Origin of the sequence: Olivibacter sp. XZL3, from assembly GCF_004368405.1 — a bacterium.
Lineage (GTDB): Bacteria > Bacteroidota > Bacteroidia > Sphingobacteriales > Sphingobacteriaceae > Olivibacter.
In genome coordinates this window covers 1-89,179 of the sequence record NZ_SBJH01000116.1, presented here as the reverse complement: position 1 = coordinate 89,179, position 89,179 = coordinate 1, and the positions used below count along the sequence as shown (strand labels likewise).

Genomic DNA, 89,179 nt, shown 5'->3' with positions numbered 1-89,179 from the left:
GCTATTTATGCCAAAGTAACACTTCTTAACATGATGCTTTTCCTTGTATTCATTTTTAAAGTTTCAAACTAACGATCTGTATATCATTTGCTTTTAAAAGGTGATGAAGCTATCGTGATTTATTCATCCCCTGTGTGGTTGAAATAAATCATGATGGTTTCATTTCTTTCGATTTACTTTATACCGATTAATAAACCAATATGCTGCCAAGATGCGTGTTGCGGCATATGCCATGAATAGGAATCCTGGATTCACCAAGAATCTACGGAATGTCCAGTTTAAGGAATTGAAGTGTTTACTAAGCTAAACAAGGTGGCGGGCCGCACTTCTACTTAAGGCTGTAGGCATGGCATTTGATATAATAAACGAAAAAACGATGTATAAACACATGACACTCTTTGCAACGGCGGTAGTTGGAATACTATCGGTGTCTTGCGATCATAACGACGACAATGTACCGGATGGACCAGACCGTTTAGAGTTGGTGTTTGCCGATGACACTTATCAATTAACCGGTGTTGCTATCACCGCAGAAGGGCGTTTATTCACAAATTATCCCTTATGGTCGAGCACCTATCAATATGCCTTGGTGGAGAGCAAAGAGGGCAATCAGGTGAGTCCTTATCCAAACGAAAGCATGAACAGTTGGCAAAACGGGCAGCCGGGAATGGATAAATGGGTATGTGTCCAAGCCGTTTATTGCGACGACCAAAACTATCTGTGGATCGTCGATCCGGCCGCGCCAATGATGGAGACAGTTGTACCGGACGGTCCTAAACTGGTAAAAATCAATCCGCAGACCAACACAATCGAGAGAACTTTTTCATTGGATAGTATTACAAGTGATACCAGTTATGTAAACGACGTTCGCGTGGATACCGAACGAGGATTTGCCTATATGACCAATTCGAGTGAAGGAGGCATTCTGGTCATAGATATCAATAGTGGAGCGATGAAACAAGTGTTGCAAAACCATTATTCCGTTCGTTCGGATCCGAATTATACTTTTGTAGTTGATGGCAAGGAGCTAACCAAAGACGGAAAGCCGGTAAAGATGCACTCGGACGGTATTGCCTTGACGCCGGACGGTGAATGGCTTTATTATAAACCGCTGACGGACGACAAGTTATACCGGATTGCGACGGAACGTCTCAGAAACATGACCTTGGCGGAAAGTGATTTGGAAGCGGCTGTAGAAGACTTGGGGCACTTCACCACGACAGACGGAATGACATTCGATCAAAATGGGAATCTATATCTCGGCGATATCCAACAGTCGCGTATTATGCGCATATCGCCGACACACGAAATGACCGAAGTTATCCGCGATGAACGTTTGATCTGGCCAGATAGCTATGCAGTTTCCAAAGACGGATTTCTTTACATAAGTTGTTCGCAAATACAAAAGCAGCCCGACTATAACGAGGGAGTAAATAAACGGACTTCGCCCTACACGATTTACCGGATGAGACTTTAAGGCCAACGGTTATTCGCTTTTAATTGATCGGCAACTTCGATCTAGACGTCGAATAGTATTAAGGCTCCCTTTTCTTGTCGTAAAAATGGCAGCGTACTGCCGAAATTGCCGTCGGTATTGTATTCATAAGCTATCAGCACATCTAAGCTAATAAACCATACAACAAAAAGGCGCGCTGCAAGTTTCGCTATATGATTGCGTACATCTTCCGGCAAAGGTTGTTCTCAATTTTCAGCGGTCGCTCGATTGACTAATCAGTAAATTTGCACATCCTTGTATCGGATAAGCAGTTAAAACAGCGAATTTGATTTCAGAGAATTTTCGTCATCCAAGTCGTCTTTGCCTTTTGAGCTCTTCTCTTTTTGGGCTGGCTCCGAACGTTTCGGTGCTTGTCCTTTATTTTTTAAGTTCTCTTTACCAGCCTTCGCCTGTTCAGATACCTGCTTTTTGTTCCGTTCCATTCTTGTTTTTTAATATTACCTTAACGGTTAAATTCAAAAACACTGCCATAAATCCCTCCGCCGCTCTCAAATCGAATAATGGCCTGATTATTGTTGCAAGCTTGGCCTATCCAAACGCGCTATTAAGAGTTTATGAAGAAAAAAATTATTGTTTTAGAAGATGATCCGGCTATACGGGAAGTCATCGAATATATTTTAACTGAAGCGAAACTTAGCGTCGAAAGCTACGAACGGGCAGAAAGCTTTTGGAAAGCCATCCATGATGCCAATGCAGACCTGATCTTGCTGGATGTGATGTTACCGGACGGAAACGGAATAGACATTTGTAACCAGCTAAAGTCTCAAGAGACTACCTCCAACATACCCGTTATTATTATGTCCGCCCACTATAACCTGATCAACGACCATCCATGCTCGGCAGATGACTTCATCAGAAAGCCTTTTGATATACGCGACTTCGTAAAGCGAATTCAGACATATCTAGCTAAAGTGGAAGGCTAAGGCGTCGCGGTTACTAGGACGAGGAGTTGAAAGGAATAATGGAGATGCTACCGTTGCGCTCCAAAACAGCATATTTCACCTGATCTAACTGTTCCAGTCCGTGATTTAGACGAGCGGCCTCCATAATATCATCCTCTTCTACCCCCGCTTTTCTCATCCTTTCTTTCAGCGGCTTACCATGGTCGATCAATATCAACGGTGTGCCCTCCAGCAGCTTATCGAGCTTTTGAAAGCGACCTTTTAGCGTACCAAAAACCATGTCGACTCCGATCAATGCGGTAATCAGCATCAAACTGTTAGTCATTGAAAAGTCATCGCCTAAAAGCGCCTGTTGCGTTGCTTCGCCAATAATCAGCAATAAGACGAAATCGAAGGTGGTCGTCTCGGCCAAGCTGCGTTTGCCCAATACACGAAAGAGTACCAATAGAAAAAGGTAAATCGCAATGCCACGTATAATCGGATTCATAGAACTATGGATAAATAAAATGGCTCATTTCAAAATGCTGTTGATTTACCTTCCACGAGCCTTTAACACTGCCTGGCTTTTGTGCCTGTAAATAGAAGCGACAAAGCTTCTTCCCTTTCTTCTCGGCCCGGAACGTATAGATTACGTAATCACCGGAAATAACACTTTCATTTGGCTCCGGTACTATTCTTGCCACTTTGAAGCGATCAAGATACTGAAGCGGAACGGCCACCCGGATATCTCCTTGATCTGAAAGGCGAAAGGCGATATCCATCTCCTTTTGATACCTTAAGAAGTATTCATATTCAACGGAAACGCCCTCCTTTACGATTTTCCTTGCACTTAACAGGCCTTCTCCGAACAAGCCCAAGGCGGCCAAAATCATCAATATTAATATCAGAACGGCCCCTATTTTTTGTGTCTTCCATCCCCGTATATGTAGCTTCAGATCTTCCTCCAGTGTAAGCGAGTGGTCGACTTTTTCAACGGTATTGTCAGCTTGCATATTTCTGCGGCATATCTCTTCCCTTAACCATTTTATTGCTTCGCATTATGTGGGCTCCCTTCTTTACTTTTGGATGCATCCGGTTTTGACTGGCGAAATTCATCGCCCTCAATGCCGTTATCTAAGGTATAGGCCGCCGAAGCGCTATCCGAAGCTTGCTGCAACAAATCCTGCTCATGCGCATTCCCTTCCATTGGATCCTTTTCTATTTCCGAATAAGCATCTTGGTTCTCCGGTTTCTTCTCCATGTCTTTCTTCTGCTCCTGATTTTTCATCTTTATATAATTTGCTTTTTAAAGGTGATGAAGCCCTTCCTACCGCAGGCAGGTATCAGATTTATTCATCTCCTTGTGTGGCTGAAATAAATCATGATCGCTTCATCGCTACTGTTATTATTGATTCGTTATCAAAGACGCCCCACTCCTGATACTAGCTTCAGTAAGGAGGGCGTCAGCTCTTATAGAACAGCAGAAGGATGTATTTGTTCTTTGTTTTATTCGGCGTGCTTTTTGTGAAGCCACTTTAAGCGCCCCTCCTGCCCAGCTCGTGGAGATATTCCCACTATAACGACCGCACGCTCCACATAGCCAGTTACTACCATGGAGATAAACGCTAGCGTTCGGGCACATGCCGTCGGCATCTATTCTTTACTTTAGCAACAAAACGGCAAAACAAAAGCAGAAATAAACGGTTTTATACGTAAAACAAGGTTATGACTGAGAATAAAAAGCTACGGGAAGAGCAGGATAAAGCAGGCACTAATCCATACGAGGTGTTCGACTTCGATTTACTTTAGAACTAAGTTTAATCTCAGAACGGAAGAACTTGAAGCCGCAATTCATGAGTCGAAAACTAATAGCCCGGTTGAACTGGAGGAGTTTTTGGCAAAGAAATTCGGGCTTTCAGAAAATGGTGATTAATGAGATGAATACAGCCGTATTTTTTATTGGTTGTATCTGATAACTATACCCTATTACTCATTTAAAAAATATCGGTTATGAACACAGACAAAAAAAAGCATGACGCTGAGGCCGACGAAAAAAAACAAAAAGAAGAGAGCCGGAAGAAAGCCGATCAAGAGTTGGATGACGAGATTGAACAAACCTTTCCCGCCAGTGATCCTCCTTCTTATTCGCAGCCACACAACGATAAAAAGAAAAAATAGCATGAAAATTTAAGGATGAGCCACTATGAATAAGATCAGCTGGCTATTTGTGCGAGTACTTTTCTTTGCGTTCAGTTATTCCAAGGTATTTGCACAGGATAACCAACCTACGGATCAGGTTCCTTGGTACAAAAACAGCTTTTTCTACAACATCGAGGTAGGCACCTTCAAAGATAGTAATCAGGATGGTATAGGCGATTTTAGAGGGCTAATCAGTGAATTAGATTATTTGGATAGTCTCGGTATCGACGCTATCTGGCTAGCTCCTTTTTATCCTTCGCCCCGTAAAGACGATGGCTATGATGTGCTTGATTACTATGGGGTTGATGCCAAATATGGTACAGCAGCGGACGTTAAGGAGTTTTTTGAGCAGGCCCACCGTAGGGGAATAAAAATCATCACTGACGTCGTATTAAACCATACTTCCATCGAGCACCCTTGGTTTGAAGCCAGTAGAAGGGACGTAAAAAGCCCTTATCGGGATTGGTACGTCTGGCAGTCAGAAAGACCGAAGGACGCAGACAAAGGCATGGTGTTTCCCGGTGTCCAAAAGGAAACATGGACCTATGATTCTATCGCACAACAATATTACTTTCATCGATTTTACGTCTTTCAACCCGACCTGAATTATCGCAATACAGCCGTACAGCAAGAAGCCTTTAAGATTATGCGCTTTTGGCTTCGACAGGGAGTAGACGGTTATCGCTTAGACGCTGTTCCTTTCATCATCGATATTCCCGAGACTGGAAGCGAGAATCCCCAACGTATGATGGATTTGGTACCTCAGATGCGCAGCGTTATGGAGGAGGAAAAACCCGGCGCCCTGATGTTGGGCGAAGCGAACTTATCGCCCGAAGAAAACAAAGATTACTTCGGAGAAAATAATAGCGGCATGCAGATGATGTTTAACTTTTACGTAAATCAATATTTGTTTTACGCACTCGCATCTCAAAAGATTAAGTTACTTATTAAAGCCATCGAAGAAACGAAAGAAAAACCAGAGGCGGCGCAATGGGGGCATTTTTTAAGGAATCACGATGAGATCGACCTGGCGAGGCTCAAAGATAGACAACGAAGAGAAGTATATCAACGCTTCGGCCCTGACACCACAATGCAACTATACGACCGAGGCATTCGTCGGCGACTTGCACCGATGTTGCAAAACAATAAACAGATTCGATTTGCCTATCACTTACTGTTCTCACTGCCGGGCACGCCGGTGATCCGTTACGGTGAAGAAATCGGCATGGGCGACAATTTGGAATTAAAAGAGCGTTTGGCAGTTCGGACTCCGATGCAATGGTCTGCAGCGCCTCAAGGTGGTTTTACACAAGCGGCCAAGGCTTTCCGGCCGGTTATCGACAAAGGGCCTTATAGCTACAAAAACGTAAACGTCGCTTCACAACTAAAAGATCCTCACTCCTTATTAAATTTTATCAAAAGCACTGCGGCACTCCGAAAAGAGTATCCGGAAATCGGATTAGGAAAATTCGAGGTGCTAAAAACAAATTCTAAATATGTATTAGCAATACACTATCAATACAAAGACAAAAGCTTACTAAGCTTACACAATTTTTCCGACCGGCCACAGCGATTCAAAGTGAAAGGAGAGTTGCTAAAGGCTAAACAGCTTTTATCCGTTACAGACGGATCGACGGCTATACCACAAGATATAACGTTGGATGGTTATGGATTTGAATGGTATAAAACCTCTTCCGATTCGATAAAATAAAGCGATGTTGCACTTATCAAAAAATAAGATCTGTCGTTTTCTTGCGTCACTCCTGTACCTAAATCGAAACAATTGATCGGCTAGCTGGCGGTGTTCCTGCAGTCGCGATTAAGGTACCACCTTTGGCCGAAGTTTTGAATCTGTTCTTGTCAGTCAAGTAAAACAAGCGCAACAAAGATGCCATGAAAAAAGAAGAAATAAAGCTGACGGACATACAGCGCATTCTATTCGGAGAGACGCCGGGAGCTTTTATGGTAGAAGTATTTATTCGCACCATCATTGTCTATCTGGCCTTATTGGTCGCATTGAAATTGTTGGGAAAGCGTATGACTGGCCAGTTAACTATCACGGAGATGGCCGTGATGATTACACTGGGTGCTATTGTGTCGGTGCCCATGCAAATACCAGATCGAGGCATTCTACAAGGAATTATTATCCTTCTTTTGGCTGTTGCTTTTCTACGTGGACTTAATTACCTATCCTACAAAAAGCAAGCGGCTGAAACGCTGATACAAGGAAAAGCCGACCTACTGGTAAGCGACGGCGTGATCGATTTAGGAACGCTCGAAAAGCTCAACATCTCGAGACAGCAGTTGTATTCTAAACTTCGAAACAAAAAAATATTCAACTTAGGCCAAGTAGACCGCGTGTACTTAGAAGCCTGTGGTATCTTTAGCATTTATGAGCATCGCGGTAAAAGAGCGGGTCTATCGCTGTATCCGCTACGCGACCTGCGGTTATCCGATCAGCAATACCACGAAAGCAGCTTTGCTTGTTGCAGTTGTGGTAAGCTCAGCAGCACAGACGACCGATGTGAAAACTGTGATGGTACCGAATTTATAAAGGCAATTATTTAGACATGAAAAAAGAAGATATTCAATTGGGCGACTGGATGAGGGTGTTTATTGGAGAGGCTCCAGGCGTCTTCTTCATCGAAATTATTCTACGCACCATTGTTATTTATGCGGTATTGATGATTGCCTTTCGCCTAATCGGTAGCCGGATGGCCACTCAACTAAGCCGTACAGAACAAGCCTCGCTTGTGACCTTAGCCGCCGCAATCGGGGTTCCTATCCAGTCGCCGGAACGCGGTATACTTCCTGCAGTCATTATCGCCATTGTCGTCGTGTTCTTCGGTCGCCTAATTGCTAGAAAGGCAAGCCAGGATGAGAAATTCGAAAGTCTAAGCCAAGGGAATATCGCCACCTTAATAGAGAACGGTGTTTTATGTGTCAAGACCATAAAAAGAGCGACGTTAACGCGCGAGCGGATTTTTGCCGAACTTCGGTCAGAACAGATTGTCCATCTCGGTCAAGTAAAACGATTGTACATCGAACCTAACGGTAGCTTCACCCTAATTGAAAATGAGGGCGATGATCCGGGCCTATCCATTATCCCGGAAATCGACCTTGCTTTCTTAAATCGTTTTAAAGTAGCCACCAAACTGGTTTGTGCCAATTGCGGATTACAGAAAGGCGAGGACCAAGCTTGCAAAAATTGTGGGCACGCAAACTGGATCCAAGCCGTTTATCGGAGTGAAAAGGAAAAAAAACAAGGGGCCTAGCTTATATCCTAACTTTAAAAACGATTACAAAGTCGATACAGAATCAAGCTCAGGTTATCGACAGCACCAATTTTCGCAAAAATCTTACCCCTCGTATCGTCTATAGTCCTTTTTGTGCTCATGAGGCGTTTCGATATTTCCTTTGTCGTATAGCCTTCTATCAACAAATCGAGCACGTCATCTTCCTGCTTCGTTAATGAAACTTTCGGATTGAGATTTTCTATGTAACGTTCATACGCCGCCATGCGGTCGAACAGCAAAAGCGGCAAAGATGGATCTAGGAAAAATCCACTTCTTTTTATCACAGCCTCTACCTGCGGAAAATCGTCCAAACTGAAGGAACTTGAGAGGTAGCCATGCACGCCCATTTTCCGAAATAGGGTTGCACGCCGAAGGTCCGATGCCCGGTCGAATACAACCACTTTAAATCCCGCCTCGATAGCATGGGTTATAGAATGATGCCATTTTTGGTTTTCGTGTCGATCTACAAAACAAAGGATTACTTCAGCGCTTTCGGGTACGTCATCCCACTCCTGCCCTGTAAATATCACATTCAAATGCTGCCTTTCAAGCGTTCTTTTCACCCCTTCCCGTTGAATCGGGTTGTTATCTATTACAGCAATTTTCATGTTCTAAATTAACTAACAATTAAGTACTGTCTTAACAACAAAAAATTGCACACTAAGTTTCTTATCGTGAAAGATTGTAAACAGCGATGTTCAGGATCGTTTCGCCGTTACTAAAAGAGGTATTGCCGTATGGTTGCAAGAAAATGGTCGATATCAAAAGGTTTCTCAATGAAATCGCGCGCGCACTCTTCCGCTTGCACTAAACTACGCCTTCCATGTGCAGACATCAGTACAACAGGAATGTCTCTAGTGTCTAGATCCTTATAAAGCTCTCGGCATAGTTCCATTCCGTCGCCATCCGGCAGCATGATATCCAAAAGAATCAGGTTCGGTTTGGCGGTTTGGATGCGCCTCCTAAACTCTCTCACATTTGCACAGCTTTGCACATCAAACTGTTCGGTAGTTAATAAATATTCCACTAGCTCCCTGATATCCCTATCATCTTCCACAACGATTATTCGCTTCATGTATGTAATGCTGATTAGTATCTCTTCGACTTTCTTTTCATGACGAGCAGTTCGTAGCACGTCCGGTTAGATAGTACCGCAAACGTTGCTCGCCTACAGTATCAAAAAAACAAGAAAGAAGAGCGATTGTTTTAGCTCGCAGGAAAAAATATTTAGCCACAAGCAATGATTATCGGTTAGCGACAAAAACACCTACCAATCTATATAGGTCGGTTAAATCGAAAGGTTTAGCAAGGCAAGCGTCAAACGGGAACTGTTCACATCGTTCGATAAGTTCCTTTTCACAGCTGAGAGCAATAATGGGAATGTCCGGATACAATGCTCGGATTCGGCTCACCAGAAGATTGCAGGCTTTTCCTCCTAATTTGTATTCCAGCAAGATCGCTTGCGGTCGCTGTTGGACGAGGGCCGACCACACTTCTTCATAATCCGTACAAGCAACTGTACGGTAATCTTCCATTACCAGCGCTTCCTGCAATACAAACAACACATCAGGGTCGCTATCTTGAATTAGTATGTGGTTCATACCGTAAGCTTATCTTTGTTAAACCATGGCTATCGAACCAATATTTCCGGCGCGCACAACTGGTCATACTGGATATAGACTGCTACCCCTTTCAGCAGCCATCGTTCAAGACAGCGTGTTCGGTCGGATCTTTCGTGTTGTCTCGAGATCCCCGTTGCCTTGACCACTTAGCTAACAAACATAAACGGTTTTTGTTATTTCACCATTGCTTATAGACCCTTTGCATGGCTTTAGTCCATAAAGCGGCTATCCCGCCTTCACCAATTGGTACTGGTATTTTCTTCCATATTTGTCAGCACGTATAAAACCATTCTTCAACAAGTAATTGAGCCGCACAGCCAAAGCGTTCTCTAACTTGTATTTGTCCCGATCAGGTTGTGCCTGATGAATCTCATTTAATATCGCATCTCTGTCGCCCGTCTCCAAACGGGTTAACGCATAGGCGATCTTTCTATCTAGTTTACCAAAAGGATCAAAGGTTTCAACCGGTGTCAAGACACCTCTTTTCCACTTGGCAGGAGATAAAACGGGTCGCTCTGCAACGCTGTCGGGCATATAAGGCGCTTCGACGGATTGGGGTGCCGACATTCGTGTCTCTATTAGCTCGATGGTGCGTTCTATCGCGTCAATTTCAATACGCGTGTTTTCGGCGAGGTCTTTTAAAAAAGCAATTGCGTGCTTATCTAGCATCGTGTTTTTTGACATAAGCTATTTTAGGTTGAGTTTACATAATCAAATGTAAGCACTTCAATAAAAAAAATTAAGAAAACACAACAAGTTTGTAAAAAAAACGTATAAACAGTACCCGCAATTACATAGCGCCGCCTTTTCCTGTGTAATTTAGTGTCATATTTTTAACAACGCCTATTTAAGTCGCTTAGATAAGACCAAAAATTTATTAGATTGCAAGCAAAAGTAGTCCATCAAGTGTTTTTATATTACCTAAAAATAGTATGCATATGAGTGAATGGAAATTGAAAAAGTCTTGGCGTCACATCAAGAGCAAAATAAAAACCAAATGGGGTCAACTCACCGATGATGACCTCCGTTACGAAGAAGGTAAAGAGATTGAGCTCGTCCGTCGTTTAGAGCAAAAAACAGGAAAGAGTAGGGAGGATATTGTTGACTACTTAAATCACCTATCCTTCACGTCCGATCTCAAGTTAAGAACCTAGTATTAAGCCCTTATGGGCCTAAAAAAAATAGCATAACCGTCTTGCCAACCGGAGCGCGGATCCCGCGCTCCGGTCAAGGCGTTGCTTTTCCTTTATGCTCCCAATGATCTTTCAGCAGATTTCCTTGGTCATCAAATTTGAGCCGCCTGGCATAACGTTCCCCACGTATATTTCCGTTCGCGTCTTTTTGGCCCATAAAAAGTAAAATTGGGCGGCCTTCCTCGTCGGTTTTAATCGCCAGATCATAGCGTTGAAATTTCATCTCTACCAGCGATGAAGCTTCGTATTTTTTATTGAGCAGTTTTAAAATTGGTTCCTTTAATGACATAGACATTTAATTATAGATCGGTTATCCGACCTTGTTTTTATTCCTTTTATGAATTACTTCATGCAGTCCTTTTACATCGGCTTCCCATTTTGGGAGGAGCATAACCATCATCGTTTCTTCTATAAGATCTAAAGAGGTAAGCACTATAGCGATATAAAATAAGGGCAAAGAGGGTGATGGCAGAAAAAAAGACGGTATTAAGAAGAGCGCTTGGGAAACAGCAGCCACCTTGGCCAAATAGGTATGGAAACTAGTAAATTTCCCGTAGCGTACCAACGCGCATGTTATCTGAATTAAAAAAAGAATTAACAGAAGCAGTACCCAGCGATACTCTTGGTAAATGAACGCTTGGTGATAGAAAAATAGACCCACAATAGCTACCAGGACGGTTAAATCATCGGCGAGCGAATCCATCTTGGCTCCCATCACGCTAGCCACCTTATATTTTCTCGCTAGAAAGCCATCGATGGCATCGGTAAAAAAGCTGAAAGCAAGCAACCATTTAAACCAATTGATATGCTCTGAAAAGATCAAAAACAACAAAAAAGGGGCTGCTATTAAACGATAAAGTGTAATGCCGTTAATCCAGTAATAGCTTTTTTTACGCATACCATAATTCGTTCGAATTCAAAAAAAGACGGCCCAAGTTTTTACCTAGGCCGCCTCGAAATTACTTAAATCCCTTCGCTGGCATTATCCAGAGCAGGTACAATGGGTCTATTCTCAAACTTATTAAAAGCCACCCCTTTTAAATATTTCTATAATCAGAACAAGCCTATTTAGTTTTTGTTTCGAAATTGTTATCTTTTTGTATTCTGCTATTCCGCTTCTTTTTCAAACTAGGTGGTCCCGGTCGTTATACGACAAGCCGTTTATATTGATGGCGAAAACGACCATATTACACCATAAAACGTTCCTCTGCGTGCTTAGTCAACACCTCCAGACTATCGCCGACCTCAATGGTTCCATTGCCTTGATGAACTAAATTTTGACCAAACAAGATCTTTTTATTTTTCGAGCGGTAAGATGCCAAAGTCTTTAGGGGTTCTTTTGATTTCTCTCCGCTTTGCTGATCGATGGTGGTCATTACGCAGCGGGCACATAGCTTCACCCCGTAGAAGTCTATCTTATCGCCAATTCGTATATGGTTCATCCGGTCCTCTTCAAAAGGCTCCGCGCCTGTAAATACGATATTAGGTCTGAAGCGATTCATGGGTAAAGGCGTTTCCAAGCGGCGATTCAAATCGTCTAAAGAGGCTTGGCCAATTAACAGGAACGGATAGGCATCCGAAAAAGAAGTGATTGCACCTTTGGCTGCGTAGCGTTGATCTACTTGCCGTTCCGTACTATCAGGCATGTAAACCAATCGACAATTCATCCCCAATGCCTCGCTAAACCAGGCATCGAAATCACTTCCCATCAACACCGCCGTGCAGCAATCTTCCCATATACGCACTTCTTCTGCATCCGAATAGGCGGATTCAAAAGGTATGCGGATAGTTCCCATTTCGGGGTGCACGACCGACAACCCGTCTGCACCGATCAGCACGGTTAATAACGCCATTTGTGGATATTCACGTTGTGTCAGAAAGCGGTTTTGCGAATCAATTAACATCCAACGCCGATCGTACTGGAGGCCTCTGTCGGTTACATGCGCCTGCCTAAGCGAAACACCTCCTAAGGATTTTATGGGATAAACAAATAGTTCACTAATGGTAAGCATCGTTTATATCTATAGTAAAAAAGCAAACACCATCGCCGGCAGCGCGGCAAACTACAGCATTTGGCCGCCCTTTTGTTGGAACGAGGCTTTCAGCTGTTCGTATCGCCGGCGGTCGATCGGGCGGGAAGCCTGTTCAATAATACCTGCCTTGAAGCCCAGGTCCAAGGCGTCGTTGGCGGTATAATAAACACAATAATCCGCGGCGAGTCCACAAACGGCCACCTCCGTTACTCCCCTCCCTTTCAGGTAATCAGCCATTCCCGTCGATTTTTTCCTGCCATTATCGAAAAAGCCGCTGTAACTGTCAATTTCCCGATCCATGCCCTTTCGAAAAACGGCTTCGACCGCTTTTGTTGATAACTCAGGCGCTAAGGTAGCCCCCTCCGTTTCCTGCACACAATGCATCGGCCATAACACTTGGTTCAGCCCGTGAAGGACTATCTGCTCAAAGGGCTGCTTGCCTTCATGAGCAGTAAAAAAGCTTTTATGATCTATGGGATGCCAGTCTTGCGTGGCGACTACCAAATCGTACGACGCTTGCAGGCTGTTGATTACCGGGATCACTTCATCACCACGCTCCACTGCCAGCGCTCCGCCAGGTAAAAAGTCGAGTTGTATATCAATTATGATGAGTGCGTTCATTTAACGGTACATCTATAAACCAAAAATACGAAATTTATAAAAAGCTACAGCCTAACAATTAAGAAACTCCGGGTGTTTGAGGTGCCGATTTCGGGAAGGATATGAAAAACGACGAGCCCTTGCCTTCTTCACTCTTGACATCGATGGACCCGGCATGATCGCTAATGATTTTCGAGGCCACAAAAAGACCTATACCCAACCCTTTATATTGCGCATGAACGGCATCGCTCCGATAAAACTTTTCAAAGATGTTCTTACGCGTTTCCTCAGACATACCGATTCCTTGATCTTCAATCACAATTTTAATACGATCATCTTCTATTCCCGTTCGGATATAGATGGTTGTGCCCTTCTCTGAGTATTTAGCTGCATTTCCTACTATGTTGGTTAAGGCCTGTTCAATTCTATTTCTATCTAATTCCATCGTACAGCAGGCATTTAACTCATATTGAAATTTATGCGACGGTGCTAGCAGATAGACCGATTCAATGATCGACGCCATAAAATCGTCCAGTTCAACCGATTCTTTTTTATAGGTGAATTGTCCGTGCTCGATCTTTGAGATATCCAGCAACTGTTGGGTAAGCGTTACCAGTTTACCTGTTTGCTTTTCAACTTTTTGCAGGTGACTATATAGTTTTGCTTCGGCAGGATCAACCAAGCGCAACGAAATTTGTGACAACGCTCTCAATATGGTAATCGGCGTGTTTAACTCATGACTTGCGACCGATAGAAACTCGCTTTTCTGCTCGTTTAAATAATTGGCATGAATGAGTTCCAGCTCCTGCCTTTGACTCTTTGAGTTGAGCGCTGCATTCCGTACTTTCAGTTCCTCATAAGCATTAACGGGGCCCATCAGTTCAATTTGTTGACGGATAAAATCCAGCCTATGTCCGTCCATTTTGCACGATCGGGGGATTGCCATTTCGAGCGAGACAAAGCCTTCAGTGCCTGAGAAGCTTATTTCTATCAGTGGCACCAATTTACGGGCATAGTCGAAGCCCTCATTATTTCGCGGAAAATCGTCATCGATCCGGAATACCAAGCTGGCGCACAGATAATATCGATCTCTATACGACGAAATGCCGATTGAACAGGAGCCTTCGAGGGCTTTATCCATCACTTCTCTGCTGACTTCTGACACCGCTGTAGCGAAAACAGTTTGAGTAGCCACCGTCAACTTAATGAGGTCGGCAATTTGGATTGACTTCTTATAGGCGAGGGTCAAATCCATTTCATTTTCAAGGGTGATACAGACTAATTCAATCATGGGCTTACATGTTTATTACGACTACCGACATATCGTCGGTTTGGCGCGCAAAGTCTTTGTAAATAGCAGCGGCAAATATCGACAAATCGTGTTTGTTTATTTGTTGGTACTTCCCTGCTTCCCAGCGGGAGCGAATACCATCAGAACACAGGATTAACTTATTGAAGTGGCGGACATCAAGCAGGTGATCGTTCATGGTTCTCGGAATATTATGTCCTATAATGCCATTATATGGAAGCTGTGTTTTGGATAGAACCGGCCCCTGTAACCTGCACGAAATATTGCCTACACCGGCGATCTTCAATTGCTTTAGTTTAGTATCCAGTACCGCCACGGTGGCCACCAGCCCGCGTGTTTTCCGAACAGCTGGATGGATAAACCTGATAATTTCACTAGGCGAGTCGAAGGGACACCCTTTGAAAGCATCCACCGCCATGTTCACGGCGAAGTTGGCCTCTGGCCCATGCCCGAGTCCATCAGCCAACATAAATTTAAATTTACCGGCTATGCCTTTTTTATAGAAACCATCGCCACTTGTCTGTTCGTTGGGCTTTGCAATCACCAAGGGACGTACCTCTACGCCTACTTTCTCCTTCTTTCTATCTGTATTTTTATATATTCTGCTCAGTACAACGGTGCCCCAATTTTGCTGTGAGAACAGGTCGAACTCATCGGATAATCGGAATACGCTGCCCAAACCATGACCGAGCGTATTCTTAGTTGACACACCGTCTGCCATCATTTTACGCGCGTCTTTCATCCCCGGTCCGTTGTCAATACAGATCAATTCAAGATAGGCGTTTCCCTCTTCCTCTATAATTCCCGCCAACATCTCCCCATCAACAGCGTATTTATGCAGGTTGGAGGTGAGTTCGGCAACGATTAAATCTATTTTACCCACCTTTTTCGGTTCGAAACCGGCAAGCGAAACCATGTGATGGATTTCTCGCTTTATGATAGAAAAATAACTACGATCTGCAGCTGAAAAGCGCTTATGCGTCGCATCAACCATTGGCCCATTTCGTTATGGTGACCTTCGTTCCGACGCCAAGTTCACTTTTAATTTCAAACTCGTTTACCAGCCGCTTCGCGCCAGGCAAGCCCAAGCCTAAGCTTTTGCCGGTGGAATAGCCATCGTTCATAGCGAGCTGGATATCGGGAATTCCTGGGCCCTGATCATCGAAAGTGAGTCGTATTCCATGTTGGCGGCCGAGCGAAACGATTTCAATCAACACTTTTCCGCCATTGGCATAGCGAAGCATGTTTCGCCCGAGCTCGCTCGCAGCAGTAATCAACTTGGTTTGGTTGACCAGGCTCATTTTTATCTTTATGGCGTATTCTTTTACCCGATTGCGAAAAGGAACAACATCCTGTTCCTTGGCGATAGACATCTTGTCTTTATTCAGGGAGATGATCTTCGTTATCATTAGCCGCATCTATTTCATCGTCTTCTATTATTTGAACCTTTGATTTCAATAGATCCATTCCTTTTTCTACGTTCAAAGCCGTATACACTCCCTTCAAAGGTAAGCCGAGCTCAACCAAGGTTATGGCCACGGCGGGCTGCATGCCGACGACGACAGTTTCTGCATCCAACAGTTTGGACATTACACCGATATTACCGATGATGCGGCCCATAAAAGAGTCGACTATGCTCACGGCTGATATATCAATCAAAATTCCCTTTGCACCGGTTTTGCTCACCATTTTTACCAAGTCAGCCTCTAACTCAAGCGCTAAACGATCGTACAAATCGACTTGGATGGTGACCAGCAAAAACTGGCCCATCCTTAAAATTGGAATTCTATCCATTATGCGAAATTTAAACGAAAAGGCTTATCTAGCCACTTTCTTTACTTCTACTTTTAGGGTTGCAAATGCGAATGACAGGGCACTGGCCAGAGAGGCCTTGGTAACGATGTCCGATAGATCTATTCCCAAATGGACAATCGTTTGGGCGATTTCGGGCCGGATACCGCTAATGACACATTCTGCACCCATTAACCGGGTAGCGCTTACGGTTTTCAGTAAATGCTGAGCCACCAATGAGTCAACGGTCGGTACGCCGGATATATCTAAAATAGCTACACTGCTGCCAGACTCAACAATCTCCGTCAATAAACTTTCCATCACCACTTGCGTCCGTGCACTGTCGAGTGTACCAATAATAGGCAAGGCCAATATGCCATCCCAAACGCGTATAACCGGTGTGGATATCTCCGTAATTTCATCCGTTTGCCGCAAGATCACTTCTTCCCGCCCTTTAATAAAGGTTTCGAACGTTATGATAGAGAAATTATCGATCAACCGGCTTAAGTTAAGCGTTGCTGCAATTAGATCAGCCGGGTCTTTGACTTCCTCCTGAAGAATCTGCAATAAGGTTTCTTTTAAGCTCATCACATAGAGCCCTGTTTCTCTGGGGCTAAAGCCTTGTTTTGCCCTCGACAAGGATATACCGCCAAGTATTTCAATAACATGGTCGAAATCCGAAGAATCTGGATCGGTGAGATTGGTCTCATTTAGGCTTTTTGTCAGTATATCGATGAGCTCCTCCGACTCGGCCCGCAGCTCTTCGTTACTTATGAGATCCTCCCGCAATGTTTCATCGGTCAGCTGATTCTTCATCCAGCGTTCTAAAATAACCGATTTCCTTTTCTTTAAAATTTTCGTGATTTCCGTTGCCATCCTATTAGTTAAATTATTTTGTAATGTTACAGTATTTTTCACAAAAAAAAAATTACCTAACTCAAATTGGAAAGGAAATGCACAGCGTTATGGCCCCTTTTGCTTCCATTTTTCTGTGGCAACGTTTATTATAAAGCATGTTCTTAAGAGGTTTTTTAGGCCCTTTCTTCGTCCTATTTTTGCCGATTTAGGCTTTAGAGGGCGCTGTAAGAGGAGAGGCTTGGCTAACCATTGCTGCGCAGCCAAGCCTGACTAAGAAGGAATGTCCTGCAATTATTTTTCCCCGTCAATCGTTTGAATGTGTTCCAAATGTTTTCGCAATACGGGCAGGGTGCTTTCAATAAATTGTTTCATCTCGGGGTCCTTGGATTTCTCCAGTGCTTCTTCGAACAAGGCGACATCCTTTTTATGGTCTTCCACCATTTCTTCTACGTAGGCCTTATCAAAATCTTTACCAGCCTTCGCCCCGATTTCCTCTAATTTCTTCTGCTTTTCTACCGCTGGCGCCGAGGGAAGGGCTATATTTTTCTTTGCTGCAAGGGCCTTTAATTCTTCATTCGCTTTTGAATGGTCCTTTACCATCATTGTGCCGAAGGCTTTGACTTTTGCATCCGTGGCCTTCTGTGCAGCTAACTCGCCGAGCGCTACCTCAGCAAGGCCGCCGCTTGCCGCCTCAGTAGCGAAGGCCGCCTCATCCGTAGACACTTGTGACGTATCAGGCATCGAAGCTGACGAATCTGCCAATGCTTGATTGATACTGTCTGCCGCCTCTTTGGCGTCCTTGTTCGAAGCGTTGCCGCAACCACTAACTGCTAGCCACAGGCTAGCGATCCATACAATAAGAATATTCTTCATCTCTAAATAGTTTTTATCCATCGGTTAGATGCCTGCCTGTCGGTAGACGGGGAGCTGACCATGTTCGACCTTACACTTCCCTATGTGATGAAAGTGAAATTTTAAACATGGACGGTTCATAAGATAGCTTTTTTATTAAAGGCATTAACAGTAGGTCATAAAAAATGTTTTCAAAAAGGGAATCAATCTATTTGCTAGCACCATTTTATTTCTTTTGAAACAAATAAACGAAGCTCGCTGTTCCGTTTAGACACTAATTAGATTATATGATACCTATAGCTCCTGTATGGAAAGAGGGTACACAGCAGATGTCCTTTCCTATTCTCAACCAAGATATCAGCGTCGACGTTGCCATTATCGGCGGAGGCATTACCGGTATAACAACGGCCTATCAGTTAGCAAAGGCTGGGATGAAAGTAGCGGTACTGGAGGCTCGCACGATTGGGGAAGGCTCTACGGGATTTTCAACGGGAAACCTATATGCTGTTCCGGGAAGCGAAGGGCTGCACACTATTGAACAAAAATGGGGCAGCGCACACGCCAAGCAAGTCGTCCAGTCCAGAGCCGCCGCTATTGATTTCATCGAAGCGCGTATAAGCGAGCTGAACATCAACTGCGGCTTCTTGCATGTTCCATGGTGCCTTTTTTCAGCGCATGCGGAAAGCGCTTCCTATATCAAAAAAGAAAGAGAAGCTGCGGAACGAGCAGGCCTCGCTACTTCCGACTTCATCCCGCTAGACCTGAAAGTAAACACAGGTTTCAGTATCGCCAACCAAGCGCAGTTCAATCCACTACAGTACACAACTGAGCTGGCACAACGCATTAAGTCGGATTCCTGCCTTATTTTTGAACACACCAAGATGTTGGAATACAAAGAAGGCGAGCCCTGCCTAATCACAACCGACCGAGGCAAAGTAACAGCATCAGCGGTGGTCATGGCAACGCACAGTCCAAAAGGTCTGTATTTTGTTCACTCGTCTATGGAGCCCTATAGGGAATATGCCATTGCCGTCACTTTAACGGGAGCTTATCCTCCAAACGGCACCTATTGGGATATGAAATCGAAGCAGCATTATTCCATGAGAACCTACGATACGCCGCGTGGAAAAGTCTTGCTAGTGCTTGGAGAGAAGCACAAAGTCGGCACGCTGGTACACAATGAATCTTGTTTTGAAAAGCTCGAAAGCTTTGCCCGCGAGCGTTTTGAAGTTGAATCTGTTGTATACAGGTGGGCAGCCCAGCAGTACCAACCCGCAGATGGTCTTCCCTTTATTGGCAAAAGTTCCGGCAGTACGAAGACCTATATCGCTACCGGATTTTCCGCCGACGGATTGGTTTACGGCACTTTGGCAGCTATGATCATTGGTGATGAAATAATGGGAAAACCCGGCCCTTGGCACAAAACCTATAGCGCATCCCGGATAACACCAATAGCTTCGGCCACCAATTATATTAAAGCGAATGCCTCCGTTGCTTACGAGTTAGTAAAGGATTATCTGTTTAAGGATGGGGCCAAGACCTTTTCGGAAGTAGCAGCCAATGAGGGAAAGATCATCGAAATCAAAGGAGAGAAATGTGCCGTACACCGGGATCATTCGGGTAATCTATCTATTGTATCGGCAGTTTGCCCTCACATGGGGTGTATTGTCCACTGGAATAGCAGCGAGCAATCATGGGACTGCCCATGCCACGGCAGTCGCTTTACGACGCAAGGCGAAGTAATTGAAGGCCCTGCCATACACGCCTTAAATCCACTGTATGTCTTGTAAAGATATTCAGGCAAAAATGAACAACCGTTTTACATAAACTTATTGTTCTTACAGTTGTTAAGAAGATGGTTTACCAATGAATAATTTAATATGGCAGAGAAAAAGAAGTTGTTTCCAAGGGTCGTCAGCATTTTAAAAGCCGCTGTAAGTGGTTTTTCGGATCACAATGTTACGAAAATGAGTGGCTCTTTAGCCTATTATACTGTTTTTTCCATGGCGCCGCTACTGGTACTGGTCATCGCGCTGTGTGGAATTTTTTTAGGTCAAGAAACCGCCGAAAATCAGATCTACGAACAATTAAGCTCCTTTCTGGATAAGAATACAGCGCTCCAGATACAGGAAGTGATCAAAAAGGCCTCGGTAAGCGACAGCAGTACGTCGGCTATTGTGATTGGGGCCGTCACTTTACTCATTGGTGCTACCACGGTCTTTGCTGACATCCAAGACTCCATCAATCATATCTGGGGCATCAAACCAAAGCCCAAAAAAGGATGGCTTAAGATGCTACAAAATCGATTTCTATCCTTCTCGGTAATTGTCAGTCTGGCCTTTGTTTTACTGGTATCCTTGATGGTCACCACCTTCTTGGACGGCTTTGCAGATCGGCTCAGCGCGCGATATGAGAACATTTCGATCGTTGTTTTTTACATACTAAACCAAATAGTAACCTTGGCGGTTGTATCTTTTATTTTCGCAGTGATTTTTAAAGTATTGCCCGACGCCCATATCCGATGGAAGGATGTGCTAACAGGCGCTTTCGTAACCGCCCTCCTATTTATTCTAGGAAAGTTTGGTATCTCTTTCTACATTGGTCAGAGCGGCGCGGGTGAGACCTTCGGCGCTGCCAGCTCGCTGGTTATACTGCTCTTATGGACCTATTATTCTGCCATGATTTTATATTTCGGTGCGGAATTTACCAAAGCGTATGTCATGGAGTACGGTTCGGAAATCAAGCCCACTGCTTATGCAGTTACAACGAAAGAAATTGAGGTAGAAACGGGGCAGGCCTCGGTGCAGGAAAACCACGAAAAAGTAAAAAAAGTTGTAAAATAATCTTCTCCCTGAACCGAGGAGAACCTGACAGGAATTGGGGTCCTACGGTTCTCCGTACTTCTTTGCGCATACTAAGGCTGTCCGCCACCACCTGCTGCTCCATAGATTTGACCCGTTGCATAGCTAGCGTCGTCGGCAGCCAGCTGCACATAGATCGAGGCAAGCTCTGCCGGTTGCCCAGGTCTACCGAGCGGTGTATCCCCTCCGAAACTGATAAGTTTTTCTTGCGTCGCACCACCGCTAACTTGTAAGGGCGTCCAGATGGGGCCGGGAGCCACTCCGTTTACCCGGATTCCTTTAGGTCCGAGTTGTTTTGCTAAAGAGCGGACGAAATTCGTTGTAGCCGCCTTTGTTTGTGCATAATCATATAAATCGGCAGATGGATCTTGCGCATCCGCCTCCTCTTCCGGCAAATAATTGATAGCCACGTCTGCTCCTTCCAGAGCATAGGCAATAGCCGCTGCGCGCCCCATACCCGAATCGCCTCCTGTAATCAGTGCTTTCCGTCCGTTCAAACGCCCGGACCCCTTATAGGTTTTTTCGCCGTGGTCAGGAACAGGATCCATCTGACTGGCCAAGCCCGGCCACGGTTGTTTTTGGCCTTTGAAGGGAGGTTGTGGATATTTCGTTTTGGGATCTTCCAGTCCTTTGGTAAATGTAAATGCGCGCGTTGGGTTATCGGGGGAGCCGAAAGCTGGTCCCACTGCCGCTGCGGCTAAGCCCGCGCCAATAGCATTAACCACCCGCCGGCGATTCATTCGATCTTTTTCGTTCATCATAACACTTTGGTTAACACAATACCTTTGTTCGTTCAGGCTTCTCGCCCGTTAATAAGGTTTCGCTTCTTTCGAGACTTGTTCTGCTTGTTTCACGGCTTCGTCCGAATCGCTCTTCGCACCCTTCTCCATCATCATCTTATTCGCCTGTAGGCCTTCCGAAACGCGCCTACCATAATCTCCGTCGCAAGCGTTAAACATTTCAATCATCTTATCTTGTATAGATTGCCGGCAGTGCGACAAGGCATCCACTAGATTGAAGATCAGTTCATCCCTTTCCCAATCTTCAAAGTTTCGGTATGTTTCGCCCGCTTGTTTAAAGTTATTCTGCCGGTCTATCTTGGCACGTACCAACGATGCATTGTAGTGCGGCATATGGTCTTTGCCTGCCATAGGAGCTTCCTTTAGACCGCCCAGCGAAGAAGGTTCATAATTTATATGCGGGTTCATCCCTTCTACAATATCCTGATGGTAGGCCATTTGACCATCGCGCTGGTTCGTGGCAACATGTTTACGCGGCGCGTTAATGGGCAGTTGCAAATAATTCGTCCCGACGCGATAACGCTGGGTATCAGAATACGAAAATGTACGCCCTTGAAGCATCTTATCGTCCGAAAAATCGAGTCCGTCCACCAGCACGCCCGTACCGAAGGCCGCTTGCTCCACCTCGGCGAAATAATTGATTGGGTTTCTGTTCAGCGTCATTTTGCCAACGGGCAGCCAAGGGAACTGATCTTTAGGCCAGATTTTGGTATCATCCAATGGGTCAAAATCCAATTCAGGGTGTTCATCATCGCTCATAATCTGCACGCACAACTCCCATTCGGGATAATTACCCTGTTCAATTGCTTCGTATAAATCTTGGGTGGCGTGATTAAAGTTTTTCCCCTGAATTTCCTGCGCCTCCTTTGTTGTCAGATTTCGTATACCCTGCAAGGGCTCCCAGTGGTATTTCACCAATACCGCTTCGCCCTCTTTATTCACCCATTTGTAGGTATTGACGCCCGAACCTTGCATCTGACGGTAGTTAGCCGGTATACCCCAAGGGGAAAACAGGAAGGTAATCATGTGCATGGCCTCTGGGGTGTTGCTGATAAAGTCAAACTGCCGCTCCGGATCCTGCCTGTTGGTCACCGGATCGGGCTTAAAAGAATGGATAAAATCAGGAAACTTCAGCGCATCGCGGATAAAAAAGATTTTAAGGTTGTTGCCAACCAGATCCCAATTGCCATCTTCCGTATACATTTTTACAGCAAAACCTCTCGGATCTCGTAAGGTTTCAGGAGAATGCCCTCTGTGAATGACGGTTGAAAACCGAACAAACAAAGGCGTTTTTTTTCCTTTTTCCTGAAATAGCTTGGCTCTCGTATACTTAGCAATCGGCTCGTCACCTACCATCCCATAAGCTTCGAAATAGCCATGTGCTCCTGCACCACGTGCGTGTACAACCCGCTCTGGAACCCGTTCTCTATCAAAATGAGACATCTTTTCCAGGAAAGGATAATTCTCCAAGGTTGCTGGCCCGCGATTGCCCACGGTCCTCAAATTCTGGTTATCATAAACCGGATGCCCTTGCCGTGTGGTTAAAATGTTCGATTCTTCTTGTCCTGTGCTTTTAATGGCCATCTGTTTTTGTTCTGCAGTTTCGTTCTCGGAAACGGAATTTTTATGTTGCTGTTCCATAGCGTATTGTTTAGTTAGTAGATACTTATCCAAGGTGTCAACCCATCTCACGCTAGTGTTGCAATATATAAACCGTATTCGGCAGCATTATCTGTCGCGATGAAAAAATATTTTCTTTCGCCTTTACAGGTCCACGAAAAACACCATTTAGCGAAAGCAGAAAAGTGGCAAGATTTTGATGGTGTACAGAATTTGCTTCAAAGATTCCAGATTGGCGAACAGGTGAAGCGATTGAACTTTCGAATCTAAAGAACAGGCACAATAAACTCCCCTATTATTCGTTATTTTACTTAGTTGGATTCCTTTCCAAACATGCGGCATTTGGGGGCACAGGTAATCATGCAAAACACGATACCGTAAGCCCCCAAATGACTGCACCAATACCATTCGGGGACGCACCTTCGTTGTTCAGTTTGTTCAGTTTTTTAAACGGACATTAGAATTTCCTCAACATTTATTTATAAAGCTTGCATGATGCCGAAGGGACAAAGACACGACCAGATCTTTCGAAAACAAGCAGTCAGGCCGCCAAAAAGCCTTAAAAGAGCAGATTGAAGCAACGGAAAAGCGAAATTCCATGCTTTTTTGCCCGTCTACAACTCATCCTCACAAACAAAATAATTAAACTTTCCAAAATGAAATTTAATTTTCATTAAACCTTCCGTTTTTGTGATCCAAATTATTAACACTTATATTTATCACACCTTGCATTACACAGTTATCGACCAAAATCGAAAGCATGAAGATATTTTTACAACCGCATATTCAAGAATTAAAGAAAAAAGTATTAGAAATCGCACAAATCAATAATATTATACCAGCGGATTGCTACAGACTCGCGATGGACATCTCAACAAAAACGCATAAGACCATTAGTCAAACAACGATTAAACGTATTTATGGCTTTGCCCAGTCACCTTATGCACCCTCGACCTTTACGTTAAATGCCTTATCTCAATATTGTGGCTATGATGGCTGGACAGACTTTATTGAGCAAATGGAAGCATTACCGGGTGAGGCAGGCGAACTTATTACTTGGAATGAAATCTCACAGGCCGCGCACAACATCACCCAATTTACCATGCAAACCAATAAACACAAATGCGGCATTCCCTACACACTCACTATTGAACGGCAATCGATAACCCAACATATCCAGCGCTTTCTGGATAGCAATGCCGCTGGTTGCATCATCAGTGCGCCCACAGGCACCGGCAAAACTATCGGCATTACGCAATGGCTCGACAGGCAACTTTTGGCTAACCATATAGAGCAGAACAATAACATCTTTTTACACGTAAACAGCCCTTCGCTTTTCTTTGCAGCAGAATTTGGCTTCCACAGCAATAAATGGCTTGCACACCTACTCAATTTTCCGCAGCAGCGGTATTTTGAGGATTTTATTTTAAAATATGAAAAAAGCGCACCGGGTAATTTTTATATTATAATCGATGATTTCAATGATAATCTTATTAACGACAGGCTCTTCGATATCGTGTTCAGGCAACTAATTGACATGACTGTCTACCTTTCTAACTACCCATGGATGAAGATAATTATTACGCTTCGTCCTTCGACTTGGCAAAAGCACGGACACCTCATCGAGAACCATACAGCGATAAACCGGCTTTGGTTTACCAACTTCTCCTGCAGCAAACGCACGAACGCCGTTAATTTACACCCCTTTACAAGTGAGGAACTTTACGCGTTAATTGGCAAAATAGGCAATTCTCCCTCCACCGTTAGGGATTATGTACACAAATATTTCCCTGTGGTCAGTTTGCCTCTACATTTCCAATATTACTATCAGCTAAAAAGTAATGACCGCGGATTGGAAACATTGGATCCCGCAGACGAGTTTGCCATTGCCTCCCTTTACCTACATAAAAAAGTTCTCAAGGGCGCCCTAGCAGCGGATAAACAATTTATGTTGAGTCGGCTAATTGAAATCACCACCTTCTCTGACGAGCATGCTTTTGTGAACAAAAAAGAAGCTTATGCCATTATCAAAGAAAACAACAGCATTTATAACCAATTGTTACATGCAGGTGTTCTTTATGAATATCAGGAGAAAAAAGGGATCCGTACTGTTTACCAAATCAAGTTTAGATCACCCCTAATTGCTGCTTATTTTATTGCTCAGCATGCGCTTGAAAAACGAAACGGCCAAATCGACAAGGGGTTACTCGCTTGGTTGAAAACGAGCCCTTATAGCAAAAGCCTCAAACTTATGCTACTTAAATGGCTCATAATTTACGCTTTAGAGTTTGGAGATCTCGTTATCTTTAATCATTTCAAAAATATCGATTTCATCGAGCGTCATCTCGCCTCACTTGTGTTGTTTACATGCAGCAACCTGGATTATCCAATCCGTGCAAATGCGGCTATCAGCAGCACGCTGAATCCAACCTTGGCGAAATCAGCACTGATTGATATTGCCCTCGATCACCTATTGGTGGAAGCCGAATACGAGTTGGCACTAAACAAGCTGCTTCGCTACTCTGTATCACCCCAGCAAAAAATATTGTTACATACGTCTCTCGCGTTTTTCGCGTTTTTGTCTTTACGCGATGAGGAAATACAGAAACATAGGGAGGCCCTGCTTGCTATCCCGCAGGAGCATTTCGCTGACTTTACGCTGAACCCTTTACTAGTAGTCGAAAACATGCACCATTATTGTCAGCATAAGGCTTTGAAAGAAGAAGCGATTGAAGAAATACGTTTGTTCTGCGATTATCCACAAAGGAAGAGGCACCGTGCCCACAAGCAACTTATCTATATGCTTGGATATATTCTTTTAAAAATCAAACCATCTGACGACGCAATTACGTCGAAATACCTGCAGCTTGTCAATCAATATGGCCCAAATTTAAAAAGGAAAATAACGAAGGATTTTAAAGCTTGCATTCCACTTAAGCTCGTGGAAAGCACCTAAGGTTTGGGCCACCGTAGGTTAAGCAAAGGTGCGGATACGCCGATCGTTTCTACAATCTTCGTAAAGCCAATTTAATTAATTCTTCGACCGTAAGCTGCGAGGCATTTGCCTTTATAATTTCCGCTAATACTTTTTCCGCTTGCGCTTTATTAAAGCCCAGCATTACAAGTGCCGTAAGTGCTTCCTCAGGAGTCGATTGATGCTGAGGAACCATAATAAGCGCATCTGCGCCTTCTTTTTTTAATTTATCTTGCAATTCCAGGATGAGGCGCTGTGCTGACTTAGGGCCAATTCCCTTAATACGCTGTATCTGTTTTACGTCTCCCTGCACAATAGCTGCTTGGATCTCTGTTGGCGTAATGGAAGACAAGATCATTCTCCCGGTATTGGCGCCGATACCTGAAACAGATAACAAATGCTGAAACAATCGACGTTCACCCTCTTCGGCAAATCCATATAAAGTATGTGCATCCTCTTTGACCTGAAAACTCACAAACAATTTGCATTGCTCCCGATCTTTGATCTGTCCAAAAGTATGCAAGGAAATATGTACATGGTAACCCACGCCATTTACATCCAACACCACATAAGTAGGACATTTGTATACCAGTTTTCCGCTTAAATATTCGTACATATTATTATCAAAGAATCCGCTGCTGTAATTTCGCTATTTTATATCCAATTAAAATTAGCGGGCCGGCTAACCGCCAACCCGCTAATTAATATCATCTATTTTTTTTTGCCTTTCACCGTCGCCTCTTTCTCTTTCGCTTGTACATCGACGACCGCAATAGTAACCATATTTACAATTTCCCGCACAGAGCTGCCTAATTGCAATACATGTACCGGTTTATTAAGCCCCAGTAGAATAGGCCCAACGGCTTCCGCCTCGCCCAACTCCTGCAATAACTTATAAGCGATATTACCCGATTCCAGCGTTGGGAAAACCAGTACATTTGCCGGACCGCCACTCAAATTGGTAAACGGAAAGTTCTCCGCCAGCATCTGGCTGTTGGTCGCGAAATTGGCCTGCATTTCTCCGTCGACCACAATATGCGGGAACTTTTCGTGAAGTTCTTTTACCACATTACGCATTTTCGAAGGAATCTCTCCCTCGTTTGAGCCAAAGTTCGAATACGACAACAAAGCGATACGCGGTTCAATATTCATTTTCTTTACCGCATCGTGCAACAAAACCGTAATATCCACGAGCTCCTCTTCGGTGGGATTTTTGTTTACGGTGGTATCACCAAAGAATACCGGACCTTTTTTAGTCAACATCATGTACATTCCGGCAACTCGGCTACCGGGGCGGGTGCCAATGACATGAAGCGCTGGCCGGATGGTGGTGGCGTAATTTTTCGTTAGCCCGGAAATTAAACAGTCTGCTTCGCCGAATTCCACCATACTCGCTCCGTAATAGTTCCGATCCAACATAAATTTGTTCGCTTCTAACAAGGTAACGCCACGACGCTGCCTTTTTTTATAGAGCGCCTCCACATATTGTTTGAACTCAGGCGTATCGGCTTCTTCTAATGGATCGATAATCGTAACATTCGGTAAATCCAATGCGTGCTCCGCTATAATGCGGTTAATTTTTTCTTTCCTTCCTAAAAGGATAGGATGCGCTATACCCTCATCTTTTATGATCTGAGCTGCTTTTAAGATTTTATAGTTATCCGCTTCCGCAAAAACAACGCGCTTAGGGCTCTGTCGCGCTGCAGCACTTAAATCGCGCATCAGCACGTCGTCTAAGCCCAACCGCTTCCTAAGGCTCTCCTTATAGGACTCCCAATCTTTTATTTCTGCCCTGGCAACACCCGATGTCATCGCAGCCTTTGCTACCGCTGGAGCAACTTCGGTAATCAGTCGAGGATCCGTTGGTTTAGGGATGATATAATCTTTTCCAAATTTCAGGTTATTGATATTATAAGCCAAGTTTACCGACTCCGGAACAGGCTCCTTGGCCAACTTAGCAATTGCATATACCGCTGCCAGCTTCATTTCTTCGTTAATACCTGTAGCCCGAACGTCCAGTGCGCCCCTGAAAATGTAGGGAAAACCCAAGACGTTGTTCACCTGATTAGGATAATCGGAACGGCCTGTAGCCATCACCACATCCTTTCTGGTACTTACTGCTAAATCGTAGGCAATTTCCGGATTGGGGTTTGCCATAGCAAAAACGATGGGGTTTTTACTCATGGTTTTCAGCATATCAGCAGATAACACATCCGCTGCAGAGAGCCCGATAAATACGTCGGCATCTTTGATTGCTTCTTCCAAGGTGCGAATATCACGGTCTGTTGCGAATTCACCTTTTATTGCGTCAAGGTTGTCTCTGTCTCTACGAATCACGCCGGCCCGATCGATCATCACGATATTCTCGGGCTTAGCTCCCAATGAAACGTAAATCCGTGAGCACGAAATAGCCGCTGCGCCGGCGCCATTCACTACAATCTTGACTTTATCCAATTTCTTTTTCTGTAGCTCGCAAGCGTTAATCAAAGCCGCTCCGGAAATAATTGCGGTACCATGCTGGTCATCATGCATTACCGGAATAGACATTTCTTCCTTTAAACGGCGTTCAATTTCAAAACACTCCGGAGCCTTAATATCCTCTAAATTGATCCCGCCAAAAGTGGGCTCCAAGATTTTTACGGTACGGACAAAATCGTCCACGTTTTTTGTATCGAGCTCTAAATCGAACACGTCAATATCCGCAAATATTTTAAACAGCAGCCCCTTTCCTTCCATAACGGGCTTCCCGCCTTCCGGACCAATATCACCAAGGCCCAAAACAGCTGTACCATTGCTGATAACTGCCACCAAGTTTCCCTTAGCCGTATATTTATAGGCGTTTTCCTTATTGGCAGCAATTTCTAAACAGGGTTCAGCAACCCCGGGGGAGTAGGCTAATGATAAATCTCGTTGCGAATTGGTCGGTTTAGTAGGTACTACGGCAATTTTACCCGGACGGCCGTTAGCATGATAGTCTAGCGCATCTTGCTTACGATTTACTTTGCTCATTTCTAATTCGTTCTTTTTTTCAATCTTCTTTACTGGATTGCCTAATTATAACAATAAATTATGGGCAATGCTGATGAAGCACCAAAGGTAGGAAGTTTTAGGAGTACTACCTAGCATTTCTCCCGATTGATTTGAACAAGTGTTAAGATCCTGGAAGGAAACGTGAATATCTGCATGACGCGCCTGCTGCTGCATGAAGCGATCAAAAACGGAAATCACATTCATTTTTGTTAAAAATCTGTTAAAAAACAGAAGTAAATGAATAAATCAATAAATTAGCAATTTTTAAGATATTCGACGATCACCTTATGAGACACCTCAACAGATATTTACTGTTATCTATTTTATTCCTTTATTCCCTACATGCTTGGAGTCAGTCGCGACAAAAGGGAATCAATTTGAACACTATTGTTGAAAAGACCAACACCTTAGCCACACAGCAACCTGTTGAGAAAATTTACTTGCATCTCGACAAACCATATTACGCCGTGGGGGATACGATATGGTTCAAATCCTATTTAACAAGTCATCACCAGCTAGCCGCGCTTAGTAAAGTGGTTTATGTAGAGCTGCTCAACAGTCAGGACTCGCTCATGAAAACCACCATGATCCCAAGCCATGAAGGTACGGGAAGCGGCAGTCTCGTTTTAGATCCACTTATTTATAAACAGGGGAATTACCGAATCCGAGCCTACACGAAATACATGATGAATTTCGACCCTGACTATTTCTTCAATAAAAACATCACCATCGGCGATGTCTTCAATAAGCGAGTAAAGTCGCATGCCAACTTTACGGCAACATCGTCCAATAAAAGCCCTGTAGTTGATGGACGCATACGTTATACAGACGAAGAAGGGAAACCCTTAGCAGACAAGCGTGTTTCCTGGGAGCTCAGACGCGGAACCACCAGCCTTGCTAAAGGCCGCGGCAGTACCGATAAAAGCGGCTACCTCCGTGTGAATCTCACGACTGAGCAGCAACAAGCTTTGAAGGAAGCCGTTCTGAATACGACCATCAGTTTAGACAACAATAGGTCGGTCAACACCAGCTACACCTTACGTGGAGCATTTCAAACGCCCGATATACAATTTTTTCCGGAAGGCGGATATTTAATTGCCGACTTACCCAGCGAAGTTGCCTTCAAAGCGGTAGGCGGTGATGGTTTAGGCGTCGCGGTACAAGGAAAAGTAGTTGACCAACAGGGACAGGAAGTTGCCACAATAACAACACAGCATTTAGGGATGGGAAAATTCAGCCTGACCCCAAAAGCAGACGCCGTTTACACCGCTAAAGTCACTACCGCAAACGGAGCGACCTATAGTTATCAGCTCCCCAAAGTACGTCCATTTGGAACGAGTCTTGCGATCGACCCTTCAGATAGTTTGAGTATTGCGGTAAAGATCATCTCAAATGAGCTCTATCTACAACAAAATCAAAACAAGGTTTTTTCGTTGGTGGCGCAGAGCGATGGCGTGATCTACTACGCCGCGCAAACCGCTTTGAACAGTAATAGCATAAATGCTTCCGTCCCCAAGGATAAATTTCCGTCAGGAATTGTTCAATTCACCTTATTCTCTCCGGCCGGGATACCTTTAAGTGAAAGGCTCGTCTTTGTCCAACGCCCCAACGAGCTCCGCCTAACGCTGCGTTCTGACAAAAAAAGCTACCGAGCAAAAGAGGCCGTACAACTTCATTTAAATGCCGCTACAGACAGCGCGCAGTCCGTCGGCACTTTTTCGGTTGCAGTTATCGATGAGTCGAAAGTCCCCTTTAACGAAAATGCGGAGACAACCATTTTAAGCAGTTTGCTACTTACTTCTGACATTAAAGGTTATGTAGAGCAACCTAATTATTATTTCAGGGAAATAACACCTGAAAACCGAGCCAATCTCGATATACTGATGCTTACACAGGGGTACAGGCGCTTCGATTATAAGGACATTATCAGCGACAAGATTCCACCTATCGCCTTCCTTCCCGAGCAAGGCATCGATATTACCGGCAGTCTTCGCTTATTAAATGGCATTGCCGTACCGAATGGCAAATTGGAACTCAGTATTGGCAATGATAAAAAGACGGTTGAAACCTATTCGGACGACCAGGGGAATTTCAAATTCAGCAACGTGATGTTCACCGATTCGGCGCAAATTACAATTAGCGCCCGCAACAACGACAACTATAAAAACCTCAAAATTACGCTCAACGGAGATGCCTTCCCGGCGATTACCCCAGGATTTACAGCACCGGATGAAGTGCTCAATATAGACAGTACGTTAACGCCTTATTTAAAAAACAGCGAAAGACAATATCGAACGGAACGGCTTTTGGAAGAGGTTGTCATTACAGAAAGAGTGGCTCCCAAGCCTCGTCACACGCAGTATCCGGCCTTATCCGGCTTAAGCCCCATCCCCGATCACCTGATTGACGGCGCACGGTTTTCAGGCTGTAATTTATTGATCAATTGTTTGCAAACGGCTGCTATGGGCTTAACTTTTATGGACAATAATTTCTTTATCACCCGCGACTATAATCAAGGGAACCGTACACCGGTACAAGTGTTCCTTAATGGAATGGCTATTGACGTGAATGGCATAAACACAGTCAGTCCGGCGGAAGTAGAATCGGTGGAAATATTTTTACGCGATGATTTGGGCACCGTAAATAGAACCTATCAAAGTAATGGCGTCTTGGTCATCAACACGAAAAAGAAGCCTGAAGGTACGCGTATCAGCAAGACTGAACTCGAAAACCTTTTGCCTAAATCAAACATTGTGACCATTACGCCCTTGGGCTACCAAGCAGAACGTAATTTTTATTTACCGAAGTATACGCCAACAAGCGCTCCCGGCGTCGACTGGCGCACCACGGTTTATTGGAATCCAGACGTAATTACCGACAGTGAAGGAAAAGCAAGTTTTCAGTTCTATAATGCAAGCGGCTTAGGTACTTATAAAGCGGTAGTAGAAGGCATTGACGAAAATGGTAATATCGGCCGGGCAGTTTATCGCTATAAAGTAGAATAACGAATTATTCGTTCATAAACGCAGCAAGGCGTATTGAACATCTTAGAATGGGGGGATGTAAAAAACATTAAGTTTTGTCATAGCCCCCCATCTTTCTTTCCAATCAATAATAACCCGCACACACCTGCACAGGTAGCCAAGCCGTAAATCAAAAACACTAAGATATTAGGTAAGTCCGGATGTAGCATCATATAAATAATCCCTATAAAAGATACAAATCCGGTAATCATTGCAATGAGTGGTAAAGCCTTTTTCATACGATAACTTCTTCAATATTCAAAACTAGGTAAATGTTTTCGTATGCTAGCGGTCAAATTTTTTTATTACACTATTAAACATAGCAGTCCATAGCAACAAGCCACCGTTATTAACTTGCAAATGAAGGGCAATTTGACTAAGTTTGTGCCCTTAAATAAAAGAGATCTTAATACGGGTAACAATCAGCTAAACACCTCACAAACAGCTTTATGCTCTGTTACCTTAATTAAACTGCGTCTTTAATTCATACATGAATGAACTTAAACATAAATTTTCAAGAAAAATTTGAGGAACGCCACATTGCACCAAATGAGCAAGATGTTCCGGAAATGCTTAAAGCCATCAAAGTGGACAGCATTGATCAATTGATTGATGAAACCGTTCCATCTGCAATCCGCTTAAAGGCGCCGTTAAATCTACCGGCAGCTTTAACGGAAACAGGTTATTTACAACGATTAAAGCAAACCGCATCTAAGAACAAGGTTTTCAAATCGTATATCGGCCAAGGCTATTACGATGTTATTACCCCCGGCGTTATTTTACGCAATGTATTCGAAAATCCAGGCTGGTACACCCAGTATACACCTTACCAAGCGGAAATTGCACAGGGAAGGCTGCAGGCCTTATTAAACTTCCAGACCGTTATTATCGACCTCACGGGCATGGAGATAGCGAATGCCTCTTTACTGGACGAAGCCACCGCTGCGGCAGAAGCCATGTTTATGCAATACAGCCTTCGTAAGAACAAAGATGCAGACACCTTTTTTGTATCTGAGAACGTTTTCCCTCAAACCTTAGACGTGTTAAAAACCCGTTCGGTATCCTACGGAATCAAACTTTTAGTGGGCGATCACCATACGGTCGAATTCAATGAGCACATTTTCGGTGCTTTAGTTCAATATCCTGCGAGCGACGGAAAGGTGTTTGATTACAGTGGCTTTGCAGAGAAGGTACATCACCACAACGCAACCCTTAGTGTGGCTGCCGACTTGATGAGCCTCGCCTTACTTACGCCTCCGGGCGAATGGGGAGCTGATATTGTAATTGGGTCGTCCCAACGTTTTGGCGTTCCTATGGGATTTGGTGGACCACATGCTGCATTCTTCGCCACTAAGGACGCGTATAAACGTAATATTCCCGGCCGAATTATTGGCGTTACAATTGATTCTTCGGGCAATTATGCACTCCGCATGGCGTTACAAACCAGAGAGCAGCACATCCGCCGGGACAAAGCGTCGTCCAACATCTGTACCGCACAGGCCCTGCTGGCAATCATGGCTGGTTTTTATGCCACTTACCACGGACCAAAAGGTCTGCGGTCCATAGCAGAACGAATTCACGGTTTAACGGTACTCTTATCCAAGGCCCTGACATCCCTCGGCTATCAACAAAAAAATGAGGCTTATTTCGACACACTGAGCTTCGTTCTCGGCGACCTGTGCAACCCACTACATGCAGAAGCGCTTAATCATGAGTTAAATTTCAACTATATCGGCGAAACTGTTCAGATTTCGTTGGACGAAACAACAACCTTAGCCGATATTAAAGAAATTGTTCGTGTATTCGCCAAGGTGAAAGCAAAAAATTTGGCTGAGATTGATTTTAATGCCCTCGCCTCAACGCTGGAGACCGTTATTCCGCAATCTTTACAACGTACGTCGGCTTATTTAACGCATGAAGTCTTCAATTCGCATCATGCTGAACACGAAATGTTGCGTTACATCAAATCCTTAGAAGCTAAAGATTTATCACTTTGCCATTCGATGATCCCACTGGGCTCCTGTACAATGAAGCTCAATGCGACCACCGAAATGATACCGGTTTCATGGGAAGCCTTTAGCCGACTGCACCCTTTTGCACCAATTGATCAAGTTGGTGGCTATATGCAGATACTCGACGAGTTAAATCAATGGCTGTCTGCTATCACTGGATTTGCTAAAATGAGTTTTCAGCCAAATTCCGGAGCGCAAGGAGAATATGCCGGACTAATGGTGATCAGGGCTTATCATGAAGACCGCGGTGATCACCACCGGAACGTGGTGCTCATTCCATCATCGGCACACGGAACTAATCCCGCTTCTGCATCGATGGCCGGTATGAAAATCGTTGTAGTGAATTGTGACGAACGGGGCAACATAGATGTAGCCGACCTTCGCTCAAAGGCAGAGTTGCATAAAGACAATTTAAGCTGTTTAATGGTTACCTACCCATCTACTCATGGAGTGTTTGAGGAATCAATTATCGACATCTGTGAAATCATTCATGCGAACGGCGGACAGGTATATATGGATGGCGCGAACATGAATGCCCAAGTTGGATTAACCAGTCCAGCCAGCATCGGTGCAGATGTATGCCACCTGAATCTTCATAAAACATTCTGTATTCCACATGGCGGCGGCGGCCCCGGTATGGGACCTATTGGTGTGGCAGCGCATTTGGTGCCTTTTTTACCTGGTCATGAAGTGGTTGATATCAGTGAAAGCAAATCTATTTCGGCAGTGGCAGCGGCTCCATTTGGTTCTGCTTCTATTTTGTTAATCTCCCATGCTTATATAGCCATGATGGGTGCCGACGGGTTAACAAACGCTACTAAGTTTGCCATTCTGAACGCAAACTATATTAAAGCAAGGCTGGAACAAGACTATAAAGTATTGTACGCCGGAGCTAATGGAAGATGTGCGCATGAGATGATCCTCGACTGCCGTAGTTTTAAAAACCAGGGCATCGAAGTGGGAGATATTGCGAAACGCCTGATGGATTATGGGTTCCATGCGCCAACAGTTTCTTTCCCGGTAGCCGGTACACTCATGGTAGAACCTACAGAATCTGAACCGAAAGCCGAATTAGACCGTTTTTGTGATGCACTGTTGGCAATTAGAAAAGAAATAGCAGCCGTTGAATCAGGCGAGGCAGACAAAAGCGAAAATGTACTGAAATCGGCACCGCATACCTTGGCCGTTGTCAGCGCCGATGAATGGAACAGGCCATATTCACGCCAGGAGGCTGCATTCCCTCTTCCTTTCGTTGCAACACATAAATTTTGGCCTGCCGTTGGCAGAGTAAACGACTCCTATGGGGATCGTTCGCTCGTATGCTCCTGCCCTCCGTTAAGTGAATACGAAGACGCTGCGGCGAGCTATTAGTCAGTCGTGAGTTACCAGTTGGGAGTGCCGCTCTTAACTGGTAACTCATAACTTTTTTATACAGTCTTTACAAAGCGTTCGTCGTAGTTTTCTATATCGATAATATAATGATTTTGAATTAGGAAATCGAAGAGCGGTTTAGCTTCAGCAGACACCGGCATATTTTGAGTGGTAATAATTTCATTGTTTGCCTTGTCTAAATAAGGGTAAACATACAATTTTACATTTTTACTAAACATCCCACTTACATAGGCCAGTAGTTCATCTGCATAATTTTCGCCGTAATTTTTTGAGTTGAATATATTTCGAAGATTGGAGATATTGGTAGAAATACCTACGTTGTTCGGTTTAAACTGAGCAAGGAATTCTGCCAGTTTATGATTTCTCGTAAAGTTCGACACGAGGATATGGTTGCCTGTAGCGCACAGCTCTTCCGCTCTTTTTGCAAAATACGCTAAATCCTCGTTGCTCAGCACGGGGTGGTCATCCTCCAACGCGTTTGACATCAACACCTCAATCATCACCAAAAGATTTTTATCCTTGATTGCCAAGTTCTTTTTAAACTGATCGACCGCCAAGTTAAACAAATCGAAATTCGGATTGGACTTTTGCTTGTATTTGGTCCTCAAGATAATGACGTCCTTCTTATAGAGAAAGTCTTTTGCCTGATGCGCATGTCCTTTCTCATCGAAAATTGCCGCGCGCGAAAAGCCCTTAGCCACCAGATAAAGATTAATCAGTCGTTCGTTTACCTGTTTAAAAGCATGCCCGTTCACCTTCACCAAATCGATTTCTACAGAACCCGCGGCAAGGTTATCAACCAAGCTTTCAATCATGGTTTGTGCGTCATGGATGTAAAAATAGGCAGCAAACACCAAGTTTACTCCTAATATACCGAGTACTTTTTGCTGTAATGAGGCGTCGCTATCCAACAGACGTACGTGGAAAATAATATCGTTTGATTCGCCCCCTACTTCGGATTGGAAGCGAAGACCGATCCATCCATGCGGATCATTTGTTTTACTGAAATTCAAGGTCGTTACGGTATCCGCAAAAGCAAAAAACTTTCTATTTTGATACTTCGGGCCGGTGAGCCTGTCGGTGAGTAACCGGTACTCATGGTCCAACATTTTTTCCAGGCGCGAGCGGCTTACATAACGGCCATTTTCTTCCGCTCCATAGATCGCGTCGCTAAAAGCCATGTCATAGGCACTCATGGTCTTGGCGATCGTTCCCGAAGCGGCGCCTGCTGTAAAAAAATTTCTTGCAACTTCCTGTCCGGCTCCTATTTCTGCAAAGGTGCCATAAATTTGATCACTTAAGTTAATTTTTAACGCTTTACGCTTATTTTCCAATATCTCTCTTGCCATAGGGCAAAGGTAGGGAATTAGTTAGGAGTGTCCATGTTAAATTACAGATTCTTACAAGTCGTACAGCGCGTAAAACAGGGCTGCGGCATGGAGTGCTTGTCCAATTTTATTTTCTTTAAGCAGCTTTTTAACCTCATCAACCGTATATAACAATACTTCGATTTCTTCCTGATCGTCCAATGCCTGTTCCTTTACTTTAACCCCTCCTTTAGCAATATAGGTTGTTGTAATGTTGGTACTGGTGGCCGGATTGGGATATAGGTCTACCACCTTTTCCATAGTCTTAAAAGCGTAACCTGTTTCTTCTAGCATTTCACGTTTAGCGGCGGTTAAGGCATCTTCACCATCGTCAATGACACCTCCGGGAATTTCAAGAAACTCCTTCCCCGCACCATGCCGATATTGCCTTACCAAAATAATTTTATTGTCTTCCGTAAAAGCGACTACATTGACCCAATTGGGATATTCCAACACATAATATTCCGGTACGATATGCCCGTTGGGCATTTCACATGAATCTTTCCGTAAAACCGCCCATGGGGCTTTCACTAAATATTCAGATGTTAAAGTTTTCCATTTCATATGCTAAAGGTACGGATAAGAAAGCGTTTATACATCGTGTGTCTATAGTCGTTCCAGGCAGACGCGCAAGCTATCCCGCCAGTTGGGTATGCTCAAGTTGAATTGCTTTTTTATTTTCGATTTATCCAATACGGAATAAGCGGGTCTTTTCGCTTTGGTTGGAAATTCCGACGTCTTAATCGGTAATAAACGGATATTGACATGGTTCAATTCGAAGATGGCATGCGCAAAGTCATACCAGCTAGCAACCCCTTCATTACTATAGTGATATACCCCATACATACCCTCCGCTTTCTTTATGATTTCACATAAAGCCTTGGCCAAATCGAGCGCATAGGTGGGTGTACCCACCTGATCTGCTACAACTTTAAGCTCCTCGCGGTCTTTCGCCAGTCGCAACATCGTCTTGGCAAAATTGTTGGCATATTCCGAGTATAGCCAGCTCGTACGGATGATGATATGTTTTTCCCAAGCGGCCTGAATGGCCAGTTCGCCCGTTAATTTCGTTCTGCCATATACACCTGTGGGACGCGTCGCATCTTCCTCCGTGAGCAAGCCCGTTTGTGAACCTTCGAACACAAAGTCGGTAGAGATATGAATTAAAATCGTGTCAAAGCGTTTACAAAGCTCCGCTAATTTACCCGGCGCTATTGCGTTAATCTTGGTTGCAGCCTCCACTTCATCTTCTGCCTTATCCACTGCGGTATAGGCGGCACAATTGATGACATGCGTTGGTTGATGTTGATGGAACAGGTGTTCGAGCTGTGATTCATTACCGATGTCGGCGTCCTTTGATGACAAAAAGATCGTATCGTCTTCACACACCGTTTGTAAGCACTGTCCTAATTGTCCAAATCCACCCAATACTAATAGCTTGCTCATTTTTCTTATGTTTATTTGGTCATTACAACGGGCTTTATCAGTCCATTCTCGTCAAAGTACATGCGATCAATGCAGGTAACGCGGTGGTGTGCGCTCGTTTCGCCGAGTGGCCTCCGGTGGTAAACGATATACCACTCGTCGTTGGCCTTACCTTGGATAACCGAGTGATGTCCGGCGCCTGTAGCCACGGCAGGATCCTGTTGCAGAATAGTACCGATTCGTTTGAAAGGCCCAAAGGGGGAATCAGCTATCGCATAAGCCACTTTATAGTCAGGGCCTGTCCACCCACCTTCAGACCACATAAAATAATATTTCCCATTTCTTATGAACATAAAAGGGCCTTCCACATAGTTCTCCGGCGTCACTTCTTTATAGGTGCTGCCGTCTTCAAAAGGCACGATACCCGAAAAGTCGTCCTTTAATTTCACCACATTGCAATGTCCCCATCCGCCATAATACATATAATATGAACCGTCGACATCTTTAAAGACAAACTGGTCAATGGGCTGTGCACCGTTTACAATTTCGTTAATCAACGGTTTACCTAGCAAATCGCGGTAGGGGCCTTGCGGCTTGTCGGCAACCGCTACACCGATTCCGCCAACCTCCCCTTCATGAACATCATTTGCGCCAAAGAACAGGTAATACTTTTTATCTTTTGTGAGTACAGCAGGTGCCCACATCGCTTTCTTAGCCCATTTTACAGCAGCAGTATCAATTATTTTTTCGTGCTTTTTCCAAGTTTTCAAATCCTTGGATGAAAATGCGTCCATGAATACCTGCTCTTCATAAGGCGCGGAGTATGTCGGAAATATCCAATATTCCTTACCATACCGTATTCCTTCCGGATCCGCATACCATCCCTCAAAAACGGGATTTGTTTGCGCTTTGGCAATCGGTGCGCTTAAAAAGCAAGTCAACAGCAGCGGTAGCGTATAGCTATAAAGTCTATTCATTTCGGTAAATATTATTTCTTAACGTCTTTATAAAAATAACGACCCTAAAAGTAATAAATTAAATGGCTATAGGAAACACAATTTCGTCTTTGCCGGTCACAAAGATCTTGCTGTTTAATCGTCGACCTGCGGAACTGGGTTTTTACCAATCACTTCTGTTCTTCGGCGGGCACCTATGATTCCGATCATTTTCCTATATTTATAACCTGCGTTTGATTATTATTAGATGCCTTCGCTAAAAAACAAAAAGCACTAATTAGATGCCTATATGAAAACGATATTCGCTTCGAAGGAAACTCACGGTTTCGATTGGATTGACTTGATAGATCCCTCCGTTAATGAGATTGAAGATATAAGTAAAAAATTCTCACTGCATGAAACATCCATTAAGGACTGTATGCAGCCAGACCATTTACCGAAACACGAAACGGTGGACAACTATACCTTTATTATTTTAAGGGTGTATTCACAAAAGCCAATGAGCGATGCCGACACGATACAGGAATTAACGAATAAAATTGCTGTTTTTTATACGCCTGAATATCTCATTACTGTTCACAGAACGGTGCAGCCTCTTATTGGGGAAGTTAAAATGAAAGCCATCGATGCCGGTGGCTGTCGAGACACCACTTGTATATTAAACCGCATTGTTCGAGCCGCTTTGCTCACTTTCGAGGCGCCCAGTGTTCACCTCGCGCAATCACTGGATTATTTCGAGGAAAACGTCTTTTTAAAACAACGGAAGGCGCCCGTTCTAAGAGGCCTTTACTATGTAAAACGGAAGGTGGACGTTATTAAACGCTTGTTGATCTTGTCTTATGAAATCATTGATAAAATAGACACGCCAAAGCAAAGAAACAGCTATACCCGGGATTTACGCGATCTATACATCCGGATGCAGAACGTATACGACAATCTTTCAGAAAATACCGCCCAACTCTTATCGGCTTACTTCTCCATTGCGTCTCACCGAACGAATGAAATCATGCGGATTTTAACCATCTTCTCGGTATTCTTTATGCCGCTTACGTTCATCGTGGGTATATACGGCATGAATTTTCATTATATGCCTGAACTTGATTGGCATCTTGGCTATCCGATTATAATGCTGGTAATGGCCATTATCACTTTAGCCATCTACTTCTGGTTCAGGAAGAAGGGCTGGTTGTAGATATCATCTACTTTTTTCCGCAAAAAGTAGCAAAAACTCCCGATGTAGACAGCTGCTTCAACCTTAGTGCATCCATCTGCAAGTCGCAGTTGACTAAAGCGGATTTTTAACAGAGCGGCGAGGTACTGCGAACAAGCACAGACGGTCTAATAAGATACAAATTGGCTGCAAAGCACCTCGTTATAGTTACACGTTCTTGTCGACCTCAATTAAGCCGGCGGACCATGAAAGCCCCACGCCGAAGCCGGCAACCAGTACCGAGGTTTTCCCTTCAATTAGATCTTTGTTACAGTAGTTTTTTAATGCGATTGGTATGGTTGAAGATACGGTATTCCCCCCATCCCTTAAATCTATGTAAAATTTAGAGGATGGCAATAGGAGTCGCTCTCGCATTACCTTCAGCATATGGGCGTTCGCTTGATGAAAAATGAACTGGCCTACCTCTTCTTTACTTACCTCATTGAAAGCCAGTACCCCCTCAATAAAGGGCGGCACCACGGTACTGGTAAACCGAAATATTTCAGGTCCGTTCATATAGAGGTCATTTTCGGTATAAATGTTGCCTCGTCCATAAAGCCGTTCCTCAGGATCTTTATCAACCGAAAATCTGGTGCCCCCGTTTTTTATAATCAGCTTATTATAGCCTTTGCCATCGGTTCCGAATTTGAATTTATGGATACCGTTTTCAGTGCTCGAAGAAATGACGGTTGCACTGGCGGCATCGCCAAAAATGGCTCGGTTGGATCGATCCTTTTTATTGATATATTTAGAGTAAGTGTCTGTTGTGACCAGCAAGACGTGGTTTGCTTGACCGCTTTCGATAAAAGCTTTGGCCATACTTAAGCCATAAGTATAACCCGAACAGCCTAAATTAAAATCAAAAGCACCTACCGTTTTACTCAAAGCCAATCGGTCTTGCAAAATACAGGCAGTAGACGGCATAATATATTCCGGACTTTGCGTGCAGTATAATACATAATCTATTTCCGTCTTGTCAACGCGCTGAAAAAGCTTTAAACAAGCCTTTTCGGCCAAATCCAATGCTGTTTCATCAGCATCAGCCACATATCGGCTACTTATTCCTATTTTGAACTCAAACTTAGAAAAATCATAATCCGGAAACTCTTCGCTAAGGTCTTGGTTGGTAATTCGTTTTTCTGGAAAGTAATATTCTATCGCCCGTATTCTAGCACCCATAAAAGGTTTTATATTAACAATTTTTCAATAAAGAGTGCAAACCTACTCCTTTTCAGGATATTTTTCATTAATCTGCGTAAGAAAATTACAAAAGTGTGGCCTACGAAAATGGCCTCCAAACAAACGCTGAATTGGTTTTCGGTTCAAAAATACGTTCTATAATAGCTAAACCTCGGCTATTCCCTTCTTGTCCTCTCTAGGGTATACCTCAGAACGGCAGGTTCTGCTTTTTCAGATTTCATTAAATATTCGCGGATTTAAACGGAATCTGAAAACTAAACACGGAGCCTTCACCTTCCTTGCTTTCGACAAAAATATCTCCCTGCTGTAGCTTTATTAACTGATAGCAAATATACAATCCGAGCCCGGTCCCCGGTCTGCTATTCTCTTTTCCTGCCTGATAGTACTTAGTGAATAACTTTGCTTGCTGCTCCTGCGGAATACCTGTTCCAGAATCTTTTATTCGCACAATGAGGTCGCGCATATCGCTTGCTTCTCCCTTTTCCAGTTTACAATACACCTCTACACCTCCCTCGTCGGTGTATTTGATGGCATTGCCGAGCAAGTTAATGACTACCTGCTTTAATCGGAAGGGATCCCCGTAAACCATTTCATCTTCCGGGCCGTCGAAGGTAAAGGTCAAGCCAATATTTTTCTTAATTGCTATAAAACGCATCGTTTCAATAGTTGCTTTTATTTCATGAAAAGGTGTAAAAGACACCACTTTGAGCACCTCAGATTGTTGACTTTCAACTTTAGTCATATCCAGAATGTCGTTCACAGTATCCATCAACATATCCGACGAAGCTTTTATCGAACTCACCATACGACTCTGTTCGGCCGTTAATGGCGTATTTCTCATCAGGTATACAAAGCCGGTTATGGCCGTAAGTGGATTCCGAATCTCGTGACTCATGGTGGCCAACATTTGAGACTTTTGCTCAGCAAGCGCGATAGCCCGTGCGTTTTCCGCTTTATATTGATTTTCCGCTTTACCTGCTTTTTTGATATAGAACAAGAGAAGAGCCACGAAAACGAGCACCATAATAATAGCCGTAATGGTGAATTTATCTAAATCGGCAACGGCTTTTTCATATTGCGCCAATGTCTCTCGTTGGTTCCTCTCCCAATTTAATAAATAGTTGTCTTTTATCTGATCAATTAGCTGCCTTAACTCTATAATCAGCGACAAGTTAGAGGAGATAAGTTCTTGCTGCGATTGGGCCAATAGCGAATGTTCTTTACTCAGTCTGGCCAAAAGCTGTTGCTGCCCCCTTTCATTTTGAATTTGCAGCGCTCTCGTCATGGAGTCCCGCACTGCATTTTCTCTTGCCACCAATAATAATTTGGTACGTAAGGTGTCAGAACTAGGTGAAAAAACTTGTTGCAAACGTTTAAGGAAACCTTTTTTCTTAACGGCCGACGCGACTTGTTTAATGATCGTATCCTGTTCAGCGCTCCGCCTTATTTGCCGTTTTTCCTTAGCAATCCGCACTTTTCTGTTTCCGAGGAAATTGGCTTTCGTGCTTTTTGCCAACAAGGAGTCGAAATTCTTCTTCAGGGCAAACACTTTCAGCGAAAGGTCTAATTTCTCACTCACATACTTTTTAAACTCCTGCTCCTCCAACGACTTTTCGAGGGAGTCGGCCAATACAGGGTATTCGACTAATATCGTGTCTATTTTTGCAAAAACGTTCAACACCTTCCGTTCGTACTCTTTCAGCTTGTCGCTATATCCATAGAGGCTCGCTTGTTGAAAATCGTTTTCAGCGCTACTCAACTCGAGCAAAACATCACTTATTTCGCCCGTTTCGGGCGGCGCTTTCAACTTCACGCTCAGGTAGGCCAGCTTTTCAGCAATCGAATGCCTTAACAGCAGCGAACCGGCTGTAAGTAAGAACACAAATATTAGGAAGACAAATAGCAACCTCTGCAAAATCCCGGAAGTTCTTTCCTGTTTTTTTTGCCCGTCGAGCTTCATAAATCAATCAATTTTTCCCGTTATTTTTCCTTTACCACGCGCGCTCTACGAGGGTTTTCCGGTGTACATCGTACCAACGGTTCATGATAACAGTTTTAGTTCAAGCAATCTGTAACCGCTTAATTTCCCTAATCTTACCTTAATCTATCTCTAATGTTAAGACGGTTAACTTTGCAAAGTTAAACTAAAAAATAGATTATGCTTCATCCAGTATTATTGGCTGCAATCGGCGGCCCCGAGCTAGGTGTCATTGTTCTTGCATTGCTGCTCCTTTTCGGAGGAAAAAAAATCCCCGAACTGATGCGGGGATTAGGACAGGGCGTTCGCGCGTTTAAAGAAGGACAAAATGACGAAAAACCGACATCCGAAACACTAAAAAAAGATGAATCAAGTGCCGAATAAACACGTTGCCATTCGATCGAATGATTCTTCAATGGCGGCGAACTGCCTCCGTTTAGATTCCAATAGGTCTTGTTTCGGGACATCAATAGCGATTTGATACTGCGTAAACAATTGTTCAATAGGCACTACAGCCTTCAGCCTTTCTACGCCCCAAGTTGACAGGTAGCTATTCAGCTTCTTCACGTTGATACCCACATAAGGTATCGCGTAGCTCATCGCTGTGATGGCACCATGCAAACTGGTTCCTATGTAACACCGCGCATTGGCTATCAGATACATGATATCCCATACCGTGACCTCGTTGAAAAACTGGGCTTCGCCCTTTAGATGTGGAAAGACTAACTGCAGGGCCTCATCATCGTTGTGGTTAGAGGCTTTGCCGATGGGACATAAGCAAATATCGGTACCGGTTTGCTCGTAGATCGCATTCAGTAAGGATGCGATTCTTTCCTCTTTTTGCTTTGCATGGTTCCTATTGATCTGAAAGAACACGTATTTACCTTTCTTCTCCTCTACAAAGCGCTTAATAGCAATGCTTACCAAGCCTTGCAGCTGCTCGTTTGGATAAAACTTCGACATTAAAATAGCGGAATCCGGATATAGATTCGTATCGATTCCTTTATCCTTCAAATTCTGCTGCGTAACCGTATCCCGTACAGAAAAATAATCTACATTTTTCAGCTTCTGTTTCAGGCCCTCGACTTTTGTGAAGATTTCTTCCGGAATCTCTGATCCTCCCAACGAATTGAACAATACATGATCGACGCTCTTGAAATCTGTTTTATTAAACACAAAGGGAAGCATGGTCTGTCCCTTTAACTTGCGTTTCGCCCATTTATTGAGGTCCATAAATTTCTCGAGATGGTGCTGATAACGCCGTATCAATTTGTATTTTTCGTTTAATGCGACCAACAACGAATTCCATGTCACCGCGATCGCCTCCCCTCCCGCCACAATAATATTCGCTCTTGTTGAACCGTCATTACAGGCCTGATAAAATGCTTGAATATTTTGCGTAGGCTTTCCTCCCAGGTCGCTTAAATCACTATCTACCATTCCAAAATAAGCCAAATCCAAGGGCTGTCCATATGTCTTCAGCTGTTGCTCAATAATGATCGGAAACAGGAGGTCTCCATAGTTGAACCTGTCGAAAGCGCCTATAATTAATATTTTGTTCATGTCTCAGCCGTTAGCTTGTTATTTTTTGTTTTATCTTGTCTATAAAATTACGCATCAATACTTTTTCATCTGTACACAAACCGAAGAAATAAATACTCAGTCCAAAAGTCAATGCTATAAGCGGAATGCTCAATGCAAATCGATGAGCGTAATGAATATAGTTAATTGCCAATATACCCATAATTAACGCCATAGCTACCGGAATTATTTCCCGATAGATTACTCTCCGAAGATAAAGGCGAATCGATAAACCGCCCAAACGCCTGAGGAAGAACATCCGTAAAATGCAAGCGATAAGTTCAATGATCGCATAGCTTACGATAACCGAATACGCGGGGTAGTTAAGGGACAATAAGATGTAGGCAATGGGTAGATTTAAAAGCAAGGTAGTCCCTACGATTATTTGGTAATATTTAATATCGCCAATAGCTTGCGCAGCCGACTGCAAACCGATAGTTAATTGATTTATCAAGGTTGCGATGAGAATAAGACGACAGAAAATAAGGGTGTTTGGCGGTACATTCTTTAACCATATCGTAAGAATAGCTTCCATTTCGAAGCAGGCGGGAATGGCAATAATAGCGAGGAGAAAGAAACCAAATTTACTAGCCATCATAGCCAACCTCAACATTCTCGGCCGGTCGTTAGCCCCTTCGCTTTTCATTATCTGAGGATTAAGCGCACGCAACAGCGTTGCTGAAAAGAAGTTTAGCTGCGCGGCCACTTGATTAGCGATTCCGTAGGCGGCATTAATAACGGCACCCAAGAAAATATTTAAAAGAACCGCTAGTCCCTGCGTCCGGCCTAAACCACATAAGGTGCCGAAAAGGTTCCATCCTGCAAAGGTAGAAAGCTCCTTTAGCAAGGGTTTATCAGCTTGGATGGTGAGCCCCTTCAAAGAACAATCATCGTATTTCTTTAAACAATAAAGCGCATAAAGCAGAAAGCTCACCACACTCACTAACGCGGTCAGCGCTCCATAAACCATTAGTTTGTCGTAAGACAGAACACTCAAAAGCAAGGCAATACCGAGTTTTAGCAGGGTTTCTATGACATTTACGACCGCCACCCAGATCATATTTTCATGTGCTATCAGGGCCCCGTTAAAGGGTACCACCACCACATTAAAAAAAACCGTTGCAGCCATAAAATGGTAAACAAACCGTGTAGCTTCGATCCGGTCGGCCGGAATGTTAAGCGCGCCATCAAATAAAAACAATCCGGTGATCTCCAAGGCCGCCACAATAATGAACGCGATCGCTATATGCAGTAACATACTGTTACTGAATACGCGCTTCTGCATAGGTAAGTCGCCCGCTCCCTGATAAAATGACAGAAAGCGTTGGGTAGAGGAAGCCATGGTGGTATTCAGAAAAGATAACATCAATACAATGCCGGCAACTAAATTGAACAGACCATAATCCGTGCTTCCTAAAACATTCAATACGACGCGCGTTGTATAAAGTGTTATGCCGGTCGTAACCAACATCCGTAGATAAAGTATGGACGTGTTAAGAGCTACTCTATTCGCTGCGCGCATGTATTAATTTTTTGTTTTCTGTACGTTTTATATCGTTCCTGTCAAAAACGAACGATTCGATTCCCGTTTTCTAAGCTACGAAATTTAGTGATACCGGCATAGAACTATAAAAATCGTGCCGCCGTTCGTGAACTGGCAACTATTGGACTGAAAATTGTTAATTTAGGAAAAACAGAAAAGACGTATGGTCAAATATTCTATTTGCATACCCGCATATAAAAGCCGTTACCTGAAGTCGTGCATAGAAAGCATACTACAGCAGACAATTCGTGACTTCGAATTGATTATCCTGAATGATTGTTCTCCGGAACCGATAGAAGCGATTGTGCAACAATTTGAGGATAATCGCATACAATATTTACAGAACGATCATAACGTAGGGGCTATTCATTTAGTCGAAAATTGGAATAAATGTTTATCCTTAGCGAAGGGCGAATACATTATGATTATGGGCGACGATGATGAGTTGGAGCCAGATTATTTGCAGGAATTCTCCAATCTTATTGCAGCGTATCCGACATTAAACGTTTACCACTGCCGCAGCAAAATCATCGATGACGCTGGGCAACTGAGCATGCTGACGCCCGCTTGTCCGGCTTTTGAGCATGTGTACGACAGCATATGGCATCGCTTGGCGCAGTATCGCTCCAATTATATCTCCGACTTCGTATACCGGGTGGAACCACTCCGGAAACAAGGCGGATTTTATAAGCTCCCGCTAGCATGGGGTTCCGATGACATAACGGCTTTTATTGCTACCGGACAACAAGGCATCGCCCATACCAACAAGCCTGTTTTCCGGTACAGAAGTAATGCACTATCCATCACGTCTACGGGAAACAATTTACATAAAATGGAAGCAAATCTGGGCTATGCGAAGTGGTTGCGCTCGTTTCTTCAAAAAGAGCCTGAAAGTCCGGAAATGGCTGTTGTTCACCGTTATCTTGTCGCGAAGCAAGGCCACTTTATGCGTCAGAGAAAACGGTTTACCATGGCTTTGTCTATGCGGCATGCATTGCTTGCCAACTTTTGGCTTTGGCTTAAACATCGCCGGGTATTCGACTTAAGCCTGAAAGATATAGTAGTCGCCTCTATAAAAAGTGTAAATTTAAGCAAGAGAAAATCGTGAAAATCATATTCAATCCACCCGACAATAAAGAGAATCAATATATCCGTCTGATGACAGCCCCTTTAGCTGCATCGGGTATTGAAATCTGTGCGCTGGACGACTTCTTTTCCTCCTATAAACATTTCAAATCTATCCGTCTGGTTCATCTTAATTGGTTTGAAAATGTCGACGATCGCAGTTTCTTTGTGGCTTTCCGCAGTTTTTTCCGGAAAATGGTTGTACTGCTAGCAATCAAACTAGGCAGAAAACCGCTGATATGGACGATGCACAACCGAAGTTCGCATGAAAAGGGCCTGAGCTTTTTTAGTCGCACGCTCACTGATTTACTGATCAAATGGTCGGACCGCATCATTATCCACAGCTCCGCCTCCATTGATATCCTGAGGGCACAGCACCCTAAAGTGCTTAGCAAGCTCTCCTATCTGCCTCACCCTAACTTTATAGGCGTATACGGCCCGGTCATTCCTTCTTCTACCAATTCAGAAACCTTGAAACTGCTTTTTATGGGGGTTATTAAGCCGTATAAAAACATCGAGTTGCTCATCAAGTTGGCTACAGAATTTGAAAGGGAAATAACCCTGACCATCGCCGGAAAACCCGCAACAGAAAAATATAAAGAAATATTGGCAAGGATAGCCAACGGCGCCAAAAACATCGATCTCCAGTTGCGTTTCATCGATGACGCTGAAATCCCTTCTCTTTTCGGAACAGCCGATTTACTGGTTCTTCCGTACGACCTGCAAAGCAGCTTAAATTCTGGCACCGTTATTTTGGCTTTCTCTTATAAAAAGACCGTCATCTGTCCGCGCATTGGCACCCTATCAGATTTAAAAGAAGACGCTGATCATGTGCTTACTTACAGCTATAGCAGCCCAGCAGAACACGAGCAGATGCTAAGGAAAAAAATCGCCGAGGCCATTAGGTTGAAAAAAGAACAGCCCAATATTTTCACCGAGAAGGGCGAGCGATTATTTGATTATATACAGCGCGAGCACAACAATAAGCAGATAGGCCAACAATTGATCGGGCTATATCAGCCGTTTCTATCGAAACGGAAACAATGAATTCATTTGGCACATGCTAACAAAAACAGAACGATCAATGAAAATACTCTATATAAATGCCCTATACAGCCCTTTGATACAGGGCGGCGCAGAGCTCTCTCTTAAGGCCATTGCTGAAGGTATGCAAGCGGCAGGGCATGAAGTGGTGGTATTAAGTTTAAAACCAGCAGGCGCCACCAGCGTAGAATGGGTGGATCAGGTAAAAGTGTACCGAACTGCGTTGAAAAATCTATATTGGCCCTTCGAAAAAACCCGGGCAGGGAAATGGGATCGCATGCTCTGGCATGCTAAAGATCGTTACAATGCCGCCATGAGATCCGCGGTTAAAGAAATTCTTGCAAAAGAGAATCCCGACATCGTTTCCTGTCACAACCTGGTAGGCTGGAGTGTTGCCGTTTGGGACGAAATAAAAGCAGCCGGCATACCGATCGTCCAAGTCCTTCATGACTTGTATCTCCTTTGTCCGAACAGCGACATGTTTAAGGGCAATAGCTCCTGCGCCACGCAATGTCTCAGCTGCTCCCTCTTAAGAAAAAAGCACAAACAACTGTCGGCCCAAGTAGACGCTGTAGTAGGTATCAGTCGGTTTATTCTAGACCGTTTCGAAAATTTCCACTATTTTAAACAGGCGAAAAAATATGTTATATACAACACAAGGGACGTTCCGGCATCTCCTTTACCTCCACCACGAACAAACGGTTCTACATTCAGGGTTGGCTACATTGGCACCTTAGCTGAAAAAAAAGGCATCGAGTGGTTGATTCATCAATTTAAAAGGCTTCCCATCCAAGCAGAATTAAAGATAGCCGGTGGTGGAAAAAAAGATTACGAAGATTTTTTAAAGGGCATCGCCGGAGCCGCGCCGATCTCTTTCTTAGGCTATACAACGCCTTCCGAATTTTATAAAACGATCGATGTACTCGTAGTACCGTCTCTTTGGCAAGAACCCTTAGGTATGGTGGCAATAGAAGCCCTCGCCCATCATGTCCCTGTAATCGCCAATGCGGTTGGAGGCTTGCAAGAAACGGTTAAAGATGGCGTCAACGGTTTATTATGCAATGCTGCCAAGGAAAATTCCTTAGGCGATGCCATACAGCGTTTGTACAAGGATTCTTCATTGTATAATGACCTGGTTAAAAACGCCCGTCAATCGGTAGAAGCTATTCTCAGTAAAGAAAGAATGATAAACGAATATTCAAGTGTTTTAAAGGAGGTCGTCCATGGAAATAACGCGTAAAAGTCACCATGTAGCGGCTTATCTCTTTTGCTTTGCACTGCTAAGCATTTTTCTTCCCTTAAAAATCTATCCCTTTGTATTCCTGTTGGCGTCGGTCGTATTTTTTACGGCGGCCTATCGATCCTCCGCCACCACGTTCCAGAAATTTGCACAAGAGCCGTGGTTGCTGGCTCTTTGCGTTTTCGTCATTTATGCGATTTTCAGCTTTGCCATTACCTCGGATGGAGAACCTCCCATCCGGGATAACCTGATCAAATTGGTGATTAATATGTCTTTTTTTGCAACAAGCATTTATTGGCTCGCCCAGCAGGAAAAATCAACCTTAATCCGCCTGGTTGATTGGACGATGCATCTCATCCTTGTCCTTTGCTTTTTACAGCTATTGATCTATCATCAAGCTTTCCATTTCCAGCTCATCACCGGAGCTAGCTCCTCGGCTAAGGGCAGTGCTTTATACAATAAAGATTTATTTTTTTGGGGATTAAGCGACAAGAACATGTTTGGGGCCAGGATTGCATTATTAGGTTTGATCTACATTTTAATTCCATTAATAAGAGATGCACGGATTAGTTGCTGGCGCATTTTATTTGTTTTTCTACTCGCCTTTCTTTCCCTATCGAGAACGCCTATTGTCGCTTTGCTCATTGGCGTGTTGCTGATTTTCTGGTTCTTTGCGAAAAGACCCATTAAAATTGCCTTAGTTCTTTTTTTATGCTTCATAGCACCTTTTATTTTCGAAAAAGTGTTACGCGTGGATACACTTACCGCCTCGAACGACGGCATGGGCGTTCGTATCACCTATTGGAAAGCCTTCTTCCAACATTTCGAAGAGATTAAGCCTTGGGGCAACGGATTTTTAAAGGGTGGAGATTTTTTAGCACAATATGCGGCTTATTATCATGGCGAGCCACATATTCATAACACATTTCTTTCCTGTTATCTCGAACTGGGCATGGTTGGCTTGCTGTCCTATGTCCTATTTCTGTGGTTCTTTTTCCGCTATTGCAAGGGCATTAACCATTCGCGCAGCTTTTGGCTGGCAGTATTTTTGCCTTTACTGGCTATTATGATGATTCTTTATTCAGGATATGATAACGACATCATTTTGTATTTACAACTCTCGTTTATATTGGGAACTTCTAAGAAAACAACTTCAGAACAAATTAAAATAGGATTCTAAATGAACACAAAGGTACTCGTTGATAGTAGATGGGCAGGAAACACGGGCATTGGCAGGCTATATCAGGAAGTTATGGACAGAAAACCGCCTCACGTTATCGATCTTCATGTAAAAAGTGATATGCGGCTTGGAAGCCTTTACACGCCTTTTATGCTTGGCAAATCCATTCGCCTATCGGATGCAGACGTTTTCTACAGCCCTTCTTTTATGCCACCTATTTTCGCCAACGCGCCGTTTGTGATCACCATACACGACCTGATGCATCTGTTTTATTATTCACCGCTTCATAAAATCTATTATCAACAAGTCATTGCCCGACTGGCCAAAAAAGCAAAAAAAATAATCACGGTTTCACACCATAGTAAACAACAACTAACAGAACTTCTTGGGATTAATGAACAGATTATTACGGTGGTGTATAACGGTGTTGATGATCGATTCGCGCAGAATGATGACATAACCATTTTAGAGAGACCCTATCTTTTATATATAGGGAATCGGCGGAAGAATAAAAACATACCGGCAATGCTTCAGGCTTTTGCCCGCGCAAAAATAGATAAAGAGATTATTTTTGCACTTTCAGGAGACCCCGACCTTTTTTTAACGCAGGAGGCCGAGCGTCTGGGAATAGCGGAACGAATAAAATTTTTAGGTTTCATCCATGAAGACAGCTTGCCTCAGCTTTATAAAGGCGCCTTAGCGACGCTCTATGTCTCCCTAATGGAAGGTTTTGGATTGCCCTTATTGGAGTCCATGGCTTCCGGAACTCCTGTTTTAACCTCCAATGTCAGCTCACTTCCGGAAATAGCCGGCACAGCCGCGCTATGTGTAGACCCGCTCAATATACAGGAGATGGCTACCGGCATTGAAGAACTGGTAAACAATAACCCCCTTCGAAATCACTATATCGAAGAAGGGAAGCAGCGGGCGCGCAGCTTTCAATGGGAGCATACGGCCATACAAACTTGGAAAACAATACTATCATAAATCATAGCGAACTAAAATGAAAAACCGGCTTTTCACTAACTTTTGGTCGATTTTCTCCGGATTTGTCCTTTGGAGCTTCTTGTCGTGCCAGGCTACACCCGAATCCAATGGTAAAGCAGCGACTACCAAAACGAAGGCTACGCGCGTATATCGGACACTGAATGTGCGCGACTTTCAGGCGAAAGGCGACGGGAAGTCGGATGACACAAAGCAGATACAACAGACTATCCAAGCGGCACAAAAAGGAGACACCATCCTCGTCCCTGAAGGGACCTACCTGGTAAAAACTTTAGTCTTGAAATCCGACATCCATCTAAAAGGGCTCGGACAATTTAAGCAAACGTTATCCAATGACACCCAACGGTTTTCGCGCACCAACCAAAATTCATCCGCGCCTTTGTTTTTCGGTAGAAACCTTCGGAACATTAGCCTGAGCTTCTGCGCAACTACGACCAATGAAGCCTTATACATCTCAAAAAGTACAAACATTCGTCTTACTAAGGTAGAGATTACGGGGGACGACAAAAAAATATATGCCTTTCCCGGACTGCTGTTTTATGAATGTGACAGCATCGAAATAAGGAACAGTCGTATCAGCAACTATGGTGCTCCTCGTCAGTCTGCCCAGAAATACCAAGCCGGCACCGGCATTCGCCTACTTTCTTGCAGCAATATCCGAATCTCCGACAATACGATACAGAAAAACGGCGAAAACGGCATCTTTATGCATGGAAGCGGACATGCCACCATCAGCGACAACCACATCGCACATAATGGCATGAGTGCCATTCAGATAGGCTTTGGAAAAACCAAGAGAGAGCAGCAGTTCCAAATTCTAAACAACACATTGAGTCACAATGCCGCGGATGCCATTGACATCAACAACAAAATTACGGAAAAGCCCTTCTCCATTTATTGTATCATAAAAAACAATAAGAGTTTTAATAATGGCTTCGTTGCCGGGGAATCGACCGTAGATGGATCGGGATTGGCCACCTTAGTTAACGTAAGCGAAGTGCAGCTGCTACAGAACAGCTCACGGAAATCAAACCGTCCGGCTCTTTATTTAGAGCGTTGTGGTGCCATTCAGGCCGAAAACAATAACGCCGACAATAAAGTGGAGCTCGTACAGACCTTCGGTAAGATCGTATTAAAGAACAACACTTTTGATGCCCTAACCGTGCTTGCCGGTACGAAAGGCCGCACATTACAACTGGAAGACAACAAGCTACGTACGCTGCTACTTCCTAACGGAATCGCCATCGATTCGCTCATTATGAGCCGAAATGTGCTGAGCAATGCCAGTTTGAATATCAATATGCAGGGACACTTAATTTTGGAAGAAAACCAAGTCCTTAGCCAACAGCCAACCGGGGCCATTTTGCTCGTAAAAATAAACAGTGCATCCCTCACCAATAACCATATAACCAGTACCGCCGGCTCTGCGATTACCGTTAAAAGAATGGCCACATCGGTTCATATTGAGCATAATACCATCCAATCGGTCAATGCCTGTGTTGTCGATGAGGGATCTCCGAAACTTGCCTTGCTCTCCAACGAATTGATGTCGATAAAAGGAGGAAGATTAAACAGAACATTGGTCAGTTATAACCCTAACGATCTCCAGCTCAAAGGCAATACACACAAAGGCGGCAAAACCGATAATTCGATCCGTTTAGAGGGCGTGGGACATGCCTATATTAGCCAAGAGAAAATAGTCAGCGGTTATCCGGATTATGGTAAGGTTGTTATTAAGAAGCTTTAGAAAATGAGAACAATACTATTCATTCCCACTTTAAATGCCGGGAAGCTGTGGCCCGCTGTGCTCCAAGGCCTAAATAAGCAGCGCTTACAGCCCGACAAGAAGGTGATTATTGATTCAGGATCAACAGACGGCACCCTGAACCACCCTGCAATAGCAGACTTTGAGGTCATCCATATCAACAAGCAAGACTTTGATCATGGAGGCACTAGGCAAATGGCTGTTAATCGCTTTCCGGATGCCGATTTATACCTATTTTTAACACAAGACGCCATCCTGGCGAATGAGGATGCTTTCAGCAATCTGATAAAGGCTTTTGAAGAAAACCCGGAAATTGGAGTTGCTTACGGGCGCCAGCTGCCTCACCGGGGAGCAAAAGCGCTTGAAGCCCACGCCCGCCTGTTTAACTACCCGGCACATTCCCAGTTAAGAGGGCTAGCGAGTATAGACAAATATGGTATCAAAACCGCATCGTGCTCGAACTCGTTTGCAGCCTATAGACGGACCGCTTTTGAGGAAGCTGGAGGTTTTCCCAGCGGCACTATTCTGGGAGAAGATGTAATTGCCGCTGGCCGTATTATACTGAACGGCTGGCAACTTGCCTATGTAGCCGAAGCACAAGCCCATCATTCACATAGCTATTCCATACAAGAAGAGTTTAAACGTTATTTTGACATCGGCGTCTTCCACGCAACCAATGCTTGGATATTTAAGCACTTTGGGCACGCCGAATCGGAAGGATTGAAATACGTGAAATCCGAATTCTCCTATATCCTAAAACATCGAGTGAGCGAACTTCCGAAAGCCTTCTTCTCCACGGCAGCCAAGTGGCTGGGATATAAGTTGGGGCTTTTCCACAAGCATTTGCCGACTGCCTGGAACAAGCGATTCTCCATGCATAAAGCCTATTGGAAAGCGTAAAACGGAGGTTGCCGCCGGCCGTCTCCCGACCGAAACGGCCTCCTCCATTTTGTGGAAAAACCTCCCCACTTACCACACTAATAAACTGAAATAGAATTAAAAAATATGCGTTAAACGCCCAAAAAACAACATTCAGCTATTTGGCATATTTCTTGGCTTTTGCTTAACACATAATTAGAATAGACATGTTAAGAGATTCGCAAATACAAGAAATGAAACAGGCTACCGGTGTAGACCAAAGCATTGTGGTGCCGAATGTGATGCTCAGGACTTCTTTCACCAGTTTAATAGAAAACAACTTTTTGCATTATGCAGACTTCCCTATTATTCTTATCAATAAAGGCGAAGCACTCGATATAAGTTCTAAGTTTTTCAAAAGGAGTTTTGATATTGCATTTTCGCTCGCAGTCTTGATTCTTGGTCTTCCGATCTTTTTGTTGGTAGCAGCCATCACAAAGCTTACATCGAAGGGCCCTGTTCTTTATAAACAAGAACGGATCGGCTTGCACGAGAAACCATTCTTTATTTACAAATTCAGAAGTATGTATGTAGATGCCGAGAAATTCGGGCCTCAACTAGCAAAAGATGTGGATCCACGCATTACTCCTTGGGGACGGTTAATGCGAAAAACGCGTTTGGATGAAATCCCTCAGTTTTGGAATGTGCTGAAAGGTGATATGTCTATCGTTGGACCGCGTCCCGAAAGAGCTCATTTCATCAAGCAGATTGTCGAAAAGGCTCCGAGCTATAAGAAATTGCTCACCATTAAACCCGGCATTACTTCTATTGGTCAGGTAAACTTTGGATACGCGCAAACCGTTGATGAAATGTGCGAGAGAATGCTTTTAGATCTGCAATATTTACAGGGCATCAACTTTTTCTCCGATATCCAAATCATTTTGAAGACGGTTAAGGTGATGTTTCAAGGAAAAGGAAAATAGCGATTTGAGGGGTCAGTGTGATTTCAGTAGCTTTACAGTAGCTTCCAGTGTCAAAAACGGCCTTTTCTACACTGGAATATTAGTTCGAGAAAGAACGCTCTTCTTAATAAACTTTATTTATCCCCACTCGGCGGCTTCCAAGCGGGGATACCAATTGACCTGCTTATTCAACGGTAACAGACTTAGCGAGGTTACGCGGCTGATCTACGTTGCAGCCTCTCATAACCGCGATATGATAAGATAACAGTTGAAGGGGAATGGTGGCTAAAATAGGCGTTAATGCCTCTTCACAAGAAGGTATTTCAATGAGGTAATCGGCAATGTCGGAAATGACCGTATCACCCTCCGTTACAATGGCAATGATTTTACCTTTGCGGGCCTTCACCTCCTGTATATTACTGATTATTTTTTCATACGACGAATCTTTGGTAGCAATTACGACCACGGGCATCTGCTCATCGATCAAAGCAATAGGGCCGTGCTTCATTTCGGCCGCCGGATAGCCTTCTGCATGAATGTAAGAAATTTCCTTTAATTTAAGCGCGCCCTCCAAAGCCACGGGGAAGTTAATTCCCCGGCCCAAGAACAAGCAATTGGCGCTGTCTTGCATTTCGTGCGCAATTAATTTAATCAACGGTTCGCTTTTTAAGCAATCGGCAATTAAATCCGGCGCTTTCTGTAATTCGGCTAATAAGGTCGCGATCCTTGAGGTGGGAAGGGTTCCCCGGTGCCGAGCGATATAGAGCGCCAGTAGTGAAAGTGCCGTTACCTGTGCGGTGAAGGCTTTGGTAGAAGCCACCCCGATTTCGGGACCAGCATGCGTGTACATACCTGCATGCGACAAGCGCGGAATACTAGCGCCTACTACATTGCATATCCCGAAGATTGTTGCGCCCGCCTTTTTTGCTAGTTCAACGGCAGCCATCGTATCGGCCGTCTCTCCCGATTGCGAGATGGCGATTACTATATCGTCTTTTCCAATGATCGGATTTCTGTATCTAAATTCGGAGGCATATTCCACTTCCACCGGAATCCGTGCATATTCCTCGATGAGGTACTCACCTACTAAGCCGGCATGCCAGGACGTTCCGCAAGAAACGATCAGGATCCGCTGCGCCTGCAAAAATTTATTAGCGTATTCGCTTATTCCACCTAAATTGATCCGTGCTTCTTCAGCGTAAATTCTACCGCGCATACAGTTAGCGATGGATCTTGGCTGTTCATAGATCTCTTTCAACATAAAGTGTTCAAAGCCGCCTTTTTCCAACGCTTCCAGCTCCAATTCGAGTTCTTGGATATAAGGAGTCACTTCAACGTTAGACAGGTCCCTTATTTCCATATCGCTTCGCTTAAGAAACACAAGCACATTATCTTCCGGGTAATAAACCTGTTTGGTATACTCAACAATTGGAGAAGCATCGGAAGCTACGAAGTACTCGCCTTCCCCGATTCCGATAACCATTGGACTTCCTTTCCGGGCGGCAATTAATAAATCGGGCTCTTCCTCGCTAAGGATTACGATGGCAAAGGCTCCCGTTACATGTGTTAGGGCCATCCTCACCGCTGTCTTTAAATCGGCTTCACTCTCTTGTTGTACCTGCTCGATAAGCTTCACAAGAACTTCCGTGTCTGTATCACTTAGAAAGCTGTGCCCTTTTGCGATGAGCATCTCCTTTATAGCGGCGTAATTTTCGATAATCCCATTATGAACGATGGCGAGTGCTTGATTGCCAGCAGTATGCGGGTGAGCATTTCGGTCGTTCGGTGCCCCGTGTGTAGCCCAACGTGTGTGCCCCATCCCCAAGCTGCCTGATAAATCCTTGCCTTCCGCAAAGTTTTCTAAGTCGACCACCTTTCCTGCCTTTTTGTAAATGTTCATTTTACCATTTACGAGCGCAGCGCCCGCGCTATCGTATCCCCGGTATTCCAGTCTTTTTAGTCCTTTAATGATAACTTCCCAAGCATTACGATGGCCGATATAGCCTACAATTCCACACATAATTTAGCGTTTTGGATGATAATAATTCGTATGATTTATTTAAGTGCGCACTAAAATAAGACAAAAAGAGAGTTTACGCAACCGATTGCGTAACTTTTTTGGTTATGTAAGGGCTAAGATATAAGGCATTTGGCTTAAGGATAATACGCAAAACAAGAGCTTAAAGCTTATGGCTTATTATATATGGCCTTACGGGACAGGGCGTGGGGTTTAAGGTATAAGGCGGCTTTATAAACCTACCGCTTATAGCCTATTACTTTAGAGAGAAATGTCCAGCACAAGTACCCGTAGAACCACCAACGGGTACTTTTTGTGCTTAGACTATTCACACATGAAAAACGTTGATACAAGATGTATTTACTTTCTTTTGATAAAAATACAATTTGTTTTTGATTTTGGTAAAAAAAATTCAAAAAGTTTTTCAAACTTTTATTTATTTACAAAAAAACGCTGTTGATATACAATTTGCATGTTCGTTATAGGAGTGCGCCCCGACCTACCTTCAAAAGCGGACCCAACAGACTTAAAGCGCATGCATAAATTCTAGTCTCACACGAGTCCCACATCCCAAGGAAGATTGCACAACAAGTTGTCCTTTTTGCATCTCCATAAAATCTTTACACATAAACAAGGTGATCCCGATCCCCTTTTCACCCGCAGTTCCGAGATATTTGATCTTATTCGGATTGTAAATATCCTGCAGGGTCTGTTCGTTCATTCCAATCCCGTTGTCGGTGATCTCTACATACACTTTTTCCTGATTACATACCAAATCTATGGAGATCGACCCATCCATATCGGTAAATTTGATAGCATTATCCAAAACGTGTTTAATCACAAACTGCGTTAATAACGGGTAGCCAAAAGGTGTCAGCTTTTTCTCGCAGGAAACGTTAACCGTTAATCTTTTCGCCTGAACAGAAGAGGCATGCTGTTCGAGCACGGAAGCAATAATACTATCCAGATCAAGCGCTACCAGCTCTTCGTCGAGGTCTGTCGAATGTTCCCTTGTCCATACAACGGTTTTATTAAATCCCTCCAATTGCAGTTCGGCGGTTTTTTTCAATTCGGGCAACAGCTCTAAAAACACTTTTTCATCGATTTCCTGCTTTAAAAAGGTATCAATAAACCAAATGGTGTTGGCTAAAAGCCCTCTCAAGTCATGCACCAAAAGATTGATCCATTTGACTTTTAGCTGATTGCTATCCACCAACTTCAAAATCACCTTTTCTTGCTGTTCTATAATAGCCAATAGCTCCTCTTTACTTTTTAGCATTTATAAAGTATCTCTTAGAAAATATACAATTAAACCGGCAACAATCCTTGTTTTTTACACGTTCTCTAAAACTAATATTTTTCTGCTGTATTTTTAAATAAAAATAATAAAAACAGCAGCGCACTACTGCTTGTTATTCATCACATTAGATATGCATCTATTTTTTTGTTATGAACGAACCAATAACGATACCCTTGTTAAAAAGGCTGAAAGAAGAAGGATTTACCACGTTAATAGCGAGCTCCAAAGACGGACAAGACTTGGTATATACCCCCAGTAAAGAACCAGCACGTGACGATGTCATGGATGATGCATCCGTAACGGCGCTGAGTGAAAAAGAACTCTTAGGAATAGACGAAGTGTTGAGCGACTTCTCCTATTATCAGGAAAAAGGAATTGAAATCGAAGTTGATGAAGGAGAATAGAGCATTAGTTGCCGGCTGCCAGTTGATAGCTGCCAGCTGTTAGTTTAAAAAAACTTTAAGCTTCAAGGAAAGTGATTGACGACCACAACGTCAATCACTTTCCTTTTTATTTTTTAGCGCTCATATAAAAAACCAGCTCGCCTCCATTCATTAAATCAGCATGCTTTATTTTATGGCCTTTCACTTCTTTTCCGTTAAAGGTCACCTTTTTAACAAAAACATTTTGCGCCGACTGATTAAGCGCCTTTACGATAAGCGTTCGTCCGTTTTCCAATTGCAGTTTTGCATCCTGAACCGAGGGACTTCCCAACCAATAGTCATCAGAGGCGGGCGCTACCGGGTAAAAGCCTAAGGAGCTAAAAATAAACCAGGCACTCATCTGCCCACAATCATCGTTTCCTCCTAAGCCATCTGCACCATTGTGGTACTGATTTTTCAAGATCATTCGAACCTTCTCTTGCGTCTTCCAAGGCTCTCCGGTGATATTGTATAGATAAGCAACGTGGTGTGAAGGCTCGTTTCCGTGCACGTAATTGCCAATAATTCCATCTCGCGTAATGTCTTCCGTATGGGCAAAGAACTCGTCCGGTAAATGCATGGTAAATAAGGAGTCGAGGTAACGCGATAAGCGCTTTTTACCGCCCATATTTTCCATCATGCCTTCCGGGTCATGTGGCACATACAAACTAAAGTTCCATGCATTCCCCTCAATAAATCCTTGTCCGTCTGTTTTAAGCACATCAAATTCTTTTTTGAAGGTTCCATCGGCCATCCGTGGACGCATAAATCCAATGGAAGGATCATATACATTTTTCCAATTGGATGCCCGCTTACGAAAATCTTCGTAAACGTCCATTTTCCCCAGCTTTTTGGCCAACTGAGCAATACACCAATCGTCATAAGCGTACTCCAGTGTATTAGAAACAGACGTACCCGAGATATCAGCCGGGACGTAGCCTTTGTCGATATAGGCGCCTATCCCCTCATAAGGCCGTGCATTTGCGGTTTGCACACAGGCATCTAACGCCGCCAGCGCATCCCCCTTATAGACGCCTTTTAATATGGCATCGGCAATTACCGAGACGCTGTGATATCCGCTCATACACCAGTTGTCGTTGGCATAATGCGACCACACAGGCAGCATGTGTAACACGCTTTGCTGGTAATGGCCCATCATTGAGCTTACCATATCAGCGTTACGACTCGGATTAATTAGATTGAGATAGGGATGAAATGCGCGAAACGTATCCCATAAGGAGAAGGAGGTGTAATTGGTAAATCCTTCGGCCTGATGGATTTCTTGGTCCAATCCTTTGTACTGACCATTACTATCCATGTAGATTGTTGGCATTAAAGCAGCGTGATACATGGCGGTATAGAAATTAATGCGGTCTTCTTTACTTGGTACATTGACCTCAATTTTCTGTAGTTCCTTTTCCCATAATTGCTGCCCCGCCTGCTTAGCCCGGTCGAAATCCCAATGCGGAATTTCCGCTTTCATGTTCGCCAAGGCGTTTTGCATGCTAACAGGGCTGATCGCGAACTTTATTTTAATCTTCTCTTCCGCTTCCGTTTCAAAGTCAAAATGCATTCTAAGCTTTTTCCCGGCGATATCTGGAAAGTTCTTCTCTTGATCGAACTTTCGCCAAAAGCCTTTATAGACTTGCGCTTCGTCGTTATTCTGTGTGCCATATTCCTTGATAGGCTTTGAGAAACTCATGGCAAAATACACTGTACGGGTTCTGGCCCAACCGTTCGTTTGTCGGTACCCGGTTACTAAGGTGTCGTTGACGACCCGCACGACTGTCCACACATTCTTATCGTCGTAATTGTAAATTCCCGCCATCAAATCGAGTATGATATGGGCATCGGTCGACTTCGGAAAGGTATACTGATGGAAACCAACACGGGCCGAGGTGGTCAACTCCGCCAATACACCGGGATCGTCCAATTTGACTTTATAGTAATTCGGTTCGGCCACCTCATTGTCGTGACTGAAGGCAGAGCGATATCCGTTCTCGGGATGATCACTTGTCCCAGGATTCATTTGCAGTTTCCCTACAGTAGGCATAATCAAAAAGTCGCCGAGGTCAGAATGGCCTGTGCCACTGAAGTGTGTGTGACTAAAGCCGACAATTGTAGGATCCGTGTATTGATAGCCGGCGCAGTACTTGTATACATCGCCATTATATTTGCCGTTTACGGCATAGGGAATGGTGTCCGTATCGGGGCTCAGCTGTACAGCGCCAAAAGGGACCGTAGCACCGGGGAAAGTATGTCCCATTTTTGCCGTCCCGATAATCGGTTTAACATATTGTACTAAAGACAGCCCCTGTGCATGCAATCCTACTGGCAATATCAACAACAGTAAGGCTTTTCTCCATTTATTCATAAATCGTGTTTTTATTATCTATACGCACTGTTTTTCACCAACCGTATTGTTTGGTTAAAACAGGATTTCCTTTGTACTTGTAAATATCTGCTTTTGTTTGCAAAATGGCTAGTTTGAGCAAGAATAAAGACAGCCGCCCTCCTCATTAACAAACCAAAAATGAGGATTAAGCGGCTATCTGCTTTAAAAGACGAATCTAGATCAACCAATCGTCGGATTCTTTGCATACTCGGCCCAAAGTGCATCAATTGTTTTTCCGGTATTCTTCTCCCAAAAACCATCGGAGTATACGTTATTCCGCATCGCTGCGTCCAATTTTTTTATGGTGCCCTTTTTTATATTCTGTTCAATCCAAAAAAAGAAACGAGCGGTAATCCGATAGGCATTTTCGTAAGAATGTTTTTCAGTGAAATCGGGTAAACTCCATTTAGCTCCTTCATTGTCGACGCCTAAAGTAAACCGTACATAATCTGCAATCCCTTCGGTAATCCAGCCAGGGCCGGCACCATTGGGATACGACTGCACCAAATGCATTACTTCGTGCGTCACGACATCTACATCACCTGGATTTTTTTTAAACCATTCCGGATTAAAGCGGACTACCCCTCCCCCGGCGGCAGCAACACCTTTATAAGCCGGGTCTATTACAAAGACCACCTTTTCCGTTGTTTTCTTATTATACATTTTAGCCTCTTTCGGGTAATTTATAAAGAAAACATCGATAAGGCGCTGCTTCACCGCCACGTCAAAGTCCGATGATTTATTGATAAAAATGAGGCTATATTTCCCTTTTTGAATCGTATCCGCAGAAACCGCAACACGTAAATCCTCTTCGACGGATGCCCATTGATTTTGTGCAAAACCACTTTGGAAGGTGAGGCAAAAAAGACTTACTAGAAAAAATACATTAAATTTTGAAATAAACATGTCTTGTTTGTTTTACTTAAATACTTGTTGATCGTCAGAAACTGTTTTTAGCTATAAAAGCCTGTCTCGCATCGCTATTTATCTGAAGAAAAAGAGAAAGGGTACGCTTTTGCATCAACGCCTCTCTTTTTGTTCGGTGTTTTATCCATTTCAAAATTGAGTTTTCCACCATTCAAGATTTGTTGGTGGCCGATCCAGTTTTGATCAAAAGCTTGTCCATTTAATACCGCCTCTTTGACATATCGATTGCTCGCGTCGTTCTGAGGTGCTTCAATTTCAAACTTGTTGCCGTTTTCGAGTTGTAGGGTTACCTTTTTGAATAAAGGTGCGCCTAAGACATATTGATCGGTGGCGGGACACACTGGATAGAATCCTAAGGCCGAAAACACATACCAAGCCGAAGTTTGCCCATTATCCTCATCTCCGCAGTAGCCGTCCGGAGTGGCCAAGTACAATCGATCCAGCACCTCCCGCACCCAGTATTGGGTTTTCCAAGGCTGGCCGGCATAATTGTAAAGATAAATCATATGTTGTATGGGCTGATTGCCATGCGCGTACTGACCCATATTGGCGATCTGCATTTCCCGGATTTCATGTATAACACCACCGTAATAGCTGTCGTCAAACGTAGGCGCTTGGTCGAACACCGAATCGAGCATATTGATGAAGGTCTTTTTGCCGCCCATTAAATCAATCAGACCTTGTACATCATGGAAAACGCTCCATGAATAATGCCAGCTGTTCCCTTCTGTAAAGGCATCTCCCCACTTAAGTGGGTTAAAGGGCGATTGAAATGAACCGTCTTGATTTTTGCCACGCATCAGATTCGACTCTTTATCGAACAGGTTTCGGTAATTTTGGCTACGCTTCGCATAAAGTTCTATTTCTTTCTTCGGTTTTTTCAATGCCTTCGCCAATTGATAAATAGCAAAATCATCGTAGGCATACTCCAAGGTCCGAGCAGCATTTTCGTTAATCTTTACATCGTAGGGAACATAACCCAACTTGTTGTAATATTCAACACCCTTCCGCCCCACAGCAGACATGGGGCCTTCATTATTTGCTCCATGAACCAAAGCTTCGTATAACTTTTCGATATCATAGCCTCTTAAGCCTTTTATATAAGCATCGGCTACAACCGAAGCAGAGTTATTTCCTACCATGATATCAGCGAAGCCCGGACTACTCCATTCCGGCAAAAAGCCACCTTCTTTGTAATCATTGATAAGTCCTTCCTGCATCTCCTTATTGATAGCCGGATACATTAAGTTCAAAAATGGATAAAGCGCCCGGAACGTATCCCAAAAGCCTGTTCCAGCAAACATATATCCCGGAAGCACTTCTCCGTTATAAGGACTGTAATGCATAATCTTACCTTCCGCATCAATCTCATAAAGCTTATTGGGGAAAAACAGGGTGCGGTATAGGCAGGAATAAAAAGTACGCAGTTGATCAACGCTCGCGCCCTCTACCTTCAACCTACCCAACTTCTCATTCCATATTGCACGTCCTTTGTCGGCAACCTGATCGAAGGAGTCATTTGCCAGCTCATTCAAGTTAAGCAGTGCTTGTTCTTCACTGATAAAAGAAGAGGCCACTTTGGCATGCACCTGATCTGTCTTTCCGTTTACGGTAAACCCGACGATAGCACCTACGTGATCAGCTGTCAACTCCATTTGATCCGCATGTTTCGTGGAATCGGCCCAAGTTGCGAAATTGCTGAAGGGTTTGTCAAAAACGATAACGAAATAATTTTTGAAGTTTTTTAATTTCCCCCTACTATAACGCGAAGAATAGCCAACGATCATATTCTTTTCCGGAATAATCTTCACCTGCGAACCGCGATCAAAAGCATCCAATACGACAAAAGCACTATCTGTTTTGTTAAAAGAGAAACGAAACATAGCCGCCCTTTCTGTAGGTGTTACTTCAGCCGTCACGTCATGGTCTGCCAGGTACACGCTGTAATAATAAGGTTTAGACACTTCCGCTTTATGCGAAAACCAACTCGCGCGTTTCTCTTCATCAAACTCCGCTTTGCCAGTTACCGGCATCAGCGAGAACTGACCGTAATCGTTCATCCAAGGGGATGGTTGATGCGTTTGCTTCAAGCCCCGGATTTTATCGGCCCCATAGGTATATTGCCAGCCATTGCCATTCTTACCTGTTTGGGGTGTCCAAAAATTCATTCCCCAGGGCAAGCCGATGGCCGGGTACGTGTTGCCATTGGAGAGAGAAACCTTGGAATCAGTTCCCATCAATGGGTTTACATAATCTACGGGGTCTTGTTCCGTTACGGCGACTTGTGCCTGTACAGATACTGCGAACAAAGTAGCTGCAAGCGTGCAAAACACCCCTCTTTTCATTCTTCTTAACATCATTTTTTTGAAATATAAAATTCCAAAACAGCACGCACGGCTGTTTTGGATATGCTATTTGGTTCTGTCCCTTCTTTAACGATAATCTCAAGCTTTAATTGTAACCTGGGTTTTGTTGTAAATTGGGGTTTAAATCCCGTTGTCTTTGAGGAATTGGGAATAGTGCGCGCGTCGGATCAGACGAAGTGTGATCCCACCAAACCTCCGTTGTAAACTTACCGAAGCGAATGAGATCATCCCTTCTAAAACCTTCAAATATAAACTCCCGCGCACGTTCAGCTAAAAGCTCATCTAAAGTTAATGTGCTCGTCGTATATGCAGCCGCTGGCCAGTCGTTAGCGGCAAATGCGCGCTGTCTGCATTCGTTAATTAAACTTACGGCCTCTGGCGTAGCAGTTCCGCCATTCTTACGCATAATAGCCTCTGCCTTTGCAAAGTAAATCCAGGTTAAACGATAAATATTCCAATCAGTATTATTGTAATTTGGATCAATCGGGGTTCGGTCTATCCCTACCACTTGATTCCCGAGTTTGTACTTATTGAACCGTATGCCACTGTTCTCTTCACCTTCACTCATATTAGAAACCGTAGAATTTGCTGTATTCCGCTGAATGTTATCGACGAAGATCAGCGGTCGCCCCTCATATTCCTCAGAACCAGTCACAGCTGCTCCCGTCTGGAAATTAGTCATCCCGCCGGCCAACAGCCATTCGCTTTTTCTTAAGTCGGCATCCGAAAAAGTAGCATAAACACCTGGAATCAAAACGATTCCGTTATTTCCATTCCGTCCTCCTCCATAAATTTCGCGTTGTTTGAAATGGTAAAACTCGCTAGGCCATGACGGTTGAAAATTAGCCGTTGTATAGTCGTATGCAATAGAAAATATCACCTCCTTCGAAAGGTCGTTTGTTGTGTTAAATTGATCCCTAATATTTGGGTCTAACTGCATCGTCCCATTTTGTGCACCTGCTTCGCCGCTAATTAATTTATCCGCTGCGGCAATACAATCGTCCCACCTCGCTGCTCCGGTCCACACTTCCGCATTTAAATAAAGTTCTACCAACATAGCATAACCTGCTGCCTGAGAAACCCTTCCAAGCATCTCACGTGATAACTTTGGTGCTTTATCAATGTTCGCCAAGATTTCGCTTTCGATAAAATTAAACACTTCCTGACGGGAGCTAGTTTCAGGCTGAGCAGGTTCACCAACTTGCGTAACAATAGGGATATTACCAAAAAGATCCATCAACTTAAGATAATGAAACGCACGGAGCAATTTAAGCTCCGCAATAAAAGCGTCTTTCTCTTCCTGCGTAATTCCCATATCCGCGACATCCCGTTGCTCAATGTTTCCTATCGGGTCATTGCACAGACCCATTCCCCAATACATTAACGACCACGCGTTATTCAAACCCGATTCGTCGACGGTCCACGTATGGTAATGTAGGCGTTTCCATTTGCCTCCATCTTCACCATGCGGCCCTTTTGTAGGCCAAGCAAGTTGATCGGCAGACAACTCTGAGGGACGCCACCAGCCATCTTGGCCAGAAGGGGTAACCCATGCGTTAGCGTGTGTATAAGGACGCAGTACAGCGGATAATACTTCTGTTTTATTATTATAAAAATTATCGGTTAGCATCACATCGTAGGCATTCTCGTCCAACTTTGTACATCCGCTAAACCCTATTGTCATACAAAAAATAGTATAAAGATATTTCGCTCTCATTTTCTTTTTAAATCAAGATGATAAAACTTTTTTACAATTTTAGAAGCCCAAATTCAAGCCCATCAAAAAGCTCCTGGTACTAGGATAAGGCCCCCGGCTATCGATACCTAAAGATCGGCCGTTTACATCCGCATTCCCCAAACCTGTATCTGATACAAAATCAGGATCATTACCACTATATCCGGTTATCGTGATCAGATTTTGGCCAGTTGCGTAGATCCGAAGGTTCTTAACAAGCTTCGTCGGAAGCTTAAATGTATAACCAACTGTAATCTCATCAATTTTCCAATGACTACCACTTTCTATATAATAGTCGGAGTACATATAGGTATCGTTAATCTCGCTATATTTTCCAAAGGCCTCCTTTAGTAAGTTTCCACTGGTCACTTTATTTCCATATGTTAGTGCAGTCGTATTTAGGATGTCATAATCAAATTTTCCGCGCATAAAGACTCTCAGATCGAACTGCTTATATCGAAAATTGTTGGTTAAAGACAAATAATACTTAGGTACGGCATTGCCAATAGGTGCCAGATCTGTCATATCCCGATCGCGGGAATAATTGATTTCTGCATTACTTACTTTTTCGCCATTCCGGTTGTAAAAAAGCCATTTGCCGTCTTCGTTAAAACCGGCAAAACGCTTACCCCAGAATTCGCCTACACGCTCTCCTTCATAAGTGACAATCGCATTTCCCAGAGCGCCCGCACCGCCGATACTGCCAAATTCCTTATATTCTACCTTGTAAAGATCATTGGAATACGAATCTAGCGTATTCTTAGTGGTACTTGCAGCTAAATCGATACTCCAGGTGAAATTGCTCTTTGATATTGCGTTGTAGCTAAAAGCCACTTCAATACCTTTCGATGAAATGGTGCCTACGTTTGCATATATACTTGATTGTACGTATGGCGGTTGGGGTGTTACATAGGTGTCTAGTAGATCTTTCGTAGTGCGGTCGAACAAATCGATACTACCGCTTAATTTATTGTCAAATAGCGTGTAATCGACGCCTATATTTAGCTCTCTTTTTGTTTCCCACCGAAGATCTGGATTCGGATTGCGAGTAGGCCCATAGGTTTCCCGGTACGCTTCGTCGGGATAGAGGTATCGTCCACCACCACCGAGCGTTACTCTGGAAGCATTGTTTTCGAACCCAGAATTTCCTGTAACACCATATCCGGCTCTAAGTTTAAGATAGTTCACAAAAGCTAAGCTTTTCATAAACGGCTCTTCGGTGATGTTCCATCCCGCAGACACTGCAGGAAAATTCCCCCATTTATTGTTATTCCCGAATCTTGACGAACCTTCACGACGAAGAATAAATTGCGCCATGTATTTATTGCCAAAGGTATAATTCAACCTACCAAAAAAGGCGATCAATGTATTGTCATTCTTATAACTATCCATAGTAGCTCTACCGTCAATAAGCGCAGACCCATCACTTAAATTATCTTCGTGGTATAAATCATTTATAAAGCCTCTGTTTTCGGCACTTAAGCCCTCGTTCTTCTCGTACCGATAGCTGTAACCGGCAATAGCGGTTAAGTTATGTTTCTCTTTAATAGAAGTATTATATTGTAATGTGGGCTCAAATGCGTAATACTGTTCCAGTACATCCCCCTTGCCGGCCCAAGCACCGCCTGGATAATCCGTGTTTTCTAAAGAATTTTCGCTATTTTGAGGCGCATAGTAGCTGTCGATCCAGGTATTCCGCTGAAATGATCCAAAAACCGATCCCTTTAAACCTTTGGCAATATCAAGGTCAGCTTTGATATCTCCTGATGTGGTTTGCTGTTTCCTGAAGGAAGTCTCCTGCATTAACCGAGCATATTCGTTTGTACTATTTAAGTCAAAATAATAGCTCCCGTCATCATTAAAATTTGAACGTGTTGGATTCTTGAAAGCTTCGCTTTCCCAACCACCTGCACCACCTAGCAAATTTGCGTTATTGAAATTAGTTGCTAAATTTAGCATCACGTTCAACCTGTTATCTAAGCCTTTTTGATTAATATTGAGCCTCGCCCCGTATTCTTGTCTGCTATTTTTCAATCCGATGCCTTCTAAGTTCCTGTAATTTACGCTTGCTCGATAATTCGTGTTTTCAGTACCTCCGCTCATTGCGAAATTGTGATTGTTAGAAATATTATTCGAATTGATCATCATATCATAAAAATCTGTGCTATATCCGTAATCTGTTTGATTGCCCAGATCACCTGCGGCCAAGTGCGCTCTAAATTCTTCCGGAGACAACACTTCAGGTCTTTTATTGAGAAATTCTTTTCGCACGTAATTGTTATAGGTAAAACTTGAGGCGCCCGATTTACCCTTTTTTGTTGTAACCAAAATAACGCCCGCATTTGCAGATGACCCGTATATAGCAGCGCCAGAACCGTCTTTAAGCACGTCAATGGACAGGATATCGTCCTGCTGTAATAAATCCATGTTCCCTCCAGGGATCCCGTCAATGACATAGAGCGGGCTCGCTGAACCCGTTACGGTTACAACACCCCTTAACTGAACAGCCACTCCAGAATTGGGATCTGACCCGCCCGACCGTGTCACTTGTAAGCCCGCAACCTTACCTTGTATTAAATCCAATGGATTTCGTGCACCACCTTGTCTGAATTGCGCCGTATCCACATGCGCTACAGCGGAAGTCACTTCTCTTTGCTTTAATGTACCGTAGCCCACTGAAACCGTTACCTCCTCTAACGACTGCACGTCCGGACTCAGTGAAACATTAACCACCATTCGGTTACTTATCGGTTCTTCCTTGGTAACATATCCAAGATATAAAAACTGCAAAACGGAGTTAGGAGAAACCTGTAGCTCAAACGCTCCATTAGCGTCCGTCTGCGTTCTGCTATCACCTCCTTTGACGCTGACCGTAACGCCAGGTAGTGGGCTTTTGTCTTCAGCGCTTATTACCTTACCTTTAACCGTTTGCTGAACTGAATTTCGCCCATAACCGTTCAAGCCGCTTACTAACAAAGTAAGGACCATCACTCCTTTAAGGAGATACGACTCTACGCAAGCCTTGTAATCTCGCCTTATGAGCAATTTTAGATAATTGTTGTGCTTAAATTTATTCATATGAATTTTGATTGGTTGTGTATTTTTATTCCAGAAAACGTTTTAGCTTTGTTATCATTACACTGTATGAGCACAAGCGATATATATATGTTCGTAACTTCCTAAGTTTACAGGCTTAAAGTATTAGTCTGATTATTAAGCGTAAAGGTAAGTTTACCCTAAAGAAAAAGTTGTCAACCAAATCACAATGAATTGTTAACAAAATCTTAACAGCCACTATAAAAACAATGTTCAAGGAAAGAATCACCAGGTTGTTATTGCCGTCGCTTATTCTATATCGATCAATTGCCGTCTGCTGCTTGATCATTCTCATTATCGTGCAGGCGAGACTAATATATAACACATACGAACTGAAAAACAGGCAATATAATGTCGACGAAAAGGAACGGATCGATCATGCCTATAAACAGGCGATCCGCAATGAAATCTTGTTCCCCGGTGGCGCAAAAATCTTACATCAGTATATCACACAGCATATAGATACCCTGCAAGACCTTTACCTCCACCAACCAAAGGCATTCGAAGCCCTTCGGAAACAGCTCAGTGATAAACTATATAGAAGCCTTAGGCGCAGTAGCACAATGGACAGTCTATTTCGTGCGATTCATACACAACTTCATTTGACCAATGACCTGCTGTTTCTTCTTACACTGAATAATGTTGCTGTTACTTTTGACGGTATTAGCTATATACCGATATATCATAAGGGTGATTTTAAAGATTCTTTGGTGAATATCCGCGAGGTCGGCCCAGGGATGTTAATCGACGGCAATCTGTTAGTGGCTAACCGCGAAAATCTGGTCACTAGCATTAGCATCTCCGATCCCTCGCCTTTCACCCTGCAAGTCAGTTTCAGCTTATATGTAGATCAAAATAACCGCCAACTTGCCATTCTGAAACAGATGATACCAACGTTGAGTTTGTCGCTCTTGTCGATCGCATTTGTCTTGGTCATTTATTACTTCACTTATAAAAATTGGCTAAAGCAGAAAAAATTGGCGGATATGAAATCTGACTTTCTAAACAGCATTACACACGAGTTCAACACGCCTATTTCTGCTATTCTGATTGCAAATAAGAGTTTACAAAATCAGGAAATCATAACAAATCCGCAAAGTGTAGGCACTTTAACAGACATCATAAAAAGGCAAACCGACCGCCTTCAAGCACTAATCAATCAGGCGCTTGACATCACCTCAATGAATAAGCAAACTATCGAAAAAAAGTCTTATATACTGGAGGAACTCTTAGGGGAGATTGTGAACGATTACAGATTAAAAACCGCGGGACAAGCCTATATTAACTACACACCGGCCACCTCGTCATCGCTTGTCAAGTTAAATCGATTCTTATTTACGACCATGCTTTACAATATTTTTGATAACGCACTGAAGTACAACGAGGCTGATGTTAAGCATATAACTGTTAAAACAGTGTTATGCCCTATTAACGGTATGGTCCTTTCAATAAAAGACAATGGCATTGGAATAGCTGAAAACACCATTTCGCATATCTTCGAGAAGTTCTATCGTGGTAAACAAAGTTCGCGGGTGAGCGGGCTCGGTTTGGGACTTTTTTATGTCAAACAATCCCTCGAAGCACATGGATGGAAGCTAAATCTACAGAGTCAAGTTGGGCTCGGCACTGAATTTCGTATCTTTATCCCCTATCATCCCAATACCGCAGGCGTATGAAACACCATTTGCTTTTTATAGAAGACGAGCAGGATCTTGGCAATGTAGTAAAACAATATCTTGAAATCATGAATTTCAATGTAGATTGGTGCACAAGTGCTAATGAAGCGCTTGTACGTTACTTGCAGCATCCGAATTACGACTTGCTTCTCATTGATGTGCAGTTACCTGACTATAACGGCTTTGAACTGGCAGAAAAAATCATAAAGGAAAACAAAGATCAGGCTTTTCTCTTTTTAACCGCTAGAAACGAAAAGAAAGACCGCATTCACGGGCTACATATTGGTGCCGACGATTATATCAATAAACCCTTCGATATTGACGAACTCGTTCTACGGATAAAAAACATCATTCGGCGAAACAATAAAGACATCCAAAATGAAACGCTGCCCGGCATCCCAATCGGTGACCTTTTTTTCCAGAAAGATCTACTTAAATTGCTACTGCCTAATAAAAAAACAATATCACTTACACTTCGAGAGGCAGAACTATTACAGTACCTGTCCAAAAACAGCAACCGCGTGCTAAAACGGGAAGAGATACTTTTACAGTTGTGGGGAGAGAATGATTATTTTCTCGGCCGAAGCCTCGACGTATTCATCTCTCGGCTCCGAAAAGCCCTCACCCATTCGAGCAGGGTAAGTATAGAAAATGTATATGGTGTCGGCTTTATATTCAGCATATCGTAGCCTCAATACCGAATTCCACTTTTTACAGCCTCACGATTTCCCCGGTCCGCACAGATTCATCGCAGGCCAAAGCGATCCTTAAGCTATTCACCGCATCTAAATTCGCTTTGGTCAAGTCTAAGTCCTGCCTAATCGCTTCCAAGAAAAATAGTTGCTCCCGGTTGCATAGCTCTTGGTGATTGGGCTCATCCTGTAAATCAATCCAGCGATCCTCGTGAACAAAGTGGTAGTCTTCATTTATTTCCGCCCTATGCACTTTGAGCGATTCGGTCTTCGTATGCGATTCCACGGCGTCCGATTTGCCGGCTTTTGAAGCCTCCTTTGCCACGATAGATACGGAGCCTTTCGGTCCGATTACATCCTTTATAAAAAAGGCGGTTTCACTAATCATCGGCCCCCATCCGGCCTCATACCAACCTACCGAGCCGTCATCAAACCGGATTTGCAATTGTCCGTAATTATAATTCTCAGCAGGAATATCATCCGTTAACCTTGCACCGACTGCACTAACCTGAATGGGCTTCGCATCGGTCATTTGACACATGACATCGATATAATGCACACCGCAATCAACAATCGGACTCAAACTCTTCATCAGGTTCTGATGCACTTTCCACATATAGCCGTGGCTCTGCTGATTCAAATTCATCCGCATAACCAAGGGTTTACCAAGTTGCCGCCCCTCTTTTATAAATTGCTCCCATGAAGGATGATATCGCAAGATATAGCCAACCACCAGCTTTCTGTTATACTGATTGGCGGCTGCCACTACCCTTTCTGCCCCTATTACGGTGTCGGCCAAGGGCTTTTCAATAAAAACATGGCAACCGGCTTGGAAAGCCTTCAGCGCATAATCTTCATGGGTATCCGGGTAGGTGGCAATGCATACGGCATCTGGCTTTGTCTGAGAAAGTGCATCTTCATAACTGCTGTATAAGGGGTACAAACCACCTAATGCTGTGTTAAGCACTTCCTTACTGTTGCCCGTAGACACCAAGCCACAGATCTCGAATTCGCTCATTGAATGGTAAGCTTTGGCATGCGAAGTTCCCATATTACCACAACCTGCTACTAAAATTTTGATTTTGTCCATAATTTGTCAACATTTGCTTTTTATCCATTGCAAGATAACTTTTCCAAATGTTTTTTGCTTCATTCGAAAGGCTATTTAAGAGTAACAAGGATGATGTTATCACGGCTCACATACAGGCCGCCGGAAGGAGGAACATTTTGATTATTTTGGACTGTGTTGGCAAAAGAATTGTTAGGTATATTTATTAAATGCATTGTTTATGGAACCGCAAAAAATACGAATCCTCTTTGTAGATGACGAGGAACACAATTTGATTTCATTCAAAGCCACATTCAGGACCAAATATAAGATAGACACAGCCATTGGTGGGCCGGAGGCAATAGAGATATTAAAGAAGAAAGAGTTTGATATCATCATTACGGATCAGCGGATGCCTAAGATGACCGGAGTTGAGTTTCTCGAACAAGTCATACAGACACACCCCGATCCCATTCGAATTCTTTTAACGGGCTATACCGATATGGCTGCAGTGATCGACGCGATCAATAAAGGAAAGATTTTCCATTATCTTACCAAACCTTGGAATGAAGACGAGCTCGACAACACCATACAAAAGGCTTATCAGCTTTATCTGGAAAAGAAAAAAATGAAAGAAGAAAATCAGCTATTGTCTATTACCAACGAACAGTTGGAGTTTTTACTTCGGCAAAAACTCCTTTCCTGATTGAACTTCCTCGCTTTTTGCCTGGCTGCCGTTTGGCTGGCTGGTCGGTATTCTTATAATAAACTCACTCCCTTTCCCTTCTTCAGTAAGAAGCGAGATGGCGCCTTGGTGTTTTGCAATCGTCTGCGAAACAATTGCGAGCCCTAAGCCGGTCCCTTCACCAACATCCTTGGTTGTAAAAAACGGATCAAAAATTTTATTTCTGACCTCTTCTTTGATGCCAACCCCGTTATCCTTAATCGAAATGTACACCAAGCCTTCTTTATAGTAGGTCTTAATGGTAATCTTTCCTCCTTGCTTCCCTTGAAATTTCTCATCGATCGCGTGGATAGCATTCGTAAGTAAATTTAAAAAGACTTGGTTTAGCTTACCGGGGAAACACTCCACGTAGGGAATTTCATCATAATGCCGTTTCACGTTGATCCGATCCTTAAACATACTGTTTAAAATAACCAAGGTCGACTCCAAGCCGAGGTTAATGTCTGCCAATTTCAAATCGTCTTCATCCACCCTTGAAAAAATGCGCAAGCTTTTTACGATTTCTGCCGTTCTAAAGGCACCTTCCTGTATTCCTTTCAGTAGTAGCTGAATCTCTTCCTGTAAGAAAGCCAAGTCAATATCCTCTTTATAATTTTCGAGCTCCGCCATCTTTGCTTCTTCCGGAATATCCCTGAACGCGATCTCTTCGATCACTTTCAATGCGTCAATCAATTGATCAACGTCCCTGCTTAACGGCTTAATGCTTCCCGTTACGAAGTTAATGGGATTGTTAATTTCGTGGGCAATGCCCGCTGTCAGCATACCTAGCGATGCCAGTTTCTCAGACTCAACCAAGTGGGCTTGCGCCTGCTTTAAATTGTGCATTGCCTCGTTAAGGCTTTCGTTAGTCTTTTTAAGATCTTTTGTTCGCCTGTTAACCTCTGTTTCCAGCAGTAAATTCTGTTCCCTTATAATCCGCGCGTTTTCTTGCGATATCTGGAGCGCTTGTGCCTGAGAAGCTTCTTTTTCTTTCCGGTAGAAGTTAATCCTATCCGCCAATGCGAAAGAAAGCAAAGAAATCTCCACAATTGAGCCTATCTCCAGGATGTAGGCCGTAAATGTATTGTAAGGAACAAAGTTAAAATTGCGAAGTACAAATACGATTACGCAGGTAAAAAATAAAGTAAACGCAAGCAAGAAAAAGACCGCCGGCCTGTATCCCTTCCTACGGATTTGCTCGGCTACATATAACACATATAGCGTTCCTATCGAAGCTGTTGTTTGTAATAAAATCGCTCCGGAAAAGACGTCGAATAAACCTACCAATAAGCCGATAAAGTAACAGAGCACGATCACATTAATACCTTTATCGAGCTTTGGTGTATTCGTTTTGGTATGGAGAAAGTTCTTGATAAATGCAATCGTCGCTAAACCGGAGAGAAAGGGTATAATAATGGAACTCCGACTGGCCAGCCACGGACTATTAGGCCAAAGGTACATGTAGGTATATCCTTGGAACAAAGCCTGAGTAAGACCAACGGTGAGTATGTATATAATATAATAAAAATAGCTGCTGTTCTGCGTAGAAAGACCGACAAACAAGTTATATAACATCATGATCAATATCGCCCCAGCATACAGACCAAATAAAAGATTTTTTGTTGACATTCTCGCCGAAATGACTTCTTTGGCACCGATGTATAAAGGCAGTTGCAACTGATCATTAGAAGAGACACAAAGATAGATCTCCGCTGTGCCCCCCTTTTTTATACTGATTGGAAAAATATAGTCCGGCGCATAGACGATACGTTCTTTAAAGGGCTTGTACTTCGCCAAGGTATCAATTGAACTTTGGCCTTTCGCATCCTGCATGAACAATACGGCTTCCTCTATGGAAGCTTGTTGTAGTAATAAATACAGGTTTTCCTCATCTGTGTTGTTTTGTAAACTGAACCGCAACCAAACCTTATCTGTTGTTGCCCCCAGGTTGATAACGCCTTCATTTTGATAGACGACGAAGTTTTGTTGTTTAACATCATCAATAGACAGTTTCCGCGAAGTATCCTGAAAAAGAGCAATATGCCGATTTAATAATAACTCGCGCCCTGCGTCGTTAAAATAAATCGGTTGATCGCCCTGCGCATAGCCTGTTTTACAAAGCCATAATAAAGCTGTCACCAAAATTAAAAAAGGTCTGAGCTTAAAAAAGATACTAAAGCTGTTCATTACTTTTCAGTCTTTTTTTATTAAAACCATTAAGGAAAATTTGGAATAGTAAGATCGTAAGTAACGGGATACTCCCCCTTAGGGCCTCGCTCTAATACTTCTTGATGAGGCTTTGTACGCAAGGACAAGATCTTTTCCCTTTCGAGCTCGGTAGCAAGCGAAAGATCGTTGATATCCTCCATGCGCATCACCGTCGCAATTAAATCGTCTTTCGGATAATAGAACAGGCCGTTATTTCCTAGGGTCTTTTCCACTTTACAACCTAAACGAACCCCCATTTTAACGGTAATAGGCGCACACAACACCAGTAAGCTCACCACCGGCAATTGCGTAGTGATCGCTACGCCTACCCGCGAAAGTATGTAACTGCCAATCCCCATGCCGGCCACTTCCCTCGAGTTCCATAAACCACAAATCTCGCAAGTCCCCCCTCTCGCCTGATCATCCTTTATTAAGTCGTAAATTTTAGAATCGTACCGGCCTATGGCCGTCTCTATTGGCAGGGCGTACTTGCTATTGGCCATTTGTACACGTGCACCGCCGTATACCACCTTTGTTTCAACATGCTCTACTAAAATGACAATCGTATCTGTATCGTCCACCCAATCTTGCCGATTGGAGGTGATCTGGCTGATACCAAAAATCTCCAATAACTTTTTATGTCCGATTATGAACTTTTCACAGGCCTCCGGATCGTCTGGTGCTCTAAAAGTTCGTATATGGATCATAGTTAATCGACTTTAGTATTATGAATGAGCTCTTCCAAATCGACAAAATATCGGCCAGAGTCCTTAAATTTATCCAGAAACACCCGTCGTGTCACGTCTGTAACCATTGCGCCTCCGAGAGCTACGGCCGACGCCAGCTGCGGCCAACCGATAATCGTCTTTCTCATGTATTGAAGGGATATTTTCATGGCATCGGAGACATTTTCAAAACCGATAATATCAACGAGATATTCTATTTTTTGTTCGAGACTTAGGTTCTTGAGCTGCTGTTCAACCTCTTGCGTTGCCATGCCTTCTATCCGTTTCAATCTTCCATGCAATACAGGCCGCGCCGGTTGGAGATCGAAACGCTCCACATCCAGCATCCCTTTATCGTTCGTGTCCATGATAACAGGTATGCCATGCTCCCGGGCCTTTAGTCTACTGATTATTTTGATATCAATTCCGTCACATTCTTCCACCAACATGTCAAGCTTCCCGCCTTCCAGTAAAAACCTATCCATGTTAGCCGTATGGATTCCGTCTGTATAGCAAACCACCTTTATATACGGATCTAGTTCCGCAATCTGTCGCGCGGCGACAATTACCTTATTTTGTCCTAAATCTTGTACACCGACGCGAATGCGGTTCATATTACTCAGCTCAACAGAATCAAAATCTGCTAACCGCAGTTCCCCGCAGGTGCGTTCCATTGCCAATGTTATTGCGATGCTTTGGCCGACCGAAAGCCCGATAACCCCCACCTTTTTCCTGCGCAGCACCGCTATTTCTTCAGGCGTAATCTTGTAGATATTACGACTCGTTCTTACCTTGATAAAAGCGTCTTCGTCCAACAGATGGACGATTTTGTTCAACCAAGGATAATACGCCCACACGCCAAAATCGAACGAAGAAGACGGCGGTAAGTAGGCTGTTACGCGCTCCTTTAGTTTTTCTCGATCAAAAATCTCGGAAGGATTTTCAATTTTAATCAATTCCGCCACCTGCGTTTCAAGGGTATCTACTAGTTCGATTCCCCTTTTTTCCGCTAATAACCGATCCATTTCTTCTTTATCTTGCGTGTGCTGCCTTCTAAAAAGTACAGTCTGGAAGGCATTATTTAAAGCCCCTTGTGTTGTATCTAGCATTTGACGTTTCGTAGCAGTATGTATGTTTAGTTGATGTATTCCTTTTATATAATATGGGCGTTCAATCCTTTTCCCCGGATTTTTACTATTGGAATCGGCTGATCACCTCTGCAAATTTATCCATAGTAATCGGTTTCTCTACAATAGCCTCTATTACATCATATTTCTCCAGTCTTTTCATCGTATGCTCATTGTTCGATAATGAAAGAATAATGATTTTGTATCGCTCTTGAATAGATTTGGGCAGGCTATTAAACTTCTCGAGAAATTCAAATCCGTTCATAACCGGCATCATAATATCTAAGGTAATAAAAGAAATAGAAGTACGCTCCCCCTCTCCGTGCTGCTCGATATACCGAAGCGCAACGGAGGCGTCGTTAAAAACCTTTACGTCCGAGCTCTTTCCGCTGAAGCCGATCACTTTTTTTACAATGAGACAATCAATCGGACTATCATCAATAACTATAAAAGGATATTTCATTACCTACAATAGATTTATATTCATTTCAAAAAAATCATTTCGTCGGAATCACCACTGTGAATTCAGTTCCGACATTCTCTTCAGAATGCACCGTTATCTGACCGCCCAACTTCGTTAAAATATTCTTGACATTATATAGCCCAAGACCACTACCGGCTTCTAGTAATGTAGCCCTAAAAAACAATTTAAAAATCTCGCCCAAGTATTTTTCCGGAATGCCTATCCCGGAATCTCTCACTATAAATGTAGCGACGCCTCGTTCCACGCCCATCTCCAAATGCACGTATTTATAATTATAGTCTTTTTTCTGGTATTTGAAGGCGTTGGATAACAAGTTGTTCAACACCAATTTTACCGAAACCTCGTCCGACCTAAAAACATCCGAGTTGTTAATTGTTATGGTAAACCGTATCCCCTTCGCATTTGCAATCGCCTCATACATCACGCGCATATCATCCGCCAGTGTATTAAGATCTATGTCGACTATATTAAATTCACCCCTTCTGACACTGTAATAGTCATGTATCGTTAGGATATAACGATCCAGCTTTTCGGCAGAATTGACGATTATTTGCAAAAGCTCGCCCACTTCGTTCAAATCACTGATATCCCGCGCTAATTGTGCTGCAGCCATAATCCCCGCCAATGGGCCTCGTATATCATGACTTACACTGTGCGCAAACTTATCCAGCTCATTATAAGCCTGTTCTAACTCTTTGTTCTTCACAGAAAGCAAAGAATTTGTTAGGTAATACCGGTTCGCATCCCTGATTACCCCCGAAATGGTCTCTACAGACCATGGTTTTTTTACATAACGATACACATTTCCTCTATTGATAGCATCAATAGCCGTGTCCAAATCGTCGGTATAAGCAGTTAGCAGGATCCGTACCGGCAAGGGATAAATTACCCGGATTTCGTCCAAGAAGTCTGTCCCCTGTTTATCTGGCATACGCTGGTCCGTAAAAATCATACGTAGATCAGGATGTTCTTCCAGTATTTTCAATGCCTCGTTCGTGTTTTCAGCAACATACACCTGGTAATCCAGCCGAAAATATGCTTTAAAAGCAACCAAGTTGTTCACTTCATCATCTAAGTACAAAATTTTTATCTCATCGTTCATACTGATCAACCCGGTTTGTTTTAAGCAATCTTTACTGCACAAGTTTATAAAAAAAAAGACACTTATAATCTTTTACGTTCAACCTTGTCTATTCCATGCGCCTTTTTACCATCATAATAGGTAATTGCTTGGTAGCGGCTCTTCAAGAACAGACTCCCAGCAAGCCCTAAAATGCTTATTTAACAACGCAAAGGGCAAAGGCCCGCTTTCTACTATCGTTAAAATCTCATTTGCAGGAACCTGAAGATCTTTAGCCAAAAGAGAAATAATCGGCACGCCTATTCTACCTAGACTGTTTATCTGTTCGCCGGTTACCAATCCACTATCCTTTGATTCCCGATAAACACGCTTTAACAGCAGCCTTTTCTCTTTTACTTCCCGATGGTGATCAGCCAATGCTTCACTTCTTTCTTCTAAAAAAGTTTTCAAGTACTCATAAAGCTCATTGGTCTGCTCGATATTCAAATAAATACAGCATACTTTGTTTCCTTCGCCAGACCACTCATGCACCGACAGTGCTAAATTATTTTCCCTTATATGATCGTCTGCCGTTGCTTTCAGATCAATAAAAGATTTCCCTGGCGTCTGTTTTATCCTTAAATCCTTCATTAAAAGTGTTTTAAAAAACGTAAATCTTCGTAACGGTTGGATATAAAAATTTCTTTAACGTCAAACTTAAGCAATTAAACAACAAGAATTCATATTTTTTCTCAGCACAAAGATAAGATTGTTGGAAAATATTCCTGCGGCCACCTGTCAGCATCTGGCACATTATCGATGTATACCCTATTAAATTATTCGTGATTTCGAATAGGGGGTGTAAAGATTTTATATTTGCCGCTTTGTTTTGCTTATGATCAGTATCAGAGAGGATTTGATTAGGCTGGGCTTCTGCCGAACATGTATGCAAAAAACAATCAAAACACGATCAACGCGTTTATGATGGCATGTACAACCGTGTCGTAGTATCATTAAAACTCTTTAACAATGCTATATAGCCGGAGCGGAAGCATTCGTTCGGAAGTTTTGACAATGCACGACATCCTTCATGCTCTTAAAACATTAACTGCTGATTTACAACTCAAAGAACGATCGACGTCGCAATAAACACTTACTATAATTACCTATTTAATGCGCCTGTTTCCGTGCGCAAATTACGATTTTATTGCCCCAAGTACGCTAAGGAAAAAACCCTGTAATCAAACAGGAAAATCCCTGTAACACACCGGTTTTTGTCATACCGATATCACGTTTTGACGGATAGCTTCCAGCACCAAGCCTACTCTGCTCTTCACCTGAAATTTTTCGAACAGTGCCGCCCGATAGCCATCGATGGTCTTAATAGAAAGAAACATCTTTGACGCAATCTGTTGGTAAGTCAAATCACTGCAAGCAAGCTCCAAAAACTCTCTTTCCCTTTCTTTTAAATCAATGGAGTCTTTATTAAAGAGTTCTTGATAACACATGTTGGTGACATAAGTATTGTAGAACCCCCGCAGCAGAATTTCCCTGAGAGCTAGTTCCAGTTCGTTGGGATTCATATTTTTGAGCAGGTATGCACAACAGCCTGCCTTGATCATCCTGATGACGTTTTGTGAATCCTCCATCATGGACAAAGCCGCCATTTTTATGCTCGGGTAGGTTTTCTTAATGGTCGAAACTATTTCGGCACCTTCCATTTCCGGCATATTCACGTCGATCAGTAGAATATCCGGTAAGGGGTCTTGCGACTTAAGTTTCTGTAACACATCCGGCCCGTTAGAAGCGTATAGCACCACTTCAAAATCCGGAAAGGTATTAACAAACATACCTACAGTTTTTAAGAACAATTGTTGATCATCAACTATACCGATAGTTCCTTTCATCATATGTTTATTGACCTTCTTATAAAAATTCGTAGCTTAACTAACAAATCCCGTTCCATCTAGTAAAAAACACTAAAAAAAGCTTGTAAATAATCTCATTGCTTATCACCCCTCGATTCGCCCCGCCTTCTTTTTTCTGTTTAAAGATATAACACAAAATATAAATATCACTATAATAGGGCGAAAATAGTTCATATCTTTCTTTGAACTTTCGCAGTTTAGGCACAACCATAACACAAGAGCGAACATCCCGCTTAGTTATTCTCATAATTTCCTGCGCATATTTTCCTATTTCCTTATACAATCCCTTTTTTGGTTCCTTTTCCTTAGATATACTTACGAAATTTGGGTAATTAAACAAAAAACATCTATTATTATGTCAAGACGCATTTTACTTTTGCCACTACTGCTGTTTATGCTATCATGCGATAAAACAGAAGATCCTGGAGTAGAAATTCCATCCACCATCGATCAGACACTCATTCGTACAGTTTGGAACACCGTTTCCGAGAAATATGAATACAAGACGGGTGAGGGTAGCACCGATTATGAAAGTTTTACTGAATACGAAGATTTTAGGAATAAAAGCATTCAGTATAACTTTAGACCTAACGAAGCTACTCCTGATGACCATCGGGTAACCAGGTTAAACAAGTTCACCAACGAAACCGTTTGGGGCACTTGGGACATTGCTCGCGAGAACAAGAAAGACTACGTGATCATCACCTGGGATTCCGGTAAAGTAGACAAGTTCGAGGTTACTGCCTTTACTGAAAAAACGATGAGCTGGTTCATTGTTTCAACCGACAATGCCGATGTTCAGTACGAAGAGAATGGCGAAACCAAAACCGCTGCCAGTCGGGAAGGGACGATTGAATTACATTGCCCTTGCCGAGACTAACACTTAAACTAACCAATTTTAATATAATTTGCCTCAATCGGCCCCTGCTTGTTATCAGGGGCCTTTTCATGTGCCGTTATTATCCTAACGATAAGCCCAATTCCGCATAACCGCCGCAAGTACACAGCACCTAAGCTTAAACGGTTCGGTTCACAATACGTTTCCACCTCCTATGCAAAAAGAAGCCGTCCTAAAAACAACGCTATCTTCGTTTTACTTTCGCTAATCCCTCCGCCAATTTGCTGTGTCCGCAAGCCGAGAAAATTTTTGTTCTTCGCAAGGTGCATACATAAGGATAAAACAAAAAAGCCTATAGCTTCAAAAAGTACTTCAGAACTTTTATCGCATAAAAAAGCCGGCTCTCAGAAGAACCGGCTTTCCTGCGCCCTATCAAATTAGGATATACGGGCTAATAGGCGTTTTCCTCGCCTTTGATCATGTTAATCACGGTCTGCAAAATGATTCTAACATCAAGCCAAATCGACCAGTTCTCCAGATACCATACGTCGTATTCCACCCGCTTTCTCATTAAGTCAGGGTCTTTTGTTTCTCCCCGGAAACCATTTACCTGCGCCCATCCCGTGATTCCCGATTTCAAAAAGTGCCTGACCATATACTGATCGATAATTTGCCTATACTGTTCAGTCATCGAAAGAATATGCGGTCGAGGCCCCACGACACTCATATCGCCTAGCAAAACGTTGAAGAACTGTGGCAGCTCGTCCAAACTTGTTCTTCTTATAAAACGGCCGATAGGCGTTATCCTATCATCATCTTTGGTAGCTTGCCTCGTATCGCTTTCATTATTGACCTTCATACTTCTAAATTTGTAACAATAGAAGGTTTGGTTGTTTCGGCCATCCCGCTTCTGCTTGAATAAAATCGGACCCGGACTTTGGATCTTGATTATCAACCCGATGATAGGATAAAGCCAACTTAACACAAAAACGATCACCAATGAGCTGAAAATAATATCAAAAACCCGTTTCTTAAATCGATTTTCTATTTCCTCCAACGGATCATGCCGCATACTGATAACCGGGAACTCCTCCATATAACTCAGTCTGAAAGGCGTAACAAGCGTACCAGACAGATCCGGCACGAACTTCATCCGCACACATTGCCGCTCTCCCTCTCGCAGCAAAACGTTTGCGTTTGCCATATTCTCCGGCGTAAGCGGAACATAAACCTCCTGGATACCGCTTTTAGCGGCAACCTCTATTTGTTGGCAAACAACCGGTAGTAACCGCCCGTCTTCACCTATACTCAGTTCCTGATGATCATCTAAAAAGCCGCTAAAGCTGTATTCGTTTTTTTTCTGTTCGAAAAAAGCTGCAAGCCGTAAGCCCATCTTATTCATTCCTAATACAGCCACAGGCTTACTAGCTTTAAAATGCCTTAACAGCTTCGCTTCAAAAAAGGTTCCGAACAACCGGCTTACAAAAAGGCATAGAGCCATACCGATGTACATCGTTAGCAAAAATTCCCTCGATATTGCCTTCTCTTTAAATAGGGCAATATAACAGGCATACAAGGCAAAATGCAGCAAATAACTGCGGAGGGTGGCCGAATAAATGAAATCGATCCGCCGCACCGTTTTTTCTGTATAGAGCTTACAAAAGAAAGACGCAACCATCCATATCAGGTTGCTAACAATGAGCCCGTCCAGGTAAATCTCATTTAATTCTAGATTGCTGCTTAAGTAATAAAATCCTAATAAATAAACACTATTAACAATGAGTAAATCACTTATTGCTAAAATAAAAATCAGTAAATATAAATACCGCGTTTTCATAAGAAATAGATTTTAAACTAACTTTATACAAACCTGTATAAAGGAAAAAGATCGACATCCGGCGCTGTCTTACCGTTTATCTTTTCTTCTACAAGATCTACATAAACCGAGTGGTCTACTATATATCGCCAGGTAACAAAGTCGAATACATTTTCAGAGAATCCCCGTTTGAAATGAAAGAGTGAATCTTCCGCTCCTCCAACCCCGCTTCCTAGATGCAAATACTGCATGTTATTCGCCCTTCCTATCAATGAGGCTTCATCGAATATCAGCTTCATGGGCGATTCACGTAAAAATTCGTTGCGTGTTCCGGCTAAATGTAGTTGCACAACCTGCTTTGTCATCCCGATCATTGCGCCCGCAACCATGCGATCCTCATAATAGGCAACTAGCAAACGAGGTGAAAAACTCGTCGACAACATAAAGTTTTCGAAATAGGCCTGTTCAAAAAAATATTTTTCACTGGCATTGACCTTCGCCATGTTTTCAACGTACAGGTCTATGAATTCATGAAGCTCCTTTTCACTTTCCGCCACTTTAACCGTAAATCCTTTTTTTCTCAATTGATTAATCTTCATCCGGATGGGCCGCCTATATTGAAGCCGTTGTTCGTCGAGCGATTGTTTCAAATCAATGGCAATCGTTTTACCGACAGGCTTCAGTTCGCAGCTCGCGTTATCCTGCACTGTAAAGCCTCCTGCCAACAGGCCCTGCTGCTTAAACAAGGGGTGAAGCACTGCAAATACAGTAACAATCTTTTGCGATTGGAGGTAGTCCCGAAATACCAAATGAAAGTCTTGCTTAATCGAATCCTGAATAGCCAGCAAATCTTTGTTAGAAAAAGGGCCGACGTATCCATACACTGACGTACAGTCGTAGTAGCCTGTTCCCGGTATGGGTCTTTTAATCAGTGGAACGCCTATAAAAAGATCCTCTCTTTCATAGATAAACATAAAGGCCTGGCCCTGTTTGTCCAACGCATGGTATTCCCATGTATGATAAAAGTCCGACTCGCAAGCTTCGTGGAGGTACCTGTTCCAAAGATCCTTTTCTTGCAACGTCAGCACCTTGAATGAAGATGATGTTTGTAGATCAACAACCATATATTTCTATTTTTTGTATACACTTATAATGAATTCCCGAAGAATTCCCATATACGTCATTAAAGCAATCAGCAACCTTCCAAATCATAGCAAATTTACCATTTATAGTGCCATAACGCCCTTCAATAGCCAAGATGTATAAATTATGTAACAGAAGTGTGCAACAAAAGAAGCAACGAGCAGGTGGCTTACCGAAGCGGTTTTCCAATGCTTTTGTATCAAGACCCGCCTCAACTTTTCATCAGCCATTTTATACATAACATAATAATAATAATAATTGAAGAGCGTCACATCAGTAATTGCTGTAACAACGCGCCCGTAGGCGCCGGAATTTTTAGCTACGGTTGAGGAATCGAAGTTATTTATTAAAATATATCTTAAGATATATAGCGGTTTAGGCGCGCCAATTGACCATTTACGGCCATTAAACGCAGGTATACGCCGACGGAAGTTTGTCTTTTAAAAATTTTTAAAAATATTTTTGTAATTAAAAAAAAGTCTCTACCTTTGCGCCGTCAAACTAAACATACAGCATAATTTCAGCGGTCTTTACCGTAATTTAAAGCAGTAAACGTTATTTTTTTTAATCCAACCGTAACGAATAGCGCTCACTTCAGGTAGAATTACGATCAACCTACGTCTTTCTTTTGCCTCAAGTTTTCGTTATTATTACACAACCAAACACTTAATGAAAAAGAATTTCTTTTCAGTTATCTTCGCGGGAGCACTCATGACATTCGCTTCCTGTTCAAAACAAGATGTTTTTGAAGAAACACAAATGAACGAAGGCCCAAACACAACCATGGCAGTGGCCGGTTCAAAATCATCAACCTTCGACTTTGGGGTAAACGGACACCCGCTCGGGCCGGCCTCCTACACCAGCGTTCCGGCAACGGAGCAGATCGCACTGATCAAGAAGCTCGGAATGAGCAGCTATCGTTTCGACGTATCGACGCTCAGCACCGGCAAAATGCACACCGATTTCCGCTTTCAGCCCTTGAAAAAAGCTGCCGCCGAAGCGGGCGTAACCTTAGTTCCGATGCTTTATACGCAGGGACTTAATTTAAACATGAAAATGTCCGAGGCCTATAAACAGGGACGGAAAGTCGCTGAAGCCTTTGCTAAAATCTACAAAGACGATTTTGACTATTACAACATCGGAAACGAGCTGGAAAACCAATTCATTCTGCCGCTTAAGTCAGGTACTTCGAGAACGCATTATGACCTGAAGAAATTTGATGTTGCTCTGCACTTCCTTTGGGGCATGAACGACGGTATAAAGGCTAAAGATCCAACGGCAAAAACCATCATCAATGCCTGCTGGCTGCACACTGCCTATATCCAAATGCTGGAAAACAGGGGACTAAAGTTCGACATCATCGGATGGCAATGGTATGACTACATGGAAAAATCCGCTAAATCTACTTATGGAATCGATGACATTAGCACCTATTTGTCGTCACGCTTCTCAAAGCCGATCTGGTTCACAGAAGTCGGTTACAGAAACAAGAACAATTCAACCAGCGAGGACGACAGGAAAGCCTTCTTTGATTCTTTCATGGCCAAAATCAGAAAAAATCCAAAGGTGATGGGGGCCTTTATCTACGAACTGTTTAACGAGCCGGAAAAAAATCACTCGGAAGAAGCTTATTACGGCATCATTAACTGGATCCAGCCTTACAGCAACTATAAGCCAACCGCTTTTGCTGCACCGATCTTAAAATAATTTTATAAACTAGTTTATCACTGCATAATTATAGCTGCTAATCCGGCATAAAGAAGCAGGAGCCGCCGCGGCGAACGATTCAAAAGCAGAAAAGGGACTGAACCAACTAAACAGGTCAGTCCCTTTTTTATTTTCTTCCTTTGTTTTATATCCTACAAACTACAAATCACTGGTTGCCCGTTTCTCCATCCAACTTAAGTCCTTATCAGCCATTTTATTTACATAAGCCCGAGCCCCACGCTGCCATACTTATCAGCCATTGATGTATTAAAGGCTGTTTCATATTTTTCTATATTATTTAAAGAAGCTTTTTAAGGCCGAGTCGCAGAATACAAACGGTGTATCGAAAAATCTGTCCTAGGATTTTATTGAGTATTTACGCTTCTCATTTGCCTTTACAGCAGTTGGCACAGCCAAAAGCCACGAGACTACACAGTTTTGAACGTTTTAAAAGAAAATTTTTCCAGTTAAAAAAAAGTTTCTACCTTGGTGTCGTCAGAACTAAACTCGCAGCATATATTTCTCGGAGCCTTACCGTGATTTAAAGCAGTGATAAACGTTATTTTTTTAATCCAACCGTAACGAATAGCGCTCACTTTAGGTAGAATTAAGATCACCTCAGATCCGTTTTGCTTCAAGTTTTCGTTATTATTACACAACTTAACATTAAATGAAAAACAATTTCCTTTCAGTTATCTTCACAGGAGCGCTCCTGACACTCGTATCCTGTTCAAAACAAGATGTATTTGAAGAAACACAATTGAACGAAGGCCCAAACACAACCATGGCAACGGCCAGCTCAAGATCATCTACCTTCGACTTCGGAGTAAATGGACACCCACTTGGGCCAGCCTCCTACACCAATGTTCCCGCAAAGGAGCAGATTGCATTGATCAAAAAGCTCGGAATGAGGAGCTATCGTTTCGATGTATCCACGCTCAGCAACGGTAAAATGCACACAGACTTCCGTTTCCAGCCCTTGAAAAAAGCCGCTAAGGAAGCGGGTGTTACCTTAGTTCCGATGCTTTATGCACAGGGACTCAACTTTAACATGAAAATGTCCGAGGCGTATCAGCAAGGGCGGAAGGTTGCCGAAGCCTTTGCCCAACAGTACAAAGACGATTTCGATTATTATAACATAGGCAATGAACTAGAGAACCTCTTTATTCTTCCCCTCAAAGCAGGTACATCAAGAACACATTATAATCTGAAAAAGTTTGATATTGCTCTGCATTTCCTTTGGGGCATGAACGACGGCATCAAGGCTAAAGATCCAACGGCAAAAACCATCATCAACGCCTGCTGGCTGCACACGGCTTATATCCAAATGCTGGAAAGCAGAGGCCTAAAGTTCGACATCATCGGATGGCAATGGTATGACTACATGGAAAAATCCGCTAAGAAGAACTATGGTATTGATGACATTAGCACCTATTTGTCGTCA

The 89,179-nt window shown here is 43.3% G+C and carries 78 protein-coding genes and 1 riboswitch; of the genes, 30 read left to right on the top strand and 48 right to left on the bottom strand.

Annotated elements, in window-relative coordinates; all coding sequences use genetic code 11:
* Positions 1–376: 376 nt before the first annotated feature.
* Positions 377–1,477 carry an L-dopachrome tautomerase-related protein gene (locus tag EPX21_RS22035; protein WP_206106131.1) on the top strand — a complete coding sequence of 367 codons (1,101 nt, stop codon included), beginning with the start codon at positions 377–379 and terminating at the stop codon, positions 1,475–1,477.
* Positions 1,478–1,767: 290 nt separating this feature from the next.
* Here EPX21_RS22035 and EPX21_RS22845 read toward each other — a convergent pair whose 3' ends face one another.
* Complete coding sequence (locus tag EPX21_RS22845) at positions 1,768–1,938, bottom strand: hypothetical protein (RefSeq protein ID WP_166670852.1); 171 nt, start codon at positions 1,936–1,938, stop codon at positions 1,768–1,770.
* A 132-nt stretch (positions 1,939–2,070) separates the two neighbouring features.
* Here EPX21_RS22845 and EPX21_RS22030 point away from each other — a divergent pair, with 132 nt between their 5' ends.
* The gene (locus EPX21_RS22030) at positions 2,071–2,439 is read left to right on the top strand and encodes a response regulator transcription factor (RefSeq protein WP_134092043.1); all 369 of its coding nucleotides are present in this window, start codon (positions 2,071–2,073) and stop codon (positions 2,437–2,439) included.
* Between the two features lie 13 nt (positions 2,440–2,452).
* Here the strand turns inward: EPX21_RS22030 and EPX21_RS22025 are convergent, their stop codons facing one another.
* From EPX21_RS22025 to EPX21_RS22015, 3 genes are read right to left on the bottom strand one after another with little or no spacing between them, the layout of a single operon-like run.
* Positions 2,453–2,905 (bottom strand): DUF421 domain-containing protein, encoded by a 453-nt coding sequence (locus EPX21_RS22025; RefSeq protein ID WP_134092042.1) that lies wholly within the window; start codon positions 2,903–2,905, stop codon positions 2,453–2,455.
* 4 nt (positions 2,906–2,909) lie between these two features.
* Positions 2,910–3,410, bottom strand: coding sequence for a hypothetical protein (locus tag EPX21_RS22020; RefSeq protein WP_134092040.1), 501 nt, complete (start codon positions 3,408–3,410; stop codon positions 2,910–2,912).
* Positions 3,411–3,442: 32 nt separating this feature from the next.
* Positions 3,443–3,685 carry a hypothetical protein gene (locus EPX21_RS22015; protein WP_134092038.1) on the bottom strand — a complete coding sequence of 81 codons (243 nt, stop codon included), beginning with the start codon at positions 3,683–3,685 and terminating at the stop codon, positions 3,443–3,445.
* 722 nt (positions 3,686–4,407) lie between these two features.
* Here EPX21_RS22015 and EPX21_RS22840 point away from each other — a divergent pair.
* From EPX21_RS22840 to EPX21_RS22000, 4 genes are all read left to right on the top strand, one after another.
* The gene (locus tag EPX21_RS22840; RefSeq protein WP_166670851.1) at positions 4,408–4,575 is read left to right on the top strand and encodes a hypothetical protein; all 168 of its coding nucleotides are present in this window, start codon (positions 4,408–4,410) and stop codon (positions 4,573–4,575) included.
* 25 nt (positions 4,576–4,600) lie between these two features.
* On the top strand, positions 4,601–6,307 hold the full coding sequence (locus EPX21_RS22010) for an alpha-amylase family protein (protein ID WP_134092036.1): 1,707 nt from the start codon (positions 4,601–4,603) through the stop codon (positions 6,305–6,307).
* Positions 6,308–6,489: 182 nt separating this feature from the next.
* Entirely contained in the window at positions 6,490–7,164 is a 675-nt protein-coding gene (locus tag EPX21_RS22005; RefSeq protein WP_134092034.1) for a DUF421 domain-containing protein, read from the top strand.
* Positions 7,165–7,166: 2 nt separating this feature from the next.
* On the top strand, positions 7,167–7,871 hold the full coding sequence (locus EPX21_RS22000; RefSeq protein ID WP_134092032.1) for a DUF421 domain-containing protein: 705 nt from the start codon (positions 7,167–7,169) through the stop codon (positions 7,869–7,871).
* 14 nt (positions 7,872–7,885) lie between these two features.
* Here EPX21_RS22000 and EPX21_RS21995 read toward each other — a convergent pair whose 3' ends face one another.
* The 4 genes from EPX21_RS21995 to EPX21_RS21980 all read right to left on the bottom strand — a co-directional run bounded on the left by EPX21_RS21995 (position 7,886) and on the right by EPX21_RS21980 (position 10,183).
* Positions 7,886–8,500, bottom strand: coding sequence for a LuxR C-terminal-related transcriptional regulator (locus EPX21_RS21995; RefSeq protein ID WP_134092030.1), 615 nt, complete (start codon positions 8,498–8,500; stop codon positions 7,886–7,888).
* A gap of 110 nt (positions 8,501–8,610) precedes the next feature.
* The gene (locus tag EPX21_RS21990) at positions 8,611–8,967 is read right to left on the bottom strand and encodes a response regulator transcription factor (protein ID WP_134092029.1); all 357 of its coding nucleotides are present in this window, start codon (positions 8,965–8,967) and stop codon (positions 8,611–8,613) included.
* Positions 8,968–9,136: 169 nt separating this feature from the next.
* Positions 9,137–9,493 (bottom strand): response regulator, encoded by a 357-nt coding sequence (locus EPX21_RS21985; protein ID WP_134092027.1) that lies wholly within the window; start codon positions 9,491–9,493, stop codon positions 9,137–9,139.
* A 246-nt stretch (positions 9,494–9,739) separates the two neighbouring features.
* Complete coding sequence (locus EPX21_RS21980; RefSeq protein ID WP_166670850.1) at positions 9,740–10,183, bottom strand: soluble adenylyl cyclase-like protein; 444 nt, start codon at positions 10,181–10,183, stop codon at positions 9,740–9,742.
* Between the two features lie 269 nt (positions 10,184–10,452).
* On the opposite strand from EPX21_RS21980, the gene EPX21_RS21975 reads away from it, so the two are divergent.
* Positions 10,453–10,668, top strand: coding sequence for a CsbD family protein (locus tag EPX21_RS21975; protein ID WP_134092024.1), 216 nt, complete (start codon positions 10,453–10,455; stop codon positions 10,666–10,668).
* Between the two features lie 73 nt (positions 10,669–10,741).
* On the opposite strand, the gene EPX21_RS21970 is transcribed toward EPX21_RS21975, so the two are convergent.
* The 10 genes from EPX21_RS21970 to EPX21_RS21925 form a co-directional block, all read right to left on the bottom strand.
* Positions 10,742–10,996, bottom strand: coding sequence for a hypothetical protein (locus EPX21_RS21970; RefSeq protein ID WP_134092022.1), 255 nt, complete (start codon positions 10,994–10,996; stop codon positions 10,742–10,744).
* A 21-nt stretch (positions 10,997–11,017) separates the two neighbouring features.
* The gene (locus tag EPX21_RS21965; RefSeq protein ID WP_134092021.1) at positions 11,018–11,605 is read right to left on the bottom strand and encodes a CDP-alcohol phosphatidyltransferase family protein; all 588 of its coding nucleotides are present in this window, start codon (positions 11,603–11,605) and stop codon (positions 11,018–11,020) included.
* Positions 11,606–11,658: 53 nt separating this feature from the next.
* A riboswitch (TPP riboswitch) is annotated at positions 11,659–11,753 on the bottom strand.
* Between the two features lie 141 nt (positions 11,754–11,894).
* The gene (locus tag EPX21_RS21960; protein WP_134092019.1) at positions 11,895–12,719 is read right to left on the bottom strand and encodes an MOSC domain-containing protein; all 825 of its coding nucleotides are present in this window, start codon (positions 12,717–12,719) and stop codon (positions 11,895–11,897) included.
* Between the two features lie 51 nt (positions 12,720–12,770).
* A complete protein-coding gene (gene pncA / locus EPX21_RS21955; protein ID WP_134092017.1) occupies positions 12,771–13,361 on the bottom strand; it encodes a bifunctional nicotinamidase/pyrazinamidase in 591 nt (196 codons plus the stop codon).
* Positions 13,362–13,419: 58 nt separating this feature from the next.
* Positions 13,420–14,631, bottom strand: coding sequence for a sensor histidine kinase KdpD (locus EPX21_RS21950; RefSeq protein ID WP_134092016.1), 1,212 nt, complete (start codon positions 14,629–14,631; stop codon positions 13,420–13,422).
* 4 nt (positions 14,632–14,635) lie between these two features.
* Entirely contained in the window at positions 14,636–15,643 is a 1,008-nt protein-coding gene (locus EPX21_RS21945) for a SpoIIE family protein phosphatase (RefSeq protein ID WP_134092014.1), read from the bottom strand.
* Positions 15,636–16,058: an anti-sigma regulatory factor gene (locus tag EPX21_RS21940; protein ID WP_134092012.1), complete on the bottom strand. Its 423-nt coding sequence runs from the start codon at positions 16,056–16,058 to the stop codon at positions 15,636–15,638. Before EPX21_RS21940 ends, EPX21_RS21945 begins: the two co-directional genes overlap by 8 nt.
* Positions 16,030–16,443, bottom strand: a complete 414-nt coding sequence (locus EPX21_RS21935; RefSeq protein WP_134092010.1) for an STAS domain-containing protein — start codon at positions 16,441–16,443, stop codon at positions 16,030–16,032. Before EPX21_RS21935 ends, EPX21_RS21940 begins: the two co-directional genes overlap by 29 nt.
* Before the next feature lie 24 nt (positions 16,444–16,467).
* Positions 16,468–17,316, bottom strand: a complete 849-nt coding sequence (locus EPX21_RS21930) for an STAS domain-containing protein (protein WP_134092008.1) — start codon at positions 17,314–17,316, stop codon at positions 16,468–16,470.
* Positions 17,317–17,589: 273 nt separating this feature from the next.
* A complete protein-coding gene (locus EPX21_RS21925) occupies positions 17,590–18,171 on the bottom strand; it encodes a DUF4142 domain-containing protein (RefSeq protein ID WP_134092006.1) in 582 nt (193 codons plus the stop codon).
* Between the two features lie 266 nt (positions 18,172–18,437).
* Between EPX21_RS21925 and EPX21_RS21920 the strand changes: the two genes are divergently transcribed.
* Both EPX21_RS21920 and EPX21_RS21915 read left to right on the top strand, forming a co-directional pair.
* Complete coding sequence (locus tag EPX21_RS21920; protein WP_134092004.1) at positions 18,438–19,940, top strand: FAD-dependent oxidoreductase; 1,503 nt, start codon at positions 18,438–18,440, stop codon at positions 19,938–19,940.
* Positions 19,941–20,030: 90 nt separating this feature from the next.
* Positions 20,031–20,993 (top strand): YihY/virulence factor BrkB family protein, encoded by a 963-nt coding sequence (locus tag EPX21_RS21915; protein ID WP_134092002.1) that lies wholly within the window; start codon positions 20,031–20,033, stop codon positions 20,991–20,993.
* A 71-nt stretch (positions 20,994–21,064) separates the two neighbouring features.
* Here the strand turns inward: EPX21_RS21915 and EPX21_RS21910 are convergent, their stop codons facing one another.
* Both EPX21_RS21910 and EPX21_RS21905 read right to left on the bottom strand, forming a co-directional pair.
* Positions 21,065–21,769, bottom strand: a complete 705-nt coding sequence (locus EPX21_RS21910; protein WP_134092047.1) for an SDR family oxidoreductase — start codon at positions 21,767–21,769, stop codon at positions 21,065–21,067.
* Between the two features lie 51 nt (positions 21,770–21,820).
* On the bottom strand, positions 21,821–23,395 hold the full coding sequence (locus EPX21_RS21905) for a catalase (RefSeq protein WP_370451047.1): 1,575 nt from the start codon (positions 23,393–23,395) through the stop codon (positions 21,821–21,823).
* A 156-nt stretch (positions 23,396–23,551) separates the two neighbouring features.
* Here EPX21_RS21905 and EPX21_RS22835 point away from each other — a divergent pair, with 156 nt between their 5' ends.
* Together EPX21_RS22835 and EPX21_RS21900 are read left to right on the top strand one after the other, a co-directional pair.
* Positions 23,552–23,701 carry a hypothetical protein gene (locus tag EPX21_RS22835; protein WP_166670849.1) on the top strand — a complete coding sequence of 50 codons (150 nt, stop codon included), beginning with the start codon at positions 23,552–23,554 and terminating at the stop codon, positions 23,699–23,701.
* Between the two features lie 490 nt (positions 23,702–24,191).
* A complete protein-coding gene (locus EPX21_RS21900) occupies positions 24,192–26,387 on the top strand; it encodes a hypothetical protein (RefSeq protein WP_134091998.1) in 2,196 nt (731 codons plus the stop codon).
* Positions 26,388–26,436: 49 nt separating this feature from the next.
* On the opposite strand, the gene ruvA is transcribed toward EPX21_RS21900, so the two are convergent.
* A complete protein-coding gene (gene ruvA / locus EPX21_RS21895; RefSeq protein WP_134091996.1) occupies positions 26,437–27,021 on the bottom strand; it encodes a Holliday junction branch migration protein RuvA in 585 nt (194 codons plus the stop codon).
* A 95-nt stretch (positions 27,022–27,116) separates the two neighbouring features.
* Positions 27,117–29,414 carry an NADP-dependent malic enzyme gene (locus EPX21_RS21890; RefSeq protein WP_134091994.1) on the bottom strand — a complete coding sequence of 766 codons (2,298 nt, stop codon included), beginning with the start codon at positions 29,412–29,414 and terminating at the stop codon, positions 27,117–27,119.
* A gap of 398 nt (positions 29,415–29,812) precedes the next feature.
* On the opposite strand from EPX21_RS21890, the gene EPX21_RS21885 reads away from it, so the two are divergent.
* Complete coding sequence (locus EPX21_RS21885) at positions 29,813–32,440, top strand: carboxypeptidase regulatory-like domain-containing protein (RefSeq protein ID WP_240768761.1); 2,628 nt, start codon at positions 29,813–29,815, stop codon at positions 32,438–32,440.
* A gap of 77 nt (positions 32,441–32,517) precedes the next feature.
* Here the strand turns inward: EPX21_RS21885 and EPX21_RS21880 are convergent, their stop codons facing one another.
* Positions 32,518–32,697 (bottom strand): hypothetical protein, encoded by a 180-nt coding sequence (locus EPX21_RS21880; RefSeq protein WP_134091990.1) that lies wholly within the window; start codon positions 32,695–32,697, stop codon positions 32,518–32,520.
* 255 nt (positions 32,698–32,952) lie between these two features.
* Here EPX21_RS21880 and gcvP point away from each other — a divergent pair, with 255 nt between their 5' ends.
* The gene (gene gcvP, locus EPX21_RS21875) at positions 32,953–35,841 is read left to right on the top strand and encodes an aminomethyl-transferring glycine dehydrogenase (protein ID WP_134091988.1); all 2,889 of its coding nucleotides are present in this window, start codon (positions 32,953–32,955) and stop codon (positions 35,839–35,841) included.
* A 56-nt stretch (positions 35,842–35,897) separates the two neighbouring features.
* Here the strand turns inward: gcvP and EPX21_RS21870 are convergent, their stop codons facing one another.
* Genes EPX21_RS21870 through EPX21_RS21855 form a run of 4 tightly spaced genes read right to left on the bottom strand, consistent with a single transcriptional unit; the run spans position 35,898 to position 39,631 of the window.
* Complete coding sequence (locus EPX21_RS21870) at positions 35,898–37,211, bottom strand: nicotinamide mononucleotide adenylyltransferase (RefSeq protein ID WP_134091986.1); 1,314 nt, start codon at positions 37,209–37,211, stop codon at positions 35,898–35,900.
* A gap of 51 nt (positions 37,212–37,262) precedes the next feature.
* Entirely contained in the window at positions 37,263–37,793 is a 531-nt protein-coding gene (locus tag EPX21_RS21865) for an NUDIX hydrolase (RefSeq protein WP_134091984.1), read from the bottom strand.
* Between the two features lie 42 nt (positions 37,794–37,835).
* The gene (gene rfbD / locus EPX21_RS21860) at positions 37,836–38,675 is read right to left on the bottom strand and encodes a dTDP-4-dehydrorhamnose reductase (protein WP_134091982.1); all 840 of its coding nucleotides are present in this window, start codon (positions 38,673–38,675) and stop codon (positions 37,836–37,838) included.
* Between the two features lie 11 nt (positions 38,676–38,686).
* A complete protein-coding gene (locus tag EPX21_RS21855) occupies positions 38,687–39,631 on the bottom strand; it encodes a glycoside hydrolase family 43 protein (protein WP_240768760.1) in 945 nt (314 codons plus the stop codon).
* A gap of 268 nt (positions 39,632–39,899) precedes the next feature.
* Between EPX21_RS21855 and EPX21_RS21850 the strand changes: the two genes are divergently transcribed.
* Positions 39,900–40,802, top strand: a complete 903-nt coding sequence (locus tag EPX21_RS21850) for a CorA family divalent cation transporter (RefSeq protein WP_134091980.1) — start codon at positions 39,900–39,902, stop codon at positions 40,800–40,802.
* Between the two features lie 186 nt (positions 40,803–40,988).
* Here EPX21_RS21850 and EPX21_RS21845 read toward each other — a convergent pair whose 3' ends face one another.
* Positions 40,989–41,999 carry a 3-oxoacyl-ACP synthase III family protein gene (locus tag EPX21_RS21845; RefSeq protein ID WP_134091978.1) on the bottom strand — a complete coding sequence of 337 codons (1,011 nt, stop codon included), beginning with the start codon at positions 41,997–41,999 and terminating at the stop codon, positions 40,989–40,991.
* A gap of 241 nt (positions 42,000–42,240) precedes the next feature.
* Positions 42,241–43,902 (bottom strand): HAMP domain-containing sensor histidine kinase, encoded by a 1,662-nt coding sequence (locus tag EPX21_RS21840; RefSeq protein WP_166670848.1) that lies wholly within the window; start codon positions 43,900–43,902, stop codon positions 42,241–42,243.
* A gap of 276 nt (positions 43,903–44,178) precedes the next feature.
* Here EPX21_RS21840 and EPX21_RS21835 point away from each other — a divergent pair, with 276 nt between their 5' ends.
* Positions 44,179–44,382, top strand: a complete 204-nt coding sequence (locus EPX21_RS21835) for a twin-arginine translocase TatA/TatE family subunit (protein WP_134091974.1) — start codon at positions 44,179–44,181, stop codon at positions 44,380–44,382.
* On the opposite strand, the gene EPX21_RS21830 is transcribed toward EPX21_RS21835, so the two are convergent.
* Positions 44,368–45,561 (bottom strand): polysaccharide pyruvyl transferase family protein, encoded by a 1,194-nt coding sequence (locus EPX21_RS21830; protein WP_134091971.1) that lies wholly within the window; start codon positions 45,559–45,561, stop codon positions 44,368–44,370. The genes EPX21_RS21835 and EPX21_RS21830 overlap by 15 nt on opposite strands.
* 10 nt (positions 45,562–45,571) lie before the next feature.
* The gene (locus EPX21_RS21825) at positions 45,572–47,101 is read right to left on the bottom strand and encodes an oligosaccharide flippase family protein (protein WP_134091969.1); all 1,530 of its coding nucleotides are present in this window, start codon (positions 47,099–47,101) and stop codon (positions 45,572–45,574) included.
* A 184-nt stretch (positions 47,102–47,285) separates the two neighbouring features.
* Here EPX21_RS21825 and EPX21_RS21820 point away from each other — a divergent pair, with 184 nt between their 5' ends.
* The 8 genes from EPX21_RS21820 to EPX21_RS21785 all read left to right on the top strand — a co-directional run bounded on the left by EPX21_RS21820 (position 47,286) and on the right by EPX21_RS21785 (position 56,322).
* Positions 47,286–48,230, top strand: a complete 945-nt coding sequence (locus EPX21_RS21820) for a glycosyltransferase family 2 protein (protein ID WP_134091968.1) — start codon at positions 47,286–47,288, stop codon at positions 48,228–48,230.
* Complete coding sequence (locus EPX21_RS21815; RefSeq protein ID WP_134091966.1) at positions 48,227–49,294, top strand: glycosyltransferase; 1,068 nt, start codon at positions 48,227–48,229, stop codon at positions 49,292–49,294. Before EPX21_RS21820 ends, EPX21_RS21815 begins: the two co-directional genes overlap by 4 nt.
* Positions 49,295–49,331: 37 nt before the next feature.
* Complete coding sequence (locus EPX21_RS21810) at positions 49,332–50,531, top strand: glycosyltransferase family 4 protein (protein WP_134091964.1); 1,200 nt, start codon at positions 49,332–49,334, stop codon at positions 50,529–50,531.
* Positions 50,515–51,711, top strand: a complete 1,197-nt coding sequence (locus EPX21_RS21805; protein WP_134091962.1) for an O-antigen ligase — start codon at positions 50,515–50,517, stop codon at positions 51,709–51,711. The genes EPX21_RS21810 and EPX21_RS21805 overlap by 17 nt, the downstream gene beginning before the upstream one ends.
* Positions 51,712–52,698 (top strand): glycosyltransferase family 1 protein, encoded by a 987-nt coding sequence (locus EPX21_RS21800; protein ID WP_134091960.1) that lies wholly within the window; start codon positions 51,712–51,714, stop codon positions 52,696–52,698.
* A gap of 16 nt (positions 52,699–52,714) precedes the next feature.
* Positions 52,715–54,463 (top strand): right-handed parallel beta-helix repeat-containing protein, encoded by a 1,749-nt coding sequence (locus tag EPX21_RS21795; protein ID WP_134091958.1) that lies wholly within the window; start codon positions 52,715–52,717, stop codon positions 54,461–54,463.
* Positions 54,464–54,466: 3 nt separating this feature from the next.
* A complete protein-coding gene (locus EPX21_RS21790) occupies positions 54,467–55,381 on the top strand; it encodes a glycosyltransferase family 2 protein (protein ID WP_134091957.1) in 915 nt (304 codons plus the stop codon).
* Positions 55,382–55,566: 185 nt separating this feature from the next.
* A complete protein-coding gene (locus EPX21_RS21785) occupies positions 55,567–56,322 on the top strand; it encodes a sugar transferase (protein WP_134091955.1) in 756 nt (251 codons plus the stop codon).
* A gap of 163 nt (positions 56,323–56,485) precedes the next feature.
* Here the strand turns inward: EPX21_RS21785 and glmS are convergent, their stop codons facing one another.
* Together glmS and EPX21_RS21775 are read right to left on the bottom strand one after the other, a co-directional pair.
* Complete coding sequence (gene glmS, locus EPX21_RS21780) at positions 56,486–58,321, bottom strand: glutamine--fructose-6-phosphate transaminase (isomerizing) (RefSeq protein WP_134091953.1); 1,836 nt, start codon at positions 58,319–58,321, stop codon at positions 56,486–56,488.
* Between the two features lie 523 nt (positions 58,322–58,844).
* Positions 58,845–59,597: a HAMP domain-containing sensor histidine kinase gene (locus tag EPX21_RS21775; protein ID WP_134091951.1), complete on the bottom strand. Its 753-nt coding sequence runs from the start codon at positions 59,595–59,597 to the stop codon at positions 58,845–58,847.
* Between the two features lie 170 nt (positions 59,598–59,767).
* Here EPX21_RS21775 and EPX21_RS21770 point away from each other — a divergent pair, with 170 nt between their 5' ends.
* Positions 59,768–60,022 (top strand): hypothetical protein, encoded by a 255-nt coding sequence (locus EPX21_RS21770; RefSeq protein WP_134091949.1) that lies wholly within the window; start codon positions 59,768–59,770, stop codon positions 60,020–60,022.
* Between the two features lie 106 nt (positions 60,023–60,128).
* On the opposite strand, the gene EPX21_RS21765 is transcribed toward EPX21_RS21770, so the two are convergent.
* The 5 genes from EPX21_RS21765 to EPX21_RS21745 all read right to left on the bottom strand — a co-directional run bounded on the left by EPX21_RS21765 (position 60,129) and on the right by EPX21_RS21745 (position 70,541).
* On the bottom strand, positions 60,129–62,414 hold the full coding sequence (locus tag EPX21_RS21765; RefSeq protein ID WP_134091947.1) for a GH92 family glycosyl hydrolase: 2,286 nt from the start codon (positions 62,412–62,414) through the stop codon (positions 60,129–60,131).
* A gap of 201 nt (positions 62,415–62,615) precedes the next feature.
* Entirely contained in the window at positions 62,616–63,341 is a 726-nt protein-coding gene (locus tag EPX21_RS21760; protein ID WP_134091945.1) for a basic secretory protein-like protein, read from the bottom strand.
* Positions 63,342–63,415: 74 nt separating this feature from the next.
* Complete coding sequence (locus tag EPX21_RS21755) at positions 63,416–65,722, bottom strand: GH92 family glycosyl hydrolase (protein ID WP_134091943.1); 2,307 nt, start codon at positions 65,720–65,722, stop codon at positions 63,416–63,418.
* Between the two features lie 91 nt (positions 65,723–65,813).
* A complete protein-coding gene (locus EPX21_RS21750) occupies positions 65,814–67,412 on the bottom strand; it encodes a RagB/SusD family nutrient uptake outer membrane protein (protein WP_240768759.1) in 1,599 nt (532 codons plus the stop codon).
* 72 nt (positions 67,413–67,484) lie between these two features.
* Positions 67,485–70,541, bottom strand: a complete 3,057-nt coding sequence (locus tag EPX21_RS21745) for a SusC/RagA family TonB-linked outer membrane protein (protein WP_240768758.1) — start codon at positions 70,539–70,541, stop codon at positions 67,485–67,487.
* A gap of 227 nt (positions 70,542–70,768) precedes the next feature.
* Between EPX21_RS21745 and EPX21_RS21740 the strand changes: the two genes are divergently transcribed.
* Both EPX21_RS21740 and EPX21_RS21735 read left to right on the top strand, forming a co-directional pair.
* Entirely contained in the window at positions 70,769–72,235 is a 1,467-nt protein-coding gene (locus EPX21_RS21740) for a sensor histidine kinase KdpD (RefSeq protein ID WP_134091939.1), read from the top strand.
* A complete protein-coding gene (locus EPX21_RS21735; RefSeq protein WP_134091937.1) occupies positions 72,232–72,924 on the top strand; it encodes a response regulator transcription factor in 693 nt (230 codons plus the stop codon). The genes EPX21_RS21740 and EPX21_RS21735 overlap by 4 nt, the downstream gene beginning before the upstream one ends.
* 22 nt (positions 72,925–72,946) lie before the next feature.
* On the opposite strand, the gene EPX21_RS21730 is transcribed toward EPX21_RS21735, so the two are convergent.
* Complete coding sequence (locus EPX21_RS21730) at positions 72,947–74,017, bottom strand: Gfo/Idh/MocA family protein (RefSeq protein WP_134091935.1); 1,071 nt, start codon at positions 74,015–74,017, stop codon at positions 72,947–72,949.
* A gap of 199 nt (positions 74,018–74,216) precedes the next feature.
* Between EPX21_RS21730 and EPX21_RS21725 the strand changes: the two genes are divergently transcribed.
* Positions 74,217–74,681 (top strand): response regulator, encoded by a 465-nt coding sequence (locus tag EPX21_RS21725; protein ID WP_134091933.1) that lies wholly within the window; start codon positions 74,217–74,219, stop codon positions 74,679–74,681.
* Here EPX21_RS21725 and EPX21_RS21720 read toward each other — a convergent pair.
* The 7 genes from EPX21_RS21720 to EPX21_RS21690 all read right to left on the bottom strand — a co-directional run bounded on the left by EPX21_RS21720 (position 74,655) and on the right by EPX21_RS21690 (position 82,213).
* Positions 74,655–76,886 (bottom strand): 7TM diverse intracellular signaling domain-containing protein, encoded by a 2,232-nt coding sequence (locus EPX21_RS21720; protein WP_134091931.1) that lies wholly within the window; start codon positions 76,884–76,886, stop codon positions 74,655–74,657. The two genes, EPX21_RS21725 and EPX21_RS21720, sit on opposite strands and share 27 nt — an antisense overlap.
* Before the next feature lie 29 nt (positions 76,887–76,915).
* Positions 76,916–77,614: a hypothetical protein gene (locus tag EPX21_RS21715; RefSeq protein WP_134091929.1), complete on the bottom strand. Its 699-nt coding sequence runs from the start codon at positions 77,612–77,614 to the stop codon at positions 76,916–76,918.
* A gap of 2 nt (positions 77,615–77,616) precedes the next feature.
* Positions 77,617–78,741 (bottom strand): ThiF family adenylyltransferase, encoded by a 1,125-nt coding sequence (locus EPX21_RS21710; RefSeq protein ID WP_134091927.1) that lies wholly within the window; start codon positions 78,739–78,741, stop codon positions 77,617–77,619.
* Between the two features lie 85 nt (positions 78,742–78,826).
* Positions 78,827–79,222 (bottom strand): response regulator, encoded by a 396-nt coding sequence (locus EPX21_RS21705; protein WP_134091925.1) that lies wholly within the window; start codon positions 79,220–79,222, stop codon positions 78,827–78,829.
* A 34-nt stretch (positions 79,223–79,256) separates the two neighbouring features.
* Positions 79,257–80,345: a hybrid sensor histidine kinase/response regulator gene (locus tag EPX21_RS21700; protein ID WP_134091923.1), complete on the bottom strand. Its 1,089-nt coding sequence runs from the start codon at positions 80,343–80,345 to the stop codon at positions 79,257–79,259.
* Positions 80,346–80,456: 111 nt separating this feature from the next.
* Complete coding sequence (locus EPX21_RS21695; RefSeq protein WP_134091921.1) at positions 80,457–80,954, bottom strand: hypothetical protein; 498 nt, start codon at positions 80,952–80,954, stop codon at positions 80,457–80,459.
* A 626-nt stretch (positions 80,955–81,580) separates the two neighbouring features.
* Complete coding sequence (locus tag EPX21_RS21690; protein ID WP_240768757.1) at positions 81,581–82,213, bottom strand: response regulator transcription factor; 633 nt, start codon at positions 82,211–82,213, stop codon at positions 81,581–81,583.
* A 373-nt stretch (positions 82,214–82,586) separates the two neighbouring features.
* Between EPX21_RS21690 and EPX21_RS21685 the strand changes: the two genes are divergently transcribed.
* Positions 82,587–83,111 carry a hypothetical protein gene (locus EPX21_RS21685; RefSeq protein WP_134091919.1) on the top strand — a complete coding sequence of 175 codons (525 nt, stop codon included), beginning with the start codon at positions 82,587–82,589 and terminating at the stop codon, positions 83,109–83,111.
* Positions 83,112–83,520: 409 nt separating this feature from the next.
* On the opposite strand, the gene EPX21_RS21680 is transcribed toward EPX21_RS21685, so the two are convergent.
* A complete protein-coding gene (locus EPX21_RS21680) occupies positions 83,521–84,906 on the bottom strand; it encodes an undecaprenyl-phosphate glucose phosphotransferase (protein ID WP_134091917.1) in 1,386 nt (461 codons plus the stop codon).
* Between the two features lie 23 nt (positions 84,907–84,929).
* Complete coding sequence (locus EPX21_RS21675; RefSeq protein ID WP_134091915.1) at positions 84,930–86,009, bottom strand: GNAT family N-acetyltransferase; 1,080 nt, start codon at positions 86,007–86,009, stop codon at positions 84,930–84,932.
* A gap of 688 nt (positions 86,010–86,697) precedes the next feature.
* On the opposite strand from EPX21_RS21675, the gene EPX21_RS21670 reads away from it, so the two are divergent.
* On the top strand, positions 86,698–87,735 hold the full coding sequence (locus tag EPX21_RS21670; RefSeq protein WP_134091914.1) for a glycosyl hydrolase 53 family protein: 1,038 nt from the start codon (positions 86,698–86,700) through the stop codon (positions 87,733–87,735).
* Between the two features lie 670 nt (positions 87,736–88,405).
* Positions 88,406–89,179 (top strand): hypothetical protein (locus EPX21_RS21665; RefSeq protein ID WP_134091912.1); only part of this gene is annotated, 774 nt, incomplete at its 3' end.

Coding starts and splice junctions, on each gene's coding strand:
- EPX21_RS22035 (WP_206106131.1), top strand. CDS start 377: ATGTATAAACACATGACACTCTTTGCAACGGCGGTAGTTGGAATACTA.
- EPX21_RS22845 (WP_166670852.1), bottom strand. CDS start 1,938: ATGGAACGGAACAAAAAGCAGGTATCTGAACAGGCGAAGGCTGGTAAA.
- EPX21_RS22030 (WP_134092043.1), top strand. CDS start 2,071: ATGAAGAAAAAAATTATTGTTTTAGAAGATGATCCGGCTATACGGGAA.
- EPX21_RS22025 (WP_134092042.1), bottom strand. CDS start 2,905: ATGAATCCGATTATACGTGGCATTGCGATTTACCTTTTTCTATTGGTA.
- EPX21_RS22020 (WP_134092040.1), bottom strand. CDS start 3,410: ATGCAAGCTGACAATACCGTTGAAAAAGTCGACCACTCGCTTACACTG.
- EPX21_RS22015 (WP_134092038.1), bottom strand. CDS start 3,685: ATGAAAAATCAGGAGCAGAAGAAAGACATGGAGAAGAAACCGGAGAAC.
- EPX21_RS22840 (WP_166670851.1), top strand. CDS start 4,408: ATGAACACAGACAAAAAAAAGCATGACGCTGAGGCCGACGAAAAAAAA.
- EPX21_RS22010 (WP_134092036.1), top strand. CDS start 4,601: ATGAATAAGATCAGCTGGCTATTTGTGCGAGTACTTTTCTTTGCGTTC.
- EPX21_RS22005 (WP_134092034.1), top strand. CDS start 6,490: ATGAAAAAAGAAGAAATAAAGCTGACGGACATACAGCGCATTCTATTC.
- EPX21_RS22000 (WP_134092032.1), top strand. CDS start 7,167: ATGAAAAAAGAAGATATTCAATTGGGCGACTGGATGAGGGTGTTTATT.
- EPX21_RS21995 (WP_134092030.1), bottom strand. CDS start 8,500: ATGAAAATTGCTGTAATAGATAACAACCCGATTCAACGGGAAGGGGTG.
- EPX21_RS21990 (WP_134092029.1), bottom strand. CDS start 8,967: ATGAAGCGAATAATCGTTGTGGAAGATGATAGGGATATCAGGGAGCTA.
- EPX21_RS21985 (WP_134092027.1), bottom strand. CDS start 9,493: ATGAACCACATACTAATTCAAGATAGCGACCCTGATGTGTTGTTTGTA.
- EPX21_RS21980 (WP_166670850.1), bottom strand. CDS start 10,183: ATGCTAGATAAGCACGCAATTGCTTTTTTAAAAGACCTCGCCGAAAAC.
- EPX21_RS21975 (WP_134092024.1), top strand. CDS start 10,453: ATGAGTGAATGGAAATTGAAAAAGTCTTGGCGTCACATCAAGAGCAAA.
- EPX21_RS21970 (WP_134092022.1), bottom strand. CDS start 10,996: ATGTCATTAAAGGAACCAATTTTAAAACTGCTCAATAAAAAATACGAA.
- EPX21_RS21965 (WP_134092021.1), bottom strand. CDS start 11,605: ATGCGTAAAAAAAGCTATTACTGGATTAACGGCATTACACTTTATCGT.
- EPX21_RS21960 (WP_134092019.1), bottom strand. CDS start 12,719: ATGCTTACCATTAGTGAACTATTTGTTTATCCCATAAAATCCTTAGGA.
- pncA (WP_134092017.1), bottom strand. CDS start 13,361: ATGAACGCACTCATCATAATTGATATACAACTCGACTTTTTACCTGGC.
- EPX21_RS21950 (WP_134092016.1), bottom strand. CDS start 14,631: ATGATTGAATTAGTCTGTATCACCCTTGAAAATGAAATGGATTTGACC.
- EPX21_RS21945 (WP_134092014.1), bottom strand. CDS start 15,643: ATGGTTGATGCGACGCATAAGCGCTTTTCAGCTGCAGATCGTAGTTAT.
- EPX21_RS21940 (WP_134092012.1), bottom strand. CDS start 16,058: ATGATAACGAAGATCATCTCCCTGAATAAAGACAAGATGTCTATCGCC.
- EPX21_RS21935 (WP_134092010.1), bottom strand. CDS start 16,443: ATGGATAGAATTCCAATTTTAAGGATGGGCCAGTTTTTGCTGGTCACC.
- EPX21_RS21930 (WP_134092008.1), bottom strand. CDS start 17,316: ATGGCAACGGAAATCACGAAAATTTTAAAGAAAAGGAAATCGGTTATT.
- EPX21_RS21925 (WP_134092006.1), bottom strand. CDS start 18,171: ATGAAGAATATTCTTATTGTATGGATCGCTAGCCTGTGGCTAGCAGTT.
- EPX21_RS21920 (WP_134092004.1), top strand. CDS start 18,438: ATGATACCTATAGCTCCTGTATGGAAAGAGGGTACACAGCAGATGTCC.
- EPX21_RS21915 (WP_134092002.1), top strand. CDS start 20,031: ATGGCAGAGAAAAAGAAGTTGTTTCCAAGGGTCGTCAGCATTTTAAAA.
- EPX21_RS21910 (WP_134092047.1), bottom strand. CDS start 21,769: ATGAACGAAAAAGATCGAATGAATCGCCGGCGGGTGGTTAATGCTATT.
- EPX21_RS21905 (WP_370451047.1), bottom strand. CDS start 23,395: ATGGCCATTAAAAGCACAGGACAAGAAGAATCGAACATTTTAACCACA.
- EPX21_RS22835 (WP_166670849.1), top strand. CDS start 23,552: ATGAAAAAATATTTTCTTTCGCCTTTACAGGTCCACGAAAAACACCAT.
- EPX21_RS21900 (WP_134091998.1), top strand. CDS start 24,192: ATGAAGATATTTTTACAACCGCATATTCAAGAATTAAAGAAAAAAGTA.
- ruvA (WP_134091996.1), bottom strand. CDS start 27,021: ATGTACGAATATTTAAGCGGAAAACTGGTATACAAATGTCCTACTTAT.
- EPX21_RS21890 (WP_134091994.1), bottom strand. CDS start 29,414: ATGAGCAAAGTAAATCGTAAGCAAGATGCGCTAGACTATCATGCTAAC.
- EPX21_RS21880 (WP_134091990.1), bottom strand. CDS start 32,697: ATGAAAAAGGCTTTACCACTCATTGCAATGATTACCGGATTTGTATCT.
- gcvP (WP_134091988.1), top strand. CDS start 32,953: ATGAACTTAAACATAAATTTTCAAGAAAAATTTGAGGAACGCCACATT.
- EPX21_RS21870 (WP_134091986.1), bottom strand. CDS start 37,211: ATGGCAAGAGAGATATTGGAAAATAAGCGTAAAGCGTTAAAAATTAAC.
- EPX21_RS21865 (WP_134091984.1), bottom strand. CDS start 37,793: ATGAAATGGAAAACTTTAACATCTGAATATTTAGTGAAAGCCCCATGG.
- rfbD (WP_134091982.1), bottom strand. CDS start 38,675: ATGAGCAAGCTATTAGTATTGGGTGGATTTGGACAATTAGGACAGTGC.
- EPX21_RS21855 (WP_240768760.1), bottom strand. CDS start 39,631: ATGAATAGACTTTATAGCTATACGCTACCGCTGCTGTTGACTTGCTTT.
- EPX21_RS21850 (WP_134091980.1), top strand. CDS start 39,900: ATGAAAACGATATTCGCTTCGAAGGAAACTCACGGTTTCGATTGGATT.
- EPX21_RS21845 (WP_134091978.1), bottom strand. CDS start 41,999: ATGGGTGCTAGAATACGGGCGATAGAATATTACTTTCCAGAAAAACGA.
- EPX21_RS21835 (WP_134091974.1), top strand. CDS start 44,179: ATGCTTCATCCAGTATTATTGGCTGCAATCGGCGGCCCCGAGCTAGGT.
- EPX21_RS21830 (WP_134091971.1), bottom strand. CDS start 45,561: ATGAACAAAATATTAATTATAGGCGCTTTCGACAGGTTCAACTATGGA.
- EPX21_RS21825 (WP_134091969.1), bottom strand. CDS start 47,101: ATGCGCGCAGCGAATAGAGTAGCTCTTAACACGTCCATACTTTATCTA.
- EPX21_RS21820 (WP_134091968.1), top strand. CDS start 47,286: ATGGTCAAATATTCTATTTGCATACCCGCATATAAAAGCCGTTACCTG.
- EPX21_RS21810 (WP_134091964.1), top strand. CDS start 49,332: ATGAAAATACTCTATATAAATGCCCTATACAGCCCTTTGATACAGGGC.
- EPX21_RS21805 (WP_134091962.1), top strand. CDS start 50,515: ATGGAAATAACGCGTAAAAGTCACCATGTAGCGGCTTATCTCTTTTGC.
- EPX21_RS21800 (WP_134091960.1), top strand. CDS start 51,712: ATGAACACAAAGGTACTCGTTGATAGTAGATGGGCAGGAAACACGGGC.
- EPX21_RS21795 (WP_134091958.1), top strand. CDS start 52,715: ATGAAAAACCGGCTTTTCACTAACTTTTGGTCGATTTTCTCCGGATTT.
- EPX21_RS21790 (WP_134091957.1), top strand. CDS start 54,467: ATGAGAACAATACTATTCATTCCCACTTTAAATGCCGGGAAGCTGTGG.
- EPX21_RS21785 (WP_134091955.1), top strand. CDS start 55,567: ATGTTAAGAGATTCGCAAATACAAGAAATGAAACAGGCTACCGGTGTA.
- glmS (WP_134091953.1), bottom strand. CDS start 58,321: ATGTGTGGAATTGTAGGCTATATCGGCCATCGTAATGCTTGGGAAGTT.
- EPX21_RS21775 (WP_134091951.1), bottom strand. CDS start 59,597: ATGCTAAAAAGTAAAGAGGAGCTATTGGCTATTATAGAACAGCAAGAA.
- EPX21_RS21770 (WP_134091949.1), top strand. CDS start 59,768: ATGAACGAACCAATAACGATACCCTTGTTAAAAAGGCTGAAAGAAGAA.
- EPX21_RS21765 (WP_134091947.1), bottom strand. CDS start 62,414: ATGAATAAATGGAGAAAAGCCTTACTGTTGTTGATATTGCCAGTAGGA.
- EPX21_RS21760 (WP_134091945.1), bottom strand. CDS start 63,341: ATGTTTATTTCAAAATTTAATGTATTTTTTCTAGTAAGTCTTTTTTGC.
- EPX21_RS21755 (WP_134091943.1), bottom strand. CDS start 65,722: ATGATGTTAAGAAGAATGAAAAGAGGGGTGTTTTGCACGCTTGCAGCT.
- EPX21_RS21750 (WP_240768759.1), bottom strand. CDS start 67,412: ATGACAATAGGGTTTAGCGGATGTACAAAGTTGGACGAGAATGCCTAC.
- EPX21_RS21745 (WP_240768758.1), bottom strand. CDS start 70,541: ATGAATAAATTTAAGCACAACAATTATCTAAAATTGCTCATAAGGCGA.
- EPX21_RS21740 (WP_134091939.1), top strand. CDS start 70,769: ATGTTCAAGGAAAGAATCACCAGGTTGTTATTGCCGTCGCTTATTCTA.
- EPX21_RS21735 (WP_134091937.1), top strand. CDS start 72,232: ATGAAACACCATTTGCTTTTTATAGAAGACGAGCAGGATCTTGGCAAT.
- EPX21_RS21730 (WP_134091935.1), bottom strand. CDS start 74,017: ATGGACAAAATCAAAATTTTAGTAGCAGGTTGTGGTAATATGGGAACT.
- EPX21_RS21725 (WP_134091933.1), top strand. CDS start 74,217: ATGGAACCGCAAAAAATACGAATCCTCTTTGTAGATGACGAGGAACAC.
- EPX21_RS21720 (WP_134091931.1), bottom strand. CDS start 76,886: ATGAACAGCTTTAGTATCTTTTTTAAGCTCAGACCTTTTTTAATTTTG.
- EPX21_RS21715 (WP_134091929.1), bottom strand. CDS start 77,614: ATGATCCATATACGAACTTTTAGAGCACCAGACGATCCGGAGGCCTGT.
- EPX21_RS21710 (WP_134091927.1), bottom strand. CDS start 78,741: ATGCTAGATACAACACAAGGGGCTTTAAATAATGCCTTCCAGACTGTA.
- EPX21_RS21705 (WP_134091925.1), bottom strand. CDS start 79,222: ATGAAATATCCTTTTATAGTTATTGATGATAGTCCGATTGATTGTCTC.
- EPX21_RS21700 (WP_134091923.1), bottom strand. CDS start 80,345: ATGAACGATGAGATAAAAATTTTGTACTTAGATGATGAAGTGAACAAC.
- EPX21_RS21695 (WP_134091921.1), bottom strand. CDS start 80,954: ATGAAGGATTTAAGGATAAAACAGACGCCAGGGAAATCTTTTATTGAT.
- EPX21_RS21690 (WP_240768757.1), bottom strand. CDS start 82,213: ATGATGAAAGGAACTATCGGTATAGTTGATGATCAACAATTGTTCTTA.
- EPX21_RS21685 (WP_134091919.1), top strand. CDS start 82,587: ATGTCAAGACGCATTTTACTTTTGCCACTACTGCTGTTTATGCTATCA.
- EPX21_RS21680 (WP_134091917.1), bottom strand. CDS start 84,906: ATGAAAACGCGGTATTTATATTTACTGATTTTTATTTTAGCAATAAGT.
- EPX21_RS21675 (WP_134091915.1), bottom strand. CDS start 86,009: ATGGTTGTTGATCTACAAACATCATCTTCATTCAAGGTGCTGACGTTG.
- EPX21_RS21670 (WP_134091914.1), top strand. CDS start 86,698: ATGAAAAAGAATTTCTTTTCAGTTATCTTCGCGGGAGCACTCATGACA.